102 protein-coding genes, 3 tRNA genes and 1 pseudogene are annotated in these 98,105 nt (G+C 68.9%); 40 read left to right on the forward strand and 66 right to left on the reverse strand.

Translation table 11 applies throughout. The features are described from left to right. Positions 1-33: 33 nt before the first annotated feature. The 3 genes from WC555_RS04250 to WC555_RS04260 form a co-directional block, all read right to left on the reverse strand. On the reverse strand, positions 34-1,302 hold the full coding sequence (locus WC555_RS04250; protein WP_373251450.1) for a PHP domain-containing protein: 1,269 nt from the start codon (positions 1,300-1,302) through the stop codon (positions 34-36). Between the two features lie 97 nt (positions 1,303-1,399). Next, entirely contained in the window at positions 1,400-2,275 is an 876-nt protein-coding gene (locus WC555_RS04255; RefSeq protein ID WP_373251452.1) for an NAD(P)-dependent oxidoreductase, read from the reverse strand. Then, on the reverse strand, positions 2,272-2,769 hold the full coding sequence (locus WC555_RS04260) for a flavin reductase family protein (protein WP_373251454.1): 498 nt from the start codon (positions 2,767-2,769) through the stop codon (positions 2,272-2,274). The genes WC555_RS04255 and WC555_RS04260 overlap by 4 nt, the downstream gene beginning before the upstream one ends. 116 nt (positions 2,770-2,885) lie before the next feature. Here WC555_RS04260 and WC555_RS04265 point away from each other — a divergent pair, with 116 nt between their 5' ends. Both WC555_RS04265 and WC555_RS04270 read left to right on the forward strand, forming a co-directional pair. Beyond that, positions 2,886-3,788 carry a flagellar motor protein MotB gene (locus tag WC555_RS04265; RefSeq protein WP_373251456.1) on the forward strand — a complete coding sequence of 301 codons (903 nt, stop codon included), beginning with the start codon at positions 2,886-2,888 and terminating at the stop codon, positions 3,786-3,788. A 123-nt stretch (positions 3,789-3,911) separates the two neighbouring features. Beyond that, the gene (locus WC555_RS04270; protein WP_373251458.1) at positions 3,912-4,673 is read left to right on the forward strand and encodes an arginyltransferase; all 762 of its coding nucleotides are present in this window, start codon (positions 3,912-3,914) and stop codon (positions 4,671-4,673) included. Here the strand turns inward: WC555_RS04270 and WC555_RS04275 are convergent. The 7 genes from WC555_RS04275 to WC555_RS04305 form a co-directional block, all read right to left on the reverse strand. Next, on the reverse strand, positions 4,643-5,677 hold the full coding sequence (locus WC555_RS04275; protein WP_373251459.1) for a M48 family metallopeptidase: 1,035 nt from the start codon (positions 5,675-5,677) through the stop codon (positions 4,643-4,645). The two genes, WC555_RS04270 and WC555_RS04275, sit on opposite strands and share 31 nt — an antisense overlap. A 12-nt stretch (positions 5,678-5,689) precedes the next feature. Continuing rightward, positions 5,690-6,268, reverse strand: coding sequence for a LemA family protein (locus tag WC555_RS04280; protein WP_373251461.1), 579 nt, complete (start codon positions 6,266-6,268; stop codon positions 5,690-5,692). 80 nt (positions 6,269-6,348) lie between these two features. Beyond that, positions 6,349-8,550: a DNA topoisomerase IV subunit A gene (gene parC, locus WC555_RS04285; protein ID WP_373251463.1), complete on the reverse strand. Its 2,202-nt coding sequence runs from the start codon at positions 8,548-8,550 to the stop codon at positions 6,349-6,351. Positions 8,551-8,640: 90 nt separating this feature from the next. After that, positions 8,641-9,729, reverse strand: coding sequence for an alkaline phosphatase D family protein (locus WC555_RS04290; protein ID WP_373251465.1), 1,089 nt, complete (start codon positions 9,727-9,729; stop codon positions 8,641-8,643). Positions 9,730-9,825: 96 nt separating this feature from the next. Further along, on the reverse strand, positions 9,826-12,165 hold the full coding sequence (locus WC555_RS04295; RefSeq protein WP_373251467.1) for a TonB-dependent receptor: 2,340 nt from the start codon (positions 12,163-12,165) through the stop codon (positions 9,826-9,828). A 140-nt stretch (positions 12,166-12,305) separates the two neighbouring features. Then, entirely contained in the window at positions 12,306-13,046 is a 741-nt protein-coding gene (gene recO, locus WC555_RS04300) for a DNA repair protein RecO (RefSeq protein ID WP_373251469.1), read from the reverse strand. Positions 13,047-13,431: 385 nt separating this feature from the next. Next, complete coding sequence (locus tag WC555_RS04305; protein ID WP_373251471.1) at positions 13,432-14,367, reverse strand: nuclear transport factor 2 family protein; 936 nt, start codon at positions 14,365-14,367, stop codon at positions 13,432-13,434. Positions 14,368-14,544: 177 nt separating this feature from the next. Between WC555_RS04305 and WC555_RS04310 the strand changes: the two genes are divergently transcribed. The 8 genes from WC555_RS04310 (at position 14,545) to WC555_RS04345 (ending at position 18,151) form a co-directional block, all read left to right on the forward strand. Further along, positions 14,545-14,892 (forward strand): ArsR/SmtB family transcription factor, encoded by a 348-nt coding sequence (locus WC555_RS04310; protein ID WP_373251472.1) that lies wholly within the window; start codon positions 14,545-14,547, stop codon positions 14,890-14,892. Next, positions 14,876-15,379, forward strand: coding sequence for an SRPBCC family protein (locus tag WC555_RS04315; protein WP_373251473.1), 504 nt, complete (start codon positions 14,876-14,878; stop codon positions 15,377-15,379). Before WC555_RS04310 ends, WC555_RS04315 begins: the two co-directional genes overlap by 17 nt. 44 nt (positions 15,380-15,423) lie before the next feature. Further along, positions 15,424-15,903 (forward strand): SRPBCC domain-containing protein, encoded by a 480-nt coding sequence (locus WC555_RS04320; protein ID WP_373251474.1) that lies wholly within the window; start codon positions 15,424-15,426, stop codon positions 15,901-15,903. Positions 15,904-15,979: 76 nt separating this feature from the next. After that, positions 15,980-16,420 (forward strand): VOC family protein, encoded by a 441-nt coding sequence (locus WC555_RS04325; RefSeq protein WP_373251475.1) that lies wholly within the window; start codon positions 15,980-15,982, stop codon positions 16,418-16,420. Next, positions 16,417-16,815: a DoxX family protein gene (locus WC555_RS04330; RefSeq protein ID WP_373251477.1), complete on the forward strand. Its 399-nt coding sequence runs from the start codon at positions 16,417-16,419 to the stop codon at positions 16,813-16,815. The genes WC555_RS04325 and WC555_RS04330 overlap by 4 nt, the downstream gene beginning before the upstream one ends. Continuing rightward, positions 16,812-17,303, forward strand: a complete 492-nt coding sequence (locus WC555_RS04335) for an SRPBCC domain-containing protein (protein WP_373251479.1) — start codon at positions 16,812-16,814, stop codon at positions 17,301-17,303. The genes WC555_RS04330 and WC555_RS04335 overlap by 4 nt, the downstream gene beginning before the upstream one ends. 1 nt (position 17,304) lies before the next feature. Next, positions 17,305-17,499, forward strand: coding sequence for a hypothetical protein (locus tag WC555_RS04340; protein ID WP_373251480.1), 195 nt, complete (start codon positions 17,305-17,307; stop codon positions 17,497-17,499). A gap of 22 nt (positions 17,500-17,521) precedes the next feature. Next, positions 17,522-18,151 (forward strand): dihydrofolate reductase family protein, encoded by a 630-nt coding sequence (locus WC555_RS04345; RefSeq protein WP_373251482.1) that lies wholly within the window; start codon positions 17,522-17,524, stop codon positions 18,149-18,151. A gap of 120 nt (positions 18,152-18,271) precedes the next feature. Here WC555_RS04345 and WC555_RS04350 read toward each other — a convergent pair whose 3' ends face one another. The 4 genes and pseudogenes from WC555_RS04350 to lepB form a co-directional block, all read right to left on the reverse strand. Then, entirely contained in the window at positions 18,272-19,459 is a 1,188-nt protein-coding gene (locus tag WC555_RS04350; protein ID WP_373251483.1) for a serine hydrolase domain-containing protein, read from the reverse strand. A 47-nt stretch (positions 19,460-19,506) separates the two neighbouring features. Continuing rightward, complete coding sequence (gene era, locus WC555_RS04355) at positions 19,507-20,454, reverse strand: GTPase Era (RefSeq protein ID WP_373251484.1); 948 nt, start codon at positions 20,452-20,454, stop codon at positions 19,507-19,509. Then, positions 20,451-21,167, reverse strand: a complete 717-nt coding sequence (gene rnc / locus WC555_RS04360) for a ribonuclease III (RefSeq protein ID WP_373251486.1) — start codon at positions 21,165-21,167, stop codon at positions 20,451-20,453. The genes era and rnc overlap by 4 nt, the downstream gene beginning before the upstream one ends. After that, positions 21,167-21,913, reverse strand: a pseudogene (gene lepB / locus WC555_RS04365) (signal peptidase I); the annotation flags it as partial. The gene rnc and the pseudogene lepB, both read right to left, overlap by 1 nt. Before the next feature lie 144 nt (positions 21,914-22,057). Between lepB and WC555_RS04370 the strand changes: the two are divergent. After that, on the forward strand, positions 22,058-22,618 hold the full coding sequence (locus WC555_RS04370; RefSeq protein ID WP_373251628.1) for a hypothetical protein: 561 nt from the start codon (positions 22,058-22,060) through the stop codon (positions 22,616-22,618). On the opposite strand, the gene acpS is transcribed toward WC555_RS04370, so the two are convergent. The 6 genes from acpS to folK form a co-directional block, all read right to left on the reverse strand. Continuing rightward, positions 22,619-23,020: a holo-ACP synthase gene (gene acpS, locus WC555_RS04375; RefSeq protein WP_373251624.1), complete on the reverse strand. Its 402-nt coding sequence runs from the start codon at positions 23,018-23,020 to the stop codon at positions 22,619-22,621. Then, complete coding sequence (locus tag WC555_RS04380; protein ID WP_373251488.1) at positions 23,017-23,766, reverse strand: pyridoxine 5'-phosphate synthase; 750 nt, start codon at positions 23,764-23,766, stop codon at positions 23,017-23,019. Before WC555_RS04380 ends, acpS begins: the two co-directional genes overlap by 4 nt. Next, entirely contained in the window at positions 23,763-24,362 is a 600-nt protein-coding gene (pyrE, locus tag WC555_RS04385) for an orotate phosphoribosyltransferase (protein WP_373251489.1), read from the reverse strand. Before pyrE ends, WC555_RS04380 begins: the two co-directional genes overlap by 4 nt. 39 nt (positions 24,363-24,401) lie before the next feature. Then, on the reverse strand, positions 24,402-26,588 hold the full coding sequence (locus WC555_RS04390; protein WP_373251491.1) for a bifunctional (p)ppGpp synthetase/guanosine-3',5'-bis(diphosphate) 3'-pyrophosphohydrolase: 2,187 nt from the start codon (positions 26,586-26,588) through the stop codon (positions 24,402-24,404). 101 nt (positions 26,589-26,689) lie between these two features. Beyond that, positions 26,690-27,049 carry a DNA-directed RNA polymerase subunit omega gene (gene rpoZ, locus WC555_RS04395; RefSeq protein ID WP_292124797.1) on the reverse strand — a complete coding sequence of 120 codons (360 nt, stop codon included), beginning with the start codon at positions 27,047-27,049 and terminating at the stop codon, positions 26,690-26,692. 84 nt (positions 27,050-27,133) lie between these two features. Beyond that, positions 27,134-27,691, reverse strand: a complete 558-nt coding sequence (folK, locus tag WC555_RS04400; protein ID WP_373251493.1) for a 2-amino-4-hydroxy-6-hydroxymethyldihydropteridine diphosphokinase — start codon at positions 27,689-27,691, stop codon at positions 27,134-27,136. On the opposite strand from folK, the gene WC555_RS04405 reads away from it, so the two are divergent. The 3 genes from WC555_RS04405 to WC555_RS04415 all read left to right on the forward strand — a co-directional run bounded on the left by WC555_RS04405 (position 27,690) and on the right by WC555_RS04415 (position 29,245). Next, a complete protein-coding gene (locus WC555_RS04405; protein ID WP_373251495.1) occupies positions 27,690-28,271 on the forward strand; it encodes an NYN domain-containing protein in 582 nt (193 codons plus the stop codon). The genes folK and WC555_RS04405 overlap by 2 nt on opposite strands. Then, the gene (locus WC555_RS04410) at positions 28,268-28,906 is read left to right on the forward strand and encodes a uracil-DNA glycosylase (RefSeq protein WP_373251497.1); all 639 of its coding nucleotides are present in this window, start codon (positions 28,268-28,270) and stop codon (positions 28,904-28,906) included. The genes WC555_RS04405 and WC555_RS04410 overlap by 4 nt, the downstream gene beginning before the upstream one ends. A 129-nt stretch (positions 28,907-29,035) precedes the next feature. Next, positions 29,036-29,245, forward strand: a complete 210-nt coding sequence (locus tag WC555_RS04415) for a hypothetical protein (RefSeq protein ID WP_373251498.1) — start codon at positions 29,036-29,038, stop codon at positions 29,243-29,245. Positions 29,246-29,257: 12 nt separating this feature from the next. On the opposite strand, the gene smpB is transcribed toward WC555_RS04415, so the two are convergent. Further along, positions 29,258-29,707 carry an SsrA-binding protein SmpB gene (gene smpB, locus WC555_RS04420; protein WP_332640553.1) on the reverse strand — a complete coding sequence of 150 codons (450 nt, stop codon included), beginning with the start codon at positions 29,705-29,707 and terminating at the stop codon, positions 29,258-29,260. A gap of 20 nt (positions 29,708-29,727) precedes the next feature. Then, the gene (gene dapA / locus WC555_RS04425) at positions 29,728-30,612 is read right to left on the reverse strand and encodes a 4-hydroxy-tetrahydrodipicolinate synthase (protein WP_373251501.1); all 885 of its coding nucleotides are present in this window, start codon (positions 30,610-30,612) and stop codon (positions 29,728-29,730) included. A gap of 109 nt (positions 30,613-30,721) precedes the next feature. Between dapA and WC555_RS04430 the strand changes: the two genes are divergently transcribed. Then, complete coding sequence (locus tag WC555_RS04430) at positions 30,722-32,809, forward strand: transglycosylase SLT domain-containing protein (RefSeq protein WP_373251503.1); 2,088 nt, start codon at positions 30,722-30,724, stop codon at positions 32,807-32,809. On the opposite strand, the gene WC555_RS04435 is transcribed toward WC555_RS04430, so the two are convergent. From WC555_RS04435 to WC555_RS04450, 4 genes are read right to left on the reverse strand one after another with little or no spacing between them, the layout of a single operon-like run. Next, complete coding sequence (locus WC555_RS04435) at positions 32,794-33,567, reverse strand: ABC transporter ATP-binding protein (protein WP_373251505.1); 774 nt, start codon at positions 33,565-33,567, stop codon at positions 32,794-32,796. The two genes, WC555_RS04430 and WC555_RS04435, sit on opposite strands and share 16 nt — an antisense overlap. Further along, entirely contained in the window at positions 33,555-34,541 is a 987-nt protein-coding gene (locus WC555_RS04440) for a FecCD family ABC transporter permease (protein ID WP_373251506.1), read from the reverse strand. Before WC555_RS04440 ends, WC555_RS04435 begins: the two co-directional genes overlap by 13 nt. Continuing rightward, entirely contained in the window at positions 34,538-35,335 is a 798-nt protein-coding gene (locus WC555_RS04445) for an ABC transporter substrate-binding protein (RefSeq protein WP_373251507.1), read from the reverse strand. Before WC555_RS04445 ends, WC555_RS04440 begins: the two co-directional genes overlap by 4 nt. Beyond that, on the reverse strand, positions 35,332-35,961 hold the full coding sequence (locus tag WC555_RS04450) for a TetR/AcrR family transcriptional regulator (protein WP_373251509.1): 630 nt from the start codon (positions 35,959-35,961) through the stop codon (positions 35,332-35,334). The genes WC555_RS04445 and WC555_RS04450 overlap by 4 nt, the downstream gene beginning before the upstream one ends. Before the next feature lie 178 nt (positions 35,962-36,139). Between WC555_RS04450 and WC555_RS04455 the strand changes: the two genes are divergently transcribed. The 4 genes from WC555_RS04455 (at position 36,140) to WC555_RS04470 (ending at position 40,522) form a co-directional block, all read left to right on the forward strand. Continuing rightward, the gene (locus WC555_RS04455) at positions 36,140-37,540 is read left to right on the forward strand and encodes a glycosyltransferase family 2 protein (protein WP_373251510.1); all 1,401 of its coding nucleotides are present in this window, start codon (positions 36,140-36,142) and stop codon (positions 37,538-37,540) included. After that, a complete protein-coding gene (locus WC555_RS04460) occupies positions 37,524-38,450 on the forward strand; it encodes a class I SAM-dependent methyltransferase (RefSeq protein WP_373251512.1) in 927 nt (308 codons plus the stop codon). Before WC555_RS04455 ends, WC555_RS04460 begins: the two co-directional genes overlap by 17 nt. Then, positions 38,447-39,256, forward strand: coding sequence for a TrmH family RNA methyltransferase (locus tag WC555_RS04465; protein WP_373251514.1), 810 nt, complete (start codon positions 38,447-38,449; stop codon positions 39,254-39,256). Before WC555_RS04460 ends, WC555_RS04465 begins: the two co-directional genes overlap by 4 nt. Before the next feature lie 93 nt (positions 39,257-39,349). Next, complete coding sequence (locus tag WC555_RS04470) at positions 39,350-40,522, forward strand: S41 family peptidase (RefSeq protein WP_373251515.1); 1,173 nt, start codon at positions 39,350-39,352, stop codon at positions 40,520-40,522. On the opposite strand, the gene WC555_RS04475 is transcribed toward WC555_RS04470, so the two are convergent. After that, the gene (locus WC555_RS04475; protein WP_373251516.1) at positions 40,519-40,875 is read right to left on the reverse strand and encodes a GFA family protein; all 357 of its coding nucleotides are present in this window, start codon (positions 40,873-40,875) and stop codon (positions 40,519-40,521) included. The genes WC555_RS04470 and WC555_RS04475 overlap by 4 nt on opposite strands. Further along, positions 40,875-44,330 carry a DNA polymerase III subunit alpha gene (gene dnaE / locus WC555_RS04480; protein WP_373251518.1) on the reverse strand — a complete coding sequence of 1,152 codons (3,456 nt, stop codon included), beginning with the start codon at positions 44,328-44,330 and terminating at the stop codon, positions 40,875-40,877. The genes WC555_RS04475 and dnaE overlap by 1 nt, the downstream gene beginning before the upstream one ends. A 455-nt stretch (positions 44,331-44,785) precedes the next feature. Here dnaE and WC555_RS04485 point away from each other — a divergent pair, with 455 nt between their 5' ends. After that, a complete protein-coding gene (locus WC555_RS04485; protein WP_235561751.1) occupies positions 44,786-44,905 on the forward strand; it encodes a hypothetical protein in 120 nt (39 codons plus the stop codon). A gap of 160 nt (positions 44,906-45,065) precedes the next feature. Here WC555_RS04485 and WC555_RS04490 read toward each other — a convergent pair whose 3' ends face one another. The 11 genes from WC555_RS04490 to rpsB form a co-directional block, all read right to left on the reverse strand. Then, entirely contained in the window at positions 45,066-45,476 is a 411-nt protein-coding gene (locus WC555_RS04490) for a hypothetical protein (RefSeq protein ID WP_373251519.1), read from the reverse strand. A 51-nt stretch (positions 45,477-45,527) separates the two neighbouring features. Next, on the reverse strand, positions 45,528-46,244 hold the full coding sequence (locus WC555_RS04495) for an ABC transporter ATP-binding protein (protein ID WP_373251521.1): 717 nt from the start codon (positions 46,242-46,244) through the stop codon (positions 45,528-45,530). Next, positions 46,237-47,538 carry a lipoprotein-releasing ABC transporter permease subunit gene (locus tag WC555_RS04500; RefSeq protein WP_373251523.1) on the reverse strand — a complete coding sequence of 434 codons (1,302 nt, stop codon included), beginning with the start codon at positions 47,536-47,538 and terminating at the stop codon, positions 46,237-46,239. Before WC555_RS04500 ends, WC555_RS04495 begins: the two co-directional genes overlap by 8 nt. Beyond that, on the reverse strand, positions 47,535-48,851 hold the full coding sequence (gene proS / locus WC555_RS04505; RefSeq protein WP_373251525.1) for a proline--tRNA ligase: 1,317 nt from the start codon (positions 48,849-48,851) through the stop codon (positions 47,535-47,537). The genes WC555_RS04500 and proS overlap by 4 nt, the downstream gene beginning before the upstream one ends. A 116-nt stretch (positions 48,852-48,967) precedes the next feature. After that, positions 48,968-50,131, reverse strand: coding sequence for a hypothetical protein (locus WC555_RS04510; RefSeq protein WP_373251527.1), 1,164 nt, complete (start codon positions 50,129-50,131; stop codon positions 48,968-48,970). 67 nt (positions 50,132-50,198) lie between these two features. After that, positions 50,199-50,537, reverse strand: coding sequence for a DUF3088 family protein (locus WC555_RS04515; protein ID WP_373251530.1), 339 nt, complete (start codon positions 50,535-50,537; stop codon positions 50,199-50,201). A gap of 10 nt (positions 50,538-50,547) precedes the next feature. Then, positions 50,548-50,808, reverse strand: coding sequence for a DUF1467 family protein (locus WC555_RS04520; protein WP_373251532.1), 261 nt, complete (start codon positions 50,806-50,808; stop codon positions 50,548-50,550). Continuing rightward, on the reverse strand, positions 50,808-51,233 hold the full coding sequence (mce, locus tag WC555_RS04525; protein ID WP_373251534.1) for a methylmalonyl-CoA epimerase: 426 nt from the start codon (positions 51,231-51,233) through the stop codon (positions 50,808-50,810). Before mce ends, WC555_RS04520 begins: the two co-directional genes overlap by 1 nt. Positions 51,234-51,306: 73 nt before the next feature. Next, a complete protein-coding gene (locus tag WC555_RS04530) occupies positions 51,307-52,911 on the reverse strand; it encodes a M20/M25/M40 family metallo-hydrolase (RefSeq protein ID WP_373251535.1) in 1,605 nt (534 codons plus the stop codon). Positions 52,912-53,036: 125 nt separating this feature from the next. Next, positions 53,037-53,978, reverse strand: a complete 942-nt coding sequence (tsf, locus tag WC555_RS04535) for a translation elongation factor Ts (RefSeq protein WP_373251539.1) — start codon at positions 53,976-53,978, stop codon at positions 53,037-53,039. 92 nt (positions 53,979-54,070) lie between these two features. Further along, on the reverse strand, positions 54,071-54,997 hold the full coding sequence (rpsB, locus tag WC555_RS04540; protein WP_373251541.1) for a 30S ribosomal protein S2: 927 nt from the start codon (positions 54,995-54,997) through the stop codon (positions 54,071-54,073). A gap of 218 nt (positions 54,998-55,215) precedes the next feature. On the opposite strand from rpsB, the gene WC555_RS04545 reads away from it, so the two are divergent. Both WC555_RS04545 and WC555_RS04550 read left to right on the forward strand, forming a co-directional pair. Beyond that, positions 55,216-55,938: a hypothetical protein gene (locus WC555_RS04545; protein WP_373251542.1), complete on the forward strand. Its 723-nt coding sequence runs from the start codon at positions 55,216-55,218 to the stop codon at positions 55,936-55,938. After that, positions 55,935-56,789, forward strand: coding sequence for a M23 family metallopeptidase (locus WC555_RS04550; protein WP_373251543.1), 855 nt, complete (start codon positions 55,935-55,937; stop codon positions 56,787-56,789). Before WC555_RS04545 ends, WC555_RS04550 begins: the two co-directional genes overlap by 4 nt. 4 nt (positions 56,790-56,793) lie before the next feature. On the opposite strand, the gene hrpB is transcribed toward WC555_RS04550, so the two are convergent. After that, positions 56,794-59,217: an ATP-dependent helicase HrpB gene (gene hrpB, locus WC555_RS04555; RefSeq protein ID WP_373251545.1), complete on the reverse strand. Its 2,424-nt coding sequence runs from the start codon at positions 59,215-59,217 to the stop codon at positions 56,794-56,796. 157 nt (positions 59,218-59,374) lie between these two features. Here hrpB and WC555_RS04560 point away from each other — a divergent pair, with 157 nt between their 5' ends. The 4 genes from WC555_RS04560 (at position 59,375) to WC555_RS04575 (ending at position 62,928) form a co-directional block, all read left to right on the forward strand. Continuing rightward, positions 59,375-61,042 carry an amino acid permease gene (locus tag WC555_RS04560; RefSeq protein WP_373251548.1) on the forward strand — a complete coding sequence of 556 codons (1,668 nt, stop codon included), beginning with the start codon at positions 59,375-59,377 and terminating at the stop codon, positions 61,040-61,042. A 127-nt stretch (positions 61,043-61,169) separates the two neighbouring features. Beyond that, positions 61,170-61,254: transfer RNA gene (locus WC555_RS04565), tRNA-Leu, on the forward strand. Positions 61,255-61,385: 131 nt separating this feature from the next. Then, the gene (locus tag WC555_RS04570; RefSeq protein WP_373251551.1) at positions 61,386-62,537 is read left to right on the forward strand and encodes a PA0069 family radical SAM protein; all 1,152 of its coding nucleotides are present in this window, start codon (positions 61,386-61,388) and stop codon (positions 62,535-62,537) included. After that, positions 62,527-62,928, forward strand: a complete 402-nt coding sequence (locus WC555_RS04575; RefSeq protein WP_373251553.1) for a DUF559 domain-containing protein — start codon at positions 62,527-62,529, stop codon at positions 62,926-62,928. Before WC555_RS04570 ends, WC555_RS04575 begins: the two co-directional genes overlap by 11 nt. On the opposite strand, the gene WC555_RS04580 is transcribed toward WC555_RS04575, so the two are convergent. Continuing rightward, positions 62,925-63,332, reverse strand: a complete 408-nt coding sequence (locus WC555_RS04580; protein WP_373251554.1) for a hypothetical protein — start codon at positions 63,330-63,332, stop codon at positions 62,925-62,927. The genes WC555_RS04575 and WC555_RS04580 overlap by 4 nt on opposite strands. Positions 63,333-63,335: 3 nt before the next feature. Next, entirely contained in the window at positions 63,336-64,580 is a 1,245-nt protein-coding gene (locus WC555_RS04585; protein ID WP_373251556.1) for a class I SAM-dependent RNA methyltransferase, read from the reverse strand. A 152-nt stretch (positions 64,581-64,732) separates the two neighbouring features. Between WC555_RS04585 and WC555_RS04590 the strand changes: the two genes are divergently transcribed. Further along, complete coding sequence (locus WC555_RS04590; RefSeq protein WP_373251558.1) at positions 64,733-65,398, forward strand: hypothetical protein; 666 nt, start codon at positions 64,733-64,735, stop codon at positions 65,396-65,398. Positions 65,399-65,554: 156 nt separating this feature from the next. Here WC555_RS04590 and WC555_RS04595 read toward each other — a convergent pair whose 3' ends face one another. The 5 genes from WC555_RS04595 to WC555_RS04615 all read right to left on the reverse strand — a co-directional run bounded on the left by WC555_RS04595 (position 65,555) and on the right by WC555_RS04615 (position 72,251). Beyond that, positions 65,555-66,286, reverse strand: coding sequence for a TlyA family RNA methyltransferase (locus WC555_RS04595; RefSeq protein WP_373251560.1), 732 nt, complete (start codon positions 66,284-66,286; stop codon positions 65,555-65,557). Further along, the gene (locus tag WC555_RS04600; protein WP_373251562.1) at positions 66,283-69,081 is read right to left on the reverse strand and encodes a valine--tRNA ligase; all 2,799 of its coding nucleotides are present in this window, start codon (positions 69,079-69,081) and stop codon (positions 66,283-66,285) included. Before WC555_RS04600 ends, WC555_RS04595 begins: the two co-directional genes overlap by 4 nt. Positions 69,082-69,167: 86 nt before the next feature. Further along, the gene (locus WC555_RS04605; RefSeq protein ID WP_373251563.1) at positions 69,168-69,812 is read right to left on the reverse strand and encodes a DUF2497 domain-containing protein; all 645 of its coding nucleotides are present in this window, start codon (positions 69,810-69,812) and stop codon (positions 69,168-69,170) included. 141 nt (positions 69,813-69,953) lie between these two features. Continuing rightward, entirely contained in the window at positions 69,954-71,495 is a 1,542-nt protein-coding gene (locus WC555_RS04610; protein ID WP_373251565.1) for a TolC family outer membrane protein, read from the reverse strand. Between the two features lie 126 nt (positions 71,496-71,621). Then, positions 71,622-72,251, reverse strand: a complete 630-nt coding sequence (locus WC555_RS04615) for a protein-L-isoaspartate O-methyltransferase (protein WP_373251567.1) — start codon at positions 72,249-72,251, stop codon at positions 71,622-71,624. A gap of 154 nt (positions 72,252-72,405) precedes the next feature. On the opposite strand from WC555_RS04615, the gene WC555_RS04620 reads away from it, so the two are divergent. Next, positions 72,406-72,479: transfer RNA gene (locus WC555_RS04620), tRNA-Cys, on the forward strand. Positions 72,480-72,710: 231 nt separating this feature from the next. On the opposite strand, the gene WC555_RS04625 is transcribed toward WC555_RS04620, so the two are convergent. After that, on the reverse strand, positions 72,711-73,514 hold the full coding sequence (locus WC555_RS04625; protein ID WP_373251569.1) for a TrmH family RNA methyltransferase: 804 nt from the start codon (positions 73,512-73,514) through the stop codon (positions 72,711-72,713). A 70-nt stretch (positions 73,515-73,584) separates the two neighbouring features. On the opposite strand from WC555_RS04625, the gene WC555_RS04630 reads away from it, so the two are divergent. Further along, positions 73,585-73,659 (forward strand) — tRNA-Asn (locus WC555_RS04630). A gap of 142 nt (positions 73,660-73,801) precedes the next feature. Here WC555_RS04630 and WC555_RS04635 read toward each other — a convergent pair. Continuing rightward, the gene (locus WC555_RS04635) at positions 73,802-74,551 is read right to left on the reverse strand and encodes a hypothetical protein (RefSeq protein ID WP_373251571.1); all 750 of its coding nucleotides are present in this window, start codon (positions 74,549-74,551) and stop codon (positions 73,802-73,804) included. A gap of 80 nt (positions 74,552-74,631) precedes the next feature. Between WC555_RS04635 and WC555_RS04640 the strand changes: the two genes are divergently transcribed. After that, positions 74,632-75,231, forward strand: coding sequence for a TIGR00730 family Rossman fold protein (locus WC555_RS04640; protein ID WP_373251573.1), 600 nt, complete (start codon positions 74,632-74,634; stop codon positions 75,229-75,231). 127 nt (positions 75,232-75,358) lie between these two features. After that, positions 75,359-75,649 (forward strand): hypothetical protein, encoded by a 291-nt coding sequence (locus WC555_RS04645; RefSeq protein WP_373251575.1) that lies wholly within the window; start codon positions 75,359-75,361, stop codon positions 75,647-75,649. A 25-nt stretch (positions 75,650-75,674) separates the two neighbouring features. Here WC555_RS04645 and gltX read toward each other — a convergent pair whose 3' ends face one another. From gltX to WC555_RS04660, 3 genes are all read right to left on the reverse strand, one after another. Then, positions 75,675-77,009, reverse strand: a complete 1,335-nt coding sequence (gltX, locus tag WC555_RS04650; RefSeq protein ID WP_373251576.1) for a glutamate--tRNA ligase — start codon at positions 77,007-77,009, stop codon at positions 75,675-75,677. 70 nt (positions 77,010-77,079) lie between these two features. Continuing rightward, complete coding sequence (gene dksA, locus WC555_RS04655) at positions 77,080-77,511, reverse strand: RNA polymerase-binding protein DksA (protein WP_373251578.1); 432 nt, start codon at positions 77,509-77,511, stop codon at positions 77,080-77,082. 185 nt (positions 77,512-77,696) lie between these two features. Beyond that, positions 77,697-78,122: a flagellar assembly protein FliX gene (locus tag WC555_RS04660; protein WP_373251581.1), complete on the reverse strand. Its 426-nt coding sequence runs from the start codon at positions 78,120-78,122 to the stop codon at positions 77,697-77,699. Between the two features lie 183 nt (positions 78,123-78,305). Between WC555_RS04660 and WC555_RS04665 the strand changes: the two genes are divergently transcribed. The 3 genes from WC555_RS04665 to WC555_RS04675 are packed head-to-tail and all read left to right on the forward strand — an operon-like array spanning position 78,306 to position 80,166. Then, complete coding sequence (locus WC555_RS04665) at positions 78,306-79,412, forward strand: flagellar basal body P-ring protein FlgI (RefSeq protein WP_373251583.1); 1,107 nt, start codon at positions 78,306-78,308, stop codon at positions 79,410-79,412. Positions 79,413-79,414: 2 nt separating this feature from the next. Then, on the forward strand, positions 79,415-79,726 hold the full coding sequence (locus WC555_RS04670; RefSeq protein ID WP_373251584.1) for a rod-binding protein: 312 nt from the start codon (positions 79,415-79,417) through the stop codon (positions 79,724-79,726). Next, positions 79,723-80,166 carry a flagellar basal-body protein FlbY gene (locus tag WC555_RS04675; RefSeq protein ID WP_373251586.1) on the forward strand — a complete coding sequence of 148 codons (444 nt, stop codon included), beginning with the start codon at positions 79,723-79,725 and terminating at the stop codon, positions 80,164-80,166. Before WC555_RS04670 ends, WC555_RS04675 begins: the two co-directional genes overlap by 4 nt. A 44-nt stretch (positions 80,167-80,210) precedes the next feature. On the opposite strand, the gene WC555_RS04680 is transcribed toward WC555_RS04675, so the two are convergent. After that, complete coding sequence (locus WC555_RS04680) at positions 80,211-80,348, reverse strand: hypothetical protein (protein ID WP_373251588.1); 138 nt, start codon at positions 80,346-80,348, stop codon at positions 80,211-80,213. A 135-nt stretch (positions 80,349-80,483) separates the two neighbouring features. Here WC555_RS04680 and WC555_RS04685 point away from each other — a divergent pair, with 135 nt between their 5' ends. Both WC555_RS04685 and uvrA read left to right on the forward strand, forming a co-directional pair. Beyond that, positions 80,484-80,972 (forward strand): group III truncated hemoglobin, encoded by a 489-nt coding sequence (locus tag WC555_RS04685; RefSeq protein WP_373251590.1) that lies wholly within the window; start codon positions 80,484-80,486, stop codon positions 80,970-80,972. 146 nt (positions 80,973-81,118) lie between these two features. Then, positions 81,119-84,025 carry an excinuclease ABC subunit UvrA gene (gene uvrA / locus WC555_RS04690; protein ID WP_373251592.1) on the forward strand — a complete coding sequence of 969 codons (2,907 nt, stop codon included), beginning with the start codon at positions 81,119-81,121 and terminating at the stop codon, positions 84,023-84,025. A gap of 4 nt (positions 84,026-84,029) precedes the next feature. Here uvrA and WC555_RS04695 read toward each other — a convergent pair whose 3' ends face one another. The 3 genes from WC555_RS04695 to WC555_RS04705 all read right to left on the reverse strand — a co-directional run bounded on the left by WC555_RS04695 (position 84,030) and on the right by WC555_RS04705 (position 87,052). Continuing rightward, on the reverse strand, positions 84,030-84,968 hold the full coding sequence (locus WC555_RS04695; RefSeq protein ID WP_373251595.1) for a lysostaphin resistance A-like protein: 939 nt from the start codon (positions 84,966-84,968) through the stop codon (positions 84,030-84,032). 155 nt (positions 84,969-85,123) lie between these two features. Continuing rightward, on the reverse strand, positions 85,124-86,062 hold the full coding sequence (locus WC555_RS04700) for a hypothetical protein (RefSeq protein ID WP_373251597.1): 939 nt from the start codon (positions 86,060-86,062) through the stop codon (positions 85,124-85,126). A 30-nt stretch (positions 86,063-86,092) separates the two neighbouring features. Next, positions 86,093-87,052, reverse strand: a complete 960-nt coding sequence (locus tag WC555_RS04705; protein WP_373251599.1) for a hypothetical protein — start codon at positions 87,050-87,052, stop codon at positions 86,093-86,095. Between the two features lie 63 nt (positions 87,053-87,115). On the opposite strand from WC555_RS04705, the gene trmFO reads away from it, so the two are divergent. The 4 genes from trmFO to WC555_RS04725 are packed head-to-tail and all read left to right on the forward strand — an operon-like array spanning position 87,116 to position 90,250. Then, the gene (gene trmFO, locus WC555_RS04710; protein ID WP_373251602.1) at positions 87,116-88,516 is read left to right on the forward strand and encodes a methylenetetrahydrofolate--tRNA-(uracil(54)-C(5))-methyltransferase (FADH(2)-oxidizing) TrmFO; all 1,401 of its coding nucleotides are present in this window, start codon (positions 87,116-87,118) and stop codon (positions 88,514-88,516) included. Then, entirely contained in the window at positions 88,516-88,716 is a 201-nt protein-coding gene (locus tag WC555_RS04715; RefSeq protein ID WP_373251603.1) for a hypothetical protein, read from the forward strand. The genes trmFO and WC555_RS04715 overlap by 1 nt, the downstream gene beginning before the upstream one ends. Before the next feature lie 46 nt (positions 88,717-88,762). After that, complete coding sequence (locus tag WC555_RS04720; protein ID WP_373251606.1) at positions 88,763-89,632, forward strand: endonuclease/exonuclease/phosphatase family protein; 870 nt, start codon at positions 88,763-88,765, stop codon at positions 89,630-89,632. A gap of 54 nt (positions 89,633-89,686) precedes the next feature. Then, positions 89,687-90,250, forward strand: coding sequence for a DUF1353 domain-containing protein (locus WC555_RS04725; RefSeq protein ID WP_373251608.1), 564 nt, complete (start codon positions 89,687-89,689; stop codon positions 90,248-90,250). A gap of 14 nt (positions 90,251-90,264) precedes the next feature. Here WC555_RS04725 and WC555_RS04730 read toward each other — a convergent pair whose 3' ends face one another. From WC555_RS04730 to WC555_RS04775, 10 genes are all read right to left on the reverse strand, one after another. Further along, positions 90,265-90,897 (reverse strand): squalene/phytoene synthase family protein, encoded by a 633-nt coding sequence (locus WC555_RS04730; RefSeq protein WP_373251609.1) that lies wholly within the window; start codon positions 90,895-90,897, stop codon positions 90,265-90,267. Then, complete coding sequence (locus tag WC555_RS04735; RefSeq protein WP_373251611.1) at positions 90,890-91,507, reverse strand: hypothetical protein; 618 nt, start codon at positions 91,505-91,507, stop codon at positions 90,890-90,892. The genes WC555_RS04730 and WC555_RS04735 overlap by 8 nt, the downstream gene beginning before the upstream one ends. A gap of 202 nt (positions 91,508-91,709) precedes the next feature. After that, entirely contained in the window at positions 91,710-92,702 is a 993-nt protein-coding gene (gene secF / locus WC555_RS04740; RefSeq protein ID WP_373251613.1) for a protein translocase subunit SecF, read from the reverse strand. Beyond that, positions 92,702-94,300, reverse strand: coding sequence for a protein translocase subunit SecD (gene secD, locus WC555_RS04745; RefSeq protein WP_373251615.1), 1,599 nt, complete (start codon positions 94,298-94,300; stop codon positions 92,702-92,704). The genes secF and secD overlap by 1 nt, the downstream gene beginning before the upstream one ends. 30 nt (positions 94,301-94,330) lie before the next feature. Then, positions 94,331-94,636 (reverse strand): preprotein translocase subunit YajC, encoded by a 306-nt coding sequence (gene yajC / locus WC555_RS04750; RefSeq protein ID WP_056621355.1) that lies wholly within the window; start codon positions 94,634-94,636, stop codon positions 94,331-94,333. Between the two features lie 252 nt (positions 94,637-94,888). Beyond that, complete coding sequence (locus WC555_RS04755) at positions 94,889-95,983, reverse strand: peptidoglycan DD-metalloendopeptidase family protein (protein WP_373251617.1); 1,095 nt, start codon at positions 95,981-95,983, stop codon at positions 94,889-94,891. 111 nt (positions 95,984-96,094) lie between these two features. Beyond that, on the reverse strand, positions 96,095-96,745 hold the full coding sequence (locus tag WC555_RS04760) for a protein-L-isoaspartate(D-aspartate) O-methyltransferase (protein WP_373251619.1): 651 nt from the start codon (positions 96,743-96,745) through the stop codon (positions 96,095-96,097). After that, positions 96,742-97,536, reverse strand: coding sequence for a 5'/3'-nucleotidase SurE (gene surE / locus WC555_RS04765; protein WP_373251621.1), 795 nt, complete (start codon positions 97,534-97,536; stop codon positions 96,742-96,744). The genes WC555_RS04760 and surE overlap by 4 nt, the downstream gene beginning before the upstream one ends. Positions 97,537-97,585: 49 nt before the next feature. Next, positions 97,586-97,969 (reverse strand): hypothetical protein, encoded by a 384-nt coding sequence (locus WC555_RS04770; RefSeq protein ID WP_373251623.1) that lies wholly within the window; start codon positions 97,967-97,969, stop codon positions 97,586-97,588. Between the two features lie 38 nt (positions 97,970-98,007). Further along, on the reverse strand, positions 98,008-98,105 hold a 98-nt coding region (locus WC555_RS04775; RefSeq protein ID WP_373251626.1), incomplete at its 5' end, for a hypothetical protein.

Genomic DNA, 98,105 nt, shown 5'->3' on the forward strand with positions numbered 1-98,105 from the left:
GCATAAGATATATTATGCGAAATATCGCCTGGGTCAGAGATCCGGATCCCTGGCATAGATGGGGTTCGCGTAGATCCAGGTCATCTCGCGATCAGCCCCGAACGCGGTTGGAACCATGGTGGTGACCTCCACCCGATAGACGCCCGGCCGGTCGTCCGAATAATCGTAGATCCGCTGTCCTGGCGCAGAATGCGCAACCTCGAGCCCGTTACGCAGGACACGAACGACCGCTCCCAGCCTCCGGGCGCTCGACGGCAACTCCACAGTATACCGCGTTCCTGGTCCGGCGTGTATTTCGTCACCCATCCAGGCCACGGCCTCGCGATTGCTCGCCTTGAACATGAAACCGGTGGCGTCGGCCAGGACGTCCAGCGCTACGTACAGATGTCCGGCCCGGATCGCGCCATACACCAAAGCCGAATCGGCGGTGAACTCTCCCGAGAAGGCCTTGACCGATACAATATGGTTGCGGGCGATCCGCATGACGTCCTCCGCCGGCGGAAAGACCACCGTCTCGTCGCCCCAAAGCTCTATGGCCTGGTGCAGGTCAGCGGCGTACAGGCCGACAAACCGGCGCTCCTGGCTGATCCGGTCCCATATGCGGAGCGCGGGCGCCGCCTCGGTTCCCAGTTCCAGATAGCCCGCCATGCGGTTCACGGGCAGCATGCTGACGGCCGCCAGCTTGGCCTGCAGCGGCGCCGCGTAGAACTGGTCCGCCAGATCCAGGATTTCGATCCCGTCGACACGGTCATCGATTGGGCCGTCCCAAGCCCATTTGCGATGCGCGGGATGGGCCAGGACGGTGAGCCCGGCCTGCCCCCGGATCGATCGGAGGTAGGTCGACGTGGGGATTTCGCGACGGCTCGGCGCCGTCTCTATGTCCATGCCCAGCAGGTGACCTTCCGGTCGGGCGCTTTCCACGCCGGTCAGCATCAGGACGCCTTCGCGCCAGCCTTGTTTCCCGTCCTCGATGGCCTTCAGCGTGTCGTGATCTGTCACGATCAGGAACCGGATTCCCTGATCACCGGCGACCCGGGCGAGGCTTTCATAGGTTCCGTTGGCGTCGTCCGAATAGGTCGTGTGGACGTGAACCAGACCGGCGTAGTCATGATGCCCGGTCGCGGTCGATGACGCGACAGGGTCGCCAGAGCGACTGGCCAGCGACGCTGTGCGCGCGTTCCCCATCAATGGAACCGCGCCGAGCGCCAGGGCGATGATCAGGACGGCCTTGACGCGCGGGCGGCCTCCAAGCGTCAGACGCCCACGCCGGACAAGTCCCGCAACGAAGCGAATCTGAACCATGCGCCGCCCCCTGCCCGATGCGGTGCAGGTTTACGGTCGAGCTGTTACAGGGCGGCCACGCGGCGACGACCGCGCGGTAAAGGTCTTGTGTCGGCTGTCACGTTGAGACGAAAGGCTTCCGGTCCTGCAGACGCGCCGCCAGGCTCGACGTGTCCCATCGCGCGCCCCCCATCGACTGCACTTCGGAATAGAATTGATCCACCAGCGCCGTCAGCGCCAGGTGCGCGCCGTTGACGCGGGCCTCGTCAAGCACGAGGCCCAGATCCTTGCGCATCCAGTCGACGGCGAAGCCGAAATCGAAGCGGCCTTCGGCCATCGTCTTCCAGCGGTTGTCCATCTGCCAGGACTGGGCGGCGCCCTTCGATATGGCGTCATAGGCTGCGCCCGTGTCGAGCCCGGCGACCTCGGCGAAATGGACCGCCTCGGCCAGACCCTGGACGACGCCCGCTATGGCGATCTGGTTGACCATCTTGGTCAGCTGGCCCGCACCCGACGGGCCCATATGTTTCACGGCCTTCGAATAGGCCGTCAGCGCCGGTTCAGCCTTCGCCAGGGCGGCGGCGTCACCCCCGGCCATGACGCTGAGCTGACCGTTTTCGGCCCCGGCCTGACCGCCCGAAACCGGCGCGTCGATGAAGGCGCGGCCCTGTCCGGCCGCCAGGGCCGACATCTCGCGCGCCACCTTCGCAGAGGTCGTCGTATGATCGACGATGATCGCACCTTCGGCCAGGTGCGGCAGCGCCTCGATCACCACCTGCCGGACATCGTCGTCATTGCCGACGCACAGGATGAGCAAATCCGCGCCGCTCGCCGCCTCGGCGACCGACGCGGCGAACCGGCCGCCGCTGACTTCGGCCCAGGATCGGGCCTTGCGGGCGGAACGGTTGAAGCCGGCGACTTCATGTCCCGCATGAACCAGATGCCGCGCCATGGGACCGCCCATCACGCCCAGACCTGCAAAACCGATCTTCATTCCTGAGGCTCCGGCGCGACCCCGTAGCGGCCGCGATAGTAGACAAGGGCCGCCCCGGGCCGGGTCTCGAAGCCCTGCACCGCGCCCACAATGGTCAGATGGTCACCCATGACGATGCGCTGGCTTGCGATGCAGTCCAGCCGGGTCAGGGCGTTCTTCAGTCGCGGCGGTTCGGCGCTGGAGCTGTCGAACTCGTCCGACGACAGGCGGCAGACGCCCCAGGCGAAGCGGTCCGACATCTCCCGGTCCTCGGCCGGCAACATGTGTACGGCGAAGCGGTCGGCGGCCGCGAAGGCGTTGTGCCGATCGGAGGCGCGATCCAGGCACCACAGCACCAGCGGCGGCTTCAGGGACACCGAGGTGAAGGAGTTGACCGTGATGCCGAAGGGCCCCTCCTCCGTATGGGCGGTCACCACGCAGACGCCGGTCGCGAAACCGCCCAGCGCGCGGCGGTAGGCGGGAATGTCGGACGCGGGATCGAGGGGCGTGCTCACAGGGCGACGACTAGGGGACGGCCCGCTCCGGAGCAAGACCGCGCGGTATGGGAAACGTGGTCTTAACCTTGCGGCGTCCATCGTCAGCTCTGGTTCGACTGTCGAGGCCGCGTCCGATGTCCATGAGCGATCGCCCGATCCTCATCAAGAAGGTCAAGAAGGTCGTCGGCGGCGGCCACCATGGCGGCGCGTGGAAGGTGGCCTATGCCGACTTCGTCACGGCGATGATGGCCTTCTTCCTGCTGATGTGGCTGATCAATACGACCGACCCGGAACAGAAGCGCGGCATCGCCGAATATTTCGCGCCCGCCAGCGTGTCGCAGACGACGTCGGGCTCGGGCGGCATCCTCGGCGGAACCTCACTGGGCGACGACGGCGCCAAGGGCGCCGGGGCCATGTCGGTGATCGAACAGCTGGCTCCCGAGGCCCCCGCCGACGCGCCTCCGGAAGCCGGTCAAAGTCAGAACCTCGCCGCCGCCAGCGAGGAAGCCCTGCGCGAGGAGATCGCCCGGCGCGAGGCCGCAGAGTTCTCGTCGGCCGCCGAATCGCTGCGCCAGGCCATGCAGTCGATGCCAGAGCTGGCCGAACTGTCGAAACAGCTGATCATCGACCAGACGCCCGAGGGGCTGCGTATCCAGCTGGTCGACCAGGAAGGCCGCTCGATGTTCGAGCAGAATTCGGCGCGGCCCAACCCGCGGGCCCAGCTGCTGCTGCGGACCATCTCCAAAGTCATCACCCAGCTGCCCAACCGCATTTCGGTGACGGGCCACACCTCGGCCGCGCCGGGCTCGAGCCGCGCGACCGGTCCGAACGACTGGACCCTGTCGTCGGCGCGCGCCAACGCCTCGCGGCTGATCCTGCAGGCCGCGGGCGTCGACGCGGATCGGGTCTACCAGGTGTCGGGCAAGGCGGGCTCGGACCCGCTCTACCCCGACGACCCGACCCTGGCCGGCAACCGACGCATCGCCATCGTGCTGTTGCGCGAGGCGCCGGTGCTGCCCACGGACACCAGCCTGTGACCGCCCGCCCCGCACGCGCGTGTGGGGTGAACGGGCTTGCCCCGCGGGGCGACGCGGGCGCAAATCGTCCCATGACGGGACGGTTGCCAGATTGTCGGCGAAATTGGATGCGGATGTAGCGCCGTGACCTTTGTTCCCCAGCGCCAGCTTCGCTTCTACATGACCTCGGTGGCCCCCTGCCCCTATCTGCCCGGCCAGACCGAGCGGAAGGTGTTCGCCAACCTGCCGTTCAGCGAGGGGGCTCACGTCAACGACGAGCTGACCCAGGCGGGGTTCCGCCGCAGCCAGAACATCGCCTACCGGCCGGCCTGCGAGGCGTGCGACGCCTGCGTCTCGGTGCGGTTGCCCGTGCCCGAGTTCGCCTTCTCGCGGTCGCAGCGCCGGGTGCTGAAGCGCAACGCCGACCTGTCGCGGGATCTGGTCGAGGCCGAGGCCACGACCGAGCAGTTCGACCTGCTGCGCCGGTATCTGAACGGCCGTCACCCCGGGGGCGGGATGAGCGCCATGGGCTGGCTCGACTATGTCGCCATGGTCGAGGACACCGCCGTCCGCACCCATCTGATCGAATACCGCCTGCCCTCGCCCGACGGCGGGCCCGGCGATCTGGTCGGGGTCTGCCTGACGGACCTGCTCGGGGACGGGCTGTCGATGGTCTACAGCTTCTTCGAGCCGACGATGGAGGCCCGCAGCCTCGGGCGGTTCGCCATTCTCGACCATGTGCGACAGGCGACGGCGGTGAACCTGCCGTTCGTCTACCTCGGCTACTGGGTCCGGGGCTCGCGCAAGATGGACTACAAGGCCGACTTCCGGCCGATGGAGCAGCTGACCCGGCTGGGCTGGGAGCGGCTGGTCGATCAGCCCGCGACGGGCGTCGAGGTCTCGTAGTCGAGAGGCGTGGGGGCGAAGGCGCCACCGCTCCACGGGCCGGGATCCCGCCCTCCCCCGAACCTGACCAAGGCGTCGACCCGCTTCTGGATCGACGGGTGGGTGGCGAACAGACCCTCGAGGCCGACCCCGTTCGGCTGGTTGTCGAGGAACAGCTGCTGCAGCTCGTCCGGGCCCTTCAACGACGACCGGCCCTCGACCTTGCGCAGGGCGGAGATCATGGCGTCGGGGTTCTTGGTGAGTTCGACCGCCCCGGCGTCGGCGACATATTCCCGGGTCCGCGACAGCAGCATGCGGATGACGATGGCGAGGGCGAAGCCGACGGCGGCGAAGGCCAGGCCGATCAGGATCAGCGGCATGGCGTTCTTGTTGTCCCGCCGGCCGCCGCCGCGTGAATAGAGCAGCCCCCGGAACACCAGTTCGGCGATGACGCTGATGATGCCCGCGAAGATCGAGGCGATCACCATGGTCCGCACGTCCTTGTTGATGACGTGGGTCAGCTCATGGGCCAGCACCGCCTCGAGCTCCTCGCGGGTCAGGGTGTTCACGAGACCGCGGGTGACGGTGACGCTGTACTGGCCCTCATGCAGGCCGGTGGCGAAGGCGTTGAGGCTGTCGTTGTCGATCACGCGCAGGGTCGGGGTGCGCAGGCCGCGCGAGATGGCGAGGTTTTCCAGCAGGTTATACAGGTCTGGCTCAGATTTCCTCTCAACCTTCCGGGCCCCGGTCATCAGGTCGATCATGGTCTGGCTGCCGAAGTAGGAGATGGCGAACCAGATGCCGGCGACGACGAAGGCCAGGGGCACGGTGCCGCCCAGCCAGGAGGCGGCCAGGGCCATGTCGTCGCCGAGGCCGCGCCCCGTCCCCGGCAGGAAGCCGAACCCCATCAGGACCAGCTGCAGCCCGTAGATGATGAAGATCATCAGCACCGGGAAGCCGGCCAGCAGCAGAACCGAGCGGGTATTGTTCGCCCAGATATGGGTCTGGAGCCCGACGGCGGCCATCAAATCAGCCCCTTACGCCGAGAAGCTGACCTTGGGCGGGGCGGCCGTCATCGTGGCGCGCTCGCCCTCGCCGACGTCGAAGAAGGGCTTGTCCGAGCCGAAGCCGACCATGCCGGCGAACAGGACGGTCGGGAACTGGCGGCGCACGGCGTTGAACTCGGACACGGCGTTGTTGAAGAAGCGGCGGGCGGCGGCCAGTTTGTTCTCGATGTCCGACAGCTCGCGCTGCAGCTCCAGATAGTTGGTGTTGGCCTTGAGGTCCGGATAGGCCTCGGCCACGGCGAACAGGCGGCCGAGCGAGGCGGTCAGCATGTTCTCGGCCTGGACCTTGTCGTTGACCGAGGTCGCGCCGGCGGCGGCGGCCCGGGCCTGGGTGACGGCGTCGAGGGTGGCGCGCTCGTGCGAGGCGTAGCCCTTCACCGTCTCGACCAGATTGGGGATCAGGTCCTGGCGCTGCTTCAGCTGCACGTCGATGTCGGCGAACGACTGGTCGGCGCGCTGGTCGAGGGCGACCAGCCTGTTGTAGGCGCCGACGATGACGAACAGCACCACGGCGACGATGACGGCGATGACGATCAGGGTGGTCAGCATGGCGGTCTCCAAGCTCGGCCGATGATCGACCGTTCAGCGATTATCGGGCGCCATAACGGCGCTCGATAGTGAAATCGGCGTCACCTGAACTTCCTGAGCCCCCTCGGGCCCTGCCGCCCGGCCCCGGCGCGTTTGCCGAGCCAGTCCTTCCAGTCGGGCCAGTTGCGGCGGCGGGCGCCGCCGTCGACCCATTCGGGGCCGTGGGCGCCATCGAAGACGGCGACATCGGCGAGGCCGCCCTGTTTGTAGCTCTGCAGCTTCACCCCCTTGCCGCGCCCCATCTCGGGCAGGTCGGCGAGCGGGAAGATCAGCGCCTTGATGTTGTCGCCGATCGCCGCGACATGGTCGCCCGTGACCCGGATGGCGGCCAGCATCTCGCCGTTCAGCACCTGTTTGCCGCCGCGCTTCTGGGCCAGCAGTTCGTCCTCGGGGGCGATGAAGCCGTAGCCGGCCTTCGAGGCGATCAGCAGTTTCCCGCCCGGCTGGTGCATCAGCAGATTGACGATCCCGGCCTTTTCGTCGAGGTCGATCATCAGGCGCAGCGGCTCGCCGTGGCCGCGGGCCGAGGCCAGCTTGTCGGCGCCGACGGTGAAGATGCGCCCGTCCGAGGCGGCCACCAGCAGCTTGTCGGTCGTATAGCCGGGCACGAGGAAGGCGAGGCTGTCGCCCTCCTTGAACTTCAGCTCCGACGGGTCCTCGACCTTGCCCCTGGCCGCCCGGATCCAGCCGCGTTCGGACAGGATGACGGTGATGGCCTCGCGCGGGATGAAGGCCTCGACGGAGGCGAACGCCGACGCATCCACGGCTTCGGCGATGGTGGTGCGGCGCGGCGAGACCAGGGCCTTGCGCACGGCCTCCAGGTCCTTGCCGACCTGTTTCCACTGTTTGGCCGGCGACGACGACAGCGACTGCAGCGCGGCAAGTTCGTCGGCCAGCATCTTGTATTCGTTCTCGATCGTCATTTCCTCGATCCGCGCCAGCTGGCGCAGTCGGGTGTCGAGGATGAAGTCGGCCTGGAGTTCGCTGAGGCCGAAGCGGGCGATCAGGACGGCCTTGGGCTGCTCCTCCTCGCGAACGATGCGGATGACCTCGTCGAGGTTGAGGAAGACGATCCTCAGGCCTTCCAGCAGGTGCAGCCGCTTCTCGACCCGGTCGATGCGCCAGCCGGCGCGGCGGACGAGGACTTCGCGGCGGTGATCGAGGAAGGCCTGCAGACAGGCCTTCAGACCCATGACGCGCGGGGTGCCGGTGGCGTCCAGCACGTTCATGTTGATCGGGAAGCGGACCTCGAGATCGGAGAGCTTGAACAGGCTCTCCATCAGCACCTCGGGTTCGACGGTGCGGCTCTTCGGCTCGATGACCAGCCGGATGTCCTCGGCCGACTCGTCGCGGACGTCGCCCAGCAGGGGCGCCTTCTTGTGCTCGATCAGGTCGGCCAGGTCGGCGATCAGCTTCGACTTCTGCACCTGGTAGGGCATTTCGGTGACGATGATGCGCCAGACGCCGCGGCCGAGGTCCTCGGTCTCCCAGCGGGCCCGCAGCCGCACCCCGCCCCGCCCCGTCTCATAGGCCTCGAGGATGGCGGCGTGGCCCTCGACGGCGACGCCGCCGGTCGGGAAGTCAGGGCCCGGGACGATGCCGGCGAGCTCTTCCGTCGTGGCCTCGGGGCGTTCCAGCAGCAGGTGACAGGCGTCGATCAGCTCGCCGACGTTGTGCGGCGGGATCGAGGTGGCCATGCCGACGGCGATGCCCGACGAGCCGTTGGCCAGAAGATTGGGGAAGCCGGCGGGCAGGACGATCGGCTCTTCGTCCTGGTCGTCATAGGTGGCCTTGAAGTCCACCGAGTCCTGGTCGATGCCCTCCATCAGCAGGACGGCGGCGGCGGTCAGCTTGCACTCGGTGTAGCGCATGGCCGCGGCGTTATCGCCGTCGATATTGCCGAAATTGCCCTGGCCGTCGACCAGCGGATAGCGCTGCGAGAAGTCCTGGGCCAGACGCACCAGGGCGTCATAGATCGAGGCGTCGCCGTGCGGGTGGTAGCCGCCCATGACCTCGCCGACGACCTTGGCGCATTTGCGCGCCGCCGCCTGCGGGTTCAGCCGCATCTGGTGCATGGCGTACATGATGCGCCGGTGCACCGGCTTGAAGCCGTCGCGCACGTCCGGCAGGGCGCGGTTGGTGATGGTCGACAGCGCATAGGCGAGATAGCGGCGCGACAGCGCCTCGCTCATCGGCTCGTCTATGATGCGTCCGCCTTCCGGCGGCGGGGTGTGAACGGTCATGGTGTCCGAATCGGCGGTCTGGAGCCGGAAGTCTAGCGCGGACCCGCCGGAACGGGGGGCGTCTGCGCGTCAGCCTGTGGGCAAGCGTCCTCAGCCGCCGCGCGCGACCAGATCGTCGAGTCGGATCGCCTGTTCCAGCCGGACCGCGCCGGCGACGTCACGGATTTCGGCCAGGACGGTCGGTCGGGCGGCGTCCCAGCCCACGGTCAGCAGGCCGAAATTCCGGTCCCGATACGCCTCCCCGACCCGTCGCGCATTGGGCGGCAGAACGGGCCAGACCTCGGTGAGGCCCGACGAGGTGATGTCCCACAGCGGATAGGGGGTGTTGACGTCCAGCCGCGAAATTTCGGCGTAGTGGGTGTCGCCCGACAGGCAGATCAGGCGGTCGGCCCGGCGCTCGCGGATGGCGGCGATCAGGCGCTGATGGTCGTGGGCGAAATTGATCCAGCCTTCCCAGCCGGGGAAATCGGCCACGACCTGAAGGCTGGATCCGAACAGGCGAAGATCGGCCGGGACCGACAGTTGCTCCTCCAGCCAGCGCCACTGGGTTTCGCCCAGCTGGGTGGCCATGGTCTCCGGGTTGCGGGCATAGGGGCCGGGCGTCGGCTCGCCGGCCTCGGTGCGCTTCTCGATCCAGGCGTCATAGTCCTGGCCGCCCAGTTCCAGCGGGACCAGCGGGGTGCGGTTCCAGCGCAGGTCGGGCAGGATGACCTGCACCCGGCGTCCGGGCGGCCCGAAGACGTGAGCCGTATAGATGCCGTCGCGCAACCGCCGTGGGCTGTCGGCCGGTTCGCCGAAGAAGTCCAGGAACAGCCGGCGGCTCTCTTCCTTCATCGGATAGTCGGCCCCGGCGTCGTTCTCGCCGTAGTCGTGGTCGTCCCAGATGGCCAGGATGGGCGTGGTCGCCTTCAGCCGCTGGAAGCCGGGCTGGGCGGCCAATAGCGCGTATTTGCGGCGCATGACCTCGGGGTCGCGGGTGTCGAGATAGACGTTGTCGCCGAGGAAGATGAACAGGTCGGGCCGGGCGGCCAGCACGGCGTCCCAGATCGGCTGCGGCTTTTCGGCGTTGGCGCAGGACCCGAAGGCGATCCGGGTCAGGGTGCGTTCCGCCTGCGGATGCGGATCGGGCGCCGCCCGGGCGGCGCCGGCGATCAGGCCTGCGCCGGCGGTTGCAGCCATCAGGCCGCGTCTCGAGAGACCGTTCATCTCGTCATCCGTGGAACTGGAAAAACAGACGGGGCGCACCGTCTCGATGCGCCCCGTCCTTGTACGCGATCAGAAATGACGGCGCACGGTCACAAACGCCTGACGCGGCGCGCCCGGCAGGAAGGTCTGACGACCGGCGCTGTTCTGGAAGCCGCCCGAACCGACCGTCGAGATATGGTCTTCATCGAGCAGGTTGGTCACGTTGAACTGGACCTCCGTCCCGTCCAGCCAGTCGCCGCGATCGATGAAGCGATAGCCGGCGGTCAGTTCAAACAGGGTGTAGGAACCGACCGATTCATCGTTCAGGTAGGTGGAGAAGCGTTCGCCGGTGAAGGCTCCCGCGAGGGTTCCGTAGAGGCTGCCGTTGTCGTAGGCCAGTTCGGCCCGGGCCAGGGTCTCGGGCGTGTTCACCACGGTCTTGCCGGCGGTAGCGGCCACCAGCGCCCCGGTGCCGTCACGAACGTCGTCCTCATAGGTCGAGTCGTTGTAGCTGAACGAGCCGAAGGCCGACCAGTCGTCCGTGAACGACCACACAGCGGCGGCTTCGAAGCCGCGGCTCTTGACCGAACCGACGTTCTGGATGCCGCTGCCGAGACCCAGGATCGGGGCGCCGAGGGCGACGCCCAGCAGGCGATTCTCGAACTGGACGTCATAGACAGCGACCGAACCCTGAAGCTGGTCGAAACGGAAGCGCCAGCCGGCCTCGAGGGTCTTGGAGCTTTCCGGCTCCAGGGTGGCCCGCAGGGCCGCGAAGCCGGCCGCCGTGGCCGAGAACGGACCGGACGTGGCCGAGGACTCATAGGCCCGCAGGTTTTCGGCATAGGAGGCGAACAGCTGGTGATCGCCGTTGACGTCCCAGGCGACGCCGACCTGGGGCAGGAAATTGTCTTCCGCCTTGATCGAGCCTGTCTTGTTGGCGCCGACGACCGTCGTGGCCGTGTTCTCGACCGCCAGCGACTTGAAGCCGGCGTTGAGGGTCAGGGCCTCGGTGATCGACCAGCTGTCCTGGATGTAGAACAGGGAGGTCTCGGTCTCGAAGTCGTATTCCCACTGGGTGGCGAAGGGATTGGCGAGGAAGTCGAGCGAGTCGCGCGTATTGGCGGCGCGGGACAGGCCGTAGAAACGACGGGCCTGGTTGAAGTCGTTCTGCTCCAGCCAGAAGCCGCCCGTGACCTCGTGATCGCCGACCACCAGGGTGGCCGAACCGATCAGGCCGCGACGCTCGATGTCATATTCGGTCGTGCGGACCGAGATCGGGCTGGGGCTGGTGATCGCCGCGCCGGACTGGTCGGGCGCGCCGGCCGGGGTCGCGAGATAGGGGGTCCACCACAGGCCCTGGCCTTCATTCTTGTGGCCATAGCCGGTCAGCGAGACCGACAGCATGTCGTTGACCGGGTAGTTCAGCGTCAGGGCGCCGAGGGTGTCGTCGCGCAGGCCCGCGGCGTCGAAATAGGCGTCATCGACGGTCGCGATCGGCGTCGGATAGACCGTGCCCGCCGCCGCGTTGGTCACCGGCGCGCCGGTGTCGCCGCGGTTGTTGGCGATGTCGGCGATCAGCACCGCCAGGGCATAGTCGCCCGAGACGTTGTCCCAGTCACGGCCGAGGCGGGCGATCTGATCCAGCGACATGTCCTGGTAGTCGTTCTCGCGACGTTCGGAATGGTTGATGAAGCCGGTGATCTCGCCGCGGCCGATCGGTTGAACCAGGTTGAAGTTGATCTGCTGCTGGTTCTGCTCGCCGACGCCCTTCCACTTCTCCATGCTGTGGTCGACGTAGGACAGCGACAGCGCGGTGTCGGCGGGGCCGAAGGCGCCCGAGTCGAGGCGGACGAAGCCGCGCAGGGTGTCCTCGCTGCCGTAGGTCCCGGCCAGGTCGAAGCCGAAATCGTCGGCCGGACGACGGCTGATGAACTGAATGGCGCCGCCCAGATTGCTGCTGGAGGCGGTGCCGAGCGCGCCCGAGCCCTGGGCCACGTCAACGCGGGCCACGTTCTCGGAGATGATGGCGCGCGAAATGTGCAGGCCGTTGTGGGCGCCGTAGCTCATGTCGCCCAGCGGCAGGCCGTCCAGGGTGAAGCCGAGCTGGTTCTGGTTGAAGCTGCGCAGGGTGATGCGGGCCGACCATTCATAGTTTCCGAAGGCGTCGGCCGACTGGAAACTGACGCCCGGCAGGCGCTCGATCGCCTTCAGCGGGCTTGTGCCCGGCGCCTCGACGGCGATGGCGGCCTCGGTGATCGAAGCCTGCTGCCGGCTCTGACCGAGCCCGAAGACAACGACGTCATCCAGGTTGGTCGGGCCTTCGGGACCGGTGACAATGGCCTGGGCCGAGACGGCGGCCGGCGCCAGCAGGCTGCAGGCGAGCGTGATGGCGAGCAGGGACGCTCCTGCCAGGAGGCGGTGATAGGTCAAGTTGAGCCCTCATTTGGATTGCGGCGCGACAGCGCGGATCGGGGCTAGACCGGGCTGACGACGGTACGGTAACCGACGTTGCGAGATTTCGTGACGAGTGGCCTTCGGGGCGTCAAAGTGGATCCGCCGTGGCCTTATGGCTACGCTTGATCCGTCCACGCCTCATTCGCCAGCCGCTCCAGCATCCAGACCCGCGCCGGCGGCAGCGGCCGGTTCTGCGCATGGAAGACGAACTGCTCGAGGAAATGCCCGGTCAGGGCCAGTCCGTCCCTGACATCGCCCTCGGAAAGGCCCGCCTGGGCCCCGAGCATGAAAGGCGGCAACCTGAGCAGCTTGTCCGCATAGGGTTCGCCGGCCTCGCGGCTGACGGCGCGGCCGGTGCGCGGGCTGACCCAGATCAGGTCGTCCATGCTCCCGGTGACGGCGCAGCGCGACAGGTCGAGGCCGAACCCCAGATCCTCGAGCAGGCCCGCCTCGAAGCGCACGAAGATGGCAGGCCAGACATCCGGCAGGGCGAAGGCGCTCATCAACGCCTCAAAGGCCAGAAAGGCGCCGGGATGGGGTTCGCGCTCGGGCAGCGCCCCTTGCACCACCGCGGCGGCGGCGGCGAGGCCCGTCAGGGCCAGCGGGTCGTCGAACAGGGCGCTGGGCCCCTCCCCCACCGGCTCCAGCCGGGCCGAGCCGAGGTGGTCCGAGGTGCGGGCGCGATACTCCGCCGTGACCCGCGCCCCGGCCTGGAGGAAGGGCTTCATCTTGCGCGAGGCCCCGCCGGCGACATAGGCGGCGCGGCGGCCGTGTTCTTCCGTCAGCAGTTCGACGACCACGCCGGTGTCGCCATGGGCGCGGGCGGACAGGACGAAGGCGTCGTCGGTGAAATCCATCCGGCGGTGTTAGCGGTCGCGGCCGGAGTTGGCCATACGTTCCGTTTTTCCCCGGGGCGACGCGCCCGCCGCCGGCATGGAGACTCCCGCCCCTCCCGACCCGCTACTCTCGCCCCCTGAATCCGCTACGTCCGCCCCTTCGAAAAGCGGGTTCGAGACCCGTCCGAACCCCTGCGACCGCTTTTGACGCATGCCCGTGCTGTAGTGCTTCAATGCCCACGGGGCGGGGTCTTTGCCATCCTTCAATCCACGCCGCGCCGCCGTCCAGGCCCGGCTTCGCCCGCGGCCCCGCAGGCTGTAGGCCTCCCGGGATCCGCGCACATTTTTTCGGGTCGCATACGAGACTCTCGCCCCGGCTCAGACTGAGCCCGGCGCAGGCGGCCTTCTACGAGGGCGATGGCTGGCCGGCGGCGGCGCGGATCCGGGCGGTCATATCCCGGGCGAGGGCGTTGGGGATGGGGAAGGTCAGGGCGTAGAGAGCCACGCGCCACCTGCCGTCCTCGCCGCGCACAAGGACGCCCGTCCCGCGGCTTGTGCCGTAGCTGTCGCTGTCGAGGGCCTCGTCGAACCAGACGACGCAGCGGCAATCCAGCGGCGCGAGGGTCAGGGAGCGCGACCGGGGCGTATAGGTCCAGCCCCTGCCCCGCGCGAAATACGGTTCGGCATAGGCCCGGAATTCGGCGATGGACCAGTGCTCGGTCACGTCGGTGCCGATATAGGTCGCGTCGGGCGTGAACAGATCGAAATAGGTCGCGCCGTCGGCGGCGGAGGCCGCGCCATGCAAGGCGTCCAGGGTCGCGGCGGCGGCGGTCTCCTCGGACGTGTCGGCCGCCTCGCCGGGCGCGTCCGCCACGGGCGTCGCCGCCTCGAAGGCCTTGATCTCGGCCGTCATGCCGTTGGCGAGGTCGTTGGGGATCGGATAGCTCAGGGCATAGCGCAGCACGCGCCAGTCGTCGCCCGTGCGGACCAGCATCCCCTCGCCCCGGGCCGTGCCGTAGGTGGCGCTGTCCAGCACCTCGTCGAACCAGGCGACGCAGGCGCAGGGATCGGGCGCCAGGGCGACGTGACGCTCCCGGGCCGAATAGGTCCAGCCCTCGCCGCGCGCGAAGATCGGGGCGGCGAAGGCGAGGAAGGCGTCGCGGTCCCAGCGCTCGGAGGTCTCGTTGCCGATCCAGACCAGATCCGGCGCCAGCCGCGCGGCCCAGGCGGCGGAGTCGGCGCGGGCGGCGGCGGCGTGCATCCGGTCCAGCGCGGCGGCGGCCTGCTGCTCGGGGGCGGTCTGCAGCGAAAGCGCCGCGAGGGCGGTGAGGAACAACGACATGGGGACTCTCCGGCATCCGGAGACCACGCTAGGCGACCCCGGCCCTTTGGGGAACCGTCAGGGCGGCTGACCGGGTCGGACGCTCATGACGGCGCTCCCGAAATTTATTTAACCGTCCGGTTGACAACCCGGTGCGACCGACGCATTTAACCTTCCAGTTAGATACAAGACACGCTCATGCAGACCGACCCGCTCAGCCTCAAATTCGCCGCCCTGGCCGACCCGACCCGTCGGGCCATCCTGGCGCGGCTGTGCGAGGGCGAGGCCAGCGTCAACGACCTGGCCGAGCCGTTCGACATGAGCCTGCCGGCCGTGTCGAAGCATCTGAAGGTGCTGGAGAAGGCCGGGCTGGTCAGCCGGGGCCGCGAGGCCCAGTGGCGGCCCGCCCGTCTCGAACCGATGGGGATGAAGGGCGTCGCCGACTGGCTGGAGCACTACCGCCGCTATTGGGACGCCAGCTTCGACCGGCTCGACGCCTACCTCAGGAAGATCCAGAAGGGAGACCCGAATGGCCCAGGACACTGAAGAAAACCCCTGCAACACGGACGGGGCGGCGCATCAGCACGTGCTGACCCTGCGCCGCGTGCTCGACGCCACGCCCGAGGCCATCTGGAAGGCCTGGATGACGCCGGAACTGCTGCAGCAGTGGTTCGCGCCGCGGCCGTGGACGATCTCGGACGTGCGGATCGACCCGCGCCCCGGCGGCGTCTTCAACTTCGTCATGCACGGTCCGGACGGCGAGCGTTTTCCCAACAGCGGAATCTTTCTCGAGGCCATCCCGAACCGCCGCTGGATCACGACCGACGCCCTCACCCCGGACTGGCAGCCGGCCGGCCAGCCGTTCATGGTCGGCACGGTGGAGCTGACGCCGAGAGACGACGGCAAGACCGAATACGTCGCCACGGCGCGCCACTGGAACACCGAGACGATGAAGCAGCACGAGGCCATGGGCTTCCATGAAGGCTGGGGCACGTGCGCCGACCAGCTGGCTGAACTGCTGAAGACCCACTGACGCCCTCCCCGGCCCTCGACCGGACCCGCCGAAGAGCCCGCCCGATGACCTTCATCGACACCACAGAAACCCGACCCACCCTGCGGATGCAGCGCTTCTTCGACGCGCCGCGGGCGCTGGTGTGGCGGGCGTGGACGAACCCCGAGGTCATTGTGCTGTGGCTGGGTCCGGTCGAATGGCCCGCGGTCAGCGCCACCCAGGACCTGAGGGTCGGCGGCGCCTGGCGCGCCTGTCTGCGCTCGCCCGACACCGGTCAGGACCTGTGGCAGGGCGGGATCTACCGCGAGATCGTGCCGGACCAGCGGCTGGTCTTCACCTTCAAATGGGACGAGTCGCACGAGGACGGCCCGCCGGTCGACACCCTGGTCACGGTCCAGCTCAGCGACGCGCCCGGCGGCGGAACCCTGATGGACTTCACCCACGAGGGGCTGAAGTCGGAGCAGAGCCTGACCGGCCACAAACACGGCTGGACCAGCACCTTCGAGCGGCTGGAAGCCTTTCTGGCGAAGGGCGGCGCGTCCTGAGGATGGCCCGCCGGACGGATCAGTAACGACGCCACTGCGTCCTGCGTTTGGATCAACCGGGTCGAGGAGCAAGACCATGAAGATCGTCACCAGCCTCAGCTTCCGCGGACAGTGCCGCGAAGCGTTCGAGTTCTACGCAAAGGTCCTGGGCGGCGAGGTCACCGCGGCCATGCCCTATGGCGACGCCCCGCCCGACATGCCGGTCGGCCCCCAGTACAAGGACTGGCTGATGCACTGCTGGCTGCAGGTCGGCGATCAGGCGATCATGGGTGCGGACATGGACCTGGACTGGGCGCCCGGGATCGACAAGCCGAAGAACGGCTTCGACGTCACCCTGCACACCGAAGACAAGGCCGAGGCGCGGCGCTGGTACGACGCCCTGATCGAAGGCGGCAAGCCGGTCATGCCGTTCGACGAGACCTTCTGGTCGCCCGGCTACGGCGCCCTGATCGACAAATTCGGCGTGCCGTGGATGGTCAACACCATTCCGGCCGAAGGCTGGAAGCCGGGCCAATGACGGCCTCGCCCGCCGTCTGGACCGGCCGGGTGCTGAGCGGACTGTTCGTCCTGTTCATACTCGCCGCCTCGGTCGCCCCGAAACTCCTGATGTCCGACATGGTCGCCGCGCAGACCATGGAGCCGCTCGGCTGGCCGGAGAAATATCTGATGCTGATCGCGGCGATCGAGCTGGGCTGCGTCATCCTCTACGTCATCCCCCGCACCAGCCTGCTGGGCGCGGTGCTGATGACGGGCCTGCTGGGCGGGGCCATCGCCACCAATCTGAGGGTGGACATGCCGATGTTCAGCCACACCCTCTTCGGCATTTATCTGGGGCTGGCGATGTGGGGCGGCCTGTGGCTGCGCGACCCCTCGCTGAAGGCCGTCTTCCCGATCCGGAGGACCGCCGCATGACCGTCGCCGGCGCCATTCCGGACCACCTGACCCGGGTCAGCATCGTCCGCGCGTTCGACGCCCCGCGCGCCCTCGTCTGGAAGATGTGGACCGAGCCGGCGCACGTCGCGGTCTGGTTCGGGCCCGAGCATTTCACCATGCCGGTCGTCCGCATGGACGTGCGGCCCGGCGGGGCGATCCAGATGGCCATGCGCGGGCCGGACGGGACCGACCATCCGTTCGACGGCCGCTTCATCGCCCTGGATGAGCCCGAACGGCTGGTGATGCGCACCTGGATCACCCTGCCGGACGGCGAGGTCTGGTTCGAGGTCGAACACACCGCGCGGTTCGAGGAGATCGACGGCCGCACCCTGATGCGGTTCGACGCCGTCGTCATCCAGGCCCGCGAGGACGCCGTCGGCCCATTGAGCGGCATGGAGACGGGCTGGAGCCAGAGCTTCGACAAGCTGGCGGCGCGCGTCCGCGCCGTGACAGACGCCGGGGACTGAGATGGCAAAGCGACCGGCCGCGGCGAACCCCGACGCCTATCTGGCCGGTCTCGACGAGGGCGGCGCCCTGCCCGGCTTCGCCGAGCAGATGGAAAGCCTGACGCCCGAGCTGTTCGCCGGCTCGGTGATGGAGGCGGCGATGATCCTGCCCTTCCTCGACGACCAGACCCGGCCGCCGCCGCCGGGCTTCCTCTGATCAACCCACAGGAGTCCGGACCATGCGCACCATCAGAACCGCTACCTTCGTCAGTCTGGACGGCGTCATGCAGGCCCCGGGCGGACCGGACGAGGACGCCGACGGCTTCGCCTTCGGCGGCTGGGTCGCCCCCTTCTGGGACGAGACGCTGGACCAGTTGATGGGTCAGGCCATGGGCGAGACCTATGACCTCCTGCTGGGTCGGAAAACCTACGAGATTTTCGCGGCGTTCTGGCCCCAGATGGATGACGAGACCGGCCGGACCTTCAACGCCATCAACAAATACGTCGCCGCCGGGCCCGCGACGCCGCTGGACTGGGCCCACAGCCATCGGCTCGAGGGCGATCTGCCCGACGCCGTCCGGGCTCTGAAGGCGACGGAGGGGCGCGACCTGCTGATCCAGGGATCCAGCGAGGTGATCCACACCCTGCTGGCCCACGATCTGATCGATCAGCTGACGCTGCTGACCTTCCCGATCGTGCTGGGCCGCGGCAAGCGGCTGTTCGACCAGGGCTCGCGCCCGCACGAATGGACGCCCGTGAGCAGCGGCTCCACGCCCCGCGGCGTCACCGTGGGCACATGGCGACGCGCGGGCGAGGTACCCACCGGATCGTTCGCACCGGACGATTTTGACGTCGGACGAGTTCAGTAGGGCGAGCGCCGGATCAGCTGTGCGCTGTCCTTGTTATCGACGGTATCGTCCCATGTCGCGGTTATCGCGGCTTTTGTCCTCATTATCACCGATAACCCTTGTGTCGGATGTATCGGCTGGTCAGCGGCCCATCCCGGTCGGAACGTCACGCCCCAAAGCCTCGGCCATGCCCTGCTGCGACAGCAGGAAGACCGCGTCACGCGAATGATAATTGTTGGACAGGACGATCACGGTGACGTCCTCGTCCGGCTGGTAGGTCATCAGGTTGCGGAAGCCCGACCAGCTGCCGGTGTGGAAGATCTGGCGGTCGAGGAACGGCGGCGAGACGCGTTGGCCGATGCTGTTGGTGAACAGGCCGAAGCCCCAGTCGCGGCGCTGGCGGCCGCGTTCAGGCGGGGTGTCGGCCGGGGCGTGGTCGGCGATCATCATGGCGTAGCTGCGCGGCGTCAGCAGATGGCCGCGATGGAGGGCGCGCTCCCAGACCAGCAGGTCGTCCAGCGTCGAATACAGGGCGCCGGCGGCGAAGATGATGCTGACATTGGCGTCGGGCTGGGGGGACGGACCGCCGCCGCCCAGGTTGGCGTAGCCCATGACCACGTCGGACTTGCCATCGTCATAACCGGTGTCGGCCATGCCCAGCGGCTTGAAGAAGGCCTGCTGGAGGTAGGCGTGCAGCGGCAGGCCCGAGGCCTTTTCGACCACGGCGCCGAGCAGATTATAGCCGGCGTTGTTGTAGCGGACCTTGGTTCCCGGAACGAACTGAAGCCCATATTTCTTTGATTCTTCAGTCAATTCATTTGACGTGGCGGGAGTGACGCGGCGGATTCCCCAGGCGGGACGCGCCATGAGGTCGGGGACGCCGGAGCTGTGCGACAGCAGGTGGTGGAGGCGGATCGGCTCCCAGGCCGCGGGACAGGGCTGGATCCATTTGCACAGCGGGTCGTGGGTCGACAGCACGCCCTCGTCCTGCAGCCGCAGGATCGCGGCGGCGGTGAACTGCTTGCTGATCGAGGCCAGGCGGAAGCGTGAGTTCAGCTGCAGCGACGCGCCCTGGCTGCGGTCGGCGAAGCCGTGGACCTGACGGAACAGGACCTCGTCGCCCCGGGCCACAAGGACACCGCCGGTGAACTGCCCCGAGCCGCCCCAGCGGTCGAGCTGCGCCTTGAGCCGCGGCAGGGTTTCGATCACCTCGAGCGGCGGGCGGGGCGGAAGTGGCTGGACGTCAGGCGCGGCGGACGGCGTCCGGACGCTGGCCCAGGCGACGAGCGCCGTCGCGATCAGCAGTACGGCGGCCAGAACGGCGATCACAAGCCGGGGATGCCCCCCGGCGCTTCTCGGAACGTTGAACACAGATGCTAGACGTCGAAATCCAGCCCGAACTGGGCGTAAAGGGCGCGGGATTCCTGCCATTTCGGGTCGACCTTGACCGTAAGAAACAGGTGGACGGGGCGATCGAGGAGCTCGGTGAGTTCCTCGCGCGACTTCTGGCCGATCCATTTCAGCGTCTGGCCGCCCTTGCCCAGGATGATGGGCCGCTGGCTCTCGCGCTCGACATAGATGGTCTGTTCGATCCGGGCCGAGCCGTCGGCCTTGTCCTCGAAGGCGGTGGTCTCGACCGCCGCCGAATAGGGCAGCTCCTCATGGACGCGCAGATAGACTTTCTCGCGGGTGATCTCGGCAGCCAGGACGCGCATCGGCACGTCGGCCGACTGGTCTTCCGGATAGAGCCAGGGGCCCTTCGGCATGGCGCGGGCGAGGCGCTTTTTAAGGTCGTCGACGCCGTCGCCGCTGAGGGCGGAGATCATATAGACCTCGGAATAGACGCCGGTGTCGAACATGGCCTGGGACAGGGCCAGCAGGGTGTCCCGGCGCATGCCGTCGATCTTGTTCAGCGCCAGGATGACCTTGGTCCCCGTCGCCTTGAGATTGGCGATGATGGTCTCGGTGTCCTCGGCCGAGCGGCGGTCGGCGGCCTGGCCTTCCTTGCCTTCCGACGCGATGTGCGAAGCGGCGTCGATCAGGTGCACGACCACGTCGGCGTCCGAGGCGCCGCCCCAGGCCGAGGCGACCATGGCGCGGTCCAGACGGCGGCGCGGGGTGAAGATGCCCGGGGTGTCGACCAGCACGATCTGGGCGTCGCCCTCGATGGCGATGCCGCGCACGGGGAAGCGCGTGGTCTGGACCTTCTGGGTGACGATCGAGACCTTGGTTCCCGTCAGACGATTGACCAGAGTGGACTTCCCGGCGTTCGGGGCGCCGATGATGGCGGCGAAGCCGGCGCTCTGGTTTTCAGGGTTGGTCAAATCACGCCTTCACGCTGCAGCAGGCCGATGGCGGCCGCTTTCTCCGCGTCCTGACGCGAACGACCTTGCGCGGTCAAGGGCGGATGTCCCGCGACGCTGACTTCGACGGTGAAGGTCGGGGCGTGATCCGAGCCCTTGCGTTCGACGATACGGTAGACAGGCAAAGGCTTTGCGTGGGCCAGGGCCCACTCCTGCAGGGCCGATTTCGGATTGGTCAGGGATTTGCGCGGCGGGGCCGACAGTTCGTCCGCCCACGTCTTGTCGAACACGGCGCGGGCGGCGTCGATGCCGCCGTCGAACCAGGCCGCGGCGAGGATGGCCTCCATGGCGTCGCCCAGAACGCCCTCGCGCCGGCGGCCGCCCTGTTTGGCCTCGCCGGGGGACAGGCGCATGGCGTCGCCGACCCCCACGGCCTCGGCCACGCGGGCGCAGGCGGCCTTGTCGACGAGGGCGTGCAGGCGCGAGGACATCTCGCCCTCGTTGGCGTCGGGGTAGTCGCGCATCAGCCGGTCCGCGACCAGCAGGCCCAGCACCCGGTCGCCGAGGAACTCCAGCCGCTGGTTGTCGGCGAACAGCCGGCCGCGGGCGTCGCGCTCGGCCCCCTCCCCCACGCTGGCGTGGGTCAGGGCGAGATCCAGCAGGGCCGGATCCCTGAACTCATGGCCGAGGCGGCGCGTCAGCGCCCGGACAGCCTCGGCCCTGCGGTCAGCCATCAGTCGAGGACGGTGAAGAACCGGCTCGGACGGATCTTCGAGAACCAGCTGACCGGGTTCCACAGCGACGCGCCCGGCGACCACGAGAACAGGATGATCTCGGCCTTGCCGATCAGATTCTCTTCCGGCACCAGGCCGACGCCCTGGGACTGCTCGACGCGGCTGTCGATCGAGTTGTCGCGATTGTCGCCCATCATGAAGTAGTGGCCGGCCGGGACCTCGAACACCGGGGTGTCGTCCAGATCATTGCCGGGACCGAAATCCTGGATGGTGATGGTCTTGCCCTCAGGCAGGGTCTCGCGCATCCGCACGATGGGCATGCCGTACATATTGGTGACGTCGGCGCCGCTGACCACCACGTCACGCACCGGCTGACCGTTGATGTTCAGCACATTGTTGATCATCTGGATCCGGTCGCCGGGCAGGCCGATCAGGCGCTTGATGTAATCAGTCTTGTCGTCGCGCGGCAGCTTGAACACCACCACGTCGCCGCGTTCGGGGGCGTGGCTGACCAGCGGCAGGGAGATCCGGCCGTCGAAGATCGGCGGGCTGAACGGGATCGAGTGTTTCGAATAGCCGTAGCTCCACTTGGAGACGACGATGTAATCGCCCTCGGACAGGTTGGGCTCCATCGAGGCCGACGGGATGGTGAAGGGCTGGAACAGGACCACCCGCAGAACGAAGGCGATCAGCAGGGCGAAGAAGATCGTCTTGATGAACTCGAAGCTCTCGCTGCCGGAACCTCTGCCGGATTTCTTCTTGCCGCCCTTGCCGCGGGCGTAGACCGGCGTGCTGTCGACATCCTCGAACGGCGCGTCGCCGGCGTCGCTCCAGACGGGCCTGGGAGCCGCGGCGGCGGCGGCGGCGGCGACGGGCGCGGCATGGCTGTCATGCGCAGTATCGTCGGCGTGCGCGGCGGGCGCTTCGGCATGATCGTCGTGGCCGTGGGCGTGGTCATCATGGCCGTGCGCGTCATGGCCATGAGCCTCGGCGGCCGGATGGGCCGCATGGTCCTCGTGGCCGTGGGCGTGGTCATCATGGCCGTGCGCGTCATGGCCATGAGCCTCGGCGGCCGGATGGGCCGCATGGTCCTCGTGGCCGTGGGCATCCGCGGCCGGATGGGCGGCATGATCGTCGTGACCGTGCGCGGCAGGCGCGTGATCGTCGTGCCCATGCGCTTCGTGCCCGTGCGCCTCGTGACCGTGATCGTCATGGGCATGATCCGCGGCGGGATGCGCCGGAGCGGCATGGTCGTCATGGCCGTGGCCATGAGCGTCCGCCACAGGATGGGCGGCGTGGTCGTCATGCCCGTGCGCATCATGCGCGGCGGGGGCGTGGTCGTCATGACCCGCATGGCCGTGGTCGTCGTGCGGCTTGTGCTCGTCGCTCATCTCGGTTCAGTCCCCCAGCCGCTGTTCCGCGGTCATTGCGGCGAAATCGGTATAACGTGATCAAGACATCGGCAAGGCTTCGATCACCACGAAGGCGAGCGCGTACGGATGCTCGTCGCTGAGCGTCAGATGTAACCGGGGTTCGTGACCGGGAGGTGTCAGCCTTAACAGGTGTTCAGCAGCATGGCCGGTCAGGGCGAGGGTCGGCTGTCCCGAGCGCTGGTTCACCACCCCCATGTCGCGCCAGTAGACATCAGTCCGCATGCCGGTGCCGAGCGCCTTGGCGCAGGCCTCCTTGGCCGCGAAGCGTTTGGCGTAGCTCCAGGCGGGATCAGGCTTGCGATCGGATCGGGCCTGCTCCAGTTCGGTGAAGCAGCGCCGTTTGAACCGGTCGCCGAAGCGGTCGAGCGAGGACTGGATGCGGCGGATGTCGCACAGGTCCGCGCCGACGCCGATGATCATGCGGCCCACGATCCGGCGTTGTCCATGGCCGCGCGCATGCGGTGGATGGCCGGGGTAAGGCCCGTGAACACGGCCTCGCCGATCAGGAAATGGCCGATGTTGAGCTCCCGCACCTCGGAGATGGCCAGCATGTGGGCGGCGGTGACGTAGTCCAGGCCGTGACCGGCGTGGACCTCAAGGCCCAGGTCGAAGGCCCGCGTAGCGGCGGCCTGAAGCCGTTCGAACTCCACCGCCCGGTCGTCGCCGGACAGGTTGCAGTAGCGGCCGGTGTGCAGCTCGACCACCTGGGCGCCGACGGCGTGGGAGGCCACGACCTGTTCGAGGCTGGGCTCGATGAACAGCGACACCCGGACGCCGGCGTCGACAAGGGCTTTTACGACCGGCTGGATGCGGGCTTCGCAGCCGGCCACAGCCAGTCCGCCCTCGGTCGTCACCTCCTCGCGCCGCTCGGGCACAAGGCAGGCGGCGTGGGGGCGATGGCGCAGGGCGATGGCCAGCATCTCGTCGGTGACCGCCATTTCGAGGTTCAGCGGTCGCCCGGCCTCGGCGCACAGGTCGCTGAGCGCCGCGATGTCGGTGTCGGTGATATGGCGTCGATCCTCGCGCAGGTGGGCGGTGATGCCGTCGGCGCCGGCGGCCAGGGCCTCGCGCGCCGCCCGCACCGGATCGGGATGGGCCCCGCCGCGGGCGTTCCGCACCGTGGCCACATGGTCGATGTTGACGCCGAGGCGGACGTGTCCGGTCATCCGCCTGCCCCCTGGCTCGCCAGCCGCCGGCTGCCGGGATCCTCGACCGGCAGGGCCGCGAGTTCGGGCGGCAGGGCGTCGGCGGGGTATGCAGGCACGTCCAGCGTCGCCAGCGCCACCAGCGGCACGCCGACGTCCGCCCGGCCGCCCGAGCGGTCGACGATACAGGCCGCCGCGACGACCTCGCCGCCCGCCGCCTGGATGGCCGCGATGCATTCGCGCGAGCTCAGGCCCGTGGTGACGATGTCCTCGACCATGACGACCTTCTGGCCGGGCTCGACGTGGAAGCCGCGGCGCAGTCTGAAGGCGCCGCCCTCGCGCTCGACATACATGGACGGCACGCCCAGCCAGCGAGCGGTCTCATAGCCGGGGATGATGCCGCCCACGGCCGGCGAGATGGCCACATCGACCGGGCCGACCGCCGCCGTGATCTTCTCCGCCAGCGCCTTGCACAGGCGGGCGCAGCGACCGGCGTCCATGAAGACGAGGTTCTTCTGCAGGAAGACGGGACTGTGCAGCCCGGAGGACAGCACGAAATGGCCTTCGCGGAGAGCGCCGGCGCCGCGGAATTCTTCGAGTACGTCGTCTGAGGTCATGGCGGTTGTCATAACGGGCCCAACCGCCGCCGCAAGGGCCTAGCCCCGCGCCCTTTCGACCGTGTCGACCGACGGGTTGGTGCGCAGGGCGGCCATGATGGCGGTGGCGTGTTTGGCGTCCTCGACCTCCATGTCGATGTCGACGTCGAAGAAGTCCTGCTGCCGGTGGCTCATGACGAGATTCAGGATGTTGCCGCCGGCCTCGCCGATGATGGTGGCGACCTGACCGAGGACGCCTGGCGCATTCTTGATCGTGGCGCGGATGCGGGCCGAGGCCACGGCCCCCTGCTCCGCCTGGGGCGTCCATTGCAGGTCCTGCCAGACGGAATCGTCGTCGGCGTAGTCGGCGAGGCGCTGGCAATCGATGGTGTGGACCGTCAGGCCGGCTTCGGGTTCGAGGATGCCGACGATGCGGTCGCCCGGCACCGGCGAACAGCAATGGCCGAAATGGACGCTGACGCCGGGGGTCAGGCCGCCGCCCCGCACGAACAGGCGGGCCTGCTCGTCGCCGATGCGCTTGCGGTCGGGCCCGGCCTTCAGCCGGCCCTTCAGCGCCGGGAACAGGGTCTCGCCGACCTTGGCGGCCGACAGACGGCCCCGGCCGATGGCCTCGAACAGATCGTCTTCCGAGGCGAACGACAGGGTCTCCAGCATCGCCTTCAGCGACACCTCTGCCAGGACCTTGCCGGCGCGGGACAAGGTCTGGTCCAGCGTCGCCCGGCCCAGCTTCTGGAACTCGCCGCGCTCGGAGGTGCGGATGTGGCGCCGGATCGCCGAGCGGGCGCGACCGGTGATGGTCAGGGAGCGCCAGTCCACCGGAATCTCGCGCTTGGAGCCGCGCACGATCTCGATCACATCGCCGTTCTGGAGCTGGGTGCGCATCGGCTTCAGTTCGCCGTTGATCTTCGCCCCCACGGCGGTGTCGCCGACCTCGGTGTGGACGGCGTAGGCGAAATCCAGCGGCATGCCGCCGCGCGGCAGGGTGATCAGCGAACCCTTGGGCGTGAAGACGAAAACCTGCTCGAGGTACATCTCCAGCTTGGCGTGCTCGACCCAATCCTCGCCGCCCTCGCCGTGCTCGATGACCTGGACGAGGTGGCGCAGGTTCTGCAGCGGATCGCGGCCGCCGTCCTTCTCCATGGCCTCCTTGTCGAAGCCATAGGACTTGTTCTTGTAGGCCCAGTGCGCCGCCACCCCGTCCTCGGCGACGCGGTCCATGGCCTCGGTGCGGATCTGCATCTCGATGCGCAGGCCGGACGGGCCGACAACGGTCGTATGCAGCGAGCGGTAGTTGTTCGACTTCGGAGTCGAGATGAAATCCTTGAACCGCTCGGGCACCACGGGCCAGGCGCGGTGGATGACGCCCAGGGCGCGGTAGCAGTCGTCCTCGGCCTGCACCAGCACCCGGAAGCCGTAGATGTCGGACAGGGACGAGAAGCCGACCGACTTGCGCTGCAGCTTGCGCCAGATCGAATAGGGCGTCTTCTGCCGACCGAAGACCTGGGCCTTGACCCCTGCTTCAGACAACACCCGCTCGACCTCGCGCGAGACGCCGTCGATGGCGCGGCCGTGCTCCAGCTTCAGCGCCTCAAGCCGGCGCTCGATGGCGGTACGGGCGGTGGGGTTCAGGTGTTCGAAGGCCAGCTCTTCGAGCTCTGACGCGATCGAATGGATGCCGATCGACCGACCCAGCGGAGCGTAGACTTCCAGCGTCTCTCGGCTGATGCGCTCGCGCTTCTCCGGCTTGACGTATTTCAGCGTCCGCATGTTGTGCAGACGATCAGCCAGCTTCACCAGCAGGACGCGGACGTCCTTGGAGATGGCGAGGATGAATTTGCGGAGGTTTTCGGCCTGGCGGGTGTGTTCGGCCTGAAGCTCCAGCCGCGACAGCTTGGTCACGCCCTCGACGAGTGAGGCGACCTCCTCGCCGAACCGCTGGGCGATGTCGTCCCGGGTCGCCGCGGTGTCCTCGACCACGTCGTGCAGCAGGGCGGTGACGATGGTGGCGGTGTCGAGCCGATAGTCGGTCAGGATGCCGGCGACCTGGATCGGATGGGCGAAATAGGGATCGCCCGAGGCCCGCAGCTGCGAGCCGTGCATCTTCATCGCATAGACATAGGCGCGGTTCAGCAGCGCCTCGTCCGCGGTCGGGTCGTAGGCGCGTACGGCCTCGACCAGCTCGAACTGGCGCAGCACCTTGGAACGGGGATGGTCGGAGGGGTCCACGTGGGGACGCGGACCGCCGGGGTCGTTCAGATTGGCGGGTTCGGGCGTCGGCGCGGGCTGCCGCGCCGGCAGGATGGTGATACCGTTGGCAGGTTCTGCCGTCAGTACCGCTCCTCCTGCCCGCCGTCGCGGTCGCTTTGCAGCGCGCGGATCAACTCGGCCTCGGCCATGTTCATGTGCTGGGGTTCAGCCAGCAGGCCCACGATTTCAGCCTCATCCTCGGCTTCGGTGCGCTCGTCGACGCGTTGCAGGGCGACGATGACCGTCTCGCGCAGCTCGTCCGGCACGACGGTGGAGTCAGCCAGTTCGCGGAGGGCCACGACCGGGTTCTTGTCGTTGTCGCGATCGATGGTCAGCGGCGCGCCGTTGGCGATGGCGCGGGCGCGGTTGCCCGCCAGCAGAACCAGGCCGAACCGGTTCGGCACCTTTTCGATGCAGTCTTCGACAGTGACGCGGGCCATGAATATCCTCGGGCGCGGGGGAGAACCGCACAAACTATAGGGTTAGCCTGAATTGTGCAACGCCGCATGGACGAGAATGAGGCGTCAGCGTCGGGGCGCCGCATCTGTTCCGACCGTCGCCGCCGCGGCCAGGGCCTCGGCCGTCCCGCCGGCCGGGTGCCGCCAGTCCGGGGCGATCTCCGCCAGAGGTCCCATCACGAAGCGCCGGTCCGCCGCTCGGGGATGCGGAACGATCAGGGCGCCGAGTTGTCCCGTCAGCCGGCCATAGGCGATCAGGTCCAGATCCAGCGTCCTCGGCGCGTTCGCCGCGCCGCGTTGACGCCCGAACGCCTCCTCGATCCGCCCCAGCGCAGCCATCAGGGCGTGGGGCTCGTGTTCGGTTCGCACGATGACCACGCCGTTCAGGAAGGGCGGATCGTTCGGATCTGGCCAGGCCGCGGAGCGCCACCAGGACGAGCGGGCCACCACGTCGATTCCTTCCGCGCGGAATCGGGCCAGAGCCGCCTCGAGCGCCTCGCGGCAGTCGTCCCAGGCCCCCTTGTCATTGCAGCCCAGGGCGACGATGACAGCCGAGTCCAGATCGAGCGCGCCGTCTATTTCGACGGAGGCGTGGACGACCTTTTCTCCGGAGTCCTTTTCCATGACGCCTTATCCGACCGAGCGCATCGCCCTGTTCATCGACGGGGCCAATCTGTATTCCGCGGCCAAGGCGCTGAACGCCGATCTCGACTTCAAGAAGCTGGTCGAGATGTATCGCAGCCAGGCCGTCCTGGTTCGGGCCTACTATTACACGGCGGTGATCGAGGGCGAAGAGTTCTCGCCGATCAAGCCGCTGGTCGACTGGCTGGACTACAATGGCTTCACCGTGGTGACCAAGCCGGTCAAGCGGTTCACCGACGCCCAGGGTCACACCCGCACCAAGGGCAATATGGACATCGAGATCGCCGTCGACATGCTGGAGTTCGCGCCGCACATCGACCACGCCATCCTGTTTTCCGGCGACGGCGACTTCCGCCGGCTGGTGCAGGCCCTGCAGGCGAAGGGGGTGCGGGTCACCGTGGTCTCGACAACGAAGAGCCAGCCGCCCCAGATCGCTGACGAGCTGCGCCGCCAGGCCGACGCCTTCGTCGAGTTGAGCGACCTGCTGCCGGACATCGGCCGGCCGCGCGCGACGGCGTCACAGCCGACCAGCCGGGTGTTCGAGACGGACTGCCGCGAATGAGCCTGAACCCCGAACCGCCTCGCGACTGCCCCCTGTGCCCGCGCCTCGTCGAATACCGGCGCGACAACCAGCGTCAGAATCCCGACTGGTTCAACGGCCCCGCCCCCTCGTTCGGCGATCCGGACGCGCGGCTGCTGGTGGCCGGGCTGGCCCCGGGGCGGACGGGGGCCAACCGCACGGGGCGGCCCTTCACCGGAGACGGCGCAGGCTGGATTCTGTACGAGACCCTGATCAGGACAGGCTTCGCCACGGGCGTGTATGAAGCCCGGCCGGACGACAGCCTGCGGCTGGTCGATTGCATGGTCACCAACGCCGTGCGCTGCGCCCCGCCTGGCAACAAACCCCTGCCCGCCGAGGAAGCGATCTGCCGGCCGTTCCTGAGCGCGCGCCTCGCCGCCCTGCCCCGGCTCAAGGTCATCGTCACCCTCGGCGACGTCTCGCGACGGAACGTGTTGAAGGCGCTGGGCCTGAAGGGCACGGCGGCCCCGCCCGGACATGGCGTCGAGGCGGCGTTGGGGGGCTATGTCATCCTGAACAGCTACCACTGCTCCCGGCTCAACACGAACACGGGGCGGCTGACGCCGGCGATGTTCGAGGCGGTGTTCCGGCGGGCGCGCGAACTGATCGAAAGCTGAGCCGGACGAAGGCCCCCCGGCGCGGGTGTTGCGCGCGCGACACGCGAATCATTCGCCGAACGGGCGAGCGGCGGGGATCCGGAACACGGCCGCCGACCCCACGTTGATCAGACAGCTTTGGAGGCTGTGATGCGTAGTGGGAACGGGGCGTTCACGCCCCAGGAACGGAAGATGGCGATGTGGGCCCTGCTGATGGCGGTGCTGCTCGTGGGGATGGGGCTGATGATCCAGCAGTTCAGCCAGCCCTCCGTCGGCCCCGGCGGAATCGACGCCTATACGACCGCCGCGACGCCGGGGGTGCTGGACGCCCGACCGGTGATGGCCGCGCCCCCGGCCTGAAAAGCCTGAGACTTAGCCCCGGTCCTTCATCAGGCGGGCCTTGTCGCGCTGCCAGTCGCGCTGGGCCGTGGCCTCGCGCTTGTCGTGCAGCTTCTTCCCCTTGGCCAGGGCGATCTCGATCTTCGCCTTGCCCGCCTCGTTCAGGTACAGCTTGACCGGAATGATGGTCTGGCCGTCGCGCTGGACGGCGCCGATCAGCTTGTCGATCTGCTTGCGGTGCAGCAGCAGCTTCCGGTGCCGCCGAGGTTCATGGTTGAAGCGGTTGGCCTGTTTGTAGGGCGGGATGTCGGCGTTCACGAGCACGATCTCGCGCCCCTCCACCGCCGCATAGCTCTCGGCGATATTGGCCCGGCCGTCGCGCAGGGCCTTGATCTCGGTGCCGAGCAGCATGATGCCGGCCTCGATGAAGTCTTCCAGAAAATAGTCGAAGCGCGCGCGCCGGTTCTCGGCGATCACCTTCATCTTGGGGGCTGTGGACGCCATCAGCCGATCCCCGCCTCCGCCATGGCGCGGTCGATCTGCGGCCTGACCGCGTCGGACGTGGGAGCCAGCGGCAGGCGCACCTCCTCGCCGCAAAGCTGCAGGCGCGACAGGGCGTATTTGGTCGGCGACGGCGAGTTGTCGAGGAACAGGGCCTTGTGCAGGCCGATCAGCCGGTCCTGCCAGTCGCGCGCCGAGGCGTAGTCGCCGGCTGCGGCCGCCTCATGCAGGGCGACCATGGCTTCCGGTGCGACGTTCGATGTCACCGAGATCACCCCGACGCCGCCCTGGGCGTGGTAGCCGAGGTAGCTGGGGTCGTCGCCCGAGATCAGGTCGAACTGGCCGCCGATACGGGCGCGCATCCAGCTGACGCGCGAGAGGTCGCCGGTGGCGTCCTTTATGCCGACGATGTTGGGATGCGCCGCCAGCCGGGCGACGGTGTCATTGGCCATGTCGACGCCCGTGCGTCCCGGCACATTGTAAAGCAGCACCGGCAGCTGGACCGCCTCGGCGATGGCTTCGAAATGCAGGGCCAGCCCCTCCTGCGAGGGCCGGTTGTAATAGGGGGTGACGACCAGGGCTCCGTCGGCGCCCACGGTCTTGGCGTGGCGGACCAGTTCGACGGCCTTGTCGGTCGCCGAGGCGCCCGCGCCGGCGATGACGCGGATGCGTCCGGCCGCGACCTGAACGCACAGTTCGACCACGCGCTTGTGCTCGTCCGGATGCAGGGACGCGCTCTCGCCCGTCGTGCCCATGGGCACGACGCCGTGAATCCCGGCGGCGATCTGGCGTTCCAGCAGCCGGGTGAAGGCGGCTTCGTCCACCTTTCCGTCACGAAGTGGTGTGATCAGGGCGGTGATCACGCCCTTGAACAAGGGGGCGGTCATTGAGAGAGATGGTCCTGCGTGGAAATGGCGACGTTCGCCGCGACAAGCGCAGGAGGGTAGGTTGCCGGTCGCCCGACCGCAACCGCGACGCATGGAGTTCGGACACGCAATGATCGCTGCCAGCCTCGCGGCCGCCCTGGCCCTGCTCGCCCCCGCACCGGAGAGCCTGCTCCCGCAGGAGACGCCTTACAGCGCTGTCGCCTCGGGCCCGGTCAGCAACCAGCCCCGCCTGCTGAATGATCAGGACACGGCCCTCTTCCGTCAGGGTCTGGCCGCCGCCCGCGCCCGCGACGTCACCGGCGCCCGCAACGCGGCCGCCCAGATCGGCGACCCGACCGCGCGCAAACTGGTCGAATGGGCCCTGCTGGACACCTCGGCCGAGCAGCTTTCATACAGCGATCTGGCCGCCGCCCAGACGTCGTTCGCCGGCTGGCCCCGCGCGGAGAGCCGCCGCATGGCGGCCGAACGCGCGCTTGACCTTTCCTATGCCGGGCCGGACGCGGCCACGGCCCTGTTCGCGTCCGCCCCGCCCCTGACCGTCCAGGGCGCCATCGCCCTGACCGACGCCCTGGAACAGCGCGGCCGCCGGGACGAGGCGCGGGCCCTGATCACCGAATGGTGGCGCACCCGCTCGTTCGATGACGCGGCCCAGACCCGGATCCTGGACCGCTGGAGCGGCTGGCTGACCCAGGCCGACCACGAGGCGCGGCTGAACATGCTGCTTCCGGGCCCGCACGGACCGGCGACGCGCGCCATGGTCTCGCGCGTGGGGGCCGACCGTCAGGCCGTGGCCAACGCCGCCATGGCGCTGCGCACAGCCTACAGCCCGGACGCCGTGGTCGCGGGCCTCAGCCCGTCGCAGGCGATGGATCCCGCCGTGGTGCTGGAGCGGGTGCGCATCCTCCGCTCGCAGAACCGCCAGTCGGAAGCCTTCCCCCTGCTGGTCGCCCTGCCCGCCGCGCCGTCGCACACCGAGGGCCAGAACACCCTGTGGAGCGAGCGCCGCAACTATTTCCTCGACGCCTTGCAACAGCGCAACTGGCAGGCGGCGTACGACGCCATGGCCGGTCATGGCTTTCCGTCGGGCGACCGCAAGGTCGACGCCGAGTTCTTCGCCGGCTGGGTCGCGCTGGTGAAACTCAATGATCCCGCGCGGGCGACGCGTCATTTCGAGGCCCTGCGCCAGACGTCCTCGACGCCGATCACCCAGGGTCGCGCCCTCTACTGGCTGGGCCGCGCCGCCGAGGCGCAGGGGGCCACCCCGGCCGCCATCCAGTACTACCAGGCCGGCGCGCGCCACTTCCAGACCTTCTACGGCCAGCTGGCCGCCGAGAAGGCCGGGATGACGACCCTGACCCTGCCCTCCGATCCCGTACCGACCCGTGACGAGATCGCGGCCTTCGAGCGTAACGAGGTCGTCCGCGCCCTGCGGATCCTCGGCGAGACGGGCGAGACCAGCCTGTTCCGCGTCTTCGCCTACCAGCTGGACGACGATCTGCCCGGCGGGTCCGAACTGGCCCTGCTGATGGATCTGTCACGCAACTATGGCGAAGGCTTCACGGCCATGATGGTGGGCCGCGCGGCCAGCCAGCGCGGCTTCCTGATGCCCGAGCGCCAGTACCCCATCCGCATGCCGCCGCCGGTCGCCGGCGCCGCCCCGCTGGAGTTCACCCTCGCCATCACGCGCCAGGAATCCAGTTTCGACCCCCGCGCCCGCTCCGGCGCCGACGCGCGGGGCATGATGCAGTTCCTGCCGTCGACAGGCGCGGCGGTAGCCCGTCAGCTGGGCCTGCCCTTCTCGCAGGACAGGTTGTGGGATCCCGATTTCAACATGACGCTGGGCAGCTATCACCTCGGCGACCTGAGCCGGAATTTCGGCGGGTCGATGCTGCTGACGACCGTCGGCTACAACGCCGGCCCCGCACGTCCCCCGCAATGGATCGCCCGCTGCGGCGACCCGCGGGCGGGGACGGTGGATCCGGTGGACTTCATCGAGTGCGCGCCCTTCACGGAAACTCGCAACTACATGATGCGAGTCATGGAAAACATGCAGGTTTATCGCGCCCGACTGAACGGCGGTTCGGCCCCGTTGCGGCTGTCGGAAGACCTGAGGCGCGGTGCGCCGGCCGGTCCCGCGCCGTACGCCGCCTATGCGCCGGAGACGGATTCGACCGCGACTTCCTATCCGGCCAACTGACGCCGGCCGGCCGCCAGCAACGGCCCCTCCGGTCCGTCCGTCCAGCGGGCCGACAGGCCGAAGACGCCGGCCATGACATCGGGGGACAGGGCCTCCAGCGGCGCGGCGTCGGCGACGACCCGGGCCCGGTCCAGCACCACGACCCGGTCGGCGAACCGCGCCGCCAGGGCAAGGTCGTGCAGGCTGACAAGAACCGCCTGCCCGCTCCGGGCGCGGGCCTGAAGCCGTTCCAGCACCATCAACTGGGCGTCGGGATCCAACCCGGCGATCGGTTCGTCGACGAGCAGGGCCCGAGCGTCAGCGGCCAGGGCGCGCGCCAGCAGCACGCGGGCGCGTTCGCCGCCCGACATCTCGGCCACGCCCCGGTCCGCCAGGTGTCCGGCCTCGACTTCTTCCAGAGCCGACCGGGCGCGCGTCCGGCCTTCCGCCGCCGCCAGCAAGGGCGCGCCGAGCGCGGCGACCTCTATCGCCGGCAGGTTCCAGGCGATACGGCGCTCCTGCGGCAGGTAGGCGGCGCGTTCAGCCCGACGTCGGGGCGACAGGGCGGCGACGTCTTCACCCTCCAGCCGCGCATGACCGCCGGACAGGGGCAGCAGGCCGGCCAGGGCCCGGATAGCGCTCGACTTGCCGGCGCCGTTCGGCCCCACCACGGCGACGAGCTCCCCGGCCGCGACCGGGAAATCCACGGCGTCCAGCACGGTGCGGCCGCCCAGCGACGCGGTCGCGCCGATCAACGCCAGCACGCTCACAGCCGCCACTCCCGCGCCGCCCGCCAGGCGATCAGGGCGAACAGGGGGGCGCCGACCAGGGCCGTGAAGACGCCCAGCTTCAGCTCCTGATCCGTCGGGGTCACGCGCGCCAGCAGGTCGGCGACGATCAGGATCAATGCGCCGGCCAGGGCCGAGGGCGCCAACAGCCGACCCGGATCGCCACGCACCGCGCTTCGCACCAGATGGGGGGCGGCGAGCCCGACGAAGCCGATCACACCCGCGACGGCGACAGCGGCGCCCGTCGCGAGCGCGGCGGCCAACAGCGCCAGCAGCCGCAACCGCGCCATCGGCAGGCCCGACGTCCGCGCCGTCTCCTCGCCCAGACTCAGCATCCGCAACCCCGGCGCGGCCAGGGCGGCGAGGACCGCCGAAACCAGCACCGCCGGAGTGATCCAGGCGACATCGATCCAGCTGCGGTTCTGCACCGAGCCCAGCAGCCAGCTCATGATCTCGGCCGTGGCGATCGGCGACGGCGAGAGGTTGAAGATCAGCGCGGTGGCGGCGCCGGCGAAACTGGACACCGCCACGCCGAACAGGATCAGGGCTTCCGGCGCACGGACGCGCGCCGAAAACAGGATCAGCAGGCCGCCGGCCAGCCCGGCGCCCGCGAGGGCCGAGACTTCGACCGCGCCCGGAACCGCCGCCGCGCCAAGCACGATGGCGCCCGCCGCCCCCAGGGCTGCGACCGCCGACACCCCCAGCACCCCGGGGTCGGCCAGCGGGTTTCTGAGCAGTCCCTGCATGACGGCGCCCGCCAGCCCCAGGGCCGCGCCGACCATCAGGGCCGTGAACACCCGGGGAGCCCGGACCTGCCACAGGACCTCGCCCGGGCCCGACGCCGGGTCAGCGAACGCCTGGGTCCATTGGCGGCTGTCGAAGACGCTTTCGCCCAGCAGGACGGCCGCCACGACCGCCGCGAGGATCAGCAGCGCCAGCCAGACCGAGAGACGCGACGGTCTCACACCCCCGCCTTCAGCATCGCCGCGGCGTCAGCCGCGAACCAGGCCGGACAGGTCAGGGCCGCCGCGGGAAGCTTCGCGGCAACCCGGCCCCGCGCGAGACGGCGCAGCACCGGATGGCGGCCGACGCCGCGCCAGTCGCCGCGCACCTGGTCGAAGAAGCCGAGAATGAAGTGCGTCGGCGGCGCCAGGACCAGCCGCTCGATGCTGACCGGCGTGAAATATGGGGCCTCCGCTGCATTGGCGAAGCCCGCGGCCGACAGGATGGCGTCGATCAGGACGCCCTTGCCGGCGGTGAACCCGCCGGCGGTCAGATAAAGGGCTCGCGGTCTTGAACCCGCGTCTCTGACCGGCTCAGCCGGCAAGGTCGCATCCATCCGGGCGATCATCGCCTCGCCCCGCTCCGACACGCCCAGCCCATCAGACACGGTCCGGATATCAGCGCGTATTCCATTGAAATCCGTCGCATCCTCGATGGTCAGCACCCGGACCTCGTCCGCCTCCAGTCGGGCCAGCAAGCGGGGCTCTCCGCCCCAGTAGCGGACCACCACATCGGGCTGGAAGGCGATGGCCGCTTCCAGCGTCGGCCGCACACGGCGGCGTCCCGCGGCTGCCTCTCTCATCCACGCGTCGGGATCATCAGCGCGCGGCGACAGGGCCAGCTCCGCGTCCGGCGCAAGCGCCAGGACATACTGGTCCGCGCACTGATCCAGCGACAGGACCCGGAGCGGACGCGCCTCGGCCCCGCCCGGCGCGACCAGGATCACGCCGGCGAGAACCGCAACGGCGAGCCTCATGGCTTCAGCAGACCCGCAAGCAACCCGTCGATCAGGGTGGTGACCAGGGTTTCGCGGTCGACCCAGTCGAAATAGGGCTTGGTGATCATCAAGGACACCACGCCATGGATGCCGGCCCACAGGGCCTGGGTCGTCGTGCGTGCGTCGCCGCGCAACAGACCGGCGGTCTGAAGGTCCTCGACGGCCTTTTCGAAGGTCCGGAACAGTTCGTGCCCCAGTTCCCGCGCCGCGGACTGGGCCCCTTCCCGCAGCTCGGTGGGACGGGTCATATAGGCCAGGCGATAGGCGTTGGGGTTGGCGAAACCGAAGTCCACATAGGCTCGCAGCATGAGCCGCAGGCGCGCCTCCGATCCGGCCGGCTGGCTGCCCACGGCGTCGTTCGCCTCCAGCAGCGAGGAGAAGGTCCGGCTGCATATCTCGTGCAGGATCTCGCTCTTCTCCGAGAAATGCATGTAGAGCGCCGTCGAGGACAAGCCGACCTCGTCCGCGATCTTGCGGATGGTCGCGCCCTCATAGCCATGCTCGACGAAGATCCGCTCGGCCGCCGCGAGGATCTCGGCGCGGCGCGCATGGCCCTCGCCTTTCGGCTTTCTCTGCGAGCGGGGATTGAGGGTTGCGGCGGTCAAACGGGCACTCCGGGCGTCCGCCCATTGAATAGCGGCATTCGGTCTGGTGCGCCAATCGCTTGCCCTGCGGGACCGGGCGCGATAACCATGCGTTGTGGGACGGTCGGGGATAAACAATCTTGGGGATCGCCGGCGAGACGCCGCGCGGTACGGCCCGCCGCTCGGTCAGAGCGCGGCCATGCGAGGCCTCGCGCCCGTGCAGATCGCGGCCCTGTTGACCCTGTCGGGAGCGGCGGGCGTGTTGGCGTGGTTCCGGCCCGATCTGTTGGGAAGCGGCGTCATTCTCGCCGGCGCCTACGGCTTTCTCGCCGTCGCGCTCTGGCGAACCGCCCTGATCCTGCTCAGCGCGGTCACGCCGCCGTCGCCGCCCGAACCGGCGATCTGGCCCCGCTATACCGTGGTGGCGGCGCTCTATCATGAGGCCGAGGTCGTCGGTCAACTGATCGAAAGGCTCTCGCGCATCGACTATCCGGCCGACCGCCTGCAGGGGCTGATCGTGCTCGAGGCCCACGATCACGACACCATCGCCGCCGCCCTGTCCGCGCCCCGGCCGGACTGGCTGGAGGTGTTCGTGGCGCCGCCAGGCAAGCCGCAAACCAAACCCCGCGCCCTGAACTTCGCCCTGGCCCGGGCCACGGGCGATCTGCTGACGGTGTATGACGCCGAGGACGAGCCGGACCCGCTGCAGCTTCGCGAGGCCGCGGCGCGGTTTGCGGCCGACAAGTCCGGCCGGCTGGCCTGCCTGCAGGCGCCGTTGCGCATTCGCAGGCGGGGGGCGTCGAACGGTTCCCCCTTCCTCGACCGCCAGTTCGCGGCCGAATACGCCAGCCTGTTCGAGACCACCCTGCCCGGCGTCGCCCGCCTCGGGCTGCCGTTTCCCCTCGGCGGGACCAGCAATCACTTCCGGACCGCCGTGCTCAGCGCCGTCGAGGGGTGGGATTCCTGGAACGTGACGGAGGATGCGGACCTCGGGTTCCGCCTGTGGAGGCGGGGCTGGAAACTGGGCGTCCTCTCGCGCCCGACGTGGGAGACGCCGCCGGGCGGGCTCGACAACTGGCTGCCGCAGCGGACCCGCTGGCTGAAGGGCTATATGCAGACCTGGGGCGTTCACACGCGCCAGCCCTGGCGGCTGGGCTGGCGCGGCGCGGCCGCCCTGTTGATGACCGTCGGCGTCGGCCTGGTGTCGGCGGCCCTGCATGGACTGTCCCTCGCCTGGGTGGCGGCGGCGGTTCTCGTATCCCTGATGGCGGGCCTGCCGGCCGAGACGCCCGCCCTCGCGCTCAGTGTCCTGGTGCTGGGCGCGGCCGCGGCCTGGCTGTCCTGCGCCATCGGCGCCCGGCGCGCGGGCGTGCCCTATGGTCCCGTCGACATGATCGCGGCGCCCGCCTACTGGGCCCTGCTGAGCCTCGCCTTCGTGCACGCCGCCTGGCGTCTGGTCCGCGATCCGTTCGCCTGGGACAAGACCCGCCATGGCCGCGATGCGCCGGCCCGGCCCGACGACCCGCCGGTCGGAACGCACGATACGCTGGACGAGACCGCGTCTCTCCGCCTATCAGCCGTGCATGCCGCCGCGCCTTAACCCGTCGCCCGAGACCCTGGTCACCCGCGCCTGGGCCGATTACGCCCTGCTGGACAGCGGCGGCGGCCGCAAGCTGGAGCGCTATGGGCGGTTCACGGTCGTGCGGCCCGAACCCCAGTGCTTCTGGTCGCCGCGCGATCCGTCCGCCTTCGACGCCGCCGACGCGGTCTTCGATCCGACCGACGAGGACGAGAGCGGCCGCTGGCGCTTCGCCGCCGCCCCCGTCGACACCTTCCCGCTGGCGTGGCGCGACGTGCGCTTCACCAGCCGGTTCACCCCGTTTCGCCACCTGGCCTTCTTCCCCGAACAGGCGGCGAACTGGGAGTGGCTGGACGGGCGGATACGCGGGCTGTGCTCAAGCAGCCCGAAGGGCGGCGGCACAACGAAAACTGCGCCGAAGATCCTGAACCTGTTCGGCTACACCGGCGTGGCCAGCCTCGCCTGCGCGGCGGCGGGCGCCGAGGTGACCCACGTCGACGCCTCCAAGAAGTCGGTCGCCTGGGCGCGCGAGAACGCCGAGCTGTCGGGCATGGCGGACAAGCCGATCCGCTGGATCGTCGAGGACGCCCGCAAATATGCGGCGCGCGAGGTTCGGCGCGGCTCGAAATACGACGGCATCATCCTCGACCCGCCCAAATACGGGCGGGGGCCGACGGGCGAGGTGTGGCGGCTGTTCGAGGATCTGCCGGGCCTGCTCAAGGACTGCGCGGCGCTGCTTTCGGACGACGCCTCCTTCCTGCTGCTGAACGCCTACGCCGCGCGCATTTCCGGCCTGTCGCTGTCGCATCTGATGGCCGAGGCGACGGCTGACCGGGGCGGGACGATAGACTGGGGCGAGCTGGCGCTGGCCGAGGACGGGGCCGACGGACGGGCCATCGGGCTGAGCTTCTTCGCACGGTGGTCGGCGTGACGGCCAACGCCCAGGATCGCCTGATCACCTCCCTGACCAATGACACGGTCAAGGCCGTGCGCGCCCTGCACATGCGCAAGGAGCGCGAGATCACGGGCCGCTTCCTGGCCGAGGGGCTGAAATTCATCGGCGAGGCGCTGGATCAGAACCGCGCCCCGCGGCTGCTGCTGGTTGGCGAGGACGCCCGGCCGCATCCGATTCTCGACCGCGCCCGCGAGGCGACGCGCGCGGGCGGCGGCGAGGTGGTGGTCGTGACCCACGCCATCCTCGAAAAGATCAGCCGGCGCGACAATCCGCAGACCGTGCTGGGGGTGTTCGATCAGGTCTATACGCCCCTGTCGGCGATCCAGCCGGGCTCGGCCCCGGCCTGGGTGGCGCTGGAGCAGGTGCGGGACCCGGGCAATCTGGGCACCATCATCCGCACGGCGGATTCGGCGGGCTGCGGCGGGGTGATCCTGATCGGCGACTGCGTCGATCCGTATTCGGTCGAGGCCGTTCGGGCGACCATGGGCTCGGTTTTCGCCGTCGCCATCGCCCGGACCACGCCGGCCGAGTTCCTCGCCTGGCGCCAGACCTGGCCGGGCAGCGTCATCGGTACCCGGCTGGACGCCACCGAGGGCTATCGCGACGCGGCGATCCAGCATCCCGCCCTGATCCTGATGGGCAATGAGCAGGCCGGGCTGACCGACGCCCTCGCCGCCGCCTGCGACGTCAACGTCAAGATCCCCATGCGGGGCCGGGCCGACAGCCTTAACCTGGCCGTGGCGACGGGGATCATGGTCTATGCGGTGACCGACGCGGCCTGATCCTGAAGGGTCGGACCGGGTTACGGCGGATTCACTTGCGGTCGATCCGTCAGCGCGGGAGCCTCTGGCCCGTCCTGACGCCGAGACCCGCCCATGCGCTTCGTCCTGTCCCTGTTGCTTGCCCTGGCCTGCGCCCTCCCCGGTCCCGCCCTGGCGCAAGCGGAGCCCGACGCCGCGGTCTGGCGGCGGGACGCCCTGTCGATCGAGCCGCTGATCAACAGCCAGTACGCCTACCTCGACCGCTTTCCGGGCGGGGTCATGCCGATGAGCCCGGCTCTGCGGGCCGAGGCCGGGGCGGTGAGCGACCGGAGCGCCCTGCTCCGCTACGCCGAGCGCGCGGTCGCGGCCCTGGCCGATCACCACGCCATCACGGGGCGCTCCTTCGCCGACAGCTGGAGTCTCGTGCCCAGCTATTCCGATTTGTGGATCGAGCCCGAAGGCGACGTCTGGCGGATCACCGCGGTGCGTGAGGATTCGCCTGCCGCCCGGGCCGGCGTCCGCGCGGGAGACACCCTGACGGCCGTGGCTGGCGCGCCGACCCGCGAGGCGGTGGCGGCCTTCTGGTCGGACCTCGGGCTCACGGCGGACGGCGAGCGGGCCGGATACGCGGCGCGGGTGCTGGCCGCGGGCCGTCGGGATCGTCCGCGCGACCTGACCATCCGGGGCGCCGACGGCTCGGAGCGGCGGCTCGCCCTGGCCAATCTCTACGCCGTCCAGCGCCCCGACGGCCCGGCCGTCGAGGTGCGGGAGGCGGGCGGCGACCGGGTCATCCGCTTCAACGACTCGCTCGGCGACGGCGGGACGATCGCGGCCTTCGACGCGGCGATGGCGGAGGTCCGCGAGGGCCAGCGGGTCGTGCTGGACCTGACCGAGACGCCCGGCGGCGGCAATACGGTGGTGGCGCGGGCGATCATGGGCTGGTTCGTGGATGCGCCGACGGCCTATCAGATTCACAACCTGCCCGCCGAGGAACGCGAGACGGGGGTGCCGCGCCAGTGGATCGAGCAGGTCCTGCCGCGTCCCGGAAAACGCCATCGGGGGCCGGTCGCGGTCCGGGTCGGCCGCTGGACCGGCAGCATGGGCGAGGGGCTGGCGGTCGGCATGGATGCGCTCGGGGCCGAGGTCACCGGCGGGCCGATGGCGGGGCTGCGGGGCGCGGTTTACGATCATCGGCTGGAGCATTCCGGCCTGGTGATCAAGCTGCCGACGGAGCGGCTGTACGCCGTCGACGGCACGCCACGGGAGGCCTTCGTCCCGGGACGCTAGAAACTGCGGCCGTCGACGCGCCGGGCGGTCCAGCTGAAGGGCTCGATATCGGTCAGGGTGCGGATATTGACCGCCACCATCTCCTTGCCGTCGGCGGTCGAGCCGCGGGCGAACGACTGGACGCCGCAGGTCTCGCAGAAGAGGTGGCGGATCTTGTGGGTGTTGAACAGATACTCGGTCTGGGGGCCGTCGGCGGTCAGGCGGAAGGCGTCCGGCGAGACGAAGCTGAGCACCAGCCCCTTGCGGTAGCAGTGGGAGCAGTTGCACTCGATCAGGCCATCCAGATCGGTGTCGACCTCATAGGCCACCGCGCCGCAACGGCACGATCCGGTGTGGGTTTTCACATCAGCCATCACGCATCCTCCAGCAGCACCACCCCGGGCGCCGATTTGAGCGCGCCGCGCAGGGCGCCGTCCAGCCGGTAGCGGCCCGGCAGTTTCAGTTCGACCTCGCGGCGGCCGTCCAGGGAGGCGATCAGGGAGACCTCGCCGCCCTTGCCCGGCGACCGGGCCTTCTCCAGCCGCGTCCGCAGGGCCTCAGCGTCAGCGGAGCGGGCCGAGACGTGGATGCGCAGCCCCATGGCGCCGTCGTCGATCAGCGTATCCAGCCGCGAGGCGTCGTCGCCGAAGAAGCGCACCTCGCCGTCAGCCGATTTGGCCCGCACGCGGACCATGATCGAGGCCCCGACCTCCAGCACCTCGCGGCATTTGCGCAGCTGTTCGGGCGGGAACAGGCATTCGAATTCGCCGGTCGGGTCGGAGAAGGTGACGAAGGCGAATTTCTCGCCCGATTTGGCGCTGGCCCGCTCCTGACGGCGGCGGACGACGCCGGCCATCAGGAAGGCCTCATGGCCGCTCTCGGCCAGGGCCGTGGCCTCGGCGACGAAGGTGACGCGCTTGCGCTTCAGCGCCGGCGCCATGTCCTCGAGCGGGTGGCCGGACAGGTAGAAACCGACGGCGGCCAGTTCCTGATCCAGCTTCTCGGGGCCGACCCAGGGCTCGACCGGCTTGAGGCGCGGGCGGGCGGCGCCGGCCTGGTCGCCGCCGAACAGGGAGACCTGGGACGAGGCGCGCTCGGCGGCCACGCTCTGGCAATAGGCCATCAGGGTGTCGGCCTGTTCGAACAGCTGGCGGCGGTTGGGGTGGAAGCTGTCGAAGGCGCCGGCGCGGGCGAGGTTCTCCAGCGCCCGCTTGTTGACGCTGCGCGGGTCGACGCGTTCGAGGAAGTCGAAGATGTCGGTGAATCGGCCGCCGGTCTCGCGCACCTCGACCAGATGCTTCATCGCCTCCAGGCCGACGTTGCGGATGGCGCCCAGGGCGTAGAGGACCGCCCCTTTCCCGTCGTCCCAGGCCACGTCGAAATCGGCCGAGGACCGGTTCACGTCGGGCGACTTGATCGGCACCTCGAAGCGACGACAATCCTGATAGAAGACAGCCAGTTTGTCGGTATTGCTGAGATCGAGGCTCATGGACGCGGCCATGAATTCGACCGGATGGGTCGCCTTGAGCCAGCCGGTCTGGAAGCTGATCAGCGCATAGGCGGCGGCGTGCGACTTGTTGAAGCCGTAGCCCGCGAACTTGGCCACCAGATCGAAGATGCCGCCCGACTGTTCCTCGGAAACGCCCTTCTCGGACGCGCCGGCGATGAAGCGCGCGCGCTGGAAGTCCATCTCCTCCTTCTTCTTCTTGCCCATGGCGCGGCGAAGAAGGTCGGCCTCGCCGAGGCTGTAGCCGGCCAGGACCTGGGCGATCTTCATCACCTGCTCCTGGTAGATGATGACGCCGTAGGTCTCGGTCAGCACCTCGGTCAGGGAGGGGTGCAGATAGTCCACCTGCTGCCGGCCGAATTTCCGGTCGATATAGGTGTCGATCATCTCCATCGGCCCGGGCCGGTAGAGGGAGATCAGGGCGGTGATCTCCTCGATCGAGCCGCAGCGCATCTTGCGCAGGGTGTCGCGCATGCCCTGGGATTCCAGCTGGAACACCCCAACGGTCTGGCCCGAGGCCATCAGCTCGTAGGTCTTTGGGTCGTCCAGCGGCAGGCCGTTCCAGTCGGGGGCGGCGCCGCGGCGTTCCAGATACTGGCGCGCGCGGTCCAGCACCGTCAGGGTCTTGAGGCCGAGGAAGTCGAACTTCACCAGACCGGCGGCCTCGACCCATTTCATGTTGAACTGGCTGGCCGGGATGGTCGAGCGCGGGTCCTGGTACAGGGGCGCCAGCTCGATCAGGGGGCGGTCGCCGATGACGATGCCGGCGGCGTGGGTCGAGGCGTTGCGGTACAGCCCCTCCAGCTCCAGCGCCGTCTCCAGCAGGGTGGCCACGGCCTTGTCGTTGTCGCGCGCCTCGCGCAGGCGCGGCTCGATCTCGATGGCCTGGGCGAGGGTGACGGGGTTGGCGGGGTTGGCCGGCACCATCTTGGCGAGGCGGTCGACCTGGCCCAGCGGCATCTGCAGCACCCGGCCGACGTCGCGCAGCACGGCCCGGGCCTGAAGCGTGCCGAAGGTGATGATCTGGGCCACCCGGTCCTTGCCGTAGCGGGCCTGGACGTAGTCGATCACCTCTTCCCGCCGCTCCTGACAGAAGTCGATGTCGAAGTCGGGCATGGAGACGCGTTCGGGGTTCAGGAACCGCTCGAACAGCAGGCCGAACCGCAGGGGGTCCAGATCGGTGATGGTCAGGGCCCAGGCGACCAGCGAGCCGGCACCCGAACCCCGGCCCGGACCCACGGGAATGCCGTGGTTCTTGGCCCATTTGATGAAGTCCGACACGATCAGGAAATAGCCGGGGAAGCCCATCTGCTGGATGATGCCGACCTCCCATTCGAGGCGGGTCCAGTACTCGGCCTCGGGCGCGGCGGGCGTCACCGCCTGCAGGCGGGCCTTCAGCCCCTCGCGGGCCTGGTGCATCAGCTCGTCGGGCTCGGACCGGCCCGCCCCGGCGTCGAAGCGCGGCAGGATGGGCGCCCGCGTGGGGGCCAGGAAGGCGCAGCGGCGGGCGATCTCTATGGTGTTGTCGCAGGCCTCGGGCAGGTCGGCGAACAGGGCGCGCATGGCCGCCGCGGGCTTGAACCAGTGCTCGCCGGTGATGCGGCGGCGGTCTTCCTGACCGGTGAAGGCCCCGTCGGCGATGCACATCAGGGCGTCGTGGGACTTGGCCTGGGCCGCCTTCGCATAGTGGACGTCGTTGGTGGCGACCAGCGGCGCGTCGTGGGCGTAAGCCCATTCGACCAGACCGCGTTCGGCCTGGCCCTCGCTGGCGAGGCCGTGGCGCTGCAGTTCGACATAGAAGCGGTCGCCGAAGACGCGGGCCATCTCGGTCAGGGCGGTGGCGGCCTCGTCGGGGCGGGACTGGACGAACAGGGGGTCGACGGGGCCGTCGGGGCCGCCGGACAGCAGGATCAGCCCCTCGGACCGTTCGGCCACCATGGTCCAGGGCACGCTGGGTTCGTCCATCGATCCGGCGTCGAGGAAGGCCGACGACGACAGGGCGCACAGATTCAGCCAGCCGGCTTCGTTCTGGACCAGCAGGACCACGGTCGGGACCTTGGCCCAGCGCTCGTTGATCTTGCCGCCGATGCCGGTGACCGGGATGGCGCAGGCCACCAGCGGCTGAACGCCGGCCGCTTTCGCCGCCTCGCTGAACTCGAGCGCGCCGAACAGATTGGCCCGGTCGGCGACGCCCACCGCCGGCATGCCGGCGTCGGCCGCCAGGGTCGGGACCTTGCTGGCCTTGATCGCGCCTTCCAGCAGCGAATAGGCCGAGCGGACGCGGAGGTGGATGAAGCCCTGACGGGTCGTCGCTTCGCTCACAGCGCCCTCTGCTCCGGTTGAACTGCCATCCTGCCCCGAGTCCCACATCGCGTCAGGTCATGACACCGGAAACCACGAAACAGGTCGGTCGGCCGGGGACGGACTGTGGATAGCCCCGGATCGGCGCCGGGACCGGTTCGGAACGAAAAAACACCGTTCACACCGTTCACATCGTGCGCATCGTCCCGATCCGATCGCAGCAGATCAGGCGCCCGTCGTCAGCAGCGCCGCCTGCCACATCACCCAGACGAAACCGCCGCACGACGCCAGCGACAATGTATCCCTCACCCAACGCGCCATGATCTCTCTCCCGCTTGCGTGTTCTGTTTATGTTCTATGTTCCCGTTGCGTTCCCGTCAAGCGGATTTGAGGTGAACACGACTCGCCCCGGCCTGTAGGATGGGGCGAACGCCACCCCCCGCCCTTCCGGCGGCAGGCGTCGCAGGAGAGCGGCCATGGCCAAGGGTCAAGTGAAGAGCAACAAGGAAGTCCGCAAACCCAAGGCCGAGAAGCCCAAGCCGTCCGTGGCGGTCAGCAGCAGCTCGCCGTTCACGACGCCTCCCGGAAAGAAGTAGCGGCGAACGCCCTTCTTCCCCTCCGGGGGAGAAGGTGGCTCGCGGAGCGAGACCGATGAGGGGGATCTCTGTCTCACCTCGTCTGAAAGCCCGCTGGAGCCGACAGCCGCCTCATCCGTCAGGCTGCGCCTGACACCTTCTCCCCGAGGGGAGAAGGGATCTAGTCCGCCTCCAGCCGGCGCTCGCATTCCGCCACGCCCGCGGCGACGCCCGCGTCGGCGTAAAGGTCGCGGGCGGCGGTCCAGGCGGCTTCGGCCGGGGCCGGGCGGCGCAGGGCGTCGAGGGCCAGGGCCGACAGCCGCAGGGCGTTGGCCATGTCGATGGACGTCCCCTGCCCGTTCGAGCGGTACAGGGCCGCGGCCTGTTCGGCGTGGGCCAGGGCCTGTTCGAGGTGGTCGGCCTCGCGGTCGATATCGGACAAATGGCGCAGGGCGTGGGCCTGCAGCAGGGGCGCGCCGCTCTCGCGGCTGAGGGCGGCGGCGCGGGCGTATGAGTTGCGGGCGTCGAGCGTGCGGCCCTCGGCCATGGCCTCGCGCGCCGTGATCAGATGGGTCTGGATGGCGTCGGTCATGGCAGGCTCCGCAGGGGCGTCACCCTTAGCACGAGGGTCACCAGGCGTGGCTCAGTACGCCTGGCTTTGGGCCGGACGTTCTTCCAGATGGCCGTCCTTGAGGGCGAAGACGCGGTCCATGTGGCCGGCCAGCTCCATGTTGTGGGTGGCGATCAGGGCGGCGACGCCGGTGTCCTTGACCAGCCGGTGCAGGGCCTCGAACACCGTCTGGCTGGTGCCGGGGTCGAGGTTGCCGGTCGGCTCGTCGGCCAGCAGCAGGCGCGGGCGGTTGGCCAGGGCGCGGGCGACGGCCACACGCTGCTGCTCGCCGCCCGACAACTGGGCCGGCTGGTGGGTCAGGCGCTCGCCGAGCCCGAGGGCGGTCAGGACCTCGGAGGCGCGGGCGCGGGCCTCGGGCTGTTTGACCCCGGCGATGCGCAGCGGCAGGGCGACGTTGTCGCGCGCGTCGAACTCGGGCAGCAGGTGGTGGAACTGGTAGACGAAGCCGATCTTCGCCAGGCGGATGTGGGTGCGGGCGCGTTCGTCCAGCATGCCGACATCCTCGCCGTCGATGCGGATCTCGCCCGAGGTGGGGCGCTCCAGCAGGCCGGCGGCGTGCAGCAGGGACGACTTGCCCGAGCCCGACGGCCCGATCAGGCCGACGACCTCGCCCGGGCGCACGTCCAGGTCGACGCCCCGCAGGACCGTCAGGCCGCCGCTGGCGGTGTCATAGGTGCGGGTCAGGCCGCGGACCGAGAGGACCGGGGCCGAAAGGACGGGATTACTCATACCGAAGCGCCTCGACCGGATCCATTTTCGCGGCCCGCCACGACGGCAGCAGGCTGGCGATACAGCTCATGAACAGGGACCAGACGGTGACCCAGAAGACGTCGCCGGGATCGACCAGGGCCGGGATGGCGTCGAGCATGTAGACGTCGGCGTTGAACAGCTGGACGCCCAGCAGGGCCTCGAGGAAATGCTGGATGGCGCCGATGTTCAGGCAGAAGACGAGGCCGAGGAACAGGCCCGTGGCCGTGCCCGCTATGCCGATGGCGGCGCCGGCGACGAAGAAGACGCGCAGCATCGACATCTGGCTGGCCCCGACGGTGCGCAGGATGGCCACGTCGCGGGTCTTGTTCTTCACCAGCATGACGATGCCGGAGATGATGTTGAGGGCGGCGATGGCGACGACGAGGCCGAGGATGATGCTCATGGCCACCCGCTCGACCTTCAGCGCGCCCCAGAAGGCCGCCAGCCGGTCGCGCCAGTCGCTGACGACCCCGCCGGGGCCGGCCGCGGCGCGGACGGCGGGATAGAGTTCGGCGACGCGGTCGGGCTGGTCGACCTTCATTTCGATCACGTCCCAGACGCCCTCCTTGCCGAAGAAGAGCTGGGCCTGCTCGAGCGGCATGAAGATGAAGGCGCGGTCGAAATCGGCCGTGCCCGAGGTGAAGACGCCGCCGACGCGATAGGTCTTCTCCAGACCGCCGAGGTTGCCGAAGGCGCTGCCGGCTCCGGTCGGGGAGTAGAGGGTGATGGGATCGCCGACTCTCAGGCCCATGCCCTCGGCGAGGGACTTGCCGATGAGGACATTGTCGCCGCCGTAGGCGCCCTGGCCGAAGGTGCGCTTCGCCTCGTCGCTCAGGCTGTCATGGACGTAGGACATGGAGGCCAGGTCCCCGGGGCGGATGCCGCGTACGACGGCGCCGGTCGTCTGGCCGGCGGCGCGGACGAGGCTCTGGTTCTCGGTCACGGGGGTGACGCTGACGACGCCCGGAACCTGGCTGATCCGCCGGACAATGGCGTCGCGGTCAGCGTCGTTCAGCACCTGGCCCTGGACATACATATGGCCGTTGAAGGACAGCATGCGGCTGAGCAGTTCGTGCCGGAAGCCGGCCATGATGCTCATCACCACGATCAGGGCCATGACCGCCAGGGAGATGGCGACATAGGAGATGATGGCGATCAGGGCGATGCCGCCCTCCTTGCGCTTGGCGCGCAGATAGCGCAGCGCCAGTTCGATCTCCCAGCCCGAGAACGGGCCGGCCGGTTTGATCGGTTTCGCCGCCGCGACGTCGGTCATCCGCGCACCTTCGCCAGGGCCTCGTCCAGCGGGATGGAGACCTTCTCGCCGGTGGCGCGGCGTTTCAGCTCGACCAGGCCGTCGGCCAGACCCTTGGGTCCGATGGTCAGCTGCCACGGGATGCCGATCAGGTCGGCGGTGGCGAATTTGCCGCCGGGCCGTTCGTCGGTGTCGTCGTAGAGCACGTCCTTGCCCAGCGCCTCGAGCTTGGCCACGGCCTCCTCGCAGGCGGCGCAGACGGCTTCGTCACCGACGCGCAGGTTGATGACGACGACATCGAAGGGCGCGACGGCGTCGGGCCAGATGATGCCGCTGTCGTCGTGGCTGGCCTCGATGATGGCGCCCAGCAGGCGCGAAACGCCGACGCCGTAGCTGCCCATGTGGACGTCGGCGTCCTTGCCGTCGGGGCCGGCGACCTTCGCCTTCATCGGGGCCGAGTATTTGGTGCCGAAATAGAAGATGTGGCCGACCTCGATGCCGCGCGCGGTCAGGCGGTCGCCCTCGGCGGTCTGGCTCTCGAACTGGCCGGCGTCGTGCATTTCCTCGGTGGCGGCGTACAACGACGTTCGCTGATCAACGATTGACTGAAGGTCGTCCCAGTCCACGCCCGTCCCGGGCGCCGGCATCTCGACCAGCTTGCGGTCGCAGAAGACCTGGCTTTCGCCGGTCTCGGCCAGGACGATGAACTCGTGGCTGAGATCGCCGCCGATCGGGCCGGTGTCGGCGCGCATCGGCACGGCCTTCAGACCCATGCGGGCGAAGGTGTTCAGATAGGCCACGAACATGCGGTTGTAGGCCTTGCGCGCCGAGGCCTCGTCGATGTCGAAGGAATAGGCGTCCTTCATCAGGAATTCGCGGCCGCGCATGACGCCGAAGCGCGGGCGGCGCTCGTCGCGGAATTTCCACTGGATGTGGAAGAGGTTCAGCGGCAGGGATTTGTAGCTCTTCACGAAGCTGCGGAAGATGTCGGTGATCATCTCCTCGTTCGTGGGGCCGTAGAGCAGTTCGCGCTCGTGCCGGTCGGTGATGCGCAGCATCTCGGGGCCGTAGGCGTCGTAGCGGCCGCTCTCGCGCCACAGGTCGGCCAGTTGCAGGGTCGGCATCAGCAGTTCGACGGCCCCTGCCCGCTCCTGCTCCTCGCGGACGATCTGCTCGATCCGGTTCAGCACCCGCAGGCCCAGCGGCAGCCAGGCGTAGATGCCGGCGGCCTCCTGTTTGATCATCCCCGCGCGCAGCATCAGCTGGTGCGAGACGATCTGGGCGTCCGAGGGCGCCTCTTTCAGGGTGGGCAGGAAATAGCGCGACAGGCGCATGGAGAAATCCCAGCTAAAGGTTTGACAGCCGCTTTAGCCGGACACTTGCGATAAAGGCTAGGCGAAACCGCTCCCCCGTGTCGTAACCGTCGCCCAAACGCCGGATTTCAGCCTTTTCAGCCGCTTGGCACAGCCGGAACCGCTGGAGTTGGACCAGGGTTTGGAGCGACGGGCGGCGCCGCCGGCTTGGAAGGCGCCATCAGAATGGCGCTTCTGTTGGTGATGTCGATCAGCTGTGGGCTTCTGGCCAATTGCTGCCTGAACGCCGCTTGGTTCGCGGTGGCCTCGACCGAGTACAACCAAGCTATATTCCCGGCCTTTTCCGCCCCTGCTTTTGATGGCTGCATTGCCGTCAGCGTGCTCCTGACTCCATCGCCCAAGGCGTCCTGACGCACCATGGATGTGACGAACACAGCGGCAACCATATCCAGATTTGCCTCAGTGGCCGGGACATCGAAACCAGCAGTCTGAAGCAGGTTGGAATAGTGGTCCTTCACGGACGCGATGAACGTCGCGGATTCACCTGCGACAGCTTCGGCGCCATTCGCAACGGCCAGTTCCACCGCGTGCCGGATAGCCGGGTATGAGCAGGTGTAGTGGTACTCATCCAGCATCCGATAGGCGGTCCAGAAGTCTGACGGCGGCCGTGAGCTCAGTTCGTCGATCTTCAGCGCGCGTGTGCGTTGTATCAGACTGTAGACGGCTTCGGTCGAGGCGGACAGGCTAAGACGCTCGCGAGCAGCAGAGGAAACGCCACCGCCCAGCTGGAAGAGCGAACTGATAATCCCGGTCGCTCGATTGGTCGCGTTCGTTGCGGCCAGGATCGTCGTGGCCGCTGCCCCGCCTTGCGATATGATGTCATTTGCTCCGCTGAAGCTGGCCTCTCGAACCGCGAGGCGGCTCAGATGCTGCTGGCAAATCTGGTTGGATAGAGCCAACCCCGCCCGGAAATATCGACCAACAGCCTCGGTCGTTTCTTGCGTCCGGGCCGTTCGGCAAGCTGCGATGAAAGTACCGGCTATCGCCTCATTGGGGTCTGGCACCGCACCAAAGCAAGCATTCCGCGCGCCTTCGGCGATTGAAATCTCCTGATCGCCTCTCCCGCTTCGGGGACGCCCGTAAGAAGCGCCACGGGTTCCCCGGTAAGCATTTGTATTCGAATCCGAATACAGCGGCGCCAAGGTGAGATGGGTCATATTGGCGGTGGCGCCGTCAACACTAACGCAAGCAGTCAATGATCCTGCGATCGCGATGATCGCAACGCTGTTAGCTGTCTTCATCGGCCCCTCCGCCAATTCTGCACAGATTAACAACTACCTCCCATTGAGTCTAGAGATTACAAAAAGCCTAAGGGTGTGGCCGTGCGATCCCGTATCTTGCAGACAGATAACGGATAATCGCTTCGTCTTGGAGGAAGCGACGGCCGGTGACGGCACTAGTCTGCGCCTCGGGCCAGCCAAAGGTCTCGTCCAGCACCAACAGGGGGCAGCCCTGGTGATCTTCGCCGACCTGTTCGATCACCACTGGCCGCGGCCGCGGATGGTCCAGATAAATGATCTCCAGCTGCTCGCGCAGGGCCGGATAGAAGGACAACACGCCCTCCACAACCGCGCCCGCCGGGCAATACCAAGGCCCCCCCGCGTCATCATGCCAGCCCGGGTTCAGGAGGTAGAGACGGTCAGTCATCGGGCGATCCTCAAACGGGCGGAGCGAGGTCCGGCAGCGGCATCCAGCCGATGAAGACGAGCGCCATGACCAGCAGCCAGACAAGGAACGACACCCAGGTCGTGGTGATGAATTTGCGCTTCAGGTCCGGCTTTTCGGGCGCGCCCCACTGGGCTCCGTCGGTCGGCGGCTCGTGCCGCTCCTTCGACGTGCCGAGCGGCAGGACGGCGAACAGCACCGTCCACCAGCAGACGAGGTAGATGGCCAGCATGGTGATCGGGCCGATCGGCATCAGTGCGCTCCGTTTTTCGGCGTTTCCATCAGTTCGACCAGCACGCCGCCCATGTCCCTGGGATGGACGAAGATGATGAGCGTGCCGTGGGCCCCGATGCGCGGCTCGCCCGTGCCGAGGATGGTCGCGCCTTTCGCCCGCAGGGCGTCGCGGGCGGCGAGGATGTCCTCAACCTCGAAACAGACGTGATGCTGGCCGCCCTTGGGGTTCTTCGCGAGGAAGCCGTGGATCGGGCTGTCGTCGCCCAGCGGTTCGATCAGCTCGATCTGGGCGTTGGGCAGGTCGATGAAACAGACCCGCACGCCCTGGGCCGGCAGGTCGAACGGCGTATGCGCCTTCGTGGCGCCGAGCAGGTCGCGGTACATCGCGACGCTGGCCTCGATGGAGGGCGTGGCGACGCCGACGTGGTTCAGTCTTCCGATCATCCCAGAGCTTTAGCGGGTGTCGTCGGCGGGGAGAAGGCGTCGTGATTGTCGCGTCACGACGCCCTCCATCAGCTCATTGCTGCAGCGGGAACGGATCCGTCGGTGTCGGCCGGGTCGGCACCGGCATGCGCGGCAGGGGCTCGTCGCTGTTGGCGGCGTTCAGCAGGAAGGCGGCCAGGATGACGGCGGCCTGACGCAGATCGTCGGCCCGCATGTGGTCGTAGCTGTCGATCGAGGTGTGGTGCAGGCGCGCGCCGTAGTCGAGCGGGTCCTGGATGAACTGGAAGCCCGGGACGCCGACCGTCTGCATATAGACGTGGTCGGTGCTGCCCGAGGTGCGCATCGACACCGTCGTGGCGCCCATGGCGTTGAAGGGCTCGAGCCACGCCTGGAAGATCGGCGCGGCGGCGACATTGCCCTCGGCGTTGATGCCGCGGATCTTGCCCGAGCCGTTGTCGAGGTTGAAATAGGCCACCAGATCGCCGTGGCCCTCGCGGGGCTGTATCGGCCAGCGCTGGCGCCAGGTGCGGTTGTTGGGCAGGCCGTCCAGCTGGGCGTCGCCCAGTGGAGCGCGCGTCGCCAGATATTTGTCGGTGTAGGCCAGCGAGCCGAGAATCCCCTGCTCTTCCCCGCTCCACAGGGCGAAGCGGATGGTGCGTTTGGGACGCACGCCCAGGGTCTTCAGGATGCGCGCGGCCTCCATGATCACGGCGCTGCCCGCGGCGTTGTCCACAGCCCCGTCCGAGGCGACCCAGCTGTCCAGATGGGCGCCGGCCATGACGTATTCGCCCGAACGCCCGGTCCCGGGGATGTCGGCCAGGATGTTGTTGGCGTTGGCGTCCTCCTCGTGGAACCGCACCTCGCTCATCAGCTCGAGCGTGGGTTTGGCGTCGTCGGTCAGGGCCAGGCGGGCCAGTCGGCGATAGTCCTCGGCGGCCAGCTCCATGCCCGGGGTGCGGCGCTGGTCGTCCATGCGGTAGCCCGAGCCGTTGCCGTGCAGAAGGCCGCCGTCACGCGCGGACATGCGGACCCAGGCCAGCGCACCCTCCTCCTGCAGGAAGGCGTCCATCTGGCGGGCGAACTCGAGCTCTCGCAACGGATTGGTCGCGGGGGCCGCGTGGTTCGGAATGTTGTAGGTGTCGAGATTGCGCAGGTCTTCGTTGGTCAGACGGCGGAACGGGACCTCTGTCGGCTCCGATCCTGCTGTGGGACGCGAGATCAGGACGATCTTGCCCGCCAGCTTGCCGCGCCATTTCGCGAAGTCGCCGGCGGCCATCAAGGGAGCCACCACGACCTCGCCGCTGATCACCCCGGCGGTGGACGGCGTCCAGGCGACGGGGATGGCGCGCAGATCGAGGACGCGGGGCGCCGTCATGCGGGCGCTGGAGCGGACGACCGACCAGCCGCGGCCGAACTCGAACGGATCAGCGCGGACGTTGGACAGTCCCCAGTCGCGGAAACGCTGCGCCGTCCAGGTCTCCGCCTGACGCATCTGGGGCGAGTTGGTCAGCCGGCCGCCGATCCGGTCGGTCAGGTACGCGGCGGTCTGCATGACCTCCGAGTGGTTCAGCCCCTGATCGATGATGCCATTGATGGCGACGCGGTCGACATCCTGGGCGGTCACAGGACCGGCGGTCAGGATGGCGATGGCCGAAACGGCGGCGAGCAAACGTTTCATGAACAGTCCCCGTTGAATCAATCGGGAGGCATTTGGCCCGAGAGTCCCGGCCGAGCAAACGCGAAACGAAAAAGGGGCCGGCGATCACTCACCGGCCCCTTCGTCAGCTGTGTGTTCGAACCGGCTTACTGGCCGCCCGACATCTGGGCGACCTCGGTCGCGAAGTCGGGGCCTTCGACCTTCTCGACGCCTTCGCCGAGGGCGAGGCGGACGAAGCCGGCGAGGTGCAGGCCGGGGAAGCCCAGTTCCTTGCCAGCGTCAGCGACCAGCTGTTCGATGGTCACGTCGGGGTTCATGACGAACGGCTGCTTGATCAGCACCACGTCCTTCTGGAACTTGTTGATCTGGCCTTCCACGATCTTGGCGATCATGGCTTCCGGCTTGCCTTCTTCCTTGGCCTTCTCGGTCAGGACCTGACGTTCCTTCTCGATGGCGGCGGGGTCCAGATCGTCGGTGTTCAGCGACAGCGGAGCGGTCGCGGCCACGTGCATGGCGATCTTGCGGCCCAGTTCGCGCAGGGCGGTCTTGTCGCCGCCGCCGTGCAGGGCGACCAGCACGCCGATGCGGCCGAGGCCCGGCGAGACGGCGTTGTGAACGTAGGAGGCGACGACGCCTTCGTCGACCGACAGGCGGGCGGCGCGGCGCAGCTGCATGTTCTCGCCGACGGTGGCGATCAGCTGGGTCACTTCGTCCTGGACCGACTTGCCGGCTTCCAGCTCGGCGCCGTGCAGACCTTCGAGCGTGGCGTGCTCGAGGCCCAGTTCGGCGAATTTCTTGGCGGCGTTCTGGAACAGGTCGTTGCGGGCGACGAAGTCGGTTTCGGCGTTGAACTCGATGGCGGCGCCGACTTCACCGGCTCCGACTTCCTTCGAGGCGACGGCGACCAGGCCTTCGGCGGCGACGCGGTCGGCCTTCTTGGCGGCCTTGGACAGGCCCTTGGCGCGCAGCCAGTCGATCGCGGCGCTGATGTCGCCGTCGGTTTCCTGAAGCGCCTTCTTGCAGTCCATCATGCCGACGCCGGACTTGGCGCGCAGTTCCATCACGAGGGCGGCTGTGATCTCGGCCATGGGGGTATCTCCTTGGTATGCGTATGCGGGAACGGCCGGGGGATTACCCCGGCCGTATGTCAGTTTCGCCGTCGGTGGAAAGTCGGGGTCGTTTAGACCGCGGCTTCCTCGGTTTCGACGGCGTCGTTGGCTTCCGAGGTCGCGGCCTGGGCGGCTTCGTCGGCCACGGCCGGCTCGGCTGCCGGTTCGGCGGCGGCGATCATTTCCTCGGCGACGGCTTCCGCGCCGGCCGGGACCACGTCTTCAGCCTTGGCCTTGGGGGCCTTGGCTTCGCGCAGCATCGGCTCGTCCGGGTTGACCGCGGCGCCCAGGTCGACGCCCGAGGAGGCCTGGCCGGCGGCCAGGCCGTCAAGGACGGCGTCGGCGATCAGGTCGCAATAGGTCTGGATGGCGCGGGCGGCGTCGTCGTTGCCCGGGATCGGATAGGTGATGCCGTCCGGGTCCGAGTTGGTGTCCAGGATGGCGATGATCGGGATGTTCAGCTTGCGGGCTTCAAGGATGGCGATGGCCTCCTTGTTGGTGTCGATCACGAACATGATGTCCGGGATGGAGCCCATGTCCTTGATGCCGCCCAGCGACAGCTCGAGCTTGTCCTTCTCGCGCTGCAGGTTCAGCAGCTCCTTCTTGACGCGGCCGTCGCCGCCGCTCTCCAGCAGGCCTTCCAGCTCGCGCAGGCGGGCGATCGAGCCCGACACGGTGCGCCAGTTGGTCAGGGTGCCGCCGAGCCAGCGGTTGTTCATATAGTACTGGGCGCAGCGCTTGGCGGCCTCGGCCACGGGATCCGCGGCCTGACGCTTGGTGCCGACGAACAGGACGCGACCGCCCTTGGCGGCGACGTCGCGCACGGCGACCAGCGCCTGGTGCAGCAGCGGGATCGACTGCGACAGGTCGATGATGTGGATGTTCGAGCGCGATCCGAAGATGTAGCGCTCCATCTTCGGGTTCCACCGGTGCGTCTGGTGGCCGAAGTGCGCGCCGGCTTCGAGCAGCGAACGCATGGAGAATTCTGGCAGAGCCATGAGGTTAGTCCTTTATCCGATTGATCCGCCGCAGGCGCTGTAAAGACCGAAGTCCTCGGATCGGAGCGACCAGGATTTCTCCCTGACCGCGCCACGCCTGCGTGTGAAGTGGGCGGGCATGTAGGCGCGATGGAGGCAAAAGGCAAGCGCCGCGGCTCCCCGCCTCTCGCAACCTTCGCATAACGGCGCTATGGTTAACGCCGGGGAGGGTCTGTCACATGGATATCCGCACCGGAGCCGTCGTCGGCGGCGTCATTCTGGCCGCCGCCCTGGCGGGCGTCGCCACCTCGCAGCAGCCGCCCCCGTCCGCGGTCGCCGCGGCCCAGGTCGACCTGCCGCGGTCGCGCGCCGACAACGCCGCCCTGGCCGCGGCGCAGAAGGAGCCGCTGGCCGCCAGATTGCGCGGCGTCCTGAGCCAGGATCCCGAGTCCCGGCGGGTCCTGACCGTCGCGGACGCCTCGCCCGTGCCGGTGCTGGCCCCGGCGGATCCCGCCTTGCTGCGCACCGCCCGCATCTTCACGGGGGACCGTCACTATATGCTGGTCGTCCAGCGCGGCGAGCAGATCATCGAGATCTACGGCGCGACCAAGGCCTTCCAGTCGCCCATCGCGCCGGCTCCGCAACAGCAATCGCCGACCGGGGCGGCGCTCACCGCCGTCCGCCCGGCGGCTCCGGCGACGATCGCGCGGGCCGGCCCGCGGCTGACGGCCTCGCGCGTCCCGCCCGTCGCCGCACAAGCCGCGGCCCAGGCGCGGGCCGAGGGTCTGACCAATGTCCGGACCGAACGCACGGAATACGGCGTCGACGTCACCTTCAGCCGGTTCGGCGCCGCCTATAATGTCAGCTTCATCTGCGAGGGCCCCGGCGCGGCCGGCTGCACCGAGCCCGAAGCGATCGCCTTCGCCTCCACCCTGCAACTGATCGGCGGAGGCGCGTCGTGAAGCGCCTGACCCTGACCGCCCTGCTTCTGCTCACGGCCTGCTCCCCGAACGGCTGCGTCCAGGATCCCGCCGCCCCGCCGGTGAAGACCGACCCGCCGGTTCCGGAGACGATGCCGACAGAGCCCGCGCCCGCGCCCGGCGAGACGGAGCCCGCGCCCATGCCGGAGCCGGAGCCCGTCACCGAGACGCCGCCTGCGCCCGAGCCCGTCACCTGGCCCCACGATCCCGGCGGCGCCCTGCCCTCCGGGTCCGGGACGGGGGCGACCGACGCCACCCTGTGGGCCGCGGGCATGCGTTTCCCGATGGAGGCCGGGCCCGCCTACGCCAACTCCCAGGTCTATGGGTATGGCGGGTTCGCCGCGCCGGGGCCCGGCGGCCAGTGCGATCCCCGCAACTATGCCTATCCGTGGCGCGACAATTTCTGCGAGACCCGGTCGTGGACCAACGGCATGTGCCCCGCCGGCCGGGGCCACCAGGGTCAGGACATCCGGCCCGCCACCTGCGTCAAGAAGGTGCACTGGATCGTCGCCGCCGAGAGCGGCCGGATCACCTCGATCGGCAGCTACACCGTGACCCTGCTGGGCGATTCCGGGCGCATCTACCGCTATCTGCACATGGACATGCCGGGGGTGAACGCCCTGTTCCCGACCATGGCCTCGCGCAACGTCGAGCGCGGCCAGCATATCGGCAAGGTCTCGGCGGACTTCGGCGGCAACGCCACCACCATCCATCTGCATTTCGAGATCAAGGCGCCGGTCTCGATCGCCGGCAGTCCGGCCAGCGTCAATTTCGTGCCCACCTACACCAGCCTGGTCGACAGCTACGGCCGGCTGCTGAACGGGGCGGCCTGAGGGCTCAGGTCCCGCGCGGCTTGGCGCGGCTGGTCGCCTCGGCCTTCGTCGGGTCCTCGGGCCAGGGGTGGCGGGGATAGCGGCCGCGCATCTCGGCGCGGACGGCGGCCCAACTGCCCGCCCAGAAGCCGGGCAGATCCTTCGTCACCTGCACGGGCCGACGCGCTGGCGACAGCAGGGCGAGGGTCAGGGGCGTGCGCCCACCGCCGACGGTGGGATGGGCCGTGACGCCGAACAGCTCCTGAACGCGGATGTCCACGCGCGGCCCGCCGGGGGCGGCATAGTCGATCGCGGCCGAGCCCAGCGGCGTCTGCAGGCGCGCCGGGGCCCGTTCGTCCAGGGCGCGCTGGCGGTCCCACGGCACGAGGGTCTTCAAGCCGGCCTCAAGCGCCCCGTCGACGATGGCGTCGAGCGACTGCACCGTCTCCAGCAGCGGCCACAGCCATGTCTCGCGCGCGGCCAGCAGGCCCGCGTCCGACACATCCGGCCAGTCCGCGTCCAATTCGCCGAGGAAGGCCAGCCGGGCGCGCAGGCCCGCGGCCCGCTCGCCCCATTTCAGACCGGCCAGCCCGTCGCGCTCGACCTCGGCCTTCAGCGCCGCCGTGATCGCGGCCCGATCCGGCGCGCCGACGACCTTTTCATCGACGACGATCGCGCCGATGCGGCGGACGCGGCGCATCGTCATTCGCCCCGAGGGTTCGCGGCCCAGCCGATCCTCGGTCTGGATGCGCCGCTCCAGCGCCGCGGGGTCGACGGGAACGGCCAGGCGGATGCGGTCGCGGGCGTCTCCGCCGCCCAGTTCGGCCACCGCCAGCCACGGCTCGCGCGCCAGCAGATCGGTCGGCTCGACGAAGGCCCCGCGACCCGAGGCCAGCAGGACCTCGCCGGGCTTGCCCCGCGCCTTCGCCACCCGCTCGGGGAAGGCCTCGGCCAGCAAGGCGCCGGGGTCGGCCTCGCCCCCCTGCCCGCCTCCGGCGGCGCGCGCCCAGCGGTCGGCCAGCTTCATCGCATCGCGGGCCCTTTGCGACCGGTCGCGGGCCAGTTCCCGCAGCCGCTCGCGCAGGTCGACGTCGTTTCCGCCCAGACCCGGCTCGCTCAGCACCGCCGCCATCCGCGCGCCGAGAGCTGCGTCGCCGGCGTCGCTGGCGACGGCGACCATGTGCGCCAGCCGCGGCGGCAGGGGGATGCGGGTCAGCCGCCGCCCGTGCGCGGTCAGGGCGCCGTCGGCGTCCAGGGCGTCCAGCCTCTGCAGCACCTTGCGCGCCTCGGCGAACGCCCCGGCCGGCGGCTGGTCCAGCAGGGCGAGGCCGTCGGTCGACCGCGCGCCCCACCGCGCCAGATCCAGGGCGAAGGCCGTCAGGTCGGCTTCCAGAATCTCGGGCCGTTGATGCGGGACCAGACCCCGCGTCGCCGCCTCGTCCCACAGGCGGTAGCAGACGCCCGGCTCGACGCGTCCGGCCCGGCCGCGCCGCTGCTCGGCCGACGACCGGCTGACGCGCACGGTCGCCAGCCGCGTCAGGCCGCTCGACGCCTCGAACCGGGGCACGCGCGACAGGCCGCCGTCGATGACCACGCGCACGCCCTCGATCGTCAGGCTGGTCTCGGCCACCGAGGTGGCCAGCACCACCTTGCGCCGACCGGGCTCCGCCGGCCGGATGGCCCGGTCCTGGTCCTTGGCGTCCAGCGCGCCGTACAGGGGCGCGATGTCGACCGACGGGTCGCGCACCGTCTCTTTCAGCCGCTGGGCGGTGCGGTGGATTTCGCCCTGCCCCGGCAGGAAGACCAGCACCGAACCGGTCTGCTCGCCCAGCGCCAGCCGGACCGCCCGGACCGCGGCGTCCTCGATCCGCTCGGCGGCGTTGCGGCCGAGGTAGCGGGTCTCGACCGGGAACATACGGCCCTCGGCCTCGATCACGGGCGCGCCGTCGAGAAGGGTTGAGACGCCGACGATGTCCAGCGTCGCGGACATGACCAGCAGGCGCAGGTCCTCGCGCAGCAGCCCCTGGCTCTCCCGCGCCAGCGCCAGACCGAGGTCGGCGTCCAGCGAGCGTTCGTGAAATTCGTCGAACAGGACGGCGCCGACGCCCTCCAGACCCGGATCGTCCAGAATCATGCGGGTGAAGACGCCCTCGGTGATCACCTCGATCCGGGTCCGCGGTCCGATCCGGCTCTGCAGCCGCGTGCGATAGCCGACCGTGTCGCCGGCCCGCTCGCCCAGGGACGAGGCCATCCGCTCCGCCGCCGCGCGGGCCGCCAGCCGGCGGGGCTCCAGCACCAGCACCTTGCCGTCGCCCAGCCAGGGCTCGCCCAGCAGGGCCAGCGGCACGACCGTGGTCTTGCCCGCGCCCGGCGGGGCCGCCAGCACGACCGCGCGGGTCGCGGCCAGGGCGGCCTTCAGGGGCTCGAGAACGGCGTGAATGGGCAACATCTGACCCGGGTCTAGACGCTTCGCCCCGTTTCACGAAAGCGTCTCCATGCCTTCATCAATCGGAAACCGCGTTGCCAGCGCCGTCGTGCGCCGCTAGCGTCCGCGCCATTGAAGGCGGCCCGGGGAGGGTTCGCCGTGTATCAGGGGGCGAGACTCTATGTCCGCAGAAGGCCTTAGGCCCAAGGGGAACCGCCTGTTCCTCAAGAAATCCGTAGCCCAGATCCAGAAGGAAGCGGCCAAGAGCGAGCTGAAGCGCTCGCTGGGCCCCATCAATCTGATGAGCCTCGGCATCGGCGCCATCATCGGCGCCGGCATCTTCGTCCTGACCGGCCAGGTCGCCGCCGCTCACGCGGGTCCGGCGATCATGCTCAGCTTCGTCGTCGCCGGCATCGCCTGCGGTCTCGCGGGCCTGTGCTACGCCGAACTGGCCTCGACCATGCCGGTGTCCGGCTCGGCCTACACCTACGCCTACGGCACCCTGGGCGAGGTCTTCGCCTGGATCATGGGCTGGCTGCTGGTGCTGGAATACGGCGTCGCCGCCTCGACCGTGGCGGTCGGCTGGTCCGGCTATGTGGTTTCGATCCTGCGGGACTTCGGCGTGGCCGACAGCCTGTTCCCGATGATCCAGTACGCGGGCGGCGAGGGTCCCTCCTGGGCCACGCCGCTGATCCAGGCCGTGACCTCGGACACCGGCGTCGCCAGCTTCCCGCTCACCGGCACCTTCAACCTGGTCGCCGCCATCGGCATCGCCGCGGTCTGCAGCCTGCTGGTCCTCGGCGTCAGCGAGTCGGCCTCGATCAACAACGTGATCGTGATGATCAAGATCGTGGTGCTGCTGACCTTCATCGCGGTCGGGATCCAGTACATCAACCCCGAGAACTGGGTGCCCTTCATCCCCGAGAACACGACCGGCAAGTTCGGCGAGTACGGGGCCACCGGCATCCTGCGCGGCGCATCGATCATCTTCTTCGCCTACGTCGGCTTCGAGGCGGTTTCCACCGCCGCGGCAGAGGCCAAGAACCCCTCCAAGGATGTCCCCGTCGGCATCCTGGGCGCCCTGATCGTCTGCACGCTCATCTATATGGCCGTCGCCGCCGTCATGACCGGCGTGGTCCCCTACCTCGAGCTGGCCAGCCCGGCGCCGGTGGCCGTCGCCATCGACCGCATGGGTCTGGAATGGGCCGACACGGCGTTCATCACGCCCGATGGCAGCCCGCTCAACCTGATCAGCTTCCTGATCAAGGTCGGCGCCATCACCGGCCTGTCCTCGGTCATGCTGGTGCTGTGCTACGGCCAGACGCGGATCTTCTACACCATGGCGCGTGACGGCCTTCTCCCGAAAGCCTTCGCCGTCATCCATCCGAAGTTCCGCACCCCGTGGATCGGCACCATCCTGCTGGGCATACTGATCGCCGTCGCGGCGTCCTTCCTGCCCATCTCGATCCTCGGCGACCTGGTGTCGCTGGGTACGGCCGTGGCCTTCTCGATCGTCTGCCTGAGCGTGATCTTCCTGCGCATCAAGCATCCGGAGATGGAGCGTCCGTTCAAGGTGCCGGGCGGCATCTTCACCGCCGTGCTGGGCATCCTGTCCTGCCTGGCGCTGGCCGGCTTCAACTTCTGGCCGATGATCCAGCACGCCATGGACGGCAACCCGCTGCCGCTCACCATCCTCGGCGCCTATGCCGCGGTCGGCGCGGTGATCTACATCCTCTACGGCTTCTGGCACTCCAAGCTGGCCAAGGGGATCGACATCACCGAGGACGTGAAGCTGGAAAGCGCCACGGACGCCTTCGTCCGCGGCGTCGACCCCAGGAAAGACGACTGATCCAGCGATCGGTCGGGCCTCAAGCAGCGCGAAGCGCGACAGGCCAACCAAAGACGGAAGGCCCGGGAGCGATCCCGGGCCTTTTCCTTTGCGCCGTCCTCCCCTAGACGCTTGTCCGCGTACCTGAGCGGATGTGGCGGAACTGGTAGACGCACCAGATTTAGGTTCTGGCGCCGCGAGGCGTGGAGGTTCGAGTCCTCTCATCCGCACCACTCCTTTTTGGGGGCCTATGCTCGCGACGCGGTCGCTCGCGGCTTGAGGCCGGGTCAGCTCGCCGTCTGGCGGGCTTTTTTGATGCGTCATTAGTTCTTGCTTTGTTCTCATTCGAAGCTATGGTCCTTCCATGGCTGAAGCGGCGAAAGGACGAGGCGCCCGTTCGAATGCGACGGGTCGGTTCGAGCCGGAAACCGTGCAGGCCTTCGATGACGGCTGGACCAGCGACGACGCCGAGGCCGCGCCCCTGCGCACGACCCTGACGCCCGAGCACGCCCGGACCATCATCGCGAAGAACACCAGTCCGGACATCGGTTTCGACCGGTCCATCAACCCCTACAAGGGCTGTGAACATGGCTGCATCTACTGCTACGCCCGTCCGTCCCATGCCTGGATGGGCCTATCCCCGGGCCTGGATTTCGAGAGCCGGATATTCTTCAAGCCCGAGGCCGCGCGTCTGCTGGAGCAGGAACTCGCCAGGCCCCGCTACGTCTGCAAACGCATCCACATAGGCGGCAACACCGACCCCTATCAGCCGGTCGAGCGCCAGCTGAATTCGACCCGGTCGGTGCTGGAGGTGCTGCAGCGGTTCCGGCATCCGTTCAGCATCATCACCAAGTCGGTGCTGATCACGCGCGACGCCGACATTCTGGGGGCCATGGCGGCCGATGGCCTGGCCTCGGCCTGCGTCTCGATCACCACCCTGGACCGGGGCCTGGCCCGGGCCATGGAGCCGCGCGCCTCGACCCCGGCGAAGCGGCTGGAGGCGATCCGACGGCTGGCCGACGCCGGCGTGCCGGTCACCGTCGGCTTCGCCCCGGTCATTCCGGGCCTGAACGATCACGAGCTGGAAGCCGTGCTGGAGGCTGCGGCCAGGGCCGGGGCCGTCTCGGCCATGTACGTCACCCTGCGCCTGCCGCTCGAGATCAAGGACCTGTTCCGCGAGTGGCTGGCCGACGCCCGGCCCGAGCGCGCCGCCCGGGTCATGTCGCTGATCCGCCAGACGCGCGGCGGCCGCGACTACGACCCCGACTGGTCCCAGCGCATGAAGGGGACCGGGCCGGTGGCCGAACTGATCGGCGCCCGCTTCCGCGCCGCCGTCAAACGCTATGGTCTCGACGCGCCCCGCCGACCGCTGGACGAGACGCGGTTCCGCGTCCCGCCGGACATGAAGAAGCAGATGGACCTGTTCGACCTGCCGCTCTCAGCTCTTCCTTCCCCCACTTCGGGGGAAGGTGGCTCGCGAAGCGAGACGGATGGGGGCCTGCCCGATGCAGCCTGAGCCGACGATCAGACGTGCCCGCCGTTTGCGCAAGACGCCGACCCGGGCGGAGGAATTCTTCTGGTCGTTGGTTCGGGACCGGGCGCTCGACGACCTGCGCTTCCGGCGGCAGGTTCCGATCGGTTTTTATGTCGTCGACTTCGCCTGTCTGTCAGCCCGGCTGATTGTCGAGGCGGATGGCGGCGTCCATGCGTTGCGTACGTTCGACGACGCCAAACGCGACGGTTGGCTGGGGTCGCAGGGCTTTCGGGTTCTGCGCTTTTCGAACTCGGAGATCCTTGCCCGACCGCACCATGTGCTGGCCGCCATTCGTCACGCCGTCGGCAGGCCCCCATCCGAGCGGCTTCGCCGCCCACCTTCCCCCGAGATGGGGGAAGGGATCAGTTTCTAGTCTTCGTCCGCCGCCGACGGGTCGATGGCGGCGGTGACCAGATCGCGCCAGGTCGGATCGGTCGCATCGACCAGATCGACGTCCTCCATCAGGGCGATGGCCCCGCCGCCGTCCGGCAGGATCAGGCCGAGCACCTCCATCTCCTCGCCGTCGGGCCCGAGGTGCGTCTCGGCCTGCACGGCGACCGCCGCCTGTTCGCCGTCGTCATCCCACCAGATCACGGGCTGGGGCAGATCCATGGCGATCGGGCGCGGGTCGTCGGTCTCGCCCAGGGCGAAGACGGCCCGACGCGCCTGGACGTCGTCGAGGGTCGCCACCGCCCCGGTAAAGGGTTTGAGCCGGGTCCAGTCCTCGGCGTCGAAACCGCCGCCGTCCTCTTCGGGCGCATCATCGTTCATGGTCATCGCCTACCGCCTGAAAACGCCCACCAGCTCGACATGGGCCGACCACAGGAACTGATCCACCGGCGTGACCCGCTCGAGCCGGAAGCCGGCGTCGATCAGGATGCGCGCGTCGCGGGCGAAGGTCACGGGGTTGCAGGATACGCCGACCACGACCGCCGCCTTCGTCCCCGGCAGCTGCTTCGTCTGCTCGATCGCCCCGGCGCGAGGCGGGTCCATCACCACGGCGTCGCAGCCGCGCAGGTCGTAGGGCGCCAGCGGCCGGCGGAACAGGTCGCGGGCCTCGGCGGCGATCGGCTTCAGACCCCTGGCGGATCCCATCCCGGCCTTCAGGGCCGCGATCCCGGCCGCCGAGGCGTCGGCGGCCAGAACGGGGGCGACCGTCGCCAGCGGAAAGGTGAAGGTGCCGGCGCCGCAGAACAGGTCGGCGATCTTCCTCGCGCCGTGCACCGCCTCGACGGCGCGTTCGACCATGGCCGCCTCGGCCTCGGGCACGGCCTGCAGGAAGCCGCCCGCCGGCAGGGGCACGGTCGCCGCGCCGAAGGCCACCATGGGCTGGCGCTCCATCATCAGGGTCTCGCCCGCCAGACTCAGCCGCGCCACATCCGCCGCGGCCGCCGCCCGGATGGCGCGCATCCGGGCGTCGCCCGACAGACCGCCCGAGCGTCGTTCGACCCCCGTCACATCCACATCCAGCCCCGTCAGGGTCCAGGTGACATGCAGGGTCGGCGCCGATTTCGGATGCTCGAGGAAGGCGTCGGCGATTCGCCGCAGCGCCGGAAAGGCCGCCACCAGTCGGGGATCGGCCACGGGACAGACCGTCACCTCGACCAGCCGCCAGCTCTTGCGCGCCTTGAACCCCAGCAGGACGCGCCCGTCCTCGCCGCGGCGGGCGTGCAGCGCCAGCCGCCGGCGGGTCCCGGGAGGCACGGCCACCGTCGGTTCGATCTCGGTCTCGATCCGCTCGCGGGTCAGGGCCCCCAGAACCTGCTCACGCTTCCAGTCCAGATAGGGTCCCGCCGCCCAGTGCTGCAGCGAACAGCCGCCGCAGTCGCCGTAGTGGGGCGAGACCGGCGCGATCCGGTCGGGGCTGGACGTCAGGATTTCGACGGCCTCCAGACGCCCGTCGCGGACCTCTCCGCGCACCACCTCGCCCGGCAGGGTCAGGGGCGCGAACACCGGCCCGCCGGGCGTCTCGGCGATCCCGTCGCCCTGCCCGCCCACGCGCGCGATCGTCAGCGTTTCCGTCATGGCCCGTTCCTAGAGGCTCCCGACGGCTTGTGAAACCTGAACGAAGATGAACGGGCCGCTCAAAGGCCGTTCAGCTTCACGCGCCCATAACGGATGCAACAGACAGGGACCCCGGCCGTTCGGCCCTCATCCCTGAAACCGAGGATCGCCCCATGTTCGCCCGCCTGACCAAGACCGTCGCAGCCGCCACCGCCGTCGCGGCCGTCGGCATGCTGCTGGCCCCCGCCACGGCCTCGGCCCAGGCCTATTCCTACCAGGGCTCCCAGAACTACGGTTCCGGCGCCTACGGCCAACGCTACGACTACGACCAGTCCCGCTACGGCTATCAGGATGAGCGCTACGGCGATCCCCGCAACAGCTATGACGACTGCCGCTCGGACCGCAGCGGTCGTCAGGGCGCGGGCGTCGCCATCGGCGCCACCCTTGGCGCCGTCGCCGGTTCGCAGCTGGCCGCCCGCGGTCGCCGCACCGAAGGCAGCATCCTGGGCGGCGTCCTCGGCGCCGTGGTCGGCGCCGGCGTCGGCGGCAGCTCGGCCAGGGATTGCGGCGGCGACGCCCGCTACGATTACCGGTACGACCAGTCGCGTTACGGCGGCGACTCCCGCTCGTATGATCGCGGCTATGACCGGAACGACGGCTACGACCGGTACGACCGCTCTGACCGTTCGTACCAGGACCGCTACCAGTCGAGCTACGGGTCCAACTTTGGCTACCAGTCCGGCTATCAGACCGGCTGCCGCACGGTCGAGGTCCGCAGCCGCACCTACGATGGTCGCTACGTCACCCGTTACGAGCAGTCCTGCCCGGACCGCTACTGATCACAGAATTGCGTCGCCGGTTATTTTTCAGCCCCCCTGTCGATCGGCGACGTGACGGAGACCGCCGGTGGAGAAATCCGCCGGCGGTTTTTCCTTGTTTGGCGCGCTAACGCGAGCGACGCGGTCGCTCGCTGCTTGAGCGCGTCCCGGGGGACGTCAGGCCCGCTTCGCCCAAAGCAAAAACTCGACATTGCCGTCGGCGCCGGTGATCGGGCTTTCGGTCGTGGCCTGCACGGACCAGCCCTGGTCCTCCAGCCAGGCGGAGACCGAGGCCAAGGCCGCCTGACGCGCCGCCGGGTCCTTGACCACGCCCTTTTTCGCGCCGCCCGGACGGGCCGCCTCGAACTGCGGCTTGACCAGGGTGACCAGGTCCGCGCCGGGCGCGGCGAGCGCCAACGCCGCCGGCAGCACCTTGGCCAGGCCGATGAAGCTGGCGTCGCAGACGATCAGTTGCGGCGCGTCGGGGATCAGCGCCGGCGTCAGGTCGCGGGCGTCGGTCTGTTCCAGATTGACGACGCGCGGATCCGACGCGACCCGCGCATGCATCTGGCCCGAGCCGACGTCGACGGCGAACACCCGCGCCGCGCCGCGCGACAGGCAGGCCTCGGTAAAACCGCCGGTCGAGGCCCCGACGTCCAGCACCACCCGCCCCTCGACCGCGACGGGCCACAGGGTCAGGGCGTGGTCCAGCTTCAACGCGCCGCGGCCGACCCAGCGATGGGCGTCGGCGTAGGCGATGACCGCGTCCTCCGCCACAGTTTGGGACGCGGCCTTCGCCGGCGCGCCGTCGACGGTGACCCCGCCCGCCTCGATCGCCGCCTTCGCCCGCGACCGGCTCTCCGCCAGACCGCGCGCGACCAGCAACTGGTCGAGACGCGTCTTGCTCACCCCACAGCGTCCAGCCGCGCCAGAGCCGCCTGCAGCTTCGCCTTGCCGGCCTCGGCCTCGGCCAGCTTCTGGCGCTGTTCGTCAACCACCTCGGGGGCCGCGCGATCCACGAAATTGGGATTGCCCAGCTTCTTGTTCACATGGCCGATGTCGCTGTCGAAGGCGGCGATCTCCTTGATCAGCCGCGCCCGCTCGGCCGTGACATCGATCACCCCGGCCAGGGACAGGGCCGCCGTCGCCCCGCCCGAGACGAAGGTGACCGCCCCCGCCGGCGCCGCGTCGACCGTCGACAGCGCGCCCGCCCGGCCCAAGGTCAGGATCAGGTCGCGGTGCCGCGCCATCCGTGCGGCCGTCACCGGATCGGGCGCGACGAAGGCCAGCGGCGGCTTGGCCGAAGGCGGCACATTCATCTCGGCGCGCAACTGGCGGATTTCAGTGACCAGATCGACCAGCCAGCCGATCTCCGCCTCGGCGTTCGCATCCATGAAGGCGTCCGGCAGATCGGGCCAGGCGGCGCCGATCAGGGTCGCCTCGGTCCGCGCCGCGCCCTCCTCGCCCAGCTTGTCCCACAGCTCTTCGGTGATGAAGGGCATGACCGGGTGCATCAGCTTCAGGGTCTGGTCCAGGGTCCAGGCGGTCATGGCGCGGGTCTCGGCCTTCGCCGTCTCGTCGGCGCCCATGAACACCGGCTTGGCCAGCTCCAGATACCAGTCGCAGAACACGTTCCAGACGAAGCGGTACAAGGCCGAGGCGGCGTCGTCGAAACGCCCGCCCTCGATGGCCTGGCTGACGGCGCGCTCGGTCCTGGTCAGCTCGCCGCGGACCCAGCGGTTGATGGTCTGGTCGACGGTCGCGGGATCGAAGCCCTCGACGCGCTTCGCCTCGTTCATCTGGGCGAAGCGTGCGGCGTTCCACAGCTTGGTGCCGAAGTTGCGATAGCCTTCAATACGTTGGCGAGACAATTTGATGTCGCGTGTACCCGACAGGATGGCCATGGTGAAGCGCAGCGGGTCAGCCCCCAGCTCATCGATGATGCCGAGCGGGTCGATGACGTTGCCCTTCGACTTGCTCATCTTCTGGCCCTTCTCGTCGCGGACCAGGCCGTTGATGATGACCCGCTTGAACGGAACCTCATCCATGAAGTGAAGCCCCATCATCATCATCCGGGCGACCCAGAAGAAGATGATGTCGGCGGCGGTGACCAGATCGCTGGTCGGGTAGAAGCGGCGCAGGTCCTCGGTGTCCTCGGGCCAGCCCATGGTCGAGAAGGGCCACAGGGCCGAGCTGAACCAGGTGTCGAGGACGTCCTCGTCCTGGACGAAGAGGCCGCCTTTGATCAGGCCACCGTGATAGTGAATGTAGTCGGAGAGTCCGTCCTGGTCGAAGAGTCCGCGGGCCAGCGACTGCTGTCTCGCCAGGACCTCGGCCTCTTCCTCCGTCTCGGCGACCACGACAAAGGCCTTGTCCGGTGCATACCAGGCCGGAATGCGGTGACCCCACCAGAGCTGGCGCGAGATGCACCAGGGCTCGATGTTGCGCAGCCATTCGAAATAGATCTTCTCGTAGCTCTTCGGCTCGAAGACGGTGTCGCCCTGCTCCACCGCCCGGATCGCCGGCTGGGCCAGGGTGTGGGCGTCGACGTACCACTGGTCCGTCAGCCACGGCTCGATGACCACGCCGGAGCGGTCGCCGTGCGGAATGACGTGGCGGGTCTTCTCGATCGCCTTGAGCCAGCCCTCCTCATCCGCGCGGGCCACGATGGCCTTGCGGGCGGCGAAGCGGTCCATGCCTTCGTATTCGGCGGGCACGTCGGGCGTATCGGCGGCGGTGATGCGGCCGAAGGCGTCCATGACGTTCAGCGCCGCCAGCCCGGCCCGCTTGCCGACCTGGAAGTCGTTGAAGTCGTGCGCCGGGGTGATCTTCACCGCCCCCGAGCCCTTGGTCGGGTCGGCGTAATCGTCGGCGACGATCGGGATGCGGCGACCGACGATGGGCAGGGTCACGAACTTGCCGACCAGCCCCGCATAGCGCGCGTCGTCCGGATGCACCGCCACGCCGGTGTCGCCCAGCATGGTCTCGGGCCGGGTCGTGGCGACGACGATGTAGTCGCGGGTCTCGTAGTCCGTCGGCTGGCCGTCGCCGTCCCAGGCGACCGGGTGCTCATAGGTCACGCCGTCGGCCAGCGGATAGGCGAAATGCCAGTAGGACCCGTCCATCTCGCGCTGCTCGACCTCGAGATCCGAGATGGCCGTCTGGAAATGCGGGTCCCAATTGACCAGCCGCTTGTCGCGATAGATCAGCCCGTCCCTGTGCAGCTGGACGAAGACCTTGCGCACCGCCGCATTCATGGCCGGGTCGAGGGTGAAGCGCTCGCGGCTCCAGTCGCAGCTGGCGCCCAGACGGCGCAGCTGCTGGACGATGGTCCCGCCGCTCTCGGCCTTCCATTCCCACACCTTGGCCACGAAGGCCTCACGGCCCATCTCGCGCCGCCCGACATTGCCGGCGGCCGCCAGCTGGCGCTCGACCACCATCTGGGTGGCGATGCCGGCGTGGTCCGTGCCCGGCAGCCACAGCACCGCCTTGCCCTTCATCCGGTGATAGCGGGCGAGGATGTCCTGCAGGGTGTTGTTCAGCGCATGGCCGATGTGCAGCGACCCGGTCACGTTCGGCGGCGGAATGACGATCGAATAGGCCTCGGCGGCGCCGTCCGTCCTCGGGGCGAACAGGCCGCTCTCTTCCCACATCGCGTACAGGCGGGGTTCGGCGGCGGTCGGGTCGAAGGTCTTGTCGAGCATTGGAACGGTCTTCAGACAAAAGATAAGGGCGGCCCCGACTGGAGCCGCCCCGGAATGATCTAGCCTTGATCAGGTCGCAGGTGAAGTCAGCCGGCGGTGCGGGCGATACGTTCGACTTCCTTGCGTACCTGGGCCTCGACGATGGCCGGCAGATTGGCGTCCAGCCATTCCTTCAGCATCGGCCGCAGCAGGCCGCGCACCATCTCGTCGATGGTCGGGCCCGACGGGAAGGTCACATCGGCCGGCTCGGGCTTCTTCAGCGTGGAGGCGAAGCCGGCGAAGGCCGAGGCGGCGCTGGCGGCGGCGCTGTCGCCGACCAGGCTGTCATAGGACGTCGTCGGAACGGACGGGTGCTCGGGCGTATGGACCTCGACCGGTTCGGCGGCGAACACCGACTCGCTGACCGGGGCGGTCGGGAAGGGTTCAGGCTCGGGCTCCGGCGCGGATACGTCCAGATCGCCGATGGTTTCGGCGACGGGCGGCTCCCAGGCCTCGGTCAGTTCCAGCACATCCTCTTCGGAGGCCTCGGGCTCCTGCCGCGAAGGCGTCTCGTCCATCAGGGCCGAAGATGAAACCGGTTCGGGTTCGGGTTCCGGTGCGGCCTCCGGCTCGGGCGCCGCGGCGGCGACCGTCGCCGTTTCGGCGGGCGCGTCATCCTCGGAGATAATCCGGCGGATCGACGCCAGGATTTCCTCCATCGTCGGTTCCTGGGCGGCGGTCTGGTCGGTCATGTCATAACCCCGGGGGCGAATGGCGACAGGGCCGGCGAACCGCCCCCGTGCGGTTGTCGTCGCATCTCAGCCCGCTGGAATCAACGGGCGTTTTTCGCCTGACCCGTTAACCGGCCCGACCGCGAGTCGCGTGACAGGCGATCAGTCGCGGGGCGCAGTCTGGACGATCTCGGACTTCAACTGCGAGTCGATCGGCGCGTCGACGGCGTCGTTCGCCGGCACGACCGGCGGGGCCGCGATCCGGTCTATGGCCTCGATCACGCCGTCCCACGGCAGGGCGCCGCGATTGCGGACGCGGTTGTAATTGGCCGCCGGGTCGTAGACCGCGATCGACGCATCCAGATCCTGGCCTTCCAGCCGGCCCATGGCGGCCAGCAGATTGGCCTGGGCGACGTATTCGTTGCGGCGCGCGCTGGCCAGGGTGACCTCGGCGTTGCGCAGCTCCAGCTCCTGGTTCAGCACGTCCAGGGTGGTGCGCAGGCCGACCTGGGCCTCCTGACGCACGCCCTCGGCCGCCACGGTGGCGGCGCGCACGGCTTCCTGCCCCGCCGTCAGCGTCGAGCGGGCCGACAGCGACTGGGCATAGGCCGAACTGACCGACTGCAGGGTGTTGCGGCGCTCGCCCTCAAGATTGATCTGGGCGATGTTGGCGCGCTCGTGGGCCTGGGCGACGCGCGAACTGTTCAGCCCGCCGGTGAACAGGGGCACCGAGATCGAGGCGCCGGCCGTGAAGCTGGTGTTGTCGGCGATGTCGCCCGGGCTGCCGATGTCGTTGGTGGAGCCGCCATAGGACGCGGTCAGCCGGGCCGAGGGCATGTATTCCGCCTTGGCCGCCGCGACATTGGCCTCGGCGGCCTGCAGATTGTAGCCGGCGGCGCGGATGCCGGGATTGTCCGTCAACGCGACGTCCAGGGCGCTGTCGAAATCGACCGGCAGGTTCGGCAGGACCGGCATGGGCGCCAGATCGCCCGGCGCCTGGCCGACGACGGCCGCATAGACCGCGCGCGACACCGACAGCTGGGCCTGGGCGTTGGCCAGATCGGCCTCGGACTGGGCCAGCCGGGCTTCGGACTGGGCCACGTCGGTGCGGGTGATCTCCCCGACCTCGAACCGGGCCGAGGATTCGTCCCGCTGCCGGCCCAGGACGCCGAGGTTGGACTGACGGATGCGCAGGATCTCGCTGTCGCGGATCACGTCGGCATAGGCCTGGATGACCGAGGCCAGGACGGTCTGCTCGATGTCGCGCAGGTTCTCGCGCCCGGCCAGGATGTTGGCCTCGGCCGCGCTGATGCCGTGGCCGATCCGGCCGCCGGACCAGATGGTTTGCGACAGGCCGAGTGAGACGCCGCCGGTCGTGCCGTCGCTGTTCGATGCGGGCACGTTGATGGTGGTGTCGGGAATGCCGTCGTTGTTGGTGTCAAACTCGCGCAGTCCGCCCGCGGTCTCGCTCCAGGAATAGCCGGCGCTGGCCGTGACATCGAGCTGGGGACGCAGGCCGGCGCGGGCCTGGACGATCGATTCGTCCAGCGCGCGCTGGCTGGCGCGCTGGGCCAGAAGCGAGGGATTGGTCTGATAGGCCAGGGCCAGCGCTTCCTTCAGCGTCTCGGCCCATGCCGGTGCGCCCATGCCGGAGAGGATGGCGATGACGGCCACCGAGGCGAGCGCGCGCGAACGTTTCAGCATGTCTGTTCCTGCCTGGCGCGGGGGGAAGCACGCCCTTGGTCTACATAGGTCTGATGCGGGATGGTTTAATCCCGCGCCAGTTAAGTTTTTTTCACGCTCAAGCTGGGCGATTCCGTCTCCCTGGTCTCACAGGGCGAAGGCGGGCTCCGGCGCGAGATCCGTCAGGACCGGCGGGGTCGAGTTGAACAGCTCGCGACGCGACACGCCCTGCTCTCCCCGCACATACAGCGCCGCCTTGCCGACCGGGCCGCTGCGCTCGACCACGGCCATCCGGCCGCCGACCTTCAGCGCCGCCAGCCAGGCCTCGGGCCGGCCGGGAACCGCCGCCTCGGAAATGATGATGTCATAGCCTTCGCCGTCGGGCGCCGAGAGCGGCGCGACCACGGTCCGGACCCCCTCCTCCGCGAGGACGTCGCCCGTGACCCCGAACACCGCGTCGTCGGCCTCCTGGGCCGTCACCGTCAGCCCCAGCCGCGCCAGGACCGCCGCCGCATAGGGGGCGGCGATGGCCAGGGCGGTCTCGCCCGGCCGGGCGTCCAGCGCCATCAGCAGCTTGGACAGGTCGCGGGCCATCATCAGCCGGCGCCCGCCCGCGATCTCGGGCTCGATCTCGGCATAGGCCGACCAGGCGCGGTCCTGCGGCAGGAACCGCTCGCGCGGCACGGCCAGCAAGGCGGCTTGCAGCCCGCGGTCGGTGACGTCGTTCACGCGGACCTGGCTGTCGACCATGACCTTGCGGGCGGCGGCGAAATCCATGGAGCGATGATCCTGCGACTGTGGGCGCCCGGCGACAGGCCGGGAAATCTGCCGCGCTTATAGGTCTGTGCGTTGCGGGCGACAATCCGATCTGATAGCGAACGCCCCTCGCGATGGCGAGGTCGTCCACGGGATCGTTTCCGGGCCGGCCCAGGGCCTGATGGCGGAGTGGTTACGCAGAGGACTGCAAATCCTTGCACCCGAGTTCGATTCTCGGTCAGGCCTCCATCGCGATTTTCTTCAGATCGGTCAGACCGGCGCGGTGATCCAGCCGATCACGCTGGCCGCGCTGACGCCGGCCGTGACAATGCCCACCGCCAGCGCCAGACGCGCGTTGCGATGGATGAAGACGAAAACGCCGCCAAACATGATGGAACTCCCCCCGGACCCCGTCACAGCGACACAAGTCCGACCGTTCATCAAGGTGTACAAAGCGTTAATCGCAATTCCGTGATCGTTTCACGCCTGTCGGGTGAAATGATGCAGGGCGATTCCACTGGCGACCGAAACGTTGAGGGAATCGAACCCGCCTGACATCGGAATTCCCACGGGCCGACAGCGCGCGATCACCTCCGGCGGCAGGCCGGGGCCTTCCGGACCCAGAATCAGCGCCACCCGGCCGCCCCGCGGCATGCGGTCCAGCGCGGTCTCCGCCCCGGGCGTCAGGGCGATGACGGAGAACCCCGCCCGTTCCAGCCCGTCGAGCATCCGCGACGCTTCCAGCCCCAGGGCCATCGGCGTGCGCAGCACCGCCCCGACCGAGACCCGGATGGCCTTGCGGTAGAAGGGATCGCAGCACGTCCGGTCCAGCAGCACGGCGCCGGCGCCGAAGGCGGCGGCGTTGCGGAACAGGCCGCCCATATTGTCATGGTTGCCGATGCCGCAGGCCCCGATCACGACGGCGTCCGGCCCCAGCGACGCCAGTCGGGCCTCCAGGGTCGCCGGCCCGGGCTTGCGTCCCAGCGCCAGGATGCCGCGATGCAGGTGAAAGCCGGCGATGGCGTCGAGAATCGGCTGGTCGGCGACATAGACGGGCGTGCGCGAATCGACACGGGCGATCGGCCCGGCCAGCCCCTCGACCCGCTTCTGATCCAGCAAAAGCGCGACCGGCGCGCACAGCGATTGCGGGGATGTCAGCACATTCAGCACCACCTCGCCCTCGGCCACGAACAGGCCCTGCCTGCCCGTCAGGTCGCGCTCGCGGATGTCGCGGAAGCCCGCGATGCGCGGATCGTCGGGGTGGTCGATGCGGATCACGGCCAAGATCGGATATTTCCCGTTGCGTCAGTCTGACTCGCGCTGCTATAGCGCCCGCCTTCCCGAGAGGAAGTGTTCCGCGGTAGCTCAGTGGTAGAGCAGCCGACTGTTAATCGGCTGGTCGTAGGTTCGAATCCTACCCGCGGAGCCACTCTCTCCCTCGCCTCCCCGACATCGAAACCAAAAAAAGCCCGACGCGGGAGCGCCGGGCTGAAGAAGTTCGGTGATGGTGGGTGTCCCGAAAAGGAACATCCTTCCGATGCAGCGAATTGGTTAATCGAACGTAAACCGCTTCAGGCGGCGTCAGGCAGCCACGTCGACTGCCGGGCGCCTCCCGCCCCTGTCCAGGCGACACGCCAGCCCTGCCCGGCGCGCTCGACCCGCGGCGCGGGGCCGCCGGCGAGCTCCCCGGGCCAGGCGAAACGTGCGCCGCCCGCCTGGATTTCATCGGCAACGTCCGACGGCCGCAACATCAGGCTCCAGCGGCCCTCGGCGTCCGGGGTCACCCTCACGGATTCGCCGCCAGCCTGCACCAGGACCGGCGCGCTTCCCGCTGCGCGGCCGGACGCCAGCCGCATGCGGCCGTCGCTGTCGACGGCGCCCAGGACCGGAGCGTGGTCCAGGCGCCGGGTCGGTCCGCCCGTTCGCAGGACCGCGATGGGTCCCCGTCCGTCGCCGATGATCAGCAGCCGGTCCGGCGACGGCGCGGCGTCCTGACCGATCTGGGTCTCGGGCCGCAGCCACAGATCGCCGGCCGGCGCCGCCATCCGGATCTCGAACCGGCCCCGCCCGTCCGCCGCCGCCGCATAGGCGGCGCCCGATTCGCTGCGCAGGACCACCCGCGCGCCCGGTTCCGCCTCGCCCGTGAAAACGAGACCGGACCGGGCCCTCTGCACGGTCTGGATCTCGGGCGGGCGGGTCCAGCCGGCCGCGGCGCTCTCGACCTCGGCGGGGCGCTGGGGCGCGGCTGGCGGGGCGCAGGCCGAGGCCAGCGCAGCCAGAAGCGCCGCCGTCGCCGCCTTCCCGAACATGGCCCGTTTCATCGCGTGCATCCGACCGCTAGGAGTATCCCCCCAGATAGCGCGCCCGTAAGGCCGCTGTCTTCCATCGTTCTCGAGGCCCCATGTCTTCGCCTGTCATCCAGCCCTTCGACGGAAAGTCCGTCTGCCTCTTCTGCGGTTCCTCGGACGCCTCCGATCCCGCCTACACCGAGGCGGCGCGGGCCTTCGGCGAACAGACGGCCCGGGCGGGCTGGCGGCTGGTCTATGGCGGCGGCGGCGTCGGCCTGATGGGCGCCTCGGCGCGCGGAGCCCACGCGGTCGGCGGACGGGTGCTCGGCGTCATGCCGGGCTTCCTGCGCAGCCGCGAGCGACTGTTCGACGAGGTGGAGACGATCGTCGTGCCGTCGATGCACGAGCGCAAGACGATCATGTACGACCAGTCCGACGCCTTTGTGGTCGCGCCCGGCGGCGTCGGCACGCTCGAGGAGGCCATCGAGGTGCTGTCGTGGAAACGGCTGGACCTGCATTCCAAGCCGGTCATCTTCCTGAATCTGAACGGCTTCTGGGAACCGCTGCTGGCGGTTATGGAGCACAGCATCGAGTCCGGCATGACCCCCGCCACATTCCGCCAGGCCTGGGCCGTTTGCGACACGGTCGAGGCGGCGATCGCGGCCATGAAGGGCGCGGACGCGATGCCGCACTTGAAACATGATCAACGATAAGCAATCACTGGTCAGTATGCCGATGTTCGTGCGTTTCTTTTGGAAACGCGCCTTGACAGTTTCGTATAACAACGGACATTGGCGCTGCGGAAACGATGGTCGTTTGCGCCTGTCCGGAGACCTCCCCATGCGTGCTCTGCTTATCGCCGCGGCCCTGTTTGTCGCCGCCCCCGCCCTCGCCCAAGGCCCGGCCTCCAGCGCCGTCCTGGCCGATGCGTCCAAGGCCCCGGCCTCGCCCACCATCATCGACGGCGCCTCCTGGCGCTGCGAGGGCGGCGCCTGCACCGCCACCGGCGGTGCGAACCAGCCGGCGACGCGCGCCTGCCGCCGCGTGGTGGCCCGTTTCGGCGCCGTGTCGTCGTTCAGCTACAAGGGCGTGACCCTCTCGGCCGAGCAACTGGCCGCCTGCAACGCCTGATTTGAGTTGAAGCCGGCGAGGCGGGTCAGGCCGTCTCGCCGTTCAGCCGTTTGACGATCCGCTCGCGGCCGATCATGGGCGCGAGCGTCGCCATGTCGGGGCCATGCGCCTGACCCGTGATCATCAGGCGCAGCGGCATGAACAGCGCCTTGCCCTTGGCGCCGGTCGCCTCCTTCACCGCCGCGGTCCAGACGGGCCACAGCGTCTCGTCGATGGTCTCCGGCAGGGCGGCGAGCGCGGCCCGGGCGAAGGCCGGGTCCTCGATCATCGGTGTGACCGGGCCACGCACGATGGCCGCCATTTCAACGACATCGGCGAACTTCTGAAGGTTGCCTCGCACGCCGTTCCAGAAGGTTTCGCCCAGATCGGCGTCCAGCGCGACGAGCCGGGGCTGCGCCACGGCATACGGCATCGCGTGCAGGGCCTGGGCGTTCAACCGGTCCAGATCGGCGGTGTCGTAACGCGCCGGCGACCGGCCCATCTTGGCGAAGGCGAAGCTGGCGCCCAGGGCGTCGACGGACTCGCCCACCTCCAGCGGATCGCTGGTGCCGATGCGGCCCAGGTGGCTGGTGATGGCGATCGGCTCATAGCCCTGGTCGCGCATCTCGGCGATCGACAGCGAGCCCAGCCGCTTGGACAACGCCTGCCCGTCCTCGCCGACCAGCAGAGGCATATGGGCGAAGGCCGGAACCGGCCCGCCCAGCGCCTCGAATATCTCGATCTGGGCGCCCGTGTTGGTGACGTGGTCCTCGCCGCGGATCACATGGGTGATGGCCATGTCGATGTCGTCGACGACCGACGGCAGGGTGTAGAGAAACAGGCCGTCCTCGCGGATCAGCACCGGGTCCGACATCGAGGCCGTGTCCACCTCGGCGTGGCCGCGCGACAGGTCTTCCCAGGCCACGCGGCGGCCGTCGAGCCTGAAACGCCAGTGCGGCTTGCAGCCCTCGGCCTCATAGGCGGCCTTCTCCGCATCGGTCAGCGCAAGCCCGGCGCGGTCGTAGATCGGCGGCAGGCCGCGCGACAGCTGCACCTTGCGGCGGCGGTCCAGTTCCTCGGAGGTGTCGTAGCAGGCGTACAGCCGCCCGGCGGCCTTCAGGCGCGCGGCGGCCTCTTCATAGCGGTCGAACCGCTTCGATTGATTGTGGCGTTCATCCCAGACCAGGCCCAGCCAGGTCAGGTCATCCTCGATGCCCTGCTCGAACTCGGCCGTGGACCGCGCCAGATCGGTGTCGTCGATGCGCAGCACGAACGACCCGCCCTGCCCTTTGGCGAACATCCAGTTCACCAGGGCGGTGCGGACATTGCCGACGTGCAGCTTTCCCGTCGGCGACGGGGCGAAACGGACCTTGACGGACATGCGATAGACCTTGGAAACGCGGGGCGCACAGGTCGCCCCCACGGCGCTTCAAGTCAAGGCTCGCGGGCGATCAGTCGTCGCGGTGGACGCGTTCGCGGCGCTCGTGCCGCTCCTGGGCCTCGACCGACAGCGTCGCCGTGGGGCGGGCTTCCAGCCGTCCCAGGCTGATCGGCTCGCCGGTCTCCTCGCAATAGCCGTAGGAGCCGTCCTCGATGCGGCGCAGCGCCTCGTCGATCTTGGAGATCAGCTTGCGCTGGCGGTCGCGGGTGCGCAGCTCGAGCGCCCGGTCGGATTCCGACGACGCCCGATCGACCAGATCCGGATGATTCTCCGTCTCGGCCTTCAGATTGACGACCGTCCCCTTGGACTCGCGGAGGATGTCATCCTTCCAGTCCATCAGCTTGCCCTTGAAATAGGCCAGCTGCCGCTCATTCATGAATGGCTCATCGTCGGACGGACGGTAACCGGCCGTTCCGACAGGCACAGAGGCCAATGCGGTCATAGTCGCACTCACGCTCTCTTACAGCGCCCCCCTGTGGCGCAGACCTGCCTATAGGGTTGCTATGGAGTCGCGGCAACAACGCTCGCAAGAGCGTGACCCGTAAAGCTTACAGTCCTGACGGGAGCGTGACATTTCTTCATCACCCGTCGCTCTGTGATGAGGCTTTTGCGAAAGATTTCGCCGACTTATGCTGCGTTGCGGCGAAGATCGGCCTTGGCCAGCTCAACCGCAGCGCGTAGATCGATCTGGTCCAGAAGCCCGTTCAGGCCTGCGTCGGCGTCAATCGGCCGTTCCTCGCGCAGGGTTCGCGACAGGCGATCCAGCGCCGCGTCGCCCGCCTCGCCCTGCAGCAGGGCCAGTTTCAGCTCTTCCAGCCGGTCCAGCAGGCCGCCGCCGCGACGGATGGCCCTGCGGCGGCGTTCGGTGACGTCCTCGACCCCTTGCAGCGCCATCAGGGCGGAAACGCCGCTGACCCCCGACAGGCCGGACGCGGAACTGGTCGCCGCGGCCGTCGCGCCCGCCGCGGCCTGCGGCACAGAGAAGCCGCCGCTGGCGCGGGCGGGGCGGCTGCCTTGCGGCGACGACGGTCCGGACGGGCCTGTGACCTTCATACGATGCGACTCCAGCACATGCCGGACCATCGGCGGCGCCGCGTCACCGTTTGGTTAACGCCCCGGCAGATTCTGCCGCTTCGTCCGGGGCGCTGGCGCCACCAGCCCCTGTTTTCATGGAGGTTTTCGTCTGGCACGCCTTTGGCAACGGGGGAGGCGCAACAGTATGTGGACGCCCCGCCTATGCAGAAACTGCTCGCCTCCCTCCTGACCGCCGCGGCCGTGGCCGGATTCGCCGCGCCGGCGTCCGCCCAGTCGCGGATCAAGGACATTGCGGCCATCGAGGGCGTCCGCACCAACCAACTGGTCGGCTACGGCCTCGTGGTCGGGCTGAACGGCACCGGCGACAGCCTGCGCAACTGCCCCTTCACCCGCCAGTCGCTGGAAGGCATGACCGAACGGCTGGGCGTCAACATCCGCGGCTCCAACGCCAACGCCAAGAACATGGCCGCCATCATGGTGACGGCGGAACTGCCGCCCTTCGCCACCCCCGGCTCGCGCGTCGACGTCAGCGTGGCCAGCATGTGCGACGCCAAGAGCCTGCTGGGCGGCACCCTGCTGGTCACCAGCCTGCAGGGCGCCGACGGCCAGGTCTATGCGGTCGCCCAGGGCTCGATCCAGACCGGCGCCGTCTCCGGCGGCGGAGCGTCGGGCTCCTCGATCACCCGCGGCGTGCCCACCGCCGGCCGCATCGCCTCGGGGGCCACGGTCGAGCGGGAGACCGGCTTCCACCTCGCCAATATGAACGAGGTGCGGCTGACGCTGCGCAATCCCGACTTCACCACGGCCCAGCGCGTCGCCGCCGCCATCAACGGGACCTACCCCGGCACGGCGCTCGCCGAGAACGGCACCGTCATCGCCCTGCGCGCGCCGGGCCAGATGGGCATGGCCGGCTTCATCAGCATGGTCGAGAACCTGCCGGTCCAGGTCGACGCCCCGGCCAAGGTCATCATCGACGAGGTCAACGGCGTCATCGTCATGGGCGAGGCGGTCCGCGTCTCCACCGTGGCCATCGCCCAGGGCAATCTGACCATCTCGGTGCAGGAAAGCCCCCAGGTCAGCCAGCCGGAGCCCTTCAGCCGCGGCGGCCAGACCGTCGTCGTTCCCCAGTCCGATGTCGCGGTCGAGGAAGAACTGGGCCGCCAGATGCGCATCGTCGGCGGCGGGACCTCGCTGTCGACCCTGGTCAACGGCCTCAACGCCCTCGGCGTCAGCCCGCGCGACATGATCAGCATCCTGCAGGCCATCAAGGCCGCCGGCGCCCTGCAAGCCGACATCGAGGTGATGTGAGCATGACCGCCCTGTCCGTCGCCGCCGGCCTGATTCAACCGCTCGTGGCCGCCGCCAACCCCGGCGTCACCGATCGCATGCGCGAGACGGCCGAGAATTTCGAGGCGACCTTCCTCGCCCAGATGATGAAGCCGATGTTCGAGGGGCTTTCCACCGAGGCGCCGTTCGGCGGCGGCGAGGCCGAAGGAACGTGGCGCAGCTTCATGATCGAGGCCATGGCCAAACAGACGGTCAAGGCCGGCGGCATCGGCCTGGCCGACCAGGTCGTCGCCCAGATGCTGAAGATGCAGGAAGCCCAGGAGCCCGCCGCATGACCGAGACCGCCATCGTCAACGCCCGGGCGCGGGTCCGTCAGCTGACCGACCTGACCACCCGGCTGACCGCCCGCCTCATCGATGAATCGCGGGCCTTCGAGGCCCGCCGCCCGCAGGACGCCGCCGCCACCCTGGCCGAGACCCAGCAACTGGCCAATGTCTATCGCCGCGAGTCCGCCCAGATAAAGGCGGATCCGTCCGCGGTCGCCGCCGCCCCCGCCGGCGACCGCATGGCGCTGGTCAAGGCCACCGAAGCCTTCGAGGCCATCCTGTCGCGCCACGCCCGCGCCGTCGAGGCGGCCCGCATCGTTTCGGAGGGACTGGTCCGGACGATCGTCGCCGAAGTGGCCAGCCAGCGCGGATCGCCGTCCGCCTATGGAGCCTCGGGCCAGGCCAACGCCGGCGACGGCCGGGCGGTCGCGTTCAACCGCACGGCCTGACGCGCCATCAGCGGCGACGGGTTTTCAGGGACTGACCGGGTCCGTCAGCCGCGCGGCGCGCGGTCCGGCCGGTTGCTGCGGGCGCGAACGCGGGCGCGTTTCGGTTTGGGCAGGCTGAAAGCCGTCACGAGCGCGAGCAGCGAGGCGGAAAGGGCGAAACCGATTTCCAGGGCGCTGATCATGTTCGTCGGGCCTCCAGGACACTCACCAGGAGCTTCAGAATGGGATCGAAGCGGCTGACGCGCAAGCCATTTCCTCGACGGCGATTGGCCGCAATGGCGGACCGGCTCCCGGCGGCCTATTGAAGCCGGGTGACCTTGTCCGATGATCCCGCCAGCCGCCGCCAGTCCATCGTCCGGCGCATCGAAGCCGAGACCGGGATCGACGAGCCGATGATCGCCCGCCTGGTCGACGCCTTCTACGACCGGGTGCGCGGCGACCCGCTGATCGGGCCGGTGTTCGCCGCGCGGATTTCCGACTGGGGCCCGCATCTCGAACAGATGAAGCTGTTCTGGTCGTCCGTGGCCCTGATGAGCGGCGTCTATCACGGGCGGCCGATGCCGAAACACCTGCCCCTGCCCGTCGACGCCCGGCATTTCGACCGCTGGCTGGAGCTGTTCGAGGCCACGGCCGCGGACGTCTGCCCGCCCCCCGCCGCGGCCCATTTTATCGAACGGGCCCGCCGCATCGCCGAAAGCCTGGAGCTGGGCATCGCCGGCGCCCATGGCGTGCTGCTGCGCAGGGGCGAGCGCTATCTGCGGCCGACCGAAGCGTGGACGCCGCCTGCCGATAACGACGCCTGCTGACACCGGCTGTCAGCAGGAGAGGCGTTTGCGAGCCATGTTCCTACATTGTTCTTGCTGAATCCCGCGAATTGATCCCCATATAGCGGCGTCGCGCCGGACCTTCCCCGGCCCGGGCGCGTTCCCGAATTCCCCAGTCTTCAGGCCTCATGACCGAAAAGCACAACTTCATCCGCGTGCGCGGCGCCCGCGAGCACAATCTCAAGGGCGTCGATCTCGACATCCCGCGCGAACAGCTCGTGGTCATGACCGGCCTGTCGGGGTCGGGCAAAAGCTCGCTCGCCTTCGACACCATCTACGCCGAGGGCCAGCGCCGCTATGTCGAGAGCCTGAGCGCCTACGCCCGCCAGTTCCTCGAGCTGATGGGCAAGCCCGACGTCGACCTGATCGAGGGCCTGTCGCCGGCCATCTCCATCGAACAGAAGACCACCTCGAAGAACCCGCGCTCGACGGTCGGCACCGTGACCGAGATCCACGACTACATGCGCCTGCTGTGGGCGCGCGTCGGCGTGCCCTATTCGCCGGCCACGGGCCTGCCGATCGAGAGCCAGACCATCTCCATGATGGTCGACAAGCTGACCGCCCTGCCCGACGGCGAACGCCTGCTGCTGCTGGCCCCGGTCGTGCGCGGCCGCAAGGGCGAGTACCGCAAGGAGATGGGCGAGTGGCAGCGCGCCGGCTTCCAGCGGCTGAAGATCGACGGCGAATTCTACCCGATCGAGGACGCCCCGACCCTCGACAAGAAATTCAAGCATGACATCGACATCGTCGTGGACCGGATCGTCACCAAACAGGGGCTGGAAAGCCGCTACGCCGACAGCCTGCAGACCGCGCTCGGCCTCGCCGACGGCATCGCCGTGGCCGAATGGGCCAGTGTCGCCGAGGGTGAGAAGGAGCCGCGCCGGCTGACCTTCTCCGAGAAATTCGCCTGCCCCGTCTCCGGCTTCACGATCAGCGAGATCGAGCCCCGGCTGTTCTCGTTCAACAATCCGTTCGGCGCCTGTCCGGCCTGCGACGGCCTCGGCGTAAAGCTGGCCTTCGACGCCGATCTGGTCATCCCGGACCGCGACAAGACCCTGCACAAGGGCGCGGTCGCCCCGTGGTCGCGCGGCCCCTCGCCGCTCTACACCCAGACCCTGCAGTCGCTCAGCCGCCACTACGGCTTCTCGATGGATGTGCCGTGGCGCGAACTGCCTCAGAAGGCCCAGGACGTGATCCTGCGCGGCTCGGGCGGCGACAAGATCAAATTCACCTATGACGACAACGCCCGCAAATACGAGGTCTCCAAGGCCTTCGAAGGCGTGCTGCCGAACCTGGAACGCCGCTGGCGCGAGACGGACTCGTCCTGGGTGCGCGAGGAGCTGGGCCGGTTCCAGTCCGAAACCCCGTGCGAGGTCTGCCACGGCAAACGCCTCAAGCCGGAGGCCCTGGCGGTCAGGATCGCCGGCGAGGACATCGCCGCCGTCTCCTGGCTGTCGATCAAACACGCCCACGAATGGTTCACGGCCCTGGGCGATCGGCTCACCGACAAGCAGATGGAGATCGGCCGCCGCGTGCTGAAGGAGATCACCGACCGGCTGCGTTTCCTCAACAACGTCGGGCTCGACTACCTCAGCCTGTCGCGCGCCTCGGGCACCCTGTCCGGCGGCGAAAGCCAGCGCATCCGCCTGGCCTCGCAGATCGGCTCGGGCCTGACCGGCGTGTTGTACGTCCTCGACGAGCCGTCCATCGGCCTGCACCAGCGCGACAACTCCCGCCTGCTGGAAAGCCTGCGCGGCCTGCGCGACCTCGGCAACTCCGTCCTCGTCGTCGAGCATGACGAGGAGGCGATCCTGACCGCCGACTACGTCATCGACATGGGTCCCGCGGCCGGCGTCCATGGCGGCGAGGTCTGCGCCCAGGGCACGCCGGCCGAGGTCATGGCCAATCCGAACTCACTCACGGCCAAATATCTGACCGGCGAGCGCGAGATCGAACTGCCGCCCGAGGGCCGCCGCCCCGTCGACCGCAAGAAGATGCTGAAGATCAGCGGCGCCACCGGCAACAATCTGAAGGACGTCACCGGCGAGATTCCCGCCGGCCTGTTCACCTGCGTCACCGGCGTGTCCGGCGGCGGCAAGTCGACCTTCACCATCGAGACCCTCTACAAGGCCGCCGCGCGCCGGCTGCACAACGCCTCCGACGCCCCGGCCCCCTTCGACCGCATCGAGGGGCTGGAGATGTTCGACAAGGTCATCGACATCGACCAGTCGCCCATCGGCCGCACCCCGCGCTCGAACCCGGCCACCTACACCGGCGCCTTCGGCCCGATCCGCGACTGGTACGCCGGCCTGCCGGAATCAAAAGCCCGCGGGTACGGCCCCGGTCGCTTCTCGTTCAACGTCAAGGGCGGGCGCTGCGAGACCTGCCAGGGCGACGGCCTGATCAAGATCGAGATGCATTTCCTGCCCGACGTCTATGTCACCTGCGACGTCTGCAAGGGCAAGCGCTACAACCGCGAGACGCTGGAAATCGTCTTCAAGGGCAAGAGCATCTCCGACGTTCTGGATATGACGGTCGAGGAGGCGGGAAGCTTCTTCAAGGCCGTCCCGTCGATCCGCGACAAGATGCTGACCCTGAACCGGGTCGGCCTCGGCTACGTCAAGGTCGGCCAGTCCGCGACCACCCTGTCCGGCGGCGAGGCCCAGCGGGTCAAGCTGTCGAAAGAGCTGTCGAAACGCGCCACCGGCAAGACCCTCTACATCCTCGACGAGCCCACCACGGGCCTGCATTTCGAGGACACGCGCAAGCTGCTGGAGGTGCTTCAGGAACTGGTCGAGAACGGCAACACCATCGTCGTCATCGAGCACAATCTCGACGTCATCAAGGTGGCCGACTGGCTGCTGGACTTCGGCCCCGAGGGGGGCGACGGCGGCGGCGAGATCGTCGCGGTCGGCACCCCCGAACAGGTCGCCGCCAATCCGAAGAGCTGGACCGGCAAATACCTCAAGGAAATCCTCGACCGCCACGAGACGCGCCGCAAGGCGCGCGTCGCGGCGCTCAGAAAGAGCGCCTGACGGCTCAGGCCGCGACCGGAGCCGCTTCCGCGCCCTGATCCCGGGTCCGGCCGCGCACGATCGGCCCGACGACTCCCGTCAGCAGCACCGCCGTGGCGACCAGACTGGCCTCCGGCCCGAAAGCGCCGCCGGTCAGCCACCATGGTGCGCCCGGCGCCGCCGTCAGGTTGGTGATCAGGGGCGTGACGTCCATCGCCATGCCGGACACCTCCAGCCCGAAGCCCAGCCCCAGCAGCCAGTTCCAGGCCGCATGCCATCCGCACGCGCCCCACAGCGAGCCCTCGCGAACGGCGTAGAGGCTGATGAACAGGCCGAACAGGACGATGTTGGCCAGGCCGACATACAGCTCGTTGGACGGCTCCATATTGCCGGCATGGGCGAGGGCGAACAGGGCCGAGTTGCCGACCACGGCGATCCACAGCCCATGCCGCGAGGCGATCAGCTGCATCAGCCAGCCGCGGAACAGGATCTCTTCCGACGCCCCCTGGATGATGAAGCCCAGCATCAGCACGCCGACGGGCAGCAGGGCCGCCCCGACCGCGGCGGAGCCGAACGCCCCGGCGCCTTCGACGACATAGCCGCCGGCGATCCAGATTCCGCCGACCACGGTCAGCAGGAAGGTCAGGCCGATCAGATAGCCCCGCACGAACCGCATCGGGCCTCTGGCGTTCAGCCCCAGGGCCGACGGCCCGCGCCGCTCGAACAGCCGCGCCCACAGCAGGATGAGGATCGTCGTCAGGCCGAAGGCCGCGCCGAGTTCATACGCCATCTCCCGCCAGTCGCCGCCCTGGTCGCCCGGCGAAATGAAGCCGGCCGCCACGGCCGGCAACAGCGCGCCCGCCTGTCCGCCGATCATGAACACCAGACCCAGGACGACCGCGGCGATGGTCCAGGTCCGGCGATGGCGAGGCTTTCGCGGGGCGTAAAGTTCAATACCGGCCATGCGGCGCTCCTTGTCACGATCGAGCGGACGGGCTCCGCTACGGCATGAGGCGGCCAGGGCGGCCAATGGATGCGCCGACTTTCAGATTTCGGCCGTTCAGCCTCGCGTCACGCGCCGGCCGGGCCCGCGAGGATCAGGCCTCTTGACGGTGGAGGTCAAACCGGGCCGGACGCCGTTGCCGTCGGTCGACCGCCCGCGATGTCGCGCCAGGCGGCCGCGAAGGGCGCGTACAGGATGCCGACCGTCAGGGCGGAGACGATGGCCTCGACCACGGCGTGGGCGATCACCCACGGATTGCTGACGTCGAGGGCGGCCCGGACGGCCTCCGGGTCCTGATCGCTGTTGAAGGACCAGCTCTCGAGGCCCGAGACGATGCCCAGCGGCAGGCTGACGATGGACGACAGCAGTTGCACCAGCATGACCATGACCAGGGCCAGAACCGCCATGCCGAGCAACGGCCAGAACCGGCCCTTGGTCAGCTTGAACGAGTCGAAGAAGGCGAACCGACGCTCGGCCACCGTGATCGGCACGGCCAGGCTCAGACGCACGGACAACCAGATGAAGAGGCAGGTCGCGGCGAGAAAACCGACCAGAGCCGCGATGGCGGCGGGACCGTCGCCGCCCGCGGTCCTGGCCGCGGCGATCAACACGCCCACGGCCACGAAGGCGGCCACGACGACCAGACTCATGACCACGCCCAGCACGAAGGTCACCACCAGCACCCGAACCTCGTCCATGCCGAGGCGCAGATAGCCGAACCGGTCGCTGGAGGGGGTCAGCACGCCGCGCGCCACCGCCGCGCCCAGCATGGCCCCGACAACAAGGCTGACAGGCAGCAACCAGGCCACCCCGGCCAGGATCGCGCCGAAATCGCTCATCACGGCCCAGATCTGATCAAAGGTCGGGTCGGCGACGGACTCCATGGCCTCGGCCTGCACGCTCCAGGCCTCCAGCTGATCCACCATTCCGGACAGCGAGAACAGGGCGGCCAGCGTCAGGACCGCATACAGCAGCGTCCAGGCGACCAGCGCCAGCGGGTTGCGCCGGACGAGGCGAAAGCCCTCGAACGCCGCGTCGGTTGCCGAAAAGGCCATGGTGTCTCCTGAGTCTGCTGTGATCCTAGCTCACCCGGCGGGCGCGGGCGAATGCTCGTCCGCGACCGGCGGCGTCCGGCTTGCGTCGAGCTGCCGGCAGGCCGAGGCGAAGGGAGCGATCGAGAGCGTCATCAGCACGCCATAGAGGAACGACGCGACAATCCCGCCCAGCACCGCCCAGTACCAGTTGGCGACGATCCAGGCGTTCATGCCGGCGAACGGATTGGTTTCGCCGTGCATCTGCGTCCAGTCGAAATCCGCCATCGCCGCGACGCCCGAAAAGACAATCAGGGCGGCGACGGCCAGCAGCACCTCGAACAGCAGGATCAGGATCAGGATGACGAGCATCATGCCGAACAGCGGCAGGGTCTTTCCGGCCGCCAGCCGCCAGCCCTGGACGAAAGCGAAATCGCGGTAGAGCACGCTGGCCGGCGCCATCATCGAAACCCGCGCCAGGGCGAGGAAAAGCCCCACGAGCATGACCAGGACCATGACGCAGATCGCGACGGTCAGACCGACCGCATCGCCCGCGGTCCAGACCGCGAATCCAACCGCCAGCCCCACCATGATGAACAGCAACATCGCCACATAGAGACCGACGCCGATGGCAAGGCCCACGACGGCCACGCGCAATTCGTCCATGCCGACCCGCAGGGAGAAGGCGCTGCGCTCCTGCGGCCTCAGGATGGCGCGGAAGACCGCCGTATAGACCACGGCCGCCACCAGCATCTGGCCGATGTTGAGCAACATGGACGCCAGCTGGAACTGCATCATCTCGGCGACCATGCGGCTGGCCATCATGTCATCCGGACTGTTTTCGCCCGGCGGCGGCATACTGGCGAACAGGTCCCCCATCGTCGGAAGCAGCAGGGCGAGCGAGGCGAAGGCGGGCGCGATCAGCAGCATCCCCCAGACGAACACCGACAACGGCCTCCGCCGGACCAGGTCGAACGCGTCGCCGATCGCGGTCCCGATTGAAAATCGCGCCATTTCATTCTCCCCCGTCCCACCGCCAAGCTAGCCCAACACGAGCGCCCCCGCTAGAAGCCGCCCATGACGGAAACCCTGAAGCCTATCCACGTCGTCGGCGGCGGCCTCGCCGGCTCGGAAGCCGCCTGGCAGATCGCCCATGCGGGCGTGCCCGTGGTCCTGCACGAGATGCGCGGCGTGCCGGGCGTCAGGACCGACGCCCACCATACGGATGGTCTGGCCGAGCTGGTCTGCTCCAACTCCTTCCGCTCCGACGACTGGGAGCACAACGCCGTCGGCCTGCTGCACGCCGAGATGCGGGCGCTCGATTCCATCATCATGAGCTGCGGAGACGCCCATCAGGTCCCCGCCGGCGGGGCCCTGGCCGTCGACCGCGACGGCTTCTCCCAGGCGGTGACGGCGAAGCTGGAGTCCCATCCGCTGATCACCGTCGTGCGCGAGGAGATCGCCGGCCTGCCGCCCGAGGACTGGGACAATGTCATCGTCGCCACCGGCCCCCTCACCTCTCCCGCCCTCGCCGCCGCCATCCTCGACCTGACCGACGAGGACGCGCTCAGCTTCTTCGACGCCATCGCCCCCATCGTCCACGCCGACTCCATCGACTTCGACATCGCCTGGCGCCAGTCGCGCTACGACAAGGAAGGCCCGGGCGGCGACGCCGCCGCCTACGTCAACTGCCCGATGGACAAGGCGCAGTACGAGGCCTTCATCGACGCCCTGCTCAACGGCCCCAAGGCCGAGTTCAAGGAGTGGGAGAACGTCCCCTATTTCGACGGCTGCCTGCCGATCGAGGTCATGGCCGAGCGCGGCCGCGAGACCCTGCGCCACGGCCCGATGAAGCCGGTCGGCCTGACCAACCCCCGCGACCCCCAGGTCAAGTCGTACGCCATCGTCCAGTTGCGTCAGGACAATGCGCTGGGCACCCTGTTCAACATGGTCGGCTTCCAGACCAAGCTGAAGCACGGCGCCCAGGCCGAGGTCTTCCGCCTGATCCCCGGCCTGCACGACGCCCAGTTCGCCCGTCTCGGCGGACTGCACCGCAACACCTTCCTCAACAGTCCGAAACTGCTGGACCGCCAGCTGCGGCTCAAGGCCATGCCGCGCCTGCGCTTCGCCGGTCAGGTCACGGGCGTCGAGGGCTATGTCGAGAGCGCCGCCATGGGCCTGCTGACCGGCCGCCTCGCCGCGGCGGAACGGCTGGGCCGCCCGCTGGAAGCCCCGCCCGTCCATACCGCCATGGGCGCCCTGGTCGAACACATCACCGGCGGCCACCTCGACGGCCCCGGCGGCATCTCCAAATTCCAGCCGATGAACATCAACTACGGCCTGCTCCCGCCGCTGGAAGCGCCCAAGGTCGACGAGGCCGGGGTCAAGATCCCGCTCAAGGAACGCGGCCGGGCCAAGAAGCGGCTGATGAGCGTCCGGGCCCTCGAGGCGCTCAAGGCCTGGCGGGACGCGGCCTGATGGCGGCGGAAAGCGAACTCGACCGCCTCAAGGCCCGGCGCGTCACCGCCCTGTACCGGCTCGACCTGATCGCCCGCGGGGCTCAACTCTCGTACGAGGACGGCGCCCCGATCGACATGGGGTCCGAAAAGGAGCGGCTGGAGTCCGTCGTCTCCGACCTCGACCGGCGCATCGAGCTGCTGGAACGCACCCTGAACTGATGACGCGGAAACGCTTGGGCATAGCTGGATGAAGGGGGCGGCGGACATGTTCTGGATCGTGGGCGGGCTGATCCTGCTGGCGGCCCTGCCGGGGCTGTTGAACCTGAATCTCGCTCCGCTGGAGATGGTGGCCAATCTGCGTCCCCAGGTCGCTGTCGCCGCGCTTGTGTTCGGTGTGGCCGCCTTGACCGTTGGGCGGTTGTGGACCGGAGGCGGGGCCGTCGTTCTGGGCGCCTGCCTGCTGCTTCTGACGCCGGAACTGTTCGCCCGCCCCTCCCCGCCCGTGACCCAGCCTGGCCTGAAACTGGTGTGGGCCAACGTTTTCAAGACCGACGCCGTGGTCGAAAGACTGGCGGCGCTGGCCGAGCGCACGGACGCCGACATCGTCGTCCTCGCCGAGCCGCCGCGGGACAGCGCTCGAACCCGCGAGGCGCTCGCGGCCTGGCCTTTCGTGCACGGCCCGGAAGACCCTTCTATCCACGGAACCGTCGTGTTCAGTCGCCGACCCATCAGTGCCCGGACGACCGGCGCCGTCGTCGAAGGTGGATATCCCCTGACTGTCGTCGACGTGGAGGGCGTGCGGATTATCGCGCTGCATCCACCCGTCGCGGTGACCCCTCGACGCCTTGCCGGACGGAACGCCATGCTTCGGTCGGCGCGCGAGGCCGCGACCGGCCAAAGCATCGTCATCGGGGACATGAACGCGACGCCGTGGTCCAGACAGCTCCGACTGACGGCGAGCGATCTGGTCCGGGTATCCACAGGTCCAGGATCCACCTGGTTCTCGTCCCTGCCGGTCCTTGGGCTTCCGATCGACCAGATCTTCGCGACGCCCGGGCTGCAGGCGTCCGCCCGGGTCGGACCCGGAATAGGGTCGGACCATCTTCCCCTCCTCGTTTCGATCGCGCCGGAATAGGCGGACGACGGGCCCCACTTGCGCTCCACCCGTGACGGTTGCAGTATCGCCGTTATGCCATTCCACGCGGTCAAATCCAGGACAGCCAGAACCGGAACCGCCACCGAAGCGGCGATCCGCGTCGAGGAGCCGTTGGTCTGCGCCGTCAATCACGACCAGGCGCGTGAACGGAACGGACGCACGACCGTGGTGGTGCTTCGGCCGTTCGCCTACACCCTGCCCGACGGGTCGCGCACGGTGCGGGTGCCGCCCACCTATCTGACCGATTTCGCCTCGATCCCCAGCTTCGTCCGCTGGGTCATCCCGCCCTTCGGCCGGCATGCGATCGCCGCGGTCCTGCACGACTGGCTCTACACCATCGGCCAGCCCGGGCGCCGGGGCGAGGCCGACGACATCTTTCGCGAGGCGCTGAAGGAGCTGGGCGTCGGCCTGCCGCGCAGGTCGGCCATGCATGCGGCCGTCCGGGCCGGAGGCGGCGGCGCCTATGACCGCGCCGGGGCCGACTGGAACGCCTCCTTCATGGACTGGCGCACCGGCGGCGTGGCCGTGCCGACGCCGGCGCGCGAGGCCTTCTTCAATGACGCCTGGCCCGCCGGCGTCCCGACCGTGGATCTCTGAACCGCCGTGAGGCGTCAGATCCGCCCTCGCAACACCGCCCAGGTCAGCTGCAGCCGCCGGGCCGCATCGGCCGGGTCGGCGCTGCGCAGGGCCGCGGACGCGACAGCGGGAAAGGCTTCGGCCGGAAGCTGGCGCAGGGCCCGGTTCGCCTCCGCGCGCATCGCCGGATCCACGATCTGTCCGGTCTGGACCCGTCCCCTCACCCGCGCCGCCGCGACGACAGACGCCGGATCGGCCGTCTTCGACAGGATCCGCACCGCCGCCTGCATCGGCCCGACATAGAAGGCGTCCAGGTCGTGCGGATCGCCCTGCACCCGGCCCACATGGGCCTCGATCAGGGCGTCGAACGGCGCGCGGTCGAGCCCGTGCCGGGCGACGATGTCGGTCAGGGCCTCGAGCACCGGATGACCCTTGCGCGCCACGCCGGCGAACACCCCGTCCATCTGCTCGCGCCACCAGACGTATCGCATCTCGGCCAGCAGCGGCTGGGTCACCCGCGCCGGTATGGCCATCAGCTCGGCCTCCAAGGCGTACAGCGCGATGAGGTCCGCGCGCAGGCCTCCATCGGCCACGAACCGGCTGGACAGCCAGCGGTCGCGGTCGGCGGCGCGGACCTGGTCGTCGAGGCTGTCGGCCGGATCAGCCAAACAGCGTCTGGTACATCGCCATCGACGTCAGCATCGGCAGCGAGAGCAGCAGATTGGTGCGGCTGCCCAGCATGGCGATGCGGGCCGCCTTCGCCTTGGCGGCGTCATCCACGACGACCATGCCCAGGGCGCGCTTCTGGTTCGGCCAGATGATCCCCCAGACGTTGAGGAACATGATGATGGCCAGCCAGACGCCGATGCCCATCAGGGTGAAGCCCTTCTGGTCCTCGGTCAGGCCCTGCGCCAGGCCGAAGGTCAGCACCTCGGCGGCGTAGGCGTGCCCGCGGGCGAACATGACGGCCAGACCGGCCAGCACGGTCACCAGCGCCGACCAGCGGAACCAGAACAGCGCCTCGGGGGCGATATGTTTGCCGATGGCCGGCTTCAGCTCGGCGGGGATGTTCGGCATCACCCGGATCTGGACGAAGTTGAAATAGTACAGCAGCCCGATCCACAGGATGCCCGACACGACGTGCACCCAGCGGAACGCCGCCTGCCAGAACAGCTCGCCGAAGCCGCCGGCCACCTGGCCGAACGCGAGGATCATCACCCCCGCGAGCACCAGGCTCAGCAGGAAGGTGGTGCGAAAATTCGACAGCAGCTTGCCCATGGTCAGCCCCCTCCCCGGGGCGATTCGTTAGAGCGGCACCATAGCTCTCCCTCCCCCTTGTGGGGAGGGTGGTCGCATTCTCCCTCCCCTTTATGGGGAGGGTGGTCGCGCAGCGACCGGGTGGGGAATTCCAGACCTACCCCACCCTGTCAGCGCTGACGCGCTGACATCCCTCCCCATGAAGGGGAGGTAGAACGCACGCCTAAGGCCGGCTGGCCATCCCCAGCTTGACCGGCTTCAGGTCTTCCTTGTCCCGGTTTCCGCGCTTGACGCCCCACAGCAGGATGATCGGCGCCCCGACATAGATCGAGGAATAGGTGCCGACGATGATCCCGAACATCAGGGCGATCGAGAAGCCGAACAGGGCCTCGCCGCCGTAGACGGCCAGGGCCGCCAGCACCATCACCGCGGTGATGCCGGTGATGATCGTCCGCGACAGGGTCTCGTTCAGCGACAGGTCGATGACCTCGCGCAGCGGCATGGTTTTGTATTTGCGCAGGTTCTCGCGAAGGCGGTCGAACACCACCACGGTGTCGTTCATCGAATAGCCGATGACCGTCAGGATGGCGGCGACCATGGTCAGGCTGAACTCCAGCTTGAACAACACCAGAAGGCCGAAGGTCAGGATCACGTCGTGCAGCAGGCCGGCGATGGCGCCGAAGCCGAACTGCGGCTCGAACCGGAACCAGATGTAGGCGAACATGAGGATGATCGCGACGCCGAGCGCCATCAGGCCGGACTGGAACAGCTCGCCCGACACCTTGGAGCCCACGACGCTGACGCCCGAATAGGTGACCTCGCCCACGGCCCCGCTGATAGCGGTCTCGACCTGATTGACCACGGCGGTCTGGTTCTGGTTTTCCGGCACCTGGAACCTCAGGATCGCCGTCGAGCCGTCCTCGATGTTGGTGTCGCGGCGGGCGATGCCCTGCACCTGGACGTCGCCCAGACCCAGTTCACTGACCGCGCTGCGCACCCGGTCCAGCTCGATGACCTGGCCGGCGGGCTTGGACACTTCCATCGAGGCGCCGCCCCGGAAGTCGATGCCCATGGTCAGGCCCGGATAGAAGCAGGCCACGATCGCGGCGGTGCACAGCACCACCGACAGGGCGGCGGCGTAGCGGGCGTATTTGACGAACTGGAAATTCGTCTTCTGCGGCAGCAGTCGGATCAGGGGCCATCCACGCATCGCCATCACTCCGCGATCGGCAGTTTTTTGGGTTTGGCCACCTTCAGCCAGTAGGCCAGCAGCACCTGGGCCACCAGCACGGACGACAGCACCGAGGTGAACACCCCGATCGACAGCGTCCAGGCGAAGCCGCGCACGGGCCCCGCGCCGAAGATGAACATGATCGCCGCCGCCACCAGGGTGGTGACGTTGGCGTCGATGATGGTGCCCATGGCCTTGTTGAAGCCGGCGTCCATCGAGGCGATGACGCTGCGCCCCGCCCGCGCCTCGTCGCGCATCCGCTCATAGATCAGAACGTTGGCGTCCACCGCGACGGCGAAGGTCAGGATCAGACCGGCGATGCCCGGCAGGGTCAGGGTGGCCTGGGTGAAGCTCATGGCGGCGATGATCAGCAGGCCGTTCAACAGCAGGCCGATCACCGAGATGCCGCCGAACAGGAAGCCGTAGGCCAGGATCATGAACAGCAGGATGATGGCGAAGCCGATGGCCGTGGACAGGGCGCCGGCGTTCACCGCGTCGTCGCCCAGTTCGGCGCTGACGGTGCGGCGCTCCTCGACGTTCAGCGGGGCCGGAAGGGCGCCGCCGTTCAGCAGGTTCACCATCTCTGACGCCTGCTGGATGGTGTAGCTGCCCTCGATGATGCCCGAACCGCCGGTGATGGCGCTGCGGATGTTCGGGGCCGAGATGACCTGGCCGTCGAGGATGATGGCGAAGGGCTTGCCGATATTGGCGGCGGTGGCCTCGCCGAACCGGCGCGCGCCGGCCCCGTCGAAGCGGAAACCGATGGCGGTCTGGTTGTTCTGGTCCGCCGTGACCTCGGCCTTGGTCAGGTTCTCGCCCGACACCAGCACCCGACGTTTGACCAGGAAATAGGCCTGGCCGGAGTCCGGAGACCCCGGGATCAGTTCTGAATCGGGCGGCACGGCGCCGGCCAGGGCTTCCGTGACCGAATTCTCGATGTCGACCATCTGGAATGTCAGCTGGGCCGTCTGGCCGATGACGCGTTCCAGCTGGGCCGGGTCGCTCTCGCCGGGGGCCTGGACGACGATGCGATCGGCGCCCTGACGGGTGATCGAGGGTTCGCGCGTGCCCAGGCTGTCGATCCGCCGGCGCACCACCTCGATCGACTGGGTCACGGCGTCGGACGCCATGGAGTTCATCGCCGCGTCGGTGAAGGCGTAGCGGATGCGGTTGTCGCCCACGCGCTGCACCGACCGGTCCGCGACGCCGCTGGTCCCGCCGCTGACCAGGGCCCGCATGGACGTCAGGGCCAGGTCCAGCTGGGCCGGATTGGCCAGGGTGACGATCACGCCGCCCTCTTCCCGCCCGATGCTGTTCACCGCGACCTGGGCCTCGGCCAGAACCGTCCGGGCGTCCTCGCCCAGATTGGTCAGCCGCTTTTCGCGCATGGCCGGAACGTCGACTTCGAGCAGCAGATACGATCCGCCCTGCAGGTCCAGCCCCAGGTTCAGCGTGCTCTTCGGCAGCCAGCCCGGCAGGGCCTCGCGCTGGGCGGGGCTCAGCACGTTCGGATAGGCGAAGAACACCCCGAACAGCAGCGACAGGACAAGAAGGATGACCTTCCAGCGCGACAGATGGATCATGCGGGCGTCCCCGACCTTTTCAGAACGGCGTCAGGACTTGGCGATGGTCTTGGTGTCGTTGGCGGCGATCGCCGTGCGGTCGCGCACCTGGGTGATCATCTGCTTGACCACCGCGACGTTCACGCCCTGGGCGATCTCGACCATGGCCTGGTCGTTCTCGACGCGGGTGACCTTGCCGATCATGCCGTTGGACAGCACCACGGTGTCTCCGCGCTTCAGGCCGGCGACCAGCGCCTGGTGAGCCTTCATCTGCTTCTGCTGCGGACGGATCAGCATGAAGTAGAACAGGATGATTACGGGGACGAAGAAGATCAGGGTGCCGAACGGCCCCGCCATAAGTTCCTGCACGATGGTCTCCGCGAACGTCTGGGGCCGCCGAACGCGGCCCTTGAAAATGAGGCGCGGAAACTAGGGTGCGCCGTCACACTTTGCAACGCGTTCTCCCTCCCCTTTATGGGGAGGGACGATCGCGAAGCGATCCGGGTGGGGAGTTGCAGCGGCAGGCGCTGACCGCGGCAGGTTCGCACCGCCCCACCCTGCCGTCGCTCCGCGCCGGCTGTCCCTCCCCACTTCGGGGGAGGGAGAACGTTATCGCGGCAACACGGTCAGCGGATCGACGGCGTTCGGCTGGTCGCCGCGCATGCGCCAGGTCTCGAAATGCACCGAGGGCCGCCCGTCGCCGGCGGTCGTGCCGACCGTGCCGATCTGCTGGCCGGCGCGGATCTCGTCCCCGTCCCGCACCACGGCCGAGCCCAGATGGCCATAGACGGTGCGCCAGCCGTCGCGGTGCACCACCAGCACGGTCAGCCCCTGCCCCGCCAGATCGTCGCCGACATAGCCGACCCGTCCGGCGGCGGCGGCGCGCACCTCGGCTCCCGCGGCCGCGCCGATGTTCACCCCGTTGTTGCGCTCGCCCATGCCGACGGGCCCGAAACGCCTCAGGATGTCCCCGCGCACCGGCCAGTCCAGGTTCACCATCGACGTCGCCGCGGCCGGAGCCGTCGGCCCGGCGGTCGCGGCCGGTTCGCGCGACGGCAGGGCGGCGTTGCCCGACGGCGGCGGCGGGGGCGGAGGCGGCGGCGCTCCCGCTTCAGGCACATAGACGCCGCTCGGCGACGGCCCGGTGGCGTAGGGATCGCCGCCGATGTCGACCGCCGTGGCGGGCAGGATCAGCCGCTGGCCGGGCGTGATGGTCGCGCGCGGGCCCAGGGCGTTCAGGTCGATCAGACTCTGCACCGGCGTCTGGAACCGTCGGCCGACGCCCGAGATCGTGTCTCCGGGCTGGATTTCATAGACCGCGCCCGCCTCGACAACGCCGGCGGCGGGCGGCGGGGGTTCGCGGAAGCCTTCCGAGGCCGGCCCCGCGGCCGGCGCCGGGCTGTCGGGATACGGCCGCGGCCCGACGGCGACCGGCGCCGACAGGGCCCCGCCCTCGATCGCCTCGACCGGGGCGGTGCGGGGCGGCGGCGCCTCGTTCGCGGGATTGGTCGGCCCGCGCACGCCGTCCCCGCTCGGAATCGGCGCGGTCGGATAGGCCGGAGCCCGCGTCGCGGGCGCGGGCGGCGGCGTCGAGCCGTCCGCATGGATCGAATAGCGCGGCTCGGCCGGATAGCTGGCGCACGCCGCCAGCGTCATCATCCCGCCCAGCACCGCCAAAGCCTTGAGTCCGAATCGAATGGTCATGCCGTCTCCCGCCCTTCGGCCTGATGTGTCGTCGCGCCCCGACCGCCGCCCAACCAACCCGTCAAACTGCGCCAAAGTTGGGCGCGAAGGTTAACGGCCGGCGATCCGGAGTCACCCCTGGCCTTCCTTGGCCGTGCCCTCGACCAGCGGCACGAACCGCACCTCGCTGAGGCTCTCGCGCCGGAACGAGCCGTCGGCCTGACCGACGTAGCGGTGCAGCATCTGCACCGAGCTGCGCCCCACCGGACAGACCAGGATCCCGCCCGGCTTCAGCTGGTGCAGCAGCTCCGTCGGCTCGCCCGGCGCCGCCGCCGTGACCATGATCCGGTCGAACGGCGCCTGCTCCGGCCAGCCCAGATTGCCGTCGCCGTGCCGGGTGATGACATTGTCGATCTTCAGCGCCTTCAGCCGGTTTTCGGCCTCGGTCAGCAGGCTGCGGTAGCGTTCGATGGAATAGACATAGCGCGCCAGCCGGCTCAGCACCGCGGCCTGGTAGCCGCTGCCCGTGCCGATCTCCAGCACCCGGTGGCGCGGCTGCACGTCCAGGGCCTGGGTCATCAGGCCGACGATATAGGGCTGGCTGATGGTCTGGGCGCAGTCGATCGGCAGGGCCTGATCCTCCCACGCCTGGTCGAGGAATTTCTCGTGCACGAAGACGGCCCGGTCGATCGACTCCATCGCCCCCAGCACGCGCGGGTCCGTGACCCCCTGCTGCCGAAGCCCGAGGATCAGACGCCCGGCGCGATCGTCGTTCAGCTTCATGCGGCCGCCACCACCGTCTTCGGCGGCGCCCCGCCCAGCACGCCCTTCAGGTCGTGGATGCTGGGCGCGTGGGTCAGGTCGATGTGCAGGGGCGTAACGGAAATCTTGCCCTCGTCCATGGCCCGCAGGTCCGTCCCCGCGGGATGGTCGTGCTTGGTCCCGCGGAAGCTCATCCAGTAATAGTCGCGCCCCCTCAGGTCGGTGCGCTTGACCGCATGCATCTCGCCGATGTCGCGGAAGCCCTGGCGCGTCACCTCGACCTCGGTCACGGCCTCGGGCGGACGGGCGGGGAAGTTCAGGTTCATCACCACCCCGTCCTGCCACGGCTGGGCCAGCAGGCGCGAGATGATGGCCGGCGCATAGGCCTCGGCCGTCTCCCAGTGCGCCGTCACCTCGTCATGGAACCGCTCCAGCGACTGGCTCAGGGCGATCGAGCGGATGCCGAAGGCCATGCCTTGCAGCGCCCCGGCCACCGTGCCCGAATAGGAGCAGTCCTCGCCGACGTTATGCCCCCGGTTGACCCCCGACAGCAGCAGATCGGGCCGGTCCGGCATCAGGTCGTTGACGGCCAGGACGACGCAGTCGGTCGGGGTGCCCGTGACGGCGAAGCGCTTGTCGCCGATGCGGTTGACGCGCAGCGGCTCGGTCAGGGTGATGCCCCGCCCCTTGCCCGACTGCTCGACCTGCGGCGCGCACACCCAGATGTCGTCGGACAGGGTCCGCGCGATGCGTTCAAGACATTCCAGCCCTTCGGCCTCAATGCCATCGTCATTGGTCAGAAGAATGCGCATGCCGCCCGCGCTCTTGCAGCGCGTCGGCCCGTCGCGCAAGGCGCCTGTGTCAGTTGGCGGGCCGGATGTCGTCGGCCAGGATGACGAACGCCCCGCCGCAATCGTTGCGGATGTCCGAGCCCGCGTGTTCGATGCGGCCGTTCGCGGCCTCGCTCCAGGCGACGGTCCGGCCGGTGATCCGCACCTTCTGACCGCCCAGGTCGCCCATCGCCTGACGCATCTCGTCGCGCGACGCCGCCCCCGAGACGCAGGGCCGCGAGAAGGGCTGCAGCACCTGGTCCTCATCGCCGTACAGCTGGAATTCCCCGTTCGAGAACCGCACCCAGCCGGTGAACGACGTGTCGCCCATGGCGTGGACGTAGGTGTTCGACGAGGGGCCCGTAGCGCAGGCCGTCAGGGTCAGCGCGGCGGCCGCGGCGAGGATCGTTTTCATCGGCTCACTCCATCTCTGTCCGGAAAGCCGGACCTGGCTCACCCGACGTGCGTCACCCCGCCCATATAGGGCAGCAGAGCCGTCGGCACCGCGATCCGTCCATCGCCGTCCTGATAATTTTCCATGACAGCCACCA

The organism is Brevundimonas sp., from assembly GCF_041648615.1.
In the GTDB taxonomy this organism is placed as follows: domain Bacteria; phylum Pseudomonadota; class Alphaproteobacteria; order Caulobacterales; family Caulobacteraceae; genus Brevundimonas.

What these genes read in the sequence shown, in the direction of transcription:
- WC555_RS04250 (WP_373251450.1), bottom strand. Translation starts at nt 1,302, where the DNA reads ATGGTTCAGATTCGCTTCGTTGCGGGACTTGTCCGGCGTGGGCGTCTG.
- WC555_RS04255 (WP_373251452.1), bottom strand. Translation starts at nt 2,275, where the DNA reads ATGAAGATCGGTTTTGCAGGTCTGGGCGTGATGGGCGGTCCCATGGCG.
- WC555_RS04265 (WP_373251456.1), top strand. Translation starts at nt 2,886, where the DNA reads ATGTCCATGAGCGATCGCCCGATCCTCATCAAGAAGGTCAAGAAGGTC.
- WC555_RS04275 (WP_373251459.1), bottom strand. Translation starts at nt 5,677, where the DNA reads ATGGCCGCCGTCGGGCTCCAGACCCATATCTGGGCGAACAATACCCGC.
- WC555_RS04280 (WP_373251461.1), bottom strand. Translation starts at nt 6,268, where the DNA reads ATGCTGACCACCCTGATCGTCATCGCCGTCATCGTCGCCGTGGTGCTG.
- parC (WP_373251463.1), bottom strand. Translation starts at nt 8,550, where the DNA reads ATGACCGTTCACACCCCGCCGCCGGAAGGCGGACGCATCATAGACGAG.
- WC555_RS04290 (WP_373251465.1), bottom strand. Translation starts at nt 9,729, where the DNA reads ATGGCTGCAACCGCCGGCGCAGGCCTGATCGCCGGCGCCGCCCGGGCG.
- recO (WP_373251469.1), bottom strand. Translation starts at nt 13,046, where the DNA reads ATGGATTTCACCGACGACGCCTTCGTCCTGTCCGCCCGCGCCCATGGC.
- WC555_RS04305 (WP_373251471.1), bottom strand. Translation starts at nt 14,367, where the DNA reads ATGTCGTTGTTCCTCACCGCCCTCGCGGCGCTTTCGCTGCAGACCGCC.
- WC555_RS04310 (WP_373251472.1), top strand. Translation starts at nt 14,545, where the DNA reads ATGCAGACCGACCCGCTCAGCCTCAAATTCGCCGCCCTGGCCGACCCG.
- WC555_RS04315 (WP_373251473.1), top strand. Translation starts at nt 14,876, where the DNA reads ATGGCCCAGGACACTGAAGAAAACCCCTGCAACACGGACGGGGCGGCG.
- WC555_RS04320 (WP_373251474.1), top strand. Translation starts at nt 15,424, where the DNA reads ATGACCTTCATCGACACCACAGAAACCCGACCCACCCTGCGGATGCAG.
- WC555_RS04325 (WP_373251475.1), top strand. Translation starts at nt 15,980, where the DNA reads ATGAAGATCGTCACCAGCCTCAGCTTCCGCGGACAGTGCCGCGAAGCG.
- WC555_RS04330 (WP_373251477.1), top strand. Translation starts at nt 16,417, where the DNA reads ATGACGGCCTCGCCCGCCGTCTGGACCGGCCGGGTGCTGAGCGGACTG.
- WC555_RS04335 (WP_373251479.1), top strand. Translation starts at nt 16,812, where the DNA reads ATGACCGTCGCCGGCGCCATTCCGGACCACCTGACCCGGGTCAGCATC.
- WC555_RS04340 (WP_373251480.1), top strand. Translation starts at nt 17,305, where the DNA reads ATGGCAAAGCGACCGGCCGCGGCGAACCCCGACGCCTATCTGGCCGGT.
- WC555_RS04345 (WP_373251482.1), top strand. Translation starts at nt 17,522, where the DNA reads ATGCGCACCATCAGAACCGCTACCTTCGTCAGTCTGGACGGCGTCATG.
- rnc (WP_373251486.1), bottom strand. Translation starts at nt 21,167, where the DNA reads ATGGCTGACCGCAGGGCCGAGGCTGTCCGGGCGCTGACGCGCCGCCTC.
- WC555_RS04370 (WP_373251628.1), top strand. Translation starts at nt 22,058, where the DNA reads ATGCGCAGTATCGTCGGCGTGCGCGGCGGGCGCTTCGGCATGATCGTC.
- acpS (WP_373251624.1), bottom strand. Translation starts at nt 23,020, where the DNA reads ATGATCATCGGCGTCGGCGCGGACCTGTGCGACATCCGCCGCATCCAG.
- WC555_RS04380 (WP_373251488.1), bottom strand. Translation starts at nt 23,766, where the DNA reads ATGACCGGACACGTCCGCCTCGGCGTCAACATCGACCATGTGGCCACG.
- pyrE (WP_373251489.1), bottom strand. Translation starts at nt 24,362, where the DNA reads ATGACCTCAGACGACGTACTCGAAGAATTCCGCGGCGCCGGCGCTCTC.
- rpoZ (WP_292124797.1), bottom strand. Translation starts at nt 27,049, where the DNA reads ATGGCCCGCGTCACTGTCGAAGACTGCATCGAAAAGGTGCCGAACCGG.
- WC555_RS04405 (WP_373251495.1), top strand. Translation starts at nt 27,690, where the DNA reads ATGACGCCTTATCCGACCGAGCGCATCGCCCTGTTCATCGACGGGGCC.
- folK (WP_373251493.1), bottom strand. Translation starts at nt 27,691, where the DNA reads ATGGAAAAGGACTCCGGAGAAAAGGTCGTCCACGCCTCCGTCGAAATA.
- WC555_RS04410 (WP_373251497.1), top strand. Translation starts at nt 28,268, where the DNA reads ATGAGCCTGAACCCCGAACCGCCTCGCGACTGCCCCCTGTGCCCGCGC.
- WC555_RS04415 (WP_373251498.1), top strand. Translation starts at nt 29,036, where the DNA reads ATGCGTAGTGGGAACGGGGCGTTCACGCCCCAGGAACGGAAGATGGCG.
- smpB (WP_332640553.1), bottom strand. Translation starts at nt 29,707, where the DNA reads ATGAAGGTGATCGCCGAGAACCGGCGCGCGCGCTTCGACTATTTTCTG.
- dapA (WP_373251501.1), bottom strand. Translation starts at nt 30,612, where the DNA reads ATGACCGCCCCCTTGTTCAAGGGCGTGATCACCGCCCTGATCACACCA.
- WC555_RS04430 (WP_373251503.1), top strand. Translation starts at nt 30,722, where the DNA reads ATGATCGCTGCCAGCCTCGCGGCCGCCCTGGCCCTGCTCGCCCCCGCA.
- WC555_RS04445 (WP_373251507.1), bottom strand. Translation starts at nt 35,335, where the DNA reads ATGAGGCTCGCCGTTGCGGTTCTCGCCGGCGTGATCCTGGTCGCGCCG.
- WC555_RS04455 (WP_373251510.1), top strand. Translation starts at nt 36,140, where the DNA reads ATGCGAGGCCTCGCGCCCGTGCAGATCGCGGCCCTGTTGACCCTGTCG.
- WC555_RS04460 (WP_373251512.1), top strand. Translation starts at nt 37,524, where the DNA reads ATGCCGCCGCGCCTTAACCCGTCGCCCGAGACCCTGGTCACCCGCGCC.
- WC555_RS04470 (WP_373251515.1), top strand. Translation starts at nt 39,350, where the DNA reads ATGCGCTTCGTCCTGTCCCTGTTGCTTGCCCTGGCCTGCGCCCTCCCC.
- WC555_RS04475 (WP_373251516.1), bottom strand. Translation starts at nt 40,875, where the DNA reads ATGGCTGATGTGAAAACCCACACCGGATCGTGCCGTTGCGGCGCGGTG.
- WC555_RS04485 (WP_235561751.1), top strand. Translation starts at nt 44,786, where the DNA reads ATGGCCAAGGGTCAAGTGAAGAGCAACAAGGAAGTCCGCAAACCCAAG.
- WC555_RS04490 (WP_373251519.1), bottom strand. Translation starts at nt 45,476, where the DNA reads ATGACCGACGCCATCCAGACCCATCTGATCACGGCGCGCGAGGCCATG.
- WC555_RS04495 (WP_373251521.1), bottom strand. Translation starts at nt 46,244, where the DNA reads ATGAGTAATCCCGTCCTTTCGGCCCCGGTCCTCTCGGTCCGCGGCCTG.
- WC555_RS04500 (WP_373251523.1), bottom strand. Translation starts at nt 47,538, where the DNA reads ATGACCGACGTCGCGGCGGCGAAACCGATCAAACCGGCCGGCCCGTTC.
- proS (WP_373251525.1), bottom strand. Translation starts at nt 48,851, where the DNA reads ATGCGCCTGTCGCGCTATTTCCTGCCCACCCTGAAAGAGGCGCCCTCG.
- WC555_RS04510 (WP_373251527.1), bottom strand. Translation starts at nt 50,131, where the DNA reads ATGAAGACAGCTAACAGCGTTGCGATCATCGCGATCGCAGGATCATTG.
- WC555_RS04515 (WP_373251530.1), bottom strand. Translation starts at nt 50,537, where the DNA reads ATGACTGACCGTCTCTACCTCCTGAACCCGGGCTGGCATGATGACGCG.
- WC555_RS04520 (WP_373251532.1), bottom strand. Translation starts at nt 50,808, where the DNA reads ATGCCGATCGGCCCGATCACCATGCTGGCCATCTACCTCGTCTGCTGG.
- mce (WP_373251534.1), bottom strand. Translation starts at nt 51,233, where the DNA reads ATGATCGGAAGACTGAACCACGTCGGCGTCGCCACGCCCTCCATCGAG.
- WC555_RS04530 (WP_373251535.1), bottom strand. Translation starts at nt 52,911, where the DNA reads ATGAAACGTTTGCTCGCCGCCGTTTCGGCCATCGCCATCCTGACCGCC.
- tsf (WP_373251539.1), bottom strand. Translation starts at nt 53,978, where the DNA reads ATGGCCGAGATCACAGCCGCCCTCGTGATGGAACTGCGCGCCAAGTCC.
- rpsB (WP_373251541.1), bottom strand. Translation starts at nt 54,997, where the DNA reads ATGGCTCTGCCAGAATTCTCCATGCGTTCGCTGCTCGAAGCCGGCGCG.
- WC555_RS04545 (WP_373251542.1), top strand. Translation starts at nt 55,216, where the DNA reads ATGGATATCCGCACCGGAGCCGTCGTCGGCGGCGTCATTCTGGCCGCC.
- hrpB (WP_373251545.1), bottom strand. Translation starts at nt 59,217, where the DNA reads ATGTTGCCCATTCACGCCGTTCTCGAGCCCCTGAAGGCCGCCCTGGCC.
- WC555_RS04560 (WP_373251548.1), top strand. Translation starts at nt 59,375, where the DNA reads ATGTCCGCAGAAGGCCTTAGGCCCAAGGGGAACCGCCTGTTCCTCAAG.
- WC555_RS04570 (WP_373251551.1), top strand. Translation starts at nt 61,386, where the DNA reads ATGGCTGAAGCGGCGAAAGGACGAGGCGCCCGTTCGAATGCGACGGGT.
- WC555_RS04575 (WP_373251553.1), top strand. Translation starts at nt 62,527, where the DNA reads ATGCAGCCTGAGCCGACGATCAGACGTGCCCGCCGTTTGCGCAAGACG.
- WC555_RS04580 (WP_373251554.1), bottom strand. Translation starts at nt 63,332, where the DNA reads ATGACCATGAACGATGATGCGCCCGAAGAGGACGGCGGCGGTTTCGAC.
- WC555_RS04585 (WP_373251556.1), bottom strand. Translation starts at nt 64,580, where the DNA reads ATGACGGAAACGCTGACGATCGCGCGCGTGGGCGGGCAGGGCGACGGG.
- WC555_RS04590 (WP_373251558.1), top strand. Translation starts at nt 64,733, where the DNA reads ATGTTCGCCCGCCTGACCAAGACCGTCGCAGCCGCCACCGCCGTCGCG.
- WC555_RS04600 (WP_373251562.1), bottom strand. Translation starts at nt 69,081, where the DNA reads ATGCTCGACAAGACCTTCGACCCGACCGCCGCCGAACCCCGCCTGTAC.
- WC555_RS04605 (WP_373251563.1), bottom strand. Translation starts at nt 69,812, where the DNA reads ATGACCGACCAGACCGCCGCCCAGGAACCGACGATGGAGGAAATCCTG.
- WC555_RS04610 (WP_373251565.1), bottom strand. Translation starts at nt 71,495, where the DNA reads ATGCTGAAACGTTCGCGCGCGCTCGCCTCGGTGGCCGTCATCGCCATC.
- WC555_RS04615 (WP_373251567.1), bottom strand. Translation starts at nt 72,251, where the DNA reads ATGGATTTCGCCGCCGCCCGCAAGGTCATGGTCGACAGCCAGGTCCGC.
- WC555_RS04635 (WP_373251571.1), bottom strand. Translation starts at nt 74,551, where the DNA reads ATGAAACGGGCCATGTTCGGGAAGGCGGCGACGGCGGCGCTTCTGGCT.
- WC555_RS04640 (WP_373251573.1), top strand. Translation starts at nt 74,632, where the DNA reads ATGTCTTCGCCTGTCATCCAGCCCTTCGACGGAAAGTCCGTCTGCCTC.
- WC555_RS04645 (WP_373251575.1), top strand. Translation starts at nt 75,359, where the DNA reads ATGCGTGCTCTGCTTATCGCCGCGGCCCTGTTTGTCGCCGCCCCCGCC.
- gltX (WP_373251576.1), bottom strand. Translation starts at nt 77,009, where the DNA reads ATGTCCGTCAAGGTCCGTTTCGCCCCGTCGCCGACGGGAAAGCTGCAC.
- dksA (WP_373251578.1), bottom strand. Translation starts at nt 77,511, where the DNA reads ATGACCGCATTGGCCTCTGTGCCTGTCGGAACGGCCGGTTACCGTCCG.
- WC555_RS04660 (WP_373251581.1), bottom strand. Translation starts at nt 78,122, where the DNA reads ATGAAGGTCACAGGCCCGTCCGGACCGTCGTCGCCGCAAGGCAGCCGC.
- WC555_RS04665 (WP_373251583.1), top strand. Translation starts at nt 78,306, where the DNA reads ATGCAGAAACTGCTCGCCTCCCTCCTGACCGCCGCGGCCGTGGCCGGA.
- WC555_RS04670 (WP_373251584.1), top strand. Translation starts at nt 79,415, where the DNA reads ATGACCGCCCTGTCCGTCGCCGCCGGCCTGATTCAACCGCTCGTGGCC.
- WC555_RS04675 (WP_373251586.1), top strand. Translation starts at nt 79,723, where the DNA reads ATGACCGAGACCGCCATCGTCAACGCCCGGGCGCGGGTCCGTCAGCTG.
- WC555_RS04680 (WP_373251588.1), bottom strand. Translation starts at nt 80,348, where the DNA reads ATGATCAGCGCCCTGGAAATCGGTTTCGCCCTTTCCGCCTCGCTGCTC.
- uvrA (WP_373251592.1), top strand. Translation starts at nt 81,119, where the DNA reads ATGACCGAAAAGCACAACTTCATCCGCGTGCGCGGCGCCCGCGAGCAC.
- WC555_RS04695 (WP_373251595.1), bottom strand. Translation starts at nt 84,968, where the DNA reads ATGGCCGGTATTGAACTTTACGCCCCGCGAAAGCCTCGCCATCGCCGG.
- WC555_RS04700 (WP_373251597.1), bottom strand. Translation starts at nt 86,062, where the DNA reads ATGGCCTTTTCGGCAACCGACGCGGCGTTCGAGGGCTTTCGCCTCGTC.
- WC555_RS04705 (WP_373251599.1), bottom strand. Translation starts at nt 87,052, where the DNA reads ATGGCGCGATTTTCAATCGGGACCGCGATCGGCGACGCGTTCGACCTG.
- trmFO (WP_373251602.1), top strand. Translation starts at nt 87,116, where the DNA reads ATGACGGAAACCCTGAAGCCTATCCACGTCGTCGGCGGCGGCCTCGCC.
- WC555_RS04715 (WP_373251603.1), top strand. Translation starts at nt 88,516, where the DNA reads ATGGCGGCGGAAAGCGAACTCGACCGCCTCAAGGCCCGGCGCGTCACC.
- WC555_RS04720 (WP_373251606.1), top strand. Translation starts at nt 88,763, where the DNA reads ATGTTCTGGATCGTGGGCGGGCTGATCCTGCTGGCGGCCCTGCCGGGG.
- WC555_RS04725 (WP_373251608.1), top strand. Translation starts at nt 89,687, where the DNA reads ATGCCATTCCACGCGGTCAAATCCAGGACAGCCAGAACCGGAACCGCC.
- WC555_RS04735 (WP_373251611.1), bottom strand. Translation starts at nt 91,507, where the DNA reads ATGGGCAAGCTGCTGTCGAATTTTCGCACCACCTTCCTGCTGAGCCTG.
- secF (WP_373251613.1), bottom strand. Translation starts at nt 92,702, where the DNA reads ATGGCGATGCGTGGATGGCCCCTGATCCGACTGCTGCCGCAGAAGACG.
- secD (WP_373251615.1), bottom strand. Translation starts at nt 94,300, where the DNA reads ATGATCCATCTGTCGCGCTGGAAGGTCATCCTTCTTGTCCTGTCGCTG.
- yajC (WP_056621355.1), bottom strand. Translation starts at nt 94,636, where the DNA reads ATGGCGGGGCCGTTCGGCACCCTGATCTTCTTCGTCCCCGTAATCATC.
- WC555_RS04755 (WP_373251617.1), bottom strand. Translation starts at nt 95,983, where the DNA reads ATGACCATTCGATTCGGACTCAAGGCTTTGGCGGTGCTGGGCGGGATG.
- WC555_RS04760 (WP_373251619.1), bottom strand. Translation starts at nt 96,745, where the DNA reads ATGAAGCTGAACGACGATCGCGCCGGGCGTCTGATCCTCGGGCTTCGG.
- surE (WP_373251621.1), bottom strand. Translation starts at nt 97,536, where the DNA reads ATGCGCATTCTTCTGACCAATGACGATGGCATTGAGGCCGAAGGGCTG.
- WC555_RS04770 (WP_373251623.1), bottom strand. Translation starts at nt 97,969, where the DNA reads ATGAAAACGATCCTCGCCGCGGCCGCCGCGCTGACCCTGACGGCCTGC.